Here is a 115343-nt window from a genome sequence, read left to right on the forward strand (position 1 = left end):
CGTGATTTTCATAGCCGGAATTTGATGAAAATCGAGCATGAAACCGAACTTGGTGTGATCGATTTTCAGGATGCGGTGATTGGTGCCGATACTTATGACCTGATTTCGATTACCCGTGATGCTTATGTGCAGTGGAATGCAGATCGTGTGTATCGCTGGTTCAAGGCTTTTTACGATTTACTGCCGGCATCGGCGAAACAAGATCGCGATTTCGCCCAGTTTAAAAAAGATGCCGACATGATGGCGATTCAACGCCATATCAAGATTCTGGGTATTTTTGTGCGTCTGTTTGAACGTGATGGCAAGTCAGGCTATCTCAAAGACTTACCGCGGGTGATGTGGTACTTGTTAGAAGAATCTCAACCCTACACAGAATTACAGCCGTTTATACAATTTATGCGTGACAGAGTCATGCCGGCTTTTGAAGCAAAATATGGTGCATATGAGGTAGCTGCCTAAATGAAAGCGATGATTTTGGCCGCAGGTCTCGGTAATCGTATGCGACCTCTAACCTTGCATACACCAAAGCCTTTGCTTGAAGTTGGTGGCAAGCCGCTGATTGTCTGGCATATCGAGAAACTGGCGGCAATTGGCGTGACTGAAATTGTCATCAATACCGCATGGCTGGCTGAGAAGCTGGCGCAGGCCCTGGGTGGTGGTTCACAGTTTGGTGTGAAAATTCTCTGGTCGCATGAAGGTGAGGGGCTGGAAACAGCAGGTGGTATTATAAATGCCTTGCCGTTACTCGGTGATCAGGCTTTTATTTTGATCAATGGTGATGTCTGGACCACGATGAATTTTGCACCGTTACTGGATGTTGACCTGAACGATAATCTGGCACATCTGGTTCTGGTTGAAAATCCGGAGCAACACCCAGAAGGTGACTTCACCCTTGCGGAAGGAAAAGCTTACACTTTTGATCAGCAGGTTTCAGGTGAAAACCTGACTTTTAGTGGTATCTCTGTAATTAGTCCAAAAATGTTTGCAGGTCTAGAGGCTGGAAAACGTCCTCTGGCACCCTTGCTGAAAGCAGCGATGCAAGATCATCAGGTGACCGCCTCTAAACTAGCAGGTAGCTGGGTGGATGTCGGTACACCTGAGCGGTTAACGGCACTGGATTCGGCAATCCGTGAAGCTAAGTTTGCTTAACTGAATATTCACTAAGCACTGCCTACTATGACAAGATATAGAAAACGGTATACTTCCACCTAACTTTTTCGAGCGTAGATTGTTTATGCACATGTTTTTTCAAGAACTAAAGCAGGGTAGCCAGGCTTTGGGTTTAGAGCTATCTGAAGAAGCTTTGAATTTATTACTCAAGTATCAGGATGCTTTGGTGCTGTGGAACAAAGCATATAATTTGACTGCGATCCGTGATCCGAAAGAAATGCTGGTCAAGCATCTGCTGGATAGTCTCAGTATTCTGAAAGACTTGCCAGCAGGCCGTTTGCTCGATATTGGCACAGGTGGTGGTATGCCGGGCATGATCATTGCATTATGTCAGCCTGAACGGGCATGTGTATTGCTGGATTCAAACGGTAAAAAAATCCGTTTCCTGAAGCAGTTTATTGCCGATCTGAAACTTAAAAATGTCATTGCCGTGCAAACTCGTGTAGAAAATGAAGACAGTATTCATGAGCTGGGTCAATTCGATGTAATTACCAGTCGCGCCTTTGCATCATTAACGGACTTTGTTGATGCATCTAAACCGTATATGCATGAACAGACCATTATTGCATCGATGAAAGGTTTAATTCCTGAAGATGAAGTCACTGCTTTAAAAAATGAATTTAGTTGTAAGATTATTGAACTTAAAGTTCCGCGCCTAGACGAACAGCGTCATTTACTTCTATTAAAACGTATTTAAGATTTTTACAGGGATTGGGGGCAACATGGCACAAATTATTGCGATTGCAAACCAAAAAGGTGGTGTTGGTAAAACCACAACCGCAGTAAATTTGGCGGCATCTTTAGCTGTGTTAAAAAAACGTGTTTTGCTGGTCGATATGGATTCTCAAGGCAATGCGACCATGGGATCTGGCATTCAAAAGAATGACCTGCTGTATTCGGTGACCGATGTACTGCTGGGTGAAGTGCCTATTGAGACGGCGATCGCCAAGGCAGAAGTCGGTTATAAGGTGCTGGGTGCCAACCGTGATCTGGCCGGGGTTGAACTGGCAATTGCCGATCAGGAAGGACGTGAGTTCATCCTGCGTGATGCATTGCAGGAAGTTGAAAAGTCATTTGACTATATTATTGTCGATTGTGCGCCAAGTTTAAGCCTGATTACAGTGAATGCGCTGGCTGCTGTGGATGGTGTACTGATTCCGATGCAGTGTGAATACTATGCACTTGAAGGCCTGGCTGATTTAACCCAGACCATTGACCGGATTCAGCAAGCCTTAAATCCGGATCTGCAAATTGTCGGAGTATTACGCACCATGTACGATGCGCGTAATGCCTTGACCCGTGATGTGTCTGAAGAATTAGAACAATATTTTGGTAAAAAGCTGTATGACACCGTGATTCCACGCAATATTCGTCTGGCAGAAGCGCCAGCGCATGGTCTGCCGGTGATTTATTTCGAGAAAAGTTCAAAGGGTGCAGTTGCTTACCTAAATCTGGCAGCTGAATTATTAAAGAAAAGTAAAGTGAAAAAAGGAAGTAAAGCATGACCGTCAAGAAACGTGGACTCGCTAAAGGTCGTGGCTTGGATGCCTTATTAGGATCAATTCAAAAAGAAAAATTACAGATGGAAGCGCAGGGACTGGACCATGGTCAGCTGAAACAGATTGATGTGAACCTGCTCAAGCGCGGTGAATACCAGCCGCGCCGTTATATTAACGAGCAGGATTTACAGGAACTGGCGGCATCGATTGAAAAACACGGCATCATGCAGCCGATTGTAATTCGTCCGGTCGATGACGAACGTTATCCTTATGAAATTATTGCTGGTGAACGCCGTTGGCGCGCTGCGCAGTTGGCAGGTCTGACTGAAATTCCTGCGATTGTGCGCGAACTTCAGGATCAGGTCGCAATTGCCCTGGCCCTGATTGAAAACATTCAGCGTCAGGATCTGAATCCGATTGATCAGGCCATGGCCTTGCAGCGTTTCCATGAAGAATTTGGCTTAAGCCATCAGGAAATTGCCGACACGGTTGGCAAGGCACGTACCACAGTCAGTAATCTGCTGCGCCTGCTCAGTCTGGCAGAAGAAGTGAAAGATTTCATGCAGCAAGGCCTGCTGGATATGGGACATGCGCGTGCGATTTTAACGCTCAAAGCCAAAGATCAGCTGAAAGTGGCCGATATCGTGATTGAAAAGAGTCTGTCGGTACGTCAGACCGAACAGCTGGTACGTGATTTTAATGCACCTAAACAAGAAAAAGTAAAACAGGCAGTTGCACCAGATATTCAACAACTGACTCAGCGTCTCTCCGAGCGTTTTAGTGCTGATGTTAAAATTGACTATAATAAGCAAGGTAAGGGCAAGCTGGTCATCAGTTATCATTCTTTAGAAGAACTGGATGGTATTTTGTCTATTTTAGAAGATGAATAATTTATAATTTTTTTTATTGGGGATACATCAGGATGTGGGAATTGGTCAAAGCAGGCGGCTGGCTCATGCTGCCGCTGGTCTTGTGTTCTATTTTTATGCTGGCGATTTCAATTGAGCGACTGATTCGCTTGAAAAAGAAAGGCGTTCTTCCATCTGCACTGTTGATGGGGGCTTCGAAAAATGCTTCACAGGTCATGCAAAAAATCCAACAAAGTGCAGGCTTGAAACAGAGTAGTTTAGGCCGGATATTTTCTGCAGGCTATGCCAGCAAGCAGCAAGGCGAGCAATATGCCCGAGCGCAAATGGAAGTGGCGGCCTCTCAGGAAATTGGCTATCTGGAAAAAAATATTAACTTTCTGGGAACTCTAAGTGCGGTTGCGCCGTTGCTGGGCTTGTTGGGTACGGTGCTTGGCATTATTGAATCGTTCCTGATGATTGATGTGGGTACAGGAAGTGATCCGGTGCTGATGATGCCAGGTATTTCCAAGGCTTTGATTACCACAGCAGCAGGGATGCTGATCGCGATTCCGTCACTCTTTGCACATCGTTATTTTCAGCGTCTGGTTCAGGAATACGTGGCAGAGCTTGAGCAGCAGGCGACTTTGTTCCATGCAGATCTTTTCTGTTCTAATGTTGCCGATCTAGATCAAGATATGCAAAAAGCCAGTTAGGAGGCGGATGATGAAATTCAAACGCAGCCAGGTCGAAGATGTGCATATCAATCTGACCCCTATGATTGATTGTCTGCTGTTTATTCTGGTCTTTTTACTGTTATCCACTACATTTAGCCAGATGAGCCGAATGAACTTGACCTTGCCGGATGCACAGGGTGTTCCGCCTAAAAGTTATGATCAAAAAGTTGAAGTGATTGTGGATGCAAATGGTCACTATGCAGTGAATGGTCAATCCCTGGCCAGCAAAGAAGTGGCAGATTTAAATACTGCAATTAAACAGATTTCCAATGAGCGCCGTGATTTAATGTTTGTCATTGCCGCTGACGCAAAAGCCAGCCATCAGGATGTGATTCGTGTCATGGATGTCGCTGGACAGCTCGGCTTTGTCAATATTAATATCAGTACCAAAGTACCCACCCGAGGTTATTAGTGAAGCACGATTTTAAGGTCTATCTTCGCCTTTTAAGTTATTTAAAACCGTTTTGGGGCATTGCACTGCTTGTCCTGCTGGGTTTTTCTATTAATGCAGCCACAGAAGTTTCTGTGGCCAAGTTACTGGAATATATCATTGAGGCAATTCAAAACAAAGACCAGAGTTCTACTTCACTTTTCCCGTTTTTAGTGGTCATACTGATGTTCTTCCGGGGACTGGGGTTGTTCATGGGGGGATATTTTACTGCGGTGATTTCCCGTAATCTGGTGTTTAATATCCGTCAGGAAGTCTTTGCAAAATTGCTGCGGTTACCATCGCAGTACTATCTGGACAATACCAGCGGACATATTACCGCCAAGATCATGTATAACGTTGAGCAGTTGACGGCTGCCTCAACTGAAGCGTTGAGAACTTTGTTACAACAAGGTCTGATTACGATTGCGCTCCTGGGTTACCTGTTATACAGCAACTGGCGTCTGACCATGTGTATCCTGATTTTTGCACCTGTGATTGGTTTTGTGATCAGTAAAGCGGCCAGACGGATGCGCAAACTGTCACAGCAAGTGCAAGATACCATGGGGGATGTCAACCATGTGGTTCAGGAAACAGTCAATGCCAATCTGATCGTCAAGGGATTTGGCGGCCAAAGTTATGAGCAGGAACGCTTTAAACAGAACTCGCTGGAAAACCTGCGTCGTGGCCTGAAAATGGTTGCGGTACAACAGTTGAATAGTCCTGTGGTGCAGCTGATCATGTCTGTTTCACTCAGTATTGTGATGTTTATTGCCTTGCGTCCACAAATCCTGGGTGATACTTCTGCCGGTGAATTTGTTGCTTATATTACCGCTGCCGGGATGCTGGCAAGACCGATCAAGGCTTTAACCGATATCAATGAAAAGATTCAACGTGGTATGGCTGCAGCGCATTCGGTATTTGAATTGCTGGATATGCCGGAAGAAAAAAATACCGGGACTTTAACCGATAGCTTGAAAGGCGATATCCAGTTTAAAGATGTCAACCTGATTTATGATGATGGTCATCATGCTATTCGTGATTTTAGTTTACAGGTCAAGGCAGGCGAAACAGTTGCTCTGGTTGGGCGCTCTGGCGCCGGTAAAAGCTCACTGGTAAATCTATTGGTGCGTTATCAGGATGCGACTTCCGGTCAGCTTCTGCTGGATCAGAAACCGATCGAAGATTTTGAGCTGACTGCCTTGCGTACCCAGATTGCGATGGTAAATCAGCAGGTGGTACTGTTTAATCGGACTGTACGTGAAAATATTGCTTATGGTCAGCTTGAAGGTGCCTCGGATGCAGATATTATTGCCGCAGCAAAAGCCGCTTATGCACATGATTTTATTATGGCTTTACCGCAAGGATATGATACGCCACTCGGTGCTCAGGGCTTGAACCTGTCTGGTGGTCAACGTCAACGTATCGCGATTGCACGTGCGATTTTAAAAAATGCCTCTATTTTGATTCTGGATGAAGCGACCAGTGCACTGGATAATGAGTCCGAATATTTTATCCAGCGTGCCTTTGATCAAGCCATGCAAGATCGCACCACCATTGTGATTGCACACCGTTTATCCACGATTGAAAATGCGGATCGTATTGTAGTGATGGATCAGGGTCATATTGTCGAGCAGGGCAGTCATGCCGAGCTTATGGCATTGCATGGTGCTTATTATCAGTTACATCAACGTAATTTTGAGGAACACTAAATTATGGCATTGGCGCAAATCATTCAGGATGCTTGGAACGCACAGGCAAAGTGGCTGGTGGTGCTGCGTCCTTTGTCATGTTTATATCGCCTGGGTTTTGTCAGCAATCGCTTGCTGTACCAGAAAGGGATCAAGAAAAGCTACAGCGCCCCGGTTCCGGTCATGGTGATTGGTAATATCACTGTCGGTGGTAGCGGTAAAACCCCTTTGCTGATTCATCTGGTGGATTATTTAACCGAGAAAAATGTTTGTGTAGGCGTGATCAGTCGAGGCTATGGTGGTCAAGGTCCATTTCCGGCTTATGTCGACTTTAATACTTTGCCTGAAATCGTTGGTGATGAGCCTGCTCTGATTGTACAGGCGACGGGTGTGCCCATGGCCGTGGGTCCGAACCGGCAAAAAAGCATTGAACTGTTGCTGCAAAAACATCAGCTGGATCTGATTATCTGTGATGACGGTTTACAGCACTGGGCCTTGAACCGCCAGATTGAATGGATTGTGCTGGACAATAATCGGGGGCTGGGCAATCAGAAGCTGCTTCCGGAAGGTTATCTGCGTGAACCGGTAAGCCGCTTAGAAACAGGAACGGTGATTGAACATTCGGCCCAGCCAAGCTCTGAGCTGCATATGCATCTGGCTGCGTCGCAACCCTATTTGCTCAATCAGGACGGCACTAAAATCTTTAATCCTCAATCGGCTTTTTATGCCGTGGTGGGCATTGGTTTCCCGCAGCGCTTTTATCAGACCTTGCAAAACTTAGGCATAGAACAATTCCAGTGTCATGAGTTTCCAGACCATCATGATTATGACATTGAGGATTTGCAGTTTGATGATGCCAATCCAATCATCACCACGGAAAAAGATGCAGTCAAAATTATGGCATTGCTCAAACAATATCCCGATTTTAAGCAGGATATCTGGGTGGTGCCAGTTGATGCAGTATTATCGCCAGCCTGTTATACGGTCTTGCAGCAGCAGTTACAACAATACGGCATTCAAATTTCTTAAGGCTTATTTAATATGAAACATATCGTTATTCCTGCACGTTTTGCCAGTTCACGTTTGCCGGGTAAACCTTTGCTTGACATTCATGGTCGTCCCATGATTTTGCGTGTGGTGGATCAGGCCAAAAAAGTCCAGGGTTTTGACGATTTGTGCGTGGCGACCGATGATCAGCGTATTGCTGATGTTTGCCGTGCCGAAGGTGTTGATGTGGTAATTACTTCAGCGGATCATCCTTCCGGGACAGATCGCCTGAGTGAAGTGGCGCGAATTAAAGGTTGGGACAGTCACGATATTATCGTCAATGTGCAGGGCGATGAGCCTTTATTGCCAGCACAACTGGTGAAGCAGGTGGCGCAACTCCTGGAAGATCAGCCTGAATCTTCGATGTCGACTTTATGTGAGCCAATTCATCAATTAGATGAGTTTAAACGCGACAGCATCGTTAAAGTAGTGATGTCAAAACACAATCAGGCCCTGTATTTTAGTCGTGCCACCATTCCTTATGACCGTGATGGCGCCAAGCTGGCTGAAGCAAAATTGCATGATCAGGCCTATCGTCATTTAGGTCTATATGCCTATCGGGTGAAGTTGCTACAAGAATATGTCACCTGGGAGATGGGTGTTCTGGAAAAACTGGAATCCCTAGAGCAGTTGCGGGTACTGGAAAATGGTCACCGTATTGCGATTGCTGTGGCCGAAGCCAATTTACCACCGGGTGTGGATACTCAGGAAGACCTTGATCGTCTGAATCAAATGGATCTTTCTCATTTTGCTTAAGAAGAGTTGAATACATGCCTTTTGATGTCAATGCACAGATTTATCCATGGCAGCAACAGGTCTGGGAGACGCTGACCGGACGTTTTCCCAAGCTTGGGCATGGTTTACTGTTTTATGGAAAAAAAGGCTGTGGTAAAGAAGCATTTACCCAGCAGTTTCTGGCCTGGGTTTTGTGCCTGAATCGGCAGCCTTCTGGTGCATGTGGTGAGTGTGGCAGTTGCCAATGGCTCAAGGCCGATACGCATCCCAATTATGTGCATATCAGTACTGACGATGATAATAAAAAACAGAATGCCAAGATCAAGATTGAAAAGATTCGTGATCTGTTGCCTTTTGTACAGCAAACGGTCGATGGCTGGCGGGTGATCGTGATTGAGCCGGCGGAAGCCTTGAATATTGCTTCTGCTAATGCCTTACTCAAGACTTTGGAGGAACCCGGTGACAATACGGTCATTATTTTGCTGGCCGATCATTATTTAAAATTGCCGGCAACCATACGCAGCCGTTTGCAGCATTTTGCGCTAGACCGGATTTCTGAACAACAATTTAGCGCTTATATTCAGACCCAGTTACCAGATGCAGGCACTAGCCAGCAGCAGTTATTGATGAACCTGTCCAATCAGATGCCTCTACAGGCACTCGAGGTTGCACAAAGTTCATGGCTGCCATTGCGTCAGGACTTCCTGCAAGACTGGCAAAAACTGGTCATGCAAAAGAATATGCCCATGGCAATTGCGACCAAATGGAATAAAAGCCTGAGTTTTGGTGAATTTGGTCAAATGTTTGAATACTTGTTGTCCGATTTAATTTGTGTCAAGCTAAATCAAACGGTGAAAAACATTGATCTGGACTTCAATGTTCTGACCGAACAATATTCATTAGCAGCACTTTTTAGCATTTATGAGGATTTTCAGCGTTCCAAACAATATCTCGAGCAGAATGTCCAAAGCAATCTGGTGGTCGATGATTTGTGTATCAAGCTGATGAATCTTTAATGAGGGGGAAATCACATGCAACCACGTATGGGCGGTATTATTCAGGCCAATATTCCTGATATCGAAACATTGTTTGCCAGCTACATGCCTTATGTATTGGGTGGCGGGCTGTTTATTCCTTCCAAGCAAGCAGTAAAGTTGGGTGAAGAGGTGTTTGTATTAACCACTTTACCTGAACAAACCCAGAAAATTCCCTTAACCGGTAAGGTGATCTGGGTCTCGCAAAAGCAGAACGGCATTAAGCCACAAGGCTTTGGCATCCAGTTAAGCGGTGAAAAAGGCGTTTATTTCAAAAATGAAGCAGATCGTCTGGTCGCAGGTCTTAAATCTGAAGGGCGTAAAAGTTACACTATGTAGTTCATTTACCCGTGGTAGGAACGCATTGTGTTTGTAGATACTCATTGTCATTTAACGATGCTTGATTTAACACCGTACAACGGTGATCTGGATCAGGCACTGGCTCAGGCTCGTGAAGCTGGTGTATCCAGATTCATGAGTATCTCGGTCGATCTGGATGATCATATCGCGCTGGCAAAAATTGCCGCTCGGCATGCAGATGTTGGCTATACTGTGGGCGTGCATCCTTGTGAAGATGCTGCCACCATGGCGCGTGCCACGACTGAATATCTGGTCGAACTGGCACAGCCCGAAAAAGTCTGGGCACTCGGTGAAACCGGACTGGATTATTATCACAGCACAGATTTTGTCGAAGAACAAAAAGCTTGCTTTGCCCGTCATATTCATGCCTCGCAAATCACCAGGAAGCCGGTGGTGGTGCATACCCGTGCCGCCAAGCATGATACCGTGGATATTATCCGTGCGGAAAAGTCTACCCATGGCATTTTGCATTGCTTTACTGAGGACTGGGAAACCGCTAAGGCGGTTCTGGACTGCGGCTACTATGTGTCATTTTCAGGGATTGTCTCGTTTAAAAATGCCCAGGATCTGCGTGATGTGGCCAAACAGGTTCCGCTGGATCGCGTGCTGATCGAAACCGACAGCCCTTATCTTGCGCCGATGCCGTATCGTGGCAAATCTAATGAGCCTAAATACGTTCCTTATGTAGCCAAAGCGCTTTGCGATGTATATGATAAGTCAATAGAAGAAATGGCTTATATCACAAAGCAGAACTTCGAAAATCTTCTGAATTTAAAGTAAATAAAGTTATATAAAGTACAAGAGAGTTTATAGGGTGAAGATGGATCGTCAGGCTCAGTTTCGAGCAAGAGAAACCTTGATTTTTCAAGTTGCAGAACAGCTCCTGCTGGAAAATGGTGAAGCAGGAATGACGCTTGATGCGCTTGCTGCCGAGCTGGATCTGGCCAAAGGGACACTTTATAAACATTTTCAGAGTAAAGATGAACTGTATATGCTGCTGATTATCCGTAATGAGCGCATGTTGCTGGAAATGATTCAGGATGCCGATAAAGCCTTTCCTGAACATCTGGCCTTCTTTATGTTGCATCATTTACATCATCCGGAACGTACGGTGCTGTTTCATCAGATTGAAGAGCGCCTGTCCACTACCGGTGTCGGCATTCAGCATTTGTTCAGTGAGCTGTATCAGGTGCGCAAACAGCGTTTACGCCTGATTATCCGCATGACCGAAAGTTATCTGGCTTCCATCAACAGCCGCATGTCGGTACGTGATTATCTGGCGTCGATCTGGTCGCTGACCCATGGTGCAGCCGCAATTCTTAATTCCAGTTTCTATCAGCGCTATCTGGGTTCACGTGATACTTTACGTGTGGCCTATATAGATCAGGCGCTGGCTTTGCCGAAGCAGGTACATTCTGCCGAGCAGTTCGCTTAAGGCCTTGCCATGATCAGATCACATCACACTGCAGTTCGTGGCTTTACCTTGATCGAATTGATGGTGGTGATTGTGATTATGGGCATCATGGCTTCTCTGGTATTGTTAAATACCAGTGGGGTTGATCAGCGTAAGGCGATGCAGGCACGCGAGATTTTGTTATTGGATTTACAGCGGGTCATGCGCGAGGCGAATGACCAGTCCAGAATACTGGCACTGGATGTTCAATCAGCAACCGATGTTTCACCATTTCGGTATGGGGTAGTGGAATATCGTGCGCAAGCACAATCTGAACAGAGCCTGCAAAATGAGAAATGGCAGAGTTATACAGATTTCAAATTGCGTAATTTACCTGATCATGTGTCCTTTCAGATTCAGGCGCTTGAACAACAGCGCTATGCCAAAGCACAGAATCGGGATCTGACTCAGGCCAACTCTCCAAAATTAATCTGGCTCGGTAATGGTGAGGTCAAGCCGGTGCGGATTCAGTTCTTTTTGGAAGATCGCGAAGTTGGTGCTGCGATTGAACTAGATCATCTGGGTAAAATTAATGAAATCTAGAGACTTTCAGCATCGTTCTTCATCACGTACAGCGGTAAAGCAGCACTTCACTCATCGTAGTTCAGGCTTTACCTTGCTGGAAGTCATGGTGGCTTTAGTGATTTTTGCCACCGCTGCCATGACCCTGAGCAAAGTTGCGATGCAATATACCCAATCCACCTCAAATGCCATTTTGCGTACCAAAGCTCAGTTTGTTGCCTTAAATGAAGTGGCGCAAATGGAAATCAATCAGGAATGGATGGATGGCACTGCTTCCAAGCAGTTGACCCAGCAAGGCGAAACCTGGCAGATTGACAAGCGCAGTGAGCCAACGGTCAGCCCGAATGTACAGCGTATTGAGCTGCAGATCAGTCTGGTCAATCAGGAGACCGGTCAGGTTGACTCCGGGATCAGTAACCTGATGTTCTTTAACCATCGTATGAATAATAATCCATGAAGCCTAAAGGATTTACCCTGGTCGAGCTACTGGTCGCCATTGCGATCTTTGCGGTGCTGTCTGCCTTGGGCTGGAAGGTGTTTGACTATATTGTCAAAACCAAAGATCAAAATACGATACATGAACAGCGTTTAGGTCAGCTACAGGAAAGCTATCAGCAAATTTTGCGGGATACGGTACAGGCAGTGCCTTTAACTGCCAATATCAATGGTGATATTCAGCCAGCTCTGGTTTTACAGAATGGACGCTTTAACTTCAGTAAAACCGGGGTGACAGATCCTCTGGAAGAGGGTATTTCGCCAGATGAGCGGATTGAATATCAGTATCGGGCCGATGAGCAGAAACTTTATCGCTTGAAATACCGCAACCTGAACCAGACCGGTCGTGATCAGCCAGAATCCAGTGTTTTATTGTCAGAAGTCGAGCAATTCCAGATTGTGGTGCTAAATCCGAATGAACTCACCCAATGGCCTGATCCTGCTATGGATTTAAATCAGCAGGAGCAGAAGCAGCGCTTGCCTAAGGGGATCAAAATTAATTTAATTGTAAATGGTGTCAGTTATGAATGGCTGTTTAGTTTATTAAATACAGATTTTCTGCTGAATTCCCAGAACACAGGTTAACCCGACTAAGAATAACAAGACATGAACAGAAATAAACCGGTCATCATGAAACAGCAGCAAGGCATTGCCCTGATTACCATTCTGGTGATGGTGGCATTGGCGACCATTCTGGCTGCCACGATTGCCCAGCGTCAGGCGGCGACTGCTGAAAGTACAGCCTATCTGATGCGACAAAACCAGTCTTTGATGTATGCCAAAAGTGCCGAGGCTTTTTTTTCTGAACTCTTGGTTGATGATGCCGAGAATGCCGCAGAAGTAGATCATCTGCAAGAAACCTGGGCGCAGCCGATGCCAGCTTTTCCGGTTGATGATGGCTATGTCTCTGGAATCATCCAGGATGAATCGGGCAAGTTTAATTTAAATAGTCTGGTCACCGCTGAAGGCGCCGTCAATGAAAATGCCAAAGCATGGTTCGAGCTGATTTTGAAGCGTGCGGGGCTGTCAGAGCAGCTTAGTGAGGCAGTGATTGACTGGCAGGATGAAGATGAGCTGGTCAGTGGCGGCATGGGGGCAGAATCTAACTATTATCAAGGTTTGCAGAATGCGGCTTTGCCATCGAATGCAAAATTTCATAGCGTAGACCAGTTAAAACTGGTGCGCGGTTTTGACGAGAATAAATACAAGCTGATTGCAGCTTATCTGAGTGCAGCACCTGTAGTCGATAGCACGGTCAATATCAATACAGCTTCGGCTTTTCTGTTGGCCAGTATGGATGAAAAACTGGATGTAAATGCAGTACAGCAATTGCTGGATCAGCGTCAGGCCAATTTAGAGCACTTTTCTAATGTGACTGATCTGTGGTCGCTGGAGCCTTTCGCTCAGGTCGAGGCGAGCAAGCGTAATCTGTTGAATAGCCTGCTCGGGGTACAATCCAATTATTTTAAAGCGCGGATTGAAGTGGTGTTAAGCGAACGCAAGCGTCAGTTCAGTAGTGATTTTGTCCGTCAGGACAAACAGGTATATGCGGCTTATCGCAGCATGGCCCCATTTTAATTCTAGCTGCTGAATTATGGCCTCGCTATATAAGGCTGCCAGGTCAATCCCTTTTTCCTATCAGGCTGAACAGCAAAATTAATCCTCAAGTCAGCGGTTTTGCTTTATAATCAAAATTAATTCACCTATTTTTTGACGACATTACGGCATATGTTAATTCGTAAGTTATTTAAGTTTGAGAATGCTCATATTGTGCGTAACTGCACGTCAGATCGCTGTAAGCGTTCGATCCATGGCCATAGTTATAAAGTCGAGCTGTTATTGAAAGCATCGAAATTAGATCATGGGCAAATGGTTTATGACTTTGGTCTGCTTAAAGGTGTGATTAAGGATTTTTTTGATTCTTTCGATCATGCGATCTGTTTCTGGCAAAATGATGATCCGGAATATATTCAGGCTTGCAAAACTTTCAGTGCACGCTGGGTATCATTACCGGTATCGCCGTCGGCTGAACAGTTTTCCCGGATTTTCTTCTTTCTGGCACAACAAGTACTGGCATCGACCGTGACTCAAAATGGCGAAGGTGATGTCGAAGTCTATTCTGTGATTGTGCATGAAACCGATACCGGTTATGCGCAGAGCTTTCTAGAAGATATCCAGAATGAACAGATGGGCTTGCTAAGTCTTGAGCAAATCGAGTTTTCTGAACAGGTTCAATCTGAATGGACAGATCCGGACATGTTGAGCAAGCTGAAACAGGGTACGCCATTTCAGAATCCAACTGTAGATTTACAGGTACAGATTTAAAGTCTGCGTGACTTTAAATCCATTGACATAGATTTAGGATTGAAGAATGTCTTTAAATGAACAGCAACTGGCCAAACTGAATAAGGTTCAGTTGGATGAAAGCTGGAAATATGGATTGAGTGAGTTTTTACTCAGTCCGAAAATGGACCAATTAAAAGCGTTTCTGGTTGAAGAAAAAAAAGCAGATAAAACGATTTATCCTCCCAATCATCTGATTTTTAATGCCTTAAATACCACGCCGTTGGATCGGGTCAAAGTGGTGATTTTGGGGCAGGATCCTTATCATGGCCCGAATCAGGCCCATGGATTAAGCTTTTCGGTGCAAAAAGGGGTTGCATTGCCGCCATCTTTGCGTAATATTTTTCACGAGTTGCATGCAGACGTCGGGGTTGAACGCCCGAAGCATGGTGACTTGACGCATTGGGCAGAGCAGGGTGTGCTTCTGTTAAATGCAGTACTGACTGTAGAAGCAGGTCAGCCGACTTCGCATCAAAAGCGCGGTTGGGAAGAATTCACCGATCAGGTCATTGATGTTTTAAATGAGCAGCGTGAACATATTGTCTTTATTCTTTGGGGCGCATACGCACAGCGTAAAGGACAGCGCATTAATCAGGACAAACATCTCGTGTTAAAGGCCGCACATCCATCGCCTTTGGCCGCAAACCGTGGTGGTTTTTTTGGTTGTAAAGTATTTTCGAAATCGAATAACTATCTCAAACAACATGGCATTGAGCCTATAAATTGGCAGCTGGACGCATGACATATTCTCCCCTTAATAAAACTTATCATCCGGATTTGATCGTTGAAGAAGCGCACAATGGCTGGCGTATCGTACGTTTAAATCGTCCAAAATCTTTACATGCTCTGGATGAATCTATTGCTTCCGCACTCTTGGAAGTGTTTCAGGATTTTCATACAGATGACAGCGTAAAAGCCATTTGGCTGGATTCAACCACCCCGAAGGCATTCTGTGCTGGTGGCGATGTACGTAAATTACGTCAATTGGTCATTAATGATGAAGTGGCAACTGCCAATAAATTCTTTGAGCAGGAATATGCGCTCGATCTGTTATTGCATAATTATGCCAAGCCGGTGTTGGTCTGGGGTGAAGGTTATGTGATGGGCGGTGGCTTGGGACTGTTTATGGCAGCGCCTTTCCGTCTGGTGACACCATATTCGCGTTTGGCCATGCCGGAAATTAACATTGGTTTATATCCGGATGTTGGTGCGACCCGTTTCCTGGCAGATCGTGGTGCGATTGGTCTGTTTACCGGTTTGACCGGCTCCATCATGACTGCTGCAGGCGCTTACGGGATTGGCTGGGCAACGCATATCTGTGATGCGCATCGTGATTCTGTATTGAATAAAGTGGTTAATATCGACTGGGGTCATTATCCTGCCGGTGACTTCCGTGCCATTGATGACACGCTTAATAGCATGCATCGTCCGGTAGGGCCGGGACCACTGCAAAACTCTCTGGACGTGATTCATAGTGTGTGTCGGGGAGTAAATTTCGAACATGATTACGAGTCGATTATCGGCCTCAGTGATGCACGTAGTGACTGGTTACGTCAGGCCAGTGAAAACTTGCAAAAAGGTTCACCGACCACTGCTGCATTGACCTGGCTGTTATGGCAATGGGGCAAGCAGGTGCATTCCTGGAATGAAATTTTTGAACTGGAAACCCAGATTTCTGACTGGAAAATCCGGCATCATGACTTTGTCGAAGGTGTGCGTGCACGTCTGGTCGATAAAGACCTTGCTCCTGAATGGAAAAAGGGCACAGATCTGAGTCTAAAAGGTATCCTGTCTGAAAACCCGCCAGTGACCCATATTGAAAGCTGGAATGAGCTGCTCAAGCAGTATGGTGTGATTTAAGCCTTACATGTCCGATCCGCAATTAACCGATGAAGACTGGATGCAGCTTGCGTATGCGCAGGCTGCACTTGCCGCTGAACAGGGAGAAATTCCGGTCGGTGCAATTATCGTAAGTCAAAATCAGGTCATTGGGCAGGGATTTAATGCGCCAATTTCTTTAAATGATCCGACCGCACATGCCGAAATTGTTGCGCTGCGTGATGCATGTCAGAACATCCAGAATTACCGGTTGCCTCATGATGCAGTGTTGTATGTAACGCTCGAACCGTGCACTATGTGTGTCGGTGCACTGGTACATTCACGGGTATCACGGGTGGTATTTGGTGCATTCGAGTCTAAAGCAGGTTCACTGGTCAGCGCACGTCAATTATTCGAGACTGGCTATTATAATCATGTATTTACGTTTGAAGCAGGCTGCATGCAGCAGCAATGTTCTGAACAGCTTAGTGCATTTTTCAAGTTGCGTCGTGAGCAGAAACGCCAACTCAAGTTACAAGAAAAATTATTAAATACGCAGAAATAAATGTGCTTTATCGCTAAAATTTTCTAACTTTCAAATCTGTAATTTCAGGAAAAATAATGAACAGCATACAAGTAAAAAAAGAATTTCCAGCATCGATTGATGACGTCTTTGCTTTAATGTCTAAGCATGCCACCTATAATATTGCTTTTGCGCCGCTGCAGGTTGAGCGGATCAAGGACTCTGCGGATGCTGAACATCCAGATGGATTAGGTTCGGTGCGCGCAATGGGCGTAGGGCCGCTCAAGCCGCTAAAGGAACAGATCACCTTGTTTGAACCGAATGCACGTATTGAATATAAGATTATCAAGAATCCATTGATCAAGCATCATCTGGGTATTATTGAGTTTGAAACGCTGGCCGATGAGCAAACCCTGGTCACCTACACGATTGAATTGCAGGCGCGTGCACCTTTTGTGAGTAAATTAATTCTTGCACAGTTACAGGCAGCGATTAAACTAGGCCTGACAAAACTCGCAAAATCTGTTTAAACAACAACGGGAAAGCAATGACAGTTCAAATTATTACCATTGATGGTCCAAGTGGGTCGGGCAAAGGCACGTTGGCAGCAAAACTGGCTGCACATTATCAGTTTCACTTATTGGATTCTGGTGCGCTTTACCGGCTGTTGGGATTGTCATTGCATCACCATGATTTACTGGATGCGCTGGACAGTAAATTGCCCGAATGCGTACAAATCGCAACAAATCTGCAGATCCAGTTTCTCAGCACCGATACCGGGGTACAGGTGTACTTAGATGGCGAAGACGTTTCCCAGACCATTCGAACTGAGCGTGTCGGTGAGTTTGCTTCAAAAGTTGCTGCAATTCCTGAGCTTAGAACTGCACTAATTTCACGTCAGCATGCCTTTGCACAGGCACCGGGTCTGGTCGCAGATGGCCGCGATATGGCCACAAGTATCTTCCCGCAAGCCCAGGCTAAAATATATTTGACTGCATCGGCTGAATCGCGCGCGCAAAGACGTGTAAAGCAGTTGCAGGGTATGGGGCTGGATGTTAAAATAAACGATATTTTAGCTAACATCATCGCACGCGATAAACGAGATATGGAACGAACAGTTGCTCCACTCAAGCCTGCCGATGATGCTTACATTATCGATAGTTCAGATTTGAATATTGATGAAGTATTTCAGCTGATGACAACTTATGTCGATCAGCAGTTAGCCAATTAACCTAATTTTATCAGCAAACGCATAGCTTGATCAGTTTTATATGGACTATGTAGATGCTTAATTAAACCGGCCTTGTCTGATCCAAGACCGCTGACTTTATCGGATATATCATGACCGAATCTTTTGCAGCCCTCTTTGAAGCAAGTGAATTAAACCTCAACGTTGAAAAGGGTGCAGTTATCCAGGGCGTTGTAGTAAGCATTGACTCTGATTGGGTAACTGTTGACACTGGCCTTAAATCTGAAGGCGTTGTTGACCGTGCTGAGTTCTTAAACGAACAGCGCGAACTTGAAGTTCAAGTTGGCGATACTGTAGACGTAGTTGTTGAAGCTCTTGACAACGGTATGGGTCAAACTGTTCTTTCTCGCGAAAAAGCTAAACGCGCTGAGACTTGGACTAAACTTGAAAAAATCTTTGAAGACGGCGAAATCGTTACTGGTGTTATCTCTGGTAAAGTTAAAGGCGGTTTCACTGTTGACATCGGTCCAGTACGTGCGTTCCTTCCAGGTTCTTTAGTTGATACTCGTCCTATTCGTGATACAACTCACCTAGAAGGCAAAGAGTTAGAATTCAAAGTAATCAAACTTGATGCTAAACGTAACAACGTTGTTGTTTCACGTCGTGCTGTTATGGAAGCTGAATCTTCAGCTGACCGTGAAGCGCTTCTTGCTCAGCTTGAAGAAGGTCAAACTGTTACTGGTACGATCAAAAACCTTACTGACTACGGCGCATTCGTTGACCTTGGCGGTATTGATGGTCTTCTACACATCACTGATATGGCTTGGAAACGCATCAAGCATCCTTCAGAAGTTGTTGAAGTGGGTCAAGAAGTTACTGTTAAAGTACTTAAATTCGACCGCGAACGTAACCGTGTTTCTCTAGGTCTTAAACAACTTGGCGAAGATCCATGGTTAGCGATCATGAACCGTTACCCTAAAGGTTCAATCGTTAAAGCGCGCGTAACGAATCTGACTGACTACGGTTGTTTCGCTGAAATCGCTGAAGGCGTTGAAGGTTTAGTACACGTTTCAGAAATGGATCACACTAACAAAAACATCCACCCATCTAAAGTTGTTCAGATTGGTGACGAAGTTGATGTTATGGTTCTTGAAGTTGATGAAGAGCGTCGTCGTATTTCTCTTGGTATCAAACAAACTCGTGCTAACCCATGGGAAGAGTTTGCTAAAGACCACGACAAAGGCGAAAAAGTTTCTGGTACGATCAAATCTATCACTGACTTCGGTATCTTCATCGGTTTACCAGGCGGTATCGACGGTCTAGTTCACTTGTCTGATATCTCTTGGAACGAACAAGGCGAAGAAGCGATTCGTCGTTACAAGAAAGGCGACACTGTTGAAGCGGTTATCCTTTCTGTAGACGCTGAAGGCAACCGTATCAGCCTTGGCATCAAGCAAATGAACAACGATCCGTTCAATGATTTCCTTGCTGCTAACGAACGCGGTGCGTTGGTTAAAGGTACTGTAACTGCAGTTGACGCTAAAGGCGCTACTGTTAAGTTAGCTGACGAAGTTGAAGCGACTCTGAAAGCATCTGAAATCAACCGCGATCGCGTTGAAGATGCAACTAAGTTCCTTGAAGTTGGTCAAGAAGTAGAAGCGAAGATCATCAACGTTGATCGTAAATCTCGCGCAATCAACTTGTCAATCAAAGCGAAAGACGAAGCTGAAGAGAAAGAAGCAGTTGCTAACTTGAAAACAGCTCCAGCTGCTGGTCAAGACAATGGTCCTAAAACCATTGGTGACTTGATCAAAGCTCAAATGGGCAACTAAGTAGACGTCTAAATTGTATTGTTAATGTAAGTTAACTAATACTTTTTATACAAATACTGTAAACGGTAGCGTAGTATTTAATTATTGCGCTACCGTTTTGTATTTAAACAGGTTATTATCGGGAAATAGATCCCAAGTAGCTTGATAATTAAAGAGGTCGCAGATGACTACTGAAGCACTTAACAAGTCTGACTTAATAGAGCGCATTGCCTTAAAAAATCCGCATTTGGCCGAGCCTCTAGTGGAAGAAGCAGTTAAAATCATGATTGATCAAATGATAGAAGCTTTATCATCTGACAACCGTATCGAGATTCGCGGATTTGGTAGTTTCGCATTGCATCATCGTGAGCCACGCGTGGGTCGTAACCCTAAAACTGGTAAATCTGTAGAAGTGGCTGCAAAAGCAGTTCCACACTTTAAGCCAGGCAAGGCACTTCGTGATGCTGTAAACGAATCTGCAAATAAATAATTGTAAATATTTTCGGGGTGTTCATGCGTTACGTTCTGGTCGTTCTTTTATTGGTGCTGTTTGGCTATTCATTAGCTTTAGTTTTGCAAAATGGTACCGAGCTGTCCGTGGACTTGTTATTTACTCAAGTTCCTGCAATGCGTCTGGGATTATTGCTTCTCCTCACCCTATGTCTAGGTGTGGTTTTAGGTCTGCTATTGGGCGTTCAAATCTTCCGGGTTTTCCAGAACAATTGGGAAATTAAACGACTACGTAAAGACATTGAACATCTGCGTAAAGAACAGTTAAATACCGCCAAGTTGATGGCCGCTGAAGCAGCAGCCCACACCCGGCATGAAAAAACTGTATTAGATATTACCAATGAAAATCAAAGCCCATTATAATGGGCTTATTTTTTGCCTATTTGAAGGGATAATCTCTTGAGTATCATTGTTGCACTAGATGCCAAAAGCCAATTTGATGCCTTAGCCATTGCAGAACAGCTAGATCCTGCCTTGTGTCGACTAAAAGTTGGTAAAGAGTTATTTACCCATGAAGGTCCAATCATTGTCAGAGCACTTCAAGATAAAGGTTTTGATGTTTTTCTGGATCTGAAATTTCATGATATTCCAAATACGACGGCACAGGCTGTTTGTGCGGCAGCTGATTTGGGTGTATGGATGGTCAATGTACATGCATCTGGTGGCCGGAAAATGATGGAAACCTGTGTGGAACGTTTACAGGCTGGTAACTATAAAACCCAGCTTATCGCTGTGACAGTGCTGACTTCCATGGGTCGTGAAGACCTGCAGGATATTGGTCTGGATATTGACCCGGATGAGCATGTAAAGCGTCTGGCTCAACTGACTAAAGACAGTGGTCTGGATGGGGTGGTCTGTTCCGCGCAAGAAGCGAAAATGTTGCGTGAAACGCTTGGAAAAGATTTTGCATTGGTAACCCCGGGCATTCGTCCTGAAGGTTCAAATGCTGATGATCAAAAGCGTATTGTGACACCGAAACAGGCAATGCTGGATGGTTCGACACATCTGGTAATTGGTCGTCCAATTACCCGGTCTGAAAATATGCGTCAGACTTTAAAAGATATTTTGGCAACACTGTAATTTACCCTCTCTCTCACGCTCTTCGAAAGGGTGAGAAAGCTCCTCATTAAAAAATCTTCCTCTCTCTATGGGAGAGGATTGAGGAGAGGGCTGAAGTTTTAAATAGCCGCCAACACACTCACCATCACCGGCGCTAACAGGGACAGGATAAATCCACTCACCATGGCATGCGGAATAAAGTCATGCCCACAGGCCTGTTTAACCATGGGCAAAGTCACATCCATTGCAGTTGCACCTGCTGCAGAAATCGCAGATCTCGGGTACTTCCAGCCTATACAGTACATCAGCAAAATCGCAAAAATTTCTCTAAACAGATCATTCATTAAAGCAATACTGCCAAGTTCTGCATTTCTAAGCTCGGTCACGACAACTCCTGACATTGAATAAAAGCCATAACCTTGCGAGAGCATGATCAAATCTTTCAGGCCAATTTGTGTGTTCCAGAGTGAATAAAGCATCACTGCGAATAACGAGCCGAATATGCAGCCAACAGGAACCAGAAGAATTTTAATATTCAACCATGAGCGATCCAGCGGTGAATAAGCCAGATCAAGGCCAATGAAAAACATAAACAGCAGTAATAAATGCCAGGTACTTATTTGTAAAGATACATCCAACAGATTTAAGCCGGTATGTAAAAAGTATCCACCTGCAAGTGCTAAAAAAGCATAACTGATATTCAGCAAGGATTTGATAACCAAATCTGTAGATACCCGGCCTGAAGCGGGAAGAAAGCCTGACCACTTAAACAGTAGATAGCAAAATGCAAAAGCACCCAGTGATGTCAGAAATGCAATACTGATGGAGGTGCTCAAAATCTGAAGAGGATGCTGTAATTCATCAACGAGCTGGGAAAATTCGAAGGCAATTGCAATCAGTAAAATATAGCTAAAATAGGGCAAAAGCCTGAAACAGATTTGAATGATCGGAGCTGGAATCCGTTTTGCCAAAGCAAAACCGAGGACGAGGCAGAGTAGAAGCTGAAAGATGAGCCAAAGCGATTGCATAAATTCAAGGTATTGAAAAATTACTTTTAAATTATGCCATCGCTTGAGCCTGGATAGTGAAAGCTTTTAGGCGATTTTATTCAGGAAGCGATAATCTGCGGCATTGGGTGTTCTGGTTTTCAGCCAGTATTTCCAGGTATATGTGGGCCATAGCGCAAAATTCTTGCCACCTGGCTGCTGATACCAACTGACACAGCCAGATTGCCATACGGTCTGTTCAAACATATGTTGCACCTGCTGATTAAATGCATCCTGAACCTGATCTTTGATCACAATTGCGTTGCTATGAGACTGGTCGACCAGTTGTATGAGTTGCAAGATATATTCCACTTGGGATTCGATCATGAAAATGACCGAGTTATGCGCCAATAGAGTATTTGGCCCCAATAACTGAAACAGGTTTGGAAAAGCTTTCATGCAAATTCCATAATAACTTTCAGCACCTTGTTTCCACACCTCATTCAGCTCTACATCATCCAGTCCTGTACATTGAAAGTTCTTCATGTAAATGCGTGGATCGGTAATAAAGCCTGTGCCATAAATCAGGCAGTCAATCGGTCGTTCCTTGCCATCTTGAGTGATGATGCTGTTTTCGGTAAGTTCCTGAATCTGTTCAGTTACCAGTTCTACATTCTTACGGTTAAAGGTCGGAAAATAACGGTTGGAAACCAGAATGCGTTTACAGCCCATGATGTAATCCGGGGTCAGTTTTTTGACCAATTCAGGATCTTTGACCTGGTATCGGATGAACAGTTCTGCCAGCTTCTGGGTATATTTCATGATTCCAGGTTTAACGATGGGTACTACCCGTGATTCATTTGACCAGTACAAGCGGGCGCGATGCAGTTTTCTGAACCAGTCATACTTTGTAAATAGTTTCTTTTCGAGCTGGTGATAGACCCGTTCATCACGAGGAATAACCCAGGCCGCAGTACGTTGCATGACATACAGTTGCTTGCATAGTGGTGCAATTTCCGGAATATATTGGATGGCACTGCCCCCTGTGCCAATTGAAGCGACATTCTTGCCATTCAGATCATAAGCATGATCCCATTGTGCAGAATGAAAGACTTTGCCCTGAAATTTTTCAATGCCTGGAATATGAGGAGTCTGAGGGACATGCAAAGGTCCTGAAGCAAATATGACAAATTGGGCTTCCAGGATGCTCTGATCATGCAGTTGTAATTGCCACAGGCAGCGGTCTGACTGGTAATGTGCTGAAAGGACTTCGGTATTTAAGCGGCAGAAAGCGCGCAGCTTGTACTCGGTCACCAGATCCTGAATATAGGAAAATATTTCGGGTGCCTCGGCATAGCGTTTCGACCAGTTGCTTTTTGTGGCGAATGACAGCGAATACAGATGAGACTGTACATCACAGGCTGCGCCAGGATACTGGTTGTCTCGCCAGGTTCCACCAAATTCATGGCCTTTTTCCAGCAGAATAAAATCATGTATTCCTTGCTGCTGTAAACGTATTGCCATGGCAATACCGCCAAAACCGGCGCCAATAATGGCAACTTTGGTCAAGGGATGGGGACTTGTGGCAGTCGTATTGTCTAACATCATGGCATTCCTTGCTTATTTTAATAAGGGATTATTATCATAATTTACTGATAAAATATTAGATCTAAAATTGATCTAAACGGCAATAGCAGTCAGCTTATTTTTATAGTACAACTAAGACTATCACATTGTAATTGTATGGTTATGAAACGTTCTGTTCTCAGTCTGATGTATTTGATTCAAGGGATGCGCAAGGCGGGCATAGATGTCGATCAGAAACTGCAAAACATTGGATTGCGTGTAGATGCCTTTGATCCAGGTTCAATTATTCATCCGAGTCTGGAACATGATGTGCTTAAGGTGGTAGGGCAGGAAATTGAGGCAGAGCAGGGGCTATTGATTGGTCAGCATTATGCCCTGGCAGGTTATGGCCCCTTGTTGATGTTGCTGGTGACCAGTCCGACGGTGCGTGATGCGCTGCATCAGGTGATTCGTTTTCAGCAGTTGACGCATCTGACCGGTCAACTGTCTGTACAGCAAAGCGAGCATCATAGTGCATTGTGTTATCGACCAAAACTTCTGGATGAGAATTTGGGAGTATTGGTGGCACAGGCCGAGGTTTCCGGAACGTTTAAGTTTATCCGTGATATTTATAAAATGATGGGCTTGTCCAAGCCTGATCTGCGGATCGAATTGCCTTTTGCTCCTCCGGAGGATATCAATACCTTAAAGGTTTACCATGATTATTATGGTACGCAGGTGCAGTTTGATGCACCCGATGCCGCCTTCTGGTTTGATGAGGCAGTGCTGGATATCAAGATTCCATCGGCGGATGCGGTGACATTTGCACTGTATGAAGCCAAGTGTTTTGCCGAATTGCAACGCCTGCAACAGGATGAGCAGACCCCGACCGTGGTGCAGCGGGTTCAGGATTATTTGGAGATCCAAAGCGGTTTGATGCCAAGTATGGCGGAAACTGCCCAGGCCTTGAATATTCCCGAACGGACCTTAAGGCATCAGTTACAACAGTTTGATACCAGTTATAAACAGATTCGCGAAGATATTATTAAAGATAAAGCTTTGCGATTGATTGAATACAAACAATATTCAATTGAAATGATTGCAGAGTTATTGGGCTATTCCGAGCCGGCCGCTTTTAACCACGCCTTTAAACGCTGGTTTGGGCAAAGCCCTCGACAATATGTAAAATAGCCTAAGCTTGTTTATGCCAAAGTGTTATAGTGAGTTTTTTAAACTTCGCTATAATTAAATTGATCCCAAATAGTACGAAACCCTATGTCCGATTTTAATTCACAGCACAGCACCGCCTTTAGTCCGATCTCTCCTGCAGAACGTTATGCACAAGCTATATCTTCAGGGCAGTTTATGCCTGATGATGCACAGGCAATGGCAGTACATGAACTGAATCGTGTCTGGCTGGAATTGATTCAGCGCTTTAAGGCCTCAAAAAAAGCATTTCGCCGCTTTCGCCGTCAGACGTCTCCTAAGGGTGTGTACATGTGGGGTGGAGTCGGACGAGGCAAAACCTGGCTAATGGATCAGTTTTATGAATCGATTCCATTTCGCCGTAAAACCCGAATGCACTTTCACCATTTTATGCAGCATGTGCATCGTGAGTTAAATAAACTATCTGGTCAGCGTAACCCGCTCGATCTGGTGGCAGATCAGATTTATAAAGAAGCCGTAATCATCTGTTTTGACGAGTTCTTTGTATCCAATGTTACCGATGCCATGATTCTCAGTGATCTGTTCCAGAAGCTGTTTGAACGCGGAATTACCTTGGTCGCCACCTCAAACATTGCCCCGGATGGCCTGTATAAAAACGGCATTCATCGTGACCGTTTTCTGCCTACGATTGAACTGGTCAAGAAAAACTGTGTGGTATTAAATGTCGATGCCGGTGTCGATTACCGTTTACGCGTCTTAAAACAGGCACAACTGTTTAAATTCCCGTTGACCCATGATCATAAAAACTGGATTGCCCAGCGTTTCAGCGCGCTGACCCAGACCCAAACCTGCTCTGAAGAGCCGATTATCATCAATAACCGTATTGTCGAAACCGTGTCACATACCGAAGATGTGTTGTGGTGCGAATTTTCTGAACTGTGTTTAAAACCACGCAGCCCGGCTGACTTTATTGAAATTGCCAATATTTATAATACGGTGCTGGTCAGTAATGTACCGCATCTGACCGATTTCCTCAATGATGGTACGCGCCGTTTTATTTATCTGGTCGATGAGTTTTATGACCGCGGCGTCAAACTGTTACTGACCTCGGAAGACAATATTGTTGACATCTATCAGGGTGAAAAACTGGTCTTCGAAATTGAACGGACGCGTTCACGTTTGCTGGAAATGCAGTCGGATGAATATCTGAATTCTGAACATCGTCAGATCCAGAAAACCATCTCGAGTGAGTAGAAAAAACAATACAAGCGCCGGTCATGAACCGGCGCTTTTTTTTATAAAAATAAGCAGGTAAATGATCGACAAGTATGGCCAAACATGGCTTAATCTTGATCTAAATATGATCGTGTATAACAATAATGCATAATTTTTACTCGAAAATCTGAACTTAAGTCTAATTTCTACATTTCGAAAACTTTATACACTGTCATTAAGGTATTTAGCAGAATGATATCTAAATGCAGCTGAGCGACAGCTAATATGCATATGAGGGTACTCATATTATGAAAAATGCTCAGTATTTAGCAATTTGATAATACTATTCAGCTAAATTTTAATCGGTATACTAGAATCTCTTGTATAAAAAGTAGCAATATCAGGAAAGACAATGACTGCACGTATTCAAAAAGGCAAGTTAGCGATTGCTAAAGAACTTTACGATTTTATCGAAAATGAAGCACTACCAGGTTCGGGTTTGGATAGTGAAACTTACTGGAAAAACTTTGAACAAGTCGTTGTTGATCTTAGCCCTAAAAATAAAGCACTTTTGGCTAAGCGTGATGACATTCAGGCAAAAATTGATGAATGGCACCGCAATAACACATTTGAATTACAGGCTTACAAAGCTTTCTTGACTGAAATTGGCTACTTGTTACCAGAAGTAGAAGATTTCCAGATCAGCACTGAAAATGTAGATGAGGAAATCGCTGTATTGGCAGGCCCACAGCTGGTCGTTCCGGTACGTAATGCACGTTACTGCCTCAACGCAGCTAACGCACGTTGGGGTTCTTTGTACGATGCGCTTTACGGTTTCGATGTCATTTCTGAAGAAGATGGCGCGGAAAAAGGCAAAGGCTATAACCCGAAACGTGGTGAGAAAGTTGTCGCATTTGCGAAAAACTTCCTCGATGAAACTTTCCCGTTGGCTGCCGGCTCTCATGCAGATGCAACTCAATATGCAGTTGAAAGCAATGCACTGGTTGTAACCTTAAAAGATGGTTCTACCACCACTGTTGCGGATAGTGCTAAATTTGTCGGCTTTAACGGCGAAGCTTCAGCACCAACTGAAATTGTATTCAAAAATAATGGCCTGCACGTTATTGTTCAAATTGATGCAACCAGCCCGATTGGTCAGACTGATGCCGCTGGCGTAAAAGATGTGGTACTTGAAGCTGCGGTTACCACCATTCAGGATTTGGAAGACTCGATTGCAGCCGTTGATGCTGAAGAAAAAGTGGAAGGCTACCGTAACTGGTTAGGCCTGATGAAAGGCACTTTGGAAGAGTCTATTCAGAAAAATGGTAAAACAGTTACCCGTAAACTGAATGATGACCGTACTTTCAAAAATGTGGAAGGCGGTGAAACCAAGGTTCATGGTCGTTCATTGATGTTGCTGCGTAATGTAGGGCATCTGATGACAAACCCGGCAATCCTGGTGGATGGTGCAGAAATCTATGAAGGCATCATGGATGCACTGGTAACGCCATTATTGTCGTTTGCAGACATCAAAGGTGAGAATACCATCAAGAACTCGCGTCAAGGTTCGATGTACATCGTTAAACCGAAAATGCATGGTCCTGAAGAAGTGGCTTTTGCCGTTGAGCTGTTTGAACGTGCAGAACAGGCACTGGGTTTACCTGCAAAAACTTTAAAAATCGGGATCATGGATGAGGAACGCCGTACTTCTGTAAACCTGAAGAACTGTATTGCACAAGCCAAAGACCGTACCATTTTCATCAACACAGGTTTCATGGACCGTACTGGTGATGAAATTCATACCTTCATGGAAGCAGGCCCATTCGTACGTAAAGGCGAAGTGAAAGGTCAAATCTGGTTCCCGGCTTATGAAAACCGTAACGTGATGATTGGTCTGCAAGCAGGTTTACGTGGTAAAGCGCAAATTGGTAAAGGCATGTGGCCAAAACCAGACATGCTGCTTGACATGTACAAGACTAAAACTGAACATCCGGAAGCGGGTGCAAGCTGTGCATGGGTGCCATCACCTACAGGTGCCGTGATTCACGCGATTCACTATCACCAGATTAATGTTGCAGACCGTCAGCAAGAACTGTTGTCGACTCAGCCTTTATCTCTAGATGATTTGTTGACACCGCCATTGGCACAAGACACCAACTGGTCTGACGAAGAAAAAACCAAAGAGCTTGAAAATAACTGTCAGGGAATCTTGGGTTATGTGGTTCGTTGGGTAGACCTTGGTGTAGGTTGTTCTAAAGTACCAGACATCAATGATGTCGGTTTGATGGAAGACCGTGCGACTCTACGTATTTCTTCGCAGCACGTTGCCAACTGGCTACGTCACGGTATCGTGGGCCGTGAACAGGTTGAAGAAGTCATGCAACGCATGGCGAAAATTGTAGATCAGCAGAATGCCAATGATCCACTGTACACGCCTATGTCTGCTGACTTTGCCAACAACATCGCGTTCCAGGCAGCGTCTGACCTGATCTTTAAAGGTGGTGAGCAGCCATCAGGCTATACCGAGCCACTGTTACACGCAGCGCGTTTAAAATTGAAAGGTTATACAGGTGACTAATCCTGTCTAGCTAAAAAAGCCTCTTCGGAGGCTTTTTTATTGTCTAATGGTAAGTGACTATGATTCTGACTAGAAATTTTTCAGCTGAACTCTTACAGTGAAGTAAAGTACACGAGGAAACAATAAAATGATGACAGTATATGAAGACTTGGATCAACAGTTTATTCATGGTCAGTGGAGACGTGGAACCTCAACCAAAACAATAAAAAATATCAATCCTTTTACCCAAACCGAGATTTTTAGTCTTGCGGCTGCAAGTTCGGTCGATGTGGACAGTGCGTATAGCGCAGCAGAACAGGCTTTCCAGCAGGGTGTTTTGACTTCTGTTGAAGGACGTAAGGCAGTACTACAAAACTTGATCACGGTTATTCAGCAGCGTCGCGACGAAATCGTTGACTGGCTGATTATTGAATCAGGCAGTACACGTTTTAAAGCTGGTCTTGAGGTAGATGCAGCTTTGGGCATTATTCAGGAAAGTCTGAGCTTTCCCGATCAGATTCAAACGGAGCAGTTAGAAAGCAAAGACCCGGCACGCAAAAGTCTGGTACTGCGTAAGCCTTTGGGGGTAATTGGCGTGATCAGCCCGTGGAATTTTCCCTTTCATTTGTCCTTGCGTTCAGTTGCGACCGCGATCGCCTGTGGCAATACAGTGGTACTCAAGCCAGCCAGCGATACGCCGGTAACGGGTGGTACATTAATTGGCAAGCTATTTGAAGAGGCCGGTTTGCCCGCAGGTGCATTAAATATTGTTGCCGGTTCCGGTAGTGAAATTGGTGACTATTTTGTGGAACATCCGGTCCCGAAAATGATTTCATTTACCGGTTCAACCGAAGTGGGACAAAGTGTCGGCAGTAAAGCCCTGGCCAGTTCCAGAATCAAACGTTTGGCACTGGAACTGGGTGGCAACGCACCCTTGATCATTCTGGATGATGCAGACCTTGATCTGGCCGTTGAACTTACCTTGATGGGGCGTTTTATGCATCAGGGTCAGATTTGCATGAGCACCAACCGGGTCATTGTTGATGCTTCTGTTCATGATGCCTATGTGGACAAACTTCTGGATCGGGTGAAGATGATCCCAGTCGGCGATCCAAATCTGGAAGATACCATTATCGGACCCATCATTAACCAGAGTCAGGTGAAAAAACATCAGCAGATTATTCAGCGAGGTCGCGAGCAGGGGGCAGAGCTGGTTTATGAGGGAGGAATTGAAGGCAATCTGGTCTATCCTCATATCTTTATTAATGTCGCAGCCGATTCCGATCTGGCGCAGCAAGAAAGTTTTGGTCCGATTTTACCGATTTTAAAAGCGCGTGATGAAGCTCATGCTTTAGCGTTGGCCAACCATACCGATTTTGGATTGTCCAGTGCAGTCTGTACATCGGATATTCAGCGCGGGACTGCTTTTGCGGCACAGCTGGATATCGGTATGACCCATATTAACGGTATCAGTGTTGCGGATCAGTCCAATGCACCCTTTGGCGGCGAGAAAAACTCGGGATTGGGGCGTTTTAATGGCCGCTGGATCTTTGAGGAATTCACCCGGACACATTGGTTGACAGTGCCGCAGTCATGATGCTCAGAGCTATATAAATACTACAGGTTTAGGTTTGGCAGCAGGCTATAATCTCATAGACGAATGATTTACATGTATGAGCCATGTGTGCCAACTTTAAACCTTTAAGCTTAAAACAATTGCATGATCTGGGATTACCAGACATTCCTTTTGAATATCCGGAAGAAGTCTATCCCAATTATGCTGCACCACTTTTATTCCAGTCCGTTCAAGGGCTGGAGTGGCGCTCGGTGAATTTTGGCCTCATTCCGAAATGGGCAGAAGACAAAAGTATAGGAACCAAGACCTATAACGCCAGAAATGAAACTTTATTGCAGAAACCCACTTTTGCTGAAGCTACGGCCAAATGTCATTTTGGCGTTATTCCGGTATCAGAGTTTTATGAGTCCAAATATTTTGACAATAAACCGCAGCGTTGGGGAGTAAGACGTAAAGATGGTCAGGCGACTTTCATTGCCGCAGTCTACGAGATTGCCCGGATTCAGGGAGAAATTGTACGCTCTGCCAGTATGATCACCATGGATGCCATCGACCATCCGATGATGAAAGAATTCCATGAACCTGGAAACATCCAACGTTCGGTTATCGTGATCCCGCATGAGCGACTGCAAGAATGGCTGACATTGCGTCATCCGGATATTCGTAGTTTTGTACAGGGCTTTCCGGAAGAAGAGTTTGAATGTTCGCATGTGCCAAAAGAAAAAATCAAAAAAGTCAGCCCGCAACTGAACTTTTTTGATTCTTAGAAAGTTCTGATAAATTATTTATTATTGAAAGTATGCCAATTTACCAGTGTCTATTTAAAAATAAAAAGTAAGACTTTTAACGAGCCAGATTTTTAAAAATATGACGTAAACTTTCCATGGTTTTTTCAATTTGCAAAGGGGTCAGGCCTTCGAAAGACTGCTCAAGTACCACATTGGTCAGATCGTTGATCTTATGTGTCATTTGCATGCCTTTTTCGGTCAAGAATACCCGAGTAATCCGTGCATCATCTTCGCATGAATAGGTCTCGACCAGACCTTCATCTTTTAAGCGATAAACGATTTTAGTTGTGGTCGACATTTTAGACACGACCATTTCTGACAAGTCGGAAACACTGGCATGCGGTTTTGATTTTAAGGCAAGCAGAATACGGCGGCGGGAATTGTCAACACCATACTTTTTAAGGGCGTGATCGACATTAAGGACATATTGGGCATGAACCTGAGTAACCCAATAATAGGGAAAATTTTCTAAATTAAATTCTTCCGTACACGGTAAAAATTTTGCATATTTCTTAGTCATGAAATGTTCCTTGTATTTATTTTTCTAGGGCCCAACCATTTTATGAAAAAGTTTATGCATGTTTCAACCTTTATTTCAAAAATGTTAAAGAGATTGTACTTTTTAGTTTTTCTTAACATCATCAAAGCTTGATTAATTCTGTATATAGGCCGGTTCAGGACAGCCAATTGCCATTTTAAATCAGATGAAAGGTAATAATATTTTGTATGAAATTAATACTTAATTGTATATTTTAGCGCAGAGCGATGTTCTGCAACATTTTATCGTTCCAGCAGATCAATAACTTACTGGCTAAAATATCATCCATCTTATTTTAAGCTGTTTAGCGTATTTACAGAGATGCATCTAAGGCTTGATTCTAATAAATACAACCCTCAAAAATAGTTCAAAATATAGTTATAACTAATTGTTTTTTAAATAATAAGATAAAGGTAGCCGGATTTTTAATGGGCTTTAGCAGTGGTTTAACTGACCAATCATAAGGGCTGGATATTTTTACCCAGATTAAAATACACAATAAAGAAGGCGAGATGCCATTTTATCCCAAGTGATGCATTGAAAAAGTTTAAGGAAAATCATGATCATGTAATTTTTTTATAAATTAATACATTACAAAATATTCAGTTTATGCATAATGGAACAGTCTTAAGTTACACAGGTTAAACTTTAATGGATCCCTCGCCGTGCGTTGATCTTCCATCTCTATTTATAGCTTACTCGAACGGGGTAGTTCTCTAATGGAATTTTTATTAGATCCCGGAATCTGGGTAGGTTTAATTACTCTTATTATTCTTGAAATTGTTTTAGGTATTGATAACCTAGTCTTTATTGCCATTCTGGCCGAAAAGCTCCCTCCTGAACAACGTGATAAAGCCCGTGTTGTCGGTCTTTCACTCGCATTATTTATGCGTCTGGGACTGCTGTTTGCTATCGCCTGGTTAGTCACCCTGACTCAGCCCTTGATTACCCTGTTTGACTGGACCTTCTCCGGTCGGGACCTGATTTTGTTATTTGGTGGCTTGTTCTTGGTGTACAAGGCCGTCACAGAATTGCATGAGAAGATAGAAGGCAAGCCTGAAGTCAAACTGACCACCAATGTGGTTTATGCAAGTTTCACTGCTGTTGTTGCCCAAATTGTAGTTTTAGATGCTGTTTTCTCTTTAGATTCAGTGATTACCGCAATTGGTATGGTCGACAATATTTACGTCATGATGGCTGCAATGATTGTTGCAATGGGGGTGATGCTGCTGGCTTCGAAACCATTGACCAGCTTTGTAAACCGCCATCCAACTGTGGTGATTCTGTGTCTCAGTTTCCTGCTTCTGATTGGTATCAGTCTGATTGCAGAAGGTTTTGGTTTCCATATTCCAAAAGGCTATATCTATTCGGGTATTGGTGTTGCGATCCTGATTGAAGCATTCAACCAGTTCGGACAGCGTAATGTCGCAAAGCATGAATCCAAGATTCCTTTGCGTCATCGTACAGCAGATTCCATTTTGAAATTAATGGGCGGCAAGCTTGAAACCACCGATACTGATAAAAATGAAGCTCAAGAAACCTTTGCAGATGAAGAACGTTACATGATTGGTGGGGTGTTAACCCTTGCAGAGCGTTCAGTCGCTTCGATCATGACACCGCGCGGTCAGATTTCATGGGTCGATCTAGAGGATAGCCCGGAACAGATTCGTGAAAAAATTCTATCGGTTCCACATAGCCTGTTCCCGGTATGTCGCGGTAGCCTGGATAAGGTGATTAGCGTTGTACGTGCCAAGGAATTGCTGGATGTACTGGAAGAGCCGGAAGAATTAAAAGCACTGATCAAACGTCATCGTCCAATTTATATCTTTGAAAAAATGAAAGTCATTGATGCGATCAATACTTTGCGTACGTCAAAGGGCTCTTTGGTGCTGGTAAGCGACGAGTTTGGTAATGTGGAGGGTCTGATTTCACCGCTAGATGTGTTTGAAGCGATTGCCGGTGAGTTTCCGGATGCAGACGAACAGCTTGATTTGGTGAGAGTGGATGATTCGCACTGGATCGCTTCAGGTATGCTGGATCTGTATCAGCTTGAACTTGAACTGGGCATGATTGATCTGATTGATGAAGATGCCGGTTATATCAGTGTTGCGGGTCTGATCCTGGATAAAACCAACAGTACCGTTGAAGTGGGTACCGAGTTAAATTATCAGGGTGTGCAATTCAAAGTCACTGAAATTGAAAGCAATCGTATCAAGTCTGTCAGCATTCATTATGCAGCTTAAACCATCGTTTTAAAGTCAGATTTGCTTTAAATTTCAAAAGCCAGTTACTCGAGCAGTAGCTGGCTTTTTTATATTTTGTTCTAAAGATGCTAGATTAAAATGCAGATAAGTTATTGCCAAACAAAGATATTTTTTATTTAAATTCACTTTCTAATTCAAGTTCTATGTGGTGAGTAATCATCCTGTTTAGAGTTCAGATTTTTAAGTTAAAAATGAGTCTAAAAAATGTCATCCATACTTAAAACTCGACTAAATAAGCCTGCAAATATTGATAAATCAAGTCTCGTTAACTAAAACTTAAAAGTAGTATTGAAAATGCTGTCGAGAATCAAATCATAATTCACATGAATTTAATTTATACTCTGTCAAAATACAGCGATTAAAAAAACAACGGCCTTTTCTGAAAACAGTCGATAAATTGCATGAAGCTCACTCAATCAGCACTCTGCTTATTTCAAACTGATTTCAGCATAGGGAGGATTGAAGACCAAACGGCTGTATCGGAAATAGCAGAACAAATCCGCAGAATAAATCAAGAGATGGATGTTGATCTGTTTCGAAAGTATCAACATTCTCATGATCAATAACTGACGGCTTAAACAGATTCCGGCAGAATTTTAAAATTGGCATATTCTCGAATAGTTTCAGTATTGAGCTGATGGATTTCATCCAGAAAGGCCACATTAAAACTGCCGAGTTGTGGCGCACGTTCAAAGGCCCGTTGACCTGCAATGGCAAAATGTACATGTGCAGCCAGTGCCGCGATTGCAGGGGAACTCACTGCATTATAGGCTGCAATCAGTGCACCAAGCGCACAACCTGTGGCTGTGACCCGGGGTTGTAAATCAGAACCGCCTGATACCTGTATCACCGGATAATCTCTGGAAATGATGTAATCGGATTTGCCGGAAATCGCGATACAGTCACAATGTTCCAATAAACCTTTTGCCTGTAAATAGACATCGGCACTATTGATGGTGCTGTCTACGCCTTTAGACTCGATCCGCTTGCCAGCCAAGGCACCAATTTCAGAGGCATTGCCACGTAGAACCGTAGGATGCGAATTTAATAACTGATCTACCATATTCGAGCGCCAATGCAGTACCGCGCCATAACCGACCGGATCCAGTACCCAGGGCTTTTGCAGCCGATGCGCCGTTTCTGCAGCAATGTGCATGGCCTGTACCTGTTCGGTGGTTGGCGTCCCCAGATTAAGATTGATCGCCGCTGCAATGCTGGCAAAGCTTTCGGCTTCAAAAGGATTATCGATCATGGCAGGGGAAGCATTGGCCGCCAGTACGACATTGGCGACATAGTTGCTGGCCACGGCATTGGTCATGATATGTACCAGGGGCTGCTGTTGCTGTAGTTTCAACCATGCTTCACAGATTTGATCCAGAAGCGTGTGCTGCAGTGCTTGCGTAGAAGTGTTCATAATGATCATCTGTCAACAGGGAATATAAGTGGTGTATTCATTCAGCGGGTAAAATAATGGTCTTGATGCTTGCAGTTTCTGCAGAACAGGCTGACATAGTCACTGGCATCATAATCTACCGAAAGTTCCTGTGAACCGCAGTGCATACAGCGTTTCTGCGAATAGAATTTAAGGCGAGGTTCAATTTTATGCCATGAGCGCCAGACAGGCTGAAAGAAAATATGCTCATCATAGCCCAGAAAGCGATAAAACAGGATTTCGCTCATCTTGCTGAATGGCAGTTGTGGCGGGCGTGGCAGGGTAGATGTTTCCCATTTTTCAGTGACGGACCGCTCCCGATACTGCTGCAAGGTTTTTTTGAGCAGATTGGTATTAATAAAGTTTTCATTGCGTGGCTTAAGCGCTTTCTGTTTGTACAGATATTCCAGGCCGGTCTGCACCAGATAATAAATCTGTCCTACCGCCAGCACATCTAAAAGGCGATAGCAAAAGGTCTGAAAGCTCTGATTTCCGGCAATCTGCACATTCCAGCTACGACAGTAAAATTGTGCAAACTGGATGATTTCTTCATATAGCAGGCAATACAGGGCATCTTTGACTTCATCTGCACTTTTGAAGGGCACGCCCTTACTCAGGTTCTGGTAAAACCAGTGCCGCAGCTGCTGGGTAATACTGAACAGTGTTGGCTCAGCATAGCCATCCAGACGTACATTAATATAATAGTGCTGGTTTTCCTGCTGGACATCTTTAGGAATCAGGATCTGATCTCTGATCAGGCTTTTCATCAGACCATGTTGGAACAGGTAGTTCGGAGTGATGGAATAATATCGAATTTGATGCCAGTCAATATATTCGCGGTGCTGGCTATATTCCTGAACCTGTTCGTCTAGAAGCGAAAGTAAAAACAGTTTATTGATAAAACTGAGCTGACTCAGCTCAGGAACCGGCCGGTCCTGTTTTTTATGATAGAGACGGTTTTCCTGTAACCGGACTTCCTTGAGCATGCGTTTACGCTGGGCCAGACACTGGTCACAATAACAATTATGTTTCTGATCGGGATGAAGCTGATGCTGGCAATGGCTGCATTCGTGGTAGCTCATCTCCTGATCATATTGTTCTGCCTCAATCCAATACATCGATGCCTTGCACAGCGGGCAGTGGGTACTTTCATCAAGCTGTTTTTGCAGAACACTGAATACCATGGGCGCGAGCAACTTTAGAATGGACGGGCATTTGATTATACACCGCGGATGAGATGCGAATGTAAGTGACAGATGCAATTTTAGCAAATCAAAAGAACATTACCGATACGATCAGAGCTGCCGGAGCAGCTCTGATTTTAAAACATGAAATGACGCTTTTTAAACCGGGCAGGGTAAGCTTTCGTCCTGCTCCCCGCGGTGTTTGGCATGAATCAAGGCCTGCACCTTTTTAGATGGAACCTTCCTGGCACCGAGTGCATCGTAGCTATTGAGAATGGCTGTGACTTCATGCGCCTGAAGCGGAATGCCTTCACAGCTCATCAACAGTGCAATGACTTTATGATCAATATTGGCCTGATCCAGAGTTTGCAGCATTTTAATATTTTCCATTCGTACAATATGTTTTTTTAGATACATGGCTCACCTCATGCTTATCATTATTGTTTCATTTTAAATGTGGAATTAAGTGTGAAAAAACACAGCTTAAGGCTAGCAAGAAATGTGCTCGTTTTTTAATCTGGACTTGTGAATTGTTATTTAAAACTAGATATATATTTAAAATCAATAATTTATATAAATGTAAAAAATCATGATTGTGACGATTTATTTGGCACAGATTTTTCTTAAGTCCAGTCGAGTGCTGCGCAATTAGGCAAAAACGCATTGAAAGTGGTGCGTGCAATGCCCATATTAGAGCTAACAATACAAATGCACAGACAGCGTTTAAAACTTGGCGTATGATTTTGACATGAACAATGTCGAACAAGATAAAGATTAGGACAGGACATGAATATTGCGGCAAACCCGGTGATCGAAGCGGATCAAACCATTTATTTAAAAGACTATCAAAAACCTTCCTTTGTTGTCGATTCTATCGACCTGAATATTCAAGTCTATGCAGATCATACGCTGGTCAGCAGCAAACTGGAGCTGCAGCGTCAAACTGCCGGTGATCTGGTCTTGCTCGGGCGAGATCTGGAGCTGCAATCAATTCAGTTAAATGGTCAAACACTGAATGCTGATGGCTACAGCCTGGATGCTGAACAACTGGTGATTGCCAATGCGCCTGATCAGGTATCGCTTGAAATCGTGGTCAAGATCCATCCTGAAACGAATACCATGCTGGAAGGTCTGTATCAGGCCAGTTCAGATCTGTTTGTGACCCAAAATGAGCCAGAAGGTTTCCGTAAAATTACGTTCTATCCAGACCGTCCGGATGTGCTGTCGGTCTTTACCACGCGTGTCGAAGCAGACAAGAAATATCCTGTTTTGCTTGCAAATGGTAACCTGCTGGAAACTGGTGAAGTCGATGCCAACCGTCATTATGCCATCTGGCAGGACCCGACCAAAAAGCCGAGCTATCTGTTCGCCTGTGTAGTAGGTGACTTGGCGGTGATGAAAGATTCATACGTTACCTCAGAAGGTCGTAATGTAGCCCTTGAAATCTATGCAGAAGAAAAAGATATTCCAAAATGCAAAATCGCCATGGAAGCGCTCAAGCATTCCATGCGTTGGGATGAAGAGCACTATGGCCTGCCATATGACCTCGACAATTACATGATCGTGGCCACCAGTGCATTCAACATGGGTGCGATGGAAAACAAGGGGCTGAATATCTTCAATACCTCATGTGTGCTCGCCGATGAAGAATTTACTACAGATGCTGCGATCATGCGGGTGCAGTCAGTGATTGCCCATGAATATTTCCACAACTGGACCGGCAACCGGATTACCTGTCGTGACTGGTTCCAGCTGTGTTTAAAAGAAGGCTTGACTGTGTTCCGTGACCAGTCTTTCTCGGAAGATTTGCAGTCTGCGGCAGTCCAGCGTATTGATGATGTAGCAGTACTGAAAGCACATCAATTCCCGGAAGATTCAGGCCCGCTGTCACATCCACCACGTCCGGATCATTTTGTAGAAATTAACAACTTCTATACCGCCACCGTGTATGAAAAAGGCGCGGAAATTAACCGCATGATGGCGACCTTGCTGGGCAAGGAAAAATTCCGTCAGGGTACGGATGAATATTTCCGCCGTCATGATGGTCAGGCGGTAACGGTTGAAGACTGGGTATCGGCACTCACCGCAGGTTCAGGGGTAGATTTGTCTAATTTCCTGACCTGGTATAACCAGCCGGGTACGCCAAAACTTGAAGTGAAAGCCGAATATGATATTGAAATGCAAACTTATCGTCTCAGCTTGAAGCAAAGTCTGAAAAGTCATGCCAAGTACCCGAATCTGAAAGCTGTTCCTATTCCAGTGGCTTTAGCCTTATTTGATGCCAGTACTGGCGAACAGTTGCAGCTGAATGGTGAGGCTTTATTTGAAAATGGCGTCAAAGACGGGGTATATCTGTTTGATCAGGAACAAGCCACTATTGAATTTACCGGGGTCACAGCAAAACCGGTAGTATCCTTGCTGCGTAATTTCTCTGCGCCTGTGAATCTGGACTTTGATTATTCAGAAGCAGAACTGGCTTTCCTGTTGCAATATGAAACCAACGGTTTTAACCAGTGGCAAGCGACTCAAACTCTGCTCGAGCGTATCTTGCTGGATGACCAGCCTGCCGATATCTATATTCAGGCCATGCTCAAGACCCTGCCAGACGTGATTGAAAAAGATCCGCTGCTGGCATCACGTCTGTTTGATGTGCCGTCTGAAGGTTATTTGGGCAGCCGTATTGATCAGGACTATCATCCGGCCATGATTCAGGAAAAGCGTGAAGCTTTGCTGCATACACTGGCTCGTGCCTTTGGTGAAACTGCCAAAGAGACCTATCTCAATCTGGATCCGGATTCGCAATCAGAATTCTCGCAAGCTATGGGAGTGCGCGCCTTGAGAAATATCATGCTCGGCATGATGGCACGTCAGGGTGATGCCGCGGCCTTTGATCTGGCCTATGAGCAGTATCACACAGGCAATATGTCTGAACGTCTGGGTGCGCTGAAAGTTCTGGTCTGGAACGATGCGCCACAAGCCCAAGAAGTTTTAGCCGACTTTTATCGCCGTTTTGAAGATGAAGCCTTGTCTTTGGATCAGTGGTTTATGGTTCAGGCAGCACATCCAAAAGCAACCGATGCCAGCATTGCCTATCTGACCCAGCATCCTGATTATGATCTGGCTGTACCGAACCGTATTCGGGCAGTGAGTGGCGGTCTGAATGCCAATCCGGTCAATACATGGAGCTTTGGCGTACAGCATTATATTGGTCTGGCAAAATATCTGGATGAAAAAAATCCGATTGTCGGTTCACGTTTACTTCAGGTCTTATCACGCTGGTACACACTGGCCGAGCCGCAACGCAGTGAAGTCAAAGTTCAGCTTGAGACCTTAAAGCCACTGGTCAAATCTAAAAACGTTTCTGAGACTTTAAATAGTATGTTGAGCGTATAAAATTTAGCTCATGGCAAAAACCGGATCGACACGATCCGGTTTTTTTATCTCTTTTTATTTCAAATGATGGGATTAGATACACTTGAAATACGCTGATGCAGCATGTGACAACTAAAGCGTGTACAGTATTGCTATAGGGATACAGGTATTTATTCATTAAGCTGTAAGCGGGGTAAAAGGATCTACAGGTCCACTTACTAGAGGTAATTTAAAATATGTTAGTGAAAATTGAAGATGGTTTTTATTTAAATAGCCAGCATATTATTGCCGTACATGTGAGCAAGAATCCTGAAAATGGTTTACTTGAGATCTCCATTCAATACACCCCCCATTCTGTGCAGCAGGTTGGCGAATACAAAAAAGTATTCCAGAGCCAGCTCGATGCAGAAATTTTCTTAAGTGAGCTGAATCAGAAGCTGCGCTAAAGCCTGCTCGGCACAGGCTTTATCTATATTTTTACTGTCTTACCACCAGTACCGGTATATCGGAAAGTGCCAGAACATTTTGAGCCACACTGCCCAGCATCAGTTTTTGCAAGCCTTTACGGCCATGTGAACCCATAATGATAATGTCGGTAGGTGACTCATTTGCAGCCTGTAAAATCCCTTCTGAAGGCGCCATGCCATGCAGGATTTTGGTGGTTACCTGTACGCCGTCACGAACAAAGCTTTGTTTCAGTTCATTTAAGCGATCAAGCGCATTTTGTTCTGCATGCAGGAAATAGTCTGTGACCGCTGGAGCAACTTTATAAAAGTCTACGCCTTTAAACGGATCAACCGCAATCACACTGAGTAAGGTGACATGGCTGTGAAATACTTTGGCCAGTTCGAGGGCATGCTCTGCGGCAGCATAGGAAATCGAGGACTCATCGAGTGCTACGAGAAGATGATCATAGTTATTCATGGTGCTTCCTCATATTTATTATTGCATTCAGGGGGAGTGAGCTTAAGTAATTGGATCTGTAAGTATTAGATAGGGTTCAAAATCAACTATAAAAAAACAAGGAATGCGCATCATGAAGATGCGCAAAGCTTTGACTATTTTTTCACGATCAGTACCGGAATTTCACTGGCACCTAAAACATCCTGTGCAAAGCTGCCCAGAATCATTTTCTGGAAGCCTTTGCGGCCATGAGAACCCATAACAATCAGGTCTGCTTTTACTTCGCCTGCAGTTTCAGCAATATGTTCTGCATTGACCAGACCCGTAACAATACGTGATTGGGCTTCAATACCTTCGCTTGCTGCAATTGCAGTGGCTTCTTTCAGGGCATTTTTGGCATTGGCATGCGCCTGTACAAAATATTCCTTCATGATGGATGAGCTGTAATAGAAATCAGCTTCAGTAAAAGGATCTTCCGCAATCAGGCTGATCAGGGAAAGCTGGCTACCAAATGCTTTGGCAATTTTTGCAGCATGTCGTACTGCGGAAAAGGAAATTTCTGAGCCGTCTACCGGAACTAGAATATGCTGATAAGCCATAAATTTTTTACTCCAAATGTTTATTGTTAGCCTCTGATTCATTGATAGCACAGTGACCCTGCAGGTGCAATTGCAAAAACCAAAAAAATGAAAAAACTCATTACATTACAACCATTATTCACATAAAAACGTAAAAAAATTGGCAAATTAAACCAAGCAAAAAAGTGGGGATTTTCACTGCTGATGCCAGCACGAAGCTGATTAAGTTTCTGGTTTTTCAGCGTTTCAGTTAAACTGCCTGCGCTTGATTATTATCATTATCGGAAAATAGAAATTTTGAGATATATTGCGCTAAATCTTGTGCTGATCAGTTCGATAATCCTATCGGGCTGTCAGCATACCGTCCCAAACAGCAAGCTCATTGCCAGCGCTTTTAATATGACCACGAGCTTGCAACAAAAGGTGATGGATCGTTATGCGCCGGAAACTGTGCTGGTGCAGCATAATATTGTGTATGAGCCGCAGCAAAATTTAAGTTTTGATCTTTATCAGCCCGCAGATATTCAGAGTCTAGGCCCGAAGCCGACCATTGTCTGGATGCATGGAGGAGGCTGGATTTCAGGTTCCAAGGCCCATGCCCGCGGCTATTTCAAGCTGCTGGCAGCGCAAGGCTATAATGTGGTTTCTGTACAATACCAGTTTGCTCCGCAGGCGACTTACCCGAACCAGCTTCAGCAAATCAATCAGGCGCTGGCGTTTATCACTAGCCATGCCGCTGACTATCACATTAATGCAGGACAGTTTTATCTGGCCGGAGATTCTGCCGGCGCCAATCTAGCCAGTCATTATGCCGCATTGTTGACCAATCCTGAATTTTCACAACAATCCAATTTCAGCCCGACTATTCAGCCGATGCAAGTAAAGGGCTTGATTTTGCATTGTGGTATTTATGATCTGCAGGCTTTTGTACAGAAGGCACCGGATGAAATCAAGATTGTCGAATGGGGTGTGTATAATCTGGTACAGGCCTATACCGGCGACCAGAAAGATGATGCTGAATTTTTAAAGCAAATTTCTCCCATCCATAATATTTCAACTAGCTATCCGCCGGTGTTGATTAGTGGCGGTAATAAGGATTTTCTCACCGATACCCAATCCCTGCCTTTTGTAGAAGCACTCAAAGCCCACAACATTGCAGTGACCGAGGTATTTTATCCGGAATCTAAGGCCTGGCTGATTCATGAATACCAATTTTTTATGGGCAAGAAAGAAAGTCAGCAAACCTTTATTCGGACCCTTGATTTTCTGCACCAGCATTCGCTCTAAACAATGAGCATAATGCAAAATCTGCTCGTTTATTCTAGTCCGTCCTTATCACAATCATAAATACAGCAATCTGGAGAGTGAAAAATGAATCCTGTATCGTGGGCATATCTGTTGCTGGCGCTGGCGATTGTCGCCGAAGTCACAGGTTCTACATTTCTGGTGAAATCTGAAGGCTTTAGCAAATTATGGCCTTCTTTGGCCGTCGTGGTCTTATTCTGTATTGCATTTTATTTGCTCTCCCAGGTGATTAAAGTCATTCCATTGGGAATTGCTTATGCCATTTGGGCCGGTGTCGGAATCATTTTGACGGCGATTGTCGGTTATGTCATCTTTAAACAGGCACTCGATCTTCCGGCCTTTATTGGTATCGCGCTGATTATTTGCGGTGTGCTCGTCATCAACCTGTTTTCCCGGACTGCAGGGCATTGATAATAGCAGGCAGCGATTTAGAGCTGCCTGTATTGCCCCATTTGTTTGAATGATCAGATCGGCTTAAGCGACTTGAGGTTTGAGCTTAAACAGCAAATAAACTGTTAATCCGAGTAACAAGCCCCAAAAGGCTGAACCAATTCCCAAAAACTGGATATTGGATGCGCTGAATAAAAAGGTCATTAATGCCGCTTCACGTTCATGCGGCGTTTGAAAGGCCAGCGCGATGTTATGACCAATGGTGCCAAATAAGGCAATTCCGGCCAGAACGGTAATCAGAATTGCTGGAAATGCCATGAGTAGACTGGTCAAGGTCGCTGCAAAAAGTCCCATCAGAATATAAAACAGGCCACAGCTGATGCCGGCAATATAGCGTTTCTGCGGGTCGGGATGGGCTTGGGTATCCAGACTGACCGCAGCACTGATTGCCGCGAGATTGACACTAAAGCAGCCAAAAGGTGCCAGCACTGCCTGACTCATCCCGGTCCAGCCTAAAATACCGTTTACCTTGGGCGGATAACCATAGCTTTTAATCACGGCCAGTCCGGGTAAGTATTGCGAAGCCAGATTGATCACCAACAGTGGCAAAGTCAGTCCTAAAACAGCTTGCAGACTAAATTCAGGCTGAATCCAGACTGGCTGGGCTATATTCCAGTTTAAACTCGGAATTGTAAAATCAATAAAGAACGGGCAGAGCGCAATTGCGCTAAATACCGTAATCACGATGCTATAACGGGTGCTGATTTTTTTCGAGATCAGATAAATGGCCAGGACACTGAGTACAAAGCCCCAGGACTGTTGCAGGCTACCGAATACTGAAATACCAAATTTCAGCAATACCCCAGCCAGCATGGCACTGGTTAAACTTTGGGGAATAAAATGAAAAATACGCTCAAAAATGCCTAAAAATCCCAGCGCAGCAGTCAAGAGTCCACAAATCAGAAAAGCACCAATCGCTTCACCCAGACTGTAATGACCGGCAGACGCAATCACCAACGCCAGTCCTGCGGTAGACCAGGCAGTAGAAACCGGATACTTGTATTTCCAGGACAGCCATAGGCCTGAAACACCAATGCCGATTCCGAGCGCCCATAACCAGGAACTGATTTGTGCGGCATTCGCACCCAAGCTTTGCGCTGCTTCAATCACCAGCACAGCAGAAACACTAATGCCAATCAGGCAGGTAATCAGACCGGCAATGATGGCAGTAAGGGAGAGATCTTGTAATAGTTTTGGCATCGTCCATGACACAATGTTTAAAAAGCGTTTAAATCATACGCTTTTCACGTATTTAGACAATGCCTGTTTCAGACTTTTATAGGGTCGAGGTGGCAAGCTTGATGCCAAAAGCACAGAATAAAATGCCCACCATTGCGACACAACTGGCTGTCAGTTTGTAATTCTGGTTGAAATAAGAGGCCAGTTTTACCCCGGAGAAAATCAGGATAGACAGATAAGTCATGCTAATCAATTGTAATATCAAGGCCAACAGCAGGAATGTTAAGGCTGGATAAGAATAGTGAGGATCGACAAACTGCACAAAAAAAGACAAATAAAACAGAATCGCTTTGGGATTTAAAATACTGATGGTCAGTGCAGTACGAAATGGCTGAATAGAGCAAGACGATTCCGCATCAGCCTTCGGTATCTGCAACATGCTGACTTTTTTGCCTGGACGAATGGTTTTATAGGCAGCAATTAACAGCTTGATCCCAAGATAACTCAGATAGATTGCACCGATAATCTTCAACGCAATAAAAAGGATGGGGAAGGCATGCAATAAGGATGCTGCACCCAATGCCGTACACAGAATCAGAATCATGTCACCGCTATAAACTCCCAGCGCACCCCAATAACCTGTCCTGATGCCAAAACGTGAGGCAATCGACATGACATACAGGGAGTTTGGGCCGGGTAAGAGCACAATTAGGGTAGTGCCAATGATAAAGGTGCTGAGATCTGTAATACCAAACACGAAAAATTCGCAAAAGAAAAAGCCGATGCAGCATTATAGCAACATCGGCTCGTCCTCTTTCCAGGATTTGGGCTTAATTCTTTACGGTATTAAGGAAACTTTGACCTAACAGGGTGGCTAATTGCTCACGAGCTTTGATAAAGCCATGAATACCGCCTTGCAGCAGTTCACTGGCCATTTGATCCTGCTTGAGCTGTTCCAGAAATTCTGCCTGACTGATCGGATTCAGTTCACCTTGCACAGTAATAGCTGCCGCTGAAAGCTGCGCCTGAACTTCACGTTGATCATTCTCGAGCTCTGCAAGCAAGTTCGGTGCAACAGTCAGAAGATCACAGCCACTCAAGCCCAGAACCTGGTCGATACTGCGGAAACTGGCACCCATAATTTCGGTTTGAATAGCATGTGCCTTATAAAATTCATAAATGCTTTTAACCGATAATACGCCCGGATCCTTTTCGATTGGGTAAGCATCCACACCTTCAGCCTTCTTGTACCAGTCCAGAATCCGGCCGACGAAAGGCGAGATTAAGGTCACTTTGGCATCGGCACAGGCATGGGCTTGATGCTGGCCGAATAACAGGGTGAGATTGGTATGAATGCCTTCTTCTTCCAAAGCTTTGGCAGCTTGTATGCCTTCCCAGGTTGAGGCAATCTTGATCAGAATACGATTGGAGTCAATTCCATACTGGGCATACAGTGCCAAGAGTTCCTTGGCCTTTGCGATGGTTGCAGCAGTATCATAAGACAGGGAAGCATCGACCTCGGTAGAAACACGCCCTTCAATTAACTTCAAGATTTCGACACCGAATTTTACGGTCAAAATATCAATGGTACGTTCAATTAGAGCATCATCTACATAAGCTTCCTGCTGCGCCTGCTGATAGGCCGCTTCAATCAGGGCTTTGTTCTCAACCTGACTGGCCGCTGCTGTAATCAGTGATGGATTGGTAGTTGCATCCAGAGGACGGAATTTTTCAATTGCGCTCAAGTCACTGCTATCTGCCACAATCGTGGTCAAGTTTTTTAATTGCTCTAATGCGGTTAATGTCATTACGATCTAGTTCTATGGTTATTGCTTATGCATTCTTTTATATCATAAACCTTCTGTTTCCCAAGTAGGCGCAGGTTGATTTTCTGTGATTATTCGCTGCTTTTGCGCTGATTGCGGATGTGATTAATCAAAAAATGAGCAGCTGTCCCCAGGTTGCTTTCCCGACTCCAGACCAGATCGACAAAATATTCAAATTTTGGAGTGAAGTCGAACAGATTCAGTACCTTCAGGTTCTGTTGTAAATTCGGCTGTTCTTTTAGCATTTCCTGCGGCAGAACACCCCAACCCAAACCTTGCTGAATCATGCTACAGGCAGAGTGGTGATTATCAGTACGCCAGTAATGACGGGAAAATAATAGTTCAGGCTTAATCTTGTGGTTACGGCTGGCCACCACAATCTGGCGGCTGTTTAAAATCTGTTCAAAGCTGACCCGATCATGTTGGCTCAGTGCATGCTGTCTGGCTGCTACAGGAATCAGTACTTCAGGCTTTAATTCTACAAATTGTTCACGTGCATCGAGTTGTTCCCGCTCAAACATCAGCGCCAGTTGTGCGCTGCCATCCAGAAGCATCTGCTGGGCATCTTCTTGAGGAGCGCCAAAAACATTGATCTGAAGTTCCGGAAACTGCTGCTCGACCAATACCACATAGTCAGTCCAGCGGGTATGAAGTAATTCAGATACGATGACGATATTCAGTTCTGACTCCAGACCCGAACTGAGTGCCAGCGCATGCTGTTTCCACTGATTCATTTCGATTAACAGCTGTTGGGTTTTTTCATACAGGATTTGCGCCTGTTCAGTGGCTACCGGCTCACGTCCAATCCGCTGGAACAGTTGCAGATTCAGGTCAATCTCTAAATTTGCAATCGACATGCTAATGGCAGAGGGAACTTTACCTAATTTGCGTGCCGCAGCAGAGAATGAACCGGTTTCCATCACAGTTTTAAATACAGTCAGTTGTTCCTGATTAATGTTCATATCATTTTATCTATCAATATTATTGAAAGATTCTAACTCGATTAATCAGCTTAAAGAACATAATATGCACCATATTGATAAACAAACCGAGTAATGAAAATGTTGATTTCCAGAAGAAGACTAGTACATGCGCTCAGCTATGAAGTCATCCTGTTGGTGATCATTGCAATCGCTTTGAGTGTTATTTTTAATATGCCGCTAGAAGTTACAGGTGTACTGGGCATTGCAATGGCAGTGACTTCAGTCATCTGGAATATGCTGTTTAACCATTATTTCGAAAAATTTGAAGCGAAACGTCAACTGAAGCGAACTATAAAAATACGCCTTCTGCATGCGATTGGCTTTGAAGGCGGCTTGATGCTCGCAACCATTCCAATGGTGGCATATGCCATGAACATGAGTTTATGGCAGGCGATTGTGCTCGATTTTAGTTTGACCATGTGTATTCTGGTTTATACCTTTATTTTTCAGTGGTGTTATGACGCGATAGAGGAAATGCTTGGATATCAGCCTGAGCATCGAAAAATATAATGAGAAAAACCGAGAAAAAAATAAAGCACAGGCGAGATTTCCTGTGCTTTGTGTGTAAAGTTTATTAAATAGCGCTATTCCCTTGATACATTGCACATTTATTCAGCTTGGTAATCATGCTAAAGCCCTTTATAAGGGTAGAATTTTGTGCATTTGCATCTAGGAAAATCCATGAAGTTAAAATATAGCCTGCTTGGTTTAAGCATCATCTTGGTCATGACTGCTTGTGGCGGCGGTGGCAGTGAGAATGGAAGCCATGCATCTCATCCTGAATCAGGTGCGGTCGGCTCTAATCCCTCAACAGGAAATAATACTCAACTTACCAAAATTTCTGAATTCCAGGTCTTGGATGTCGGTTCGGAACTCACGGCTCAAAATTTCGGTTTAAGCAGCTGGAATCCGACTGCGATGGCTTTGGATGGAGATATGCTCTATATCTCAAATAGTCAAACAGCCTCACAAATTTTACGTTATGACCTGAAGCAAAAGCGTGCTTTGACTGCTATTGATCCAGCAGTTTTAACCGGTTTGTCGAAAACATGGGACGGTATTGTTGATATTAGCGTACATGCAGGTCGACTCTATGTGGCTTCTTATGGTTCTAACCGTATTGATGTGATTGATATTGCAACAGGGCAGCCACAATTCGTTATGGCATTGGGTACAGGTAACTGGTGGGGCGATATATTCAATTATGCCTTAGTGCATAGTAATGCCGTGGCGGCCGATGATCGATTTATCTATGCGCCAGATATTCAAGGGCGTATTAATGTTTGGCAGCAAAGTGATATTCGGCCAGAAAACCATCTAAAAGCCAATAAGTTTGCACGTTTAAGTCTGCCAAATTGTGCCCGTAATTGTAATGCACGTATGCAAAGCATAGGGGATTTTCTCTATACCAGCTTGCCGAACGGCACTACCTATGTGCATGACTTAAAGAGTCTGAAGCAAGGCGACACGGATGTTCAACCGATACTCACAGAAAATGCTTTATCAACGGTTATAAACCATGCTCCTGATGGAAAAGTTTATGTTTCTCGAAATAATGGCGTGATTGAGAGCTATTCTGCACAATCTTTCAGTGACCACCAGATTTTACCCACGCAGCGGCTTGATCAATTTAGTGAATATCGTTTAAATGATGGGATAGATACGCAGGTCATACCCAAGGCCAGTGATCTGTTTGTTTATGATTCGACTTTATTACATTTAGCCAATCAGAAAATCACCTTGTTGCCTTTACGTCAGTTACAGCAAAATCACAGCAATCAGACTGCAGCAGTTATTGGGCTAAAACAGTCTCAGGCAATACAGCAGTCTCGTATGTTACAAGACGGTGAAAGCTGGGAGACTTTGACCAACAAGGAAGAACGCCATGTATTTATGGACAAGATATTATCTGCCCAGCTCAATGGTACAAGTTTAGACCTGCAAAGTTATAGCGCTGTACCTGTTAAAGATGTGCAACTACATGCCCGATTAAAAAATTCTGACCAATGGATGGTATTGGCTCATATTGATGAAATAGAGGCTTTTTCAAAAACACGTTTCGCCTTAAGGCTGAATGATCAGTCATTTTTCCCTTTGGTAAATGGTCGTGGATCAATTCAGTTATCAGGTTTGAGTCAGATAAAACAAATACCTGCAGGACTTTTCGAATTTAAATTCCATTCTGAAACAGATTTGCATGTTCAAAAATTGAATCAGATTAAAGCCAAATGGAAAATTTTCTTTGGTAATTATAATCAGGATTATGATTCAAAATGGCGTAAGATCAATGCCTTATATGCACGTGAATGGGTCATGATGATGACCAATTTAGCATTCATGTTGAGCACTCCAGAATTTGAGCACCTTTGGTTTAATCATAAGAAAGTAATGGGCCATGATTTCTTTGGTGATGCAGGTTTTGTGGAAGCTGAAAAAGGCATTTACAAGGCGGAAGATTATGCACGTATGTATCAGCAGATATTAAACCGTACCAGTATTAATCTTGGAGTCACTGCAATGGGCGGTGGTCTCGGTGGTGGAGAAGTATTGGGGGTTGATACATGGCTTTTCTATGGGCATTACCGCCAGTCAGGCTATGGCATCATCGCTCATGAGTTTGGACACGGTTTTGGTAGTCATAGTAGTGCCTGGGCCAATTCAGCTTATGGCTTCCAGCCCATGATGGAATGGTTACACTTTTACTTGCAACGCCAACCCGGTTCAATTCCTTATATGGACCCGGATGTAAATAAATTCCATTTGGCACCGCAAGATCAGCTTTATGTTGGAATTAATCAAGGTATTGTCAATGCTGTTCCAGGTAAAACTCGAATCAATCCCATTGATCAATATTTTGCTGATAATCCATTACCAAACCAATAAATTTAGCTGGTAAAAAAACCGCTCAAAAGAGCGGTTTTTTTATCGCAGTAATAGCAATTATTTTTCAATAATCGCTGTGACACCCTGACCACCGGCAGCACAGATTGATACCAGTACACGGCCTGAACCTTTCTGGGAAATCAGTTTCGCTGCTGTCGCAATAATACGACCGCCGGTTGCTGCAAATGGATGACCGGCTGCAAGCGATGAGCCTTTTACGTTCAGTTTTGCACGGTCAATTGAACCGAGTGGTGCATCCAGACCTAAACGCTCTTTACAGAATTTAGGGTCTTCCCAGGCTTTTAAGGTCGACAGAACTTGCGATGCAAATGCTTCATGAATTTCATAATAGTCAAAGTCCTGAAGTTTCAGACCTGCACGTTCCAGCATACGGGGAACAGCATAAGCTGGTGCCATCAATAGGCCTTCTTTTTTCTCAACGAAATCAACTGCTGCAGTTTCCTGGAAGGTCAGATAGGCCAGTACTTCATGACCATTGGCTTTTGCCCATTCTTCGGACGCAAGCAGAACGCAAGAAGCACCATCTGTCAGTGGAGTAGAATTGCCGGCAGTCATGGTGCGCGCATCGCCTTTGCCAAATGCAGGTTTAAGCTTGGCCAGTTTTTCCACTGAAGAGTCAGCGCGCAGGTTATTGTCGCGCTCTAAACCCAGGAATGGCGTAATCAGGTCATCAAAGAAACCTTCTGCATAGGCTGCTGCCATTTTCTGGTGTGAAGATGCAGCAAGTTCATCTTGCGCTTCACGGGAAATACCCCATTCCAGAGTGGTAATCGCCTGATGATCGCCCATAGACAAGCCGGTGCGTGGCTCACCATTTTTAGGTGCATCCATCAGTTCTTTGACATTGATTTTGGTCAAGGCTTTTAAACGGTCTTTTGCAGTTTTGGCAATGTTCAGTTCAAGTAGTGCTTTACGCAAGCCATCACCAAATGCAATCGGTGCATCAGACGTGGTATCTACACCACCTGCAATACCTACTTCAATTTGACCCAGTGCAATCTTGTTTGCCACTGAAAATGCAGCTTGTAAACCCGTGCCACAGGCCTGCTGGATATCATAAGCTGGAGTTTCTGGTGCCAATGCTGTATCCAGAACGCATTCGCGGGTCAGGTTAAAGTCACGGCTATGCTTCAGGACAGCACCTGCAACCACCTCACCGACACGTTGACCTTGCAGACTAAAGCGCTCTACCAGACCATTTAATGCTGCGGTCAGCATGTCCGAGTTAGAGGCAGTAAAATAGGCACCATTCGAACGTGCAAATGGAATACGGTTACCACCAAGAATAGCCACGCGGCGAACTGTGTTTTGGCTCATATTATTATCCTGTTGAACAGAAGGCTGTGTTTTCGAAACTGAATCTGTCTGAGTTGATGTCGTCTGGCTGCTACTGCTCGCTGTGCGACGGGTACGCGAGGTTTTAGCCCGACTTTTTGTTGCAGCAGCGGCTGTATCCGTGTTTTTAGTGCTACGCTTGACACGTGTTGATGATTTTGACACAGCTGGAGATGCGGAATTCTCGACTGCTGGATTTTCTTGAGTTGTTTTGCTCATAAGGCTTTTCCAAGCAAATTGATCGTCTTCTTGTCGCTTACATTAGCACAGATGAGTATAGGCTGTATTGACTACAATGACATTGCAGACTGCGCTCAGGTCAAGTCATCTGCCAGATATCTCAAGTATGATTGCTTGGAATCTGGTAGATCTATTGCAATATAAGTATCTGGCATTATATTGAAGTTAAAGGATAACTTTAGATCGATCAAAAATTAATTTGTATGAGAGATAATAAACATGACTGATCAGTACCAAACTTTCGCAAAATCTCCTATTGGTAAATTTGTCATTAAAAATCTGGGTCTGCCATCCCCAATTTCCCTAGACCGTTTCGAGTCCGCAACGCCAGTAGTCAAAGGCGCTGTTTTATTCGGTGCAGCACCTGCGAGTGTATTGACCGGTTCGATTGCCCAGGTACTGGCCAATATTCATGCCAATAGCTATGCAGGCAATAATACTGAACTGCAACAGGCAGCGGCGAAATCGGGTCTGAACCTGAATGCCTTTAATACCGGCGATAAAGAATCCAAGTTTAAAGTGGTTATTTTCGATGCTTCCGGTATTGAAAATTCAGAGCAGTTGAAATCACTTTATGAATTCTTTAATCCGATTGCGCGTCAGATTCAAAGTTCTGGGCGTGTGGTCGTGATCGGCACAACGCCTGAATCTGCAAAATCTGTGAGTCAGGCAATTGCACAGCGTGCGCTCGAAGGTTTTGTCAAATCTATGGGCAAAGAATTTAAAAAGGGCATTGCTGCAAACCTGATTTATGTCGACACAGGCGCCGAAGCCAATCTTGAGTCTGTGCTACGTTTTGCAATTTCTCCACGCTCTGCCTATGTGTCGGGTCAGGTTGTTCGTGTATCTGCAGCGGCAGCAGTAGATGTAGACTGGAGCAAGCCACTGGCAGGTAAAACTGTAGTGGTGACTGGTGCAAGCCGCGGAATTGGTGAAGCGATTGCACATGTGCTGGCACGTGATGGCGCCCATGTGATTTGTCTGGATGTCCCACAACAGCAAGCGGATCTGGATCGTGTTGCTGGTGAAATTGGCGGTTCTACACTGGCGATTGACATTACTGCAGCCGATGCAGGCGAGAAGATCAAACAGGCAGCAGCGGCACAAGGCGGTCTGGACATCATTGTGCATAATGCCGGGATTACCCGTGACAAGACTTTGGCCAATATGAAGCCCGAGCTTTGGGATCTGGTCATTAACATCAACCTGTCAGCAATTGAACGTGTCAATGCTTACCTGATCTCCAACGATGGTCTAAATGCAAATGGTCGTATTATCTGTGTATCTTCTATTTCAGGTATTGCAGGTAATCTGGGTCAAACCAACTATGCAGCTTCTAAAGCAGGTGTGATTGGTGTGGTGAAATTCACAGCACCGACATTAAAAAATGGTATAACCATTAATGCTGTGGCACCGGGCTTTATTGAAACGCAAATGACAGCAGCAATTCCATTTGCCATTCGTGAAGCCGGACGCCGTATGAATTCCATGAGCCAGGGTGGTCATCCTGTGGATGTGGCAGAAGCGATTGCGATGTTTGCTTCTACTGCTTCTTCAGGTTTGAATGGCAACGTGGTACGTGTCTGCGGTCAAAGCCTGTTAGGGGCTTAACACATTAAAGTCCTCTCCCTTGGGGAGAGGATTTAGGAGAGGGAGATAAGGGGATATATTATTAACCCTCTCTCTAGCTCTCTCCCAGAGGGAGAGAGAACTCCATTAAATAAATTAGAAAAACTTCTCAAAGGTTCAGTATGAATACGCGCCATTTTAGTCAGCTTCCAAAACCTTATTTAGCCTATCCGAAAGTGATTCAGGGCTTGATTTTTAAAAAGCCGAAGGGTGAAAAAGTTCTGCCGCAAGTTGAATATGTGGTGGATTCATTCAAGGTCGATCAAAAACATTTGAAAGCCTATAATGAAGTTTGTGGCTTTAAAAATAATGGCTATATTCCAGCTATTTACCTGACTGTTCTTTCGCAAAGTCTGCAAATGCACATGATGACCGCTGAAGCCTTTCCTTTTCCGGTTCTCGGTCTGGTGCATATTCGCAATCAGGTCAAACAGTATCGTAAAATCGGAGTCAATGAATCTCTGACCTTGTCCTGCAAGTTTGGTGAATTGCAGCCACATGATAAGGGTGTACAATTTGATTTCATCACCACGGTAAAAGTCGGTGAGGAAGTGGTGGTTGAAGCTTTGACCACTTATCTGTCCCGTCAAAAGACGAATGCTAAAGCTGCAGCCAAAATTTCCGAAAATAAAACACCGGATTATGAGCTAAATGCTGAATGGGAAATTCTGGAAAATACGGGTCGCCGTTATGCCATGACCTCAGGTGACTTTAATCTGATTCATATTCATGCTGTAACCGCCAAGGCATTCGGATTTAAACAGGCGATTGCGCATGGTATGTGGACCAAGGCCAAAGCTTTGTCCAGTCTGGCATTGCCCGATGCCTACGAAGCAGATGTCTGGTTTAAACTGCCATTATATCTACCTTCCAAAGTGCAATTCCTGACTGCGAAAACAGCGAATGATACAGAATTCCTGATTCGTAACAGCAAAAATCAGAAGCCGCATGTCACGGGAACTGTAAAAACAATTTAAAGCCCGATAAAAGCCTAAACCTGATTTAGGCTTTTTTGTTTTTAAGGAATTAATATTCTATGGATAGAATGATGCAACCACTCAAAGATTATTTATTTGCGGACATAGCTCATTATCAAGGGACGGTAAATGAAAATTTCCGTGATCTTGCCCGTCAGTTTAGTCGCCTGCAGCATGCCCGAGCAGAGCAGGGTGGTGCGGCACTTGTTGTCTATTTTCAGGAACAAAAAGTCGTCGATATTTATACCGGAAAAAAATCGGAATCTGAGGCTTGGCAAGCCGATACCATGTCCTTGTGCTATTCGACAGGTAAAGGTGTGCTGGCGACACTGGCACATATTCTGGTCAGTCAGGGCCTGGTTGATTATGACCGGCCGGTTGCAGAGTATTGGCCCGAATTTGCGCAAAAAGGTAAAGAAAATATTACTCTGGCAGATATGCTCAGCCATCAAAGTGGTCTGTTTGATATTCGTAATATTATTGCCGACGCCACTGAAATGGCCGACTGGCCGCGGATGCTGGAGCGGATTGCGGCAGCTGAACCGCGCTTTCAGGTTGGTACGGATGCCGCTTATCAACCGCTGACCTTTGGCTGGCAGGTGGGCGGTGCGCTGGAAAAAGCCACAGCTAAAACTTTAACTGAACTGATGCAGGAGTATCTGCTGCAGCCTCTGGCGCTAAATGGTGCCTATTTTAGCGTACCGACAAATGAATTAGCTCGGGTGGCCGTACCTATTTCCAAGCCTAAAATAGCCAGACCTCAATCACAGCTTGCAAGAAAACCAGTACCCAGAAAACCGAACCTGATGGAACGGGCTTTGGTCTGGAGTGGACAGGATCCGCAGGATTTTCAGGATGCGATGATTCCGAAAGGCATGCGAAATTTCAGTTTCTTCAGTGAACAAGGCCTGCAAGCGATTATTCCATCTGCCAATGGGGTATTTACTGCAGAGAGTCTGGCAAAAATCTATGCCATGCTGGCCAACCGCGGCGAATGGCAAGGGCAGCAACTGATTTCGCCCGAGGTATTTCAACGCCTGAGTCAGGTGCAATATAAAAAACGTGATCGGGTCATGCCTTTGCCGATGCACTGGCGTTTGGGTTATCACCGGGTGCTTACTTTAGGTAAAGCCTCGCAAGGTTTTGGTCATATGGGCTTTAATGGTTCGGGAGCCTGGTGTGATCCTGAGCGGAATTTAAGTTTTGCCTATACCCATAATTTTCCGACTGGTTCATTGACTGGAGATTATCGTCTGTGGGGTTTGACACAGGAAACCTTACGCTGCGCCGATGCCGTCCTGACCGGACGTAAAGGCTGGCGTTAAATATTCCTGATTGGGGAGTTTGGCACCGCAGTTAAATATGCTATTTTGTTGCCACTCCCGGTCTGTGATATGAAATGATGAAAAAAGTGCTCATGATTCCTCTGGTCGCAAGCAGTGCCTTGTTTGGCTGTCAGGATCCAAACCAATCGACTGCAAATACTGCTATTGAGGCCAAGGCTCAGATTCCTGCCTGGGTCGGGAGTTATCAGGGCAGTACACCCTGTATGGGCTGTTTTTCCAGTTGTGAAGATTGTCCGGGTATGGCGGTTGCTTTGGACTTGCATGAAGATCAGACTTTTACTTTATCACGTGAAAGCTTGAGTGGGCATAATCAGGTTGAAACCATTACCGGGCCGATTCGCTTTCAGGATGATACACAACAAGAGATCGAACTGCTGAATGTTGATACCCGAAATCTGCTCTATGTCGATCTGAACAAGCATGTTCTGGAAATTCGTGAAGATCAAACAGGCAAACGCTACCAGATGCAAAGTGACTTTATCCTGTTTGAATCGGTCTGATTTTAACAAAATATATGTTTTATATCCCTTTTTCTAATATTTTGATCAAGGGATTTTTATTACCGATGTACTGGCATTCATTTCACTATTTTATAAAAAAACAGTATGCTTAGACCTGTAAAAAGGAGCATACATGTATCAAGTACTTGCGCGAAAATACCGTCCTCGTAATTTTAATGAATTGGTGGGGCAAAACCATGTATCACGTGCTTTAACCAGCGCGCTTGAACGTGGCCGTTTGCACCATGCCTATTTATTTACAGGAACGCGTGGTGTCGGAAAAACCACGATTGCACGTATTTTGGCGAAGTGCTTGAACTGTGAGACCGGCATTACCTCTACACCGTGTGAAGTCTGTGCGACCTGTACTGCTGTTAATGAAGGACGCTTTATTGATTTGATCGAAATTGATGCGGCTTCACGTACCAAAGTCGAAGATACCCGTGAGCTGCTCGACAATGTGCCTTATGCACCGACTCAAGGTCGCTTTAAAGTCTATCTGATCGATGAAGTGCACATGCTTTCTACGCATTCTTTTAATGCGCTATTAAAGACGCTGGAAGAGCCGCCTGCACACGTCAAGTTTCTGTTTGCCACCACAGATCCTCAAAAGCTGCCAATCACTGTAATTTCACGCTGTTTGCAGTTTACTTTGCGCCCGTTGGCAGTGGACGAAATCACCGAGCATCTGACCCAGATTTTAGGTCAGGAAAGCATTCAGTCCGATCAGGATGCCATCTGGCAGATTGCCGAATCTGCTCAAGGCTCTTTACGGGATGCGCTGTCGTTGACTGATCAGGCAATTGCCTATGGTCAGGGTGCGATTCAGCATCAGGATGTCAAAGACATGCTCGGTCTGATTGACCGAACCATTATTTATGACCTGATTCTGGCGATTCATCAAAATCAGAAAGCACAGGTCAGTCAGTTATTACTGCAATTCCGTCAGCAGGCACTGGATGTGTCACTGGTTTTAGATCAGCTGATTTCGACCTTGCATGAACTGGCTTTATTGCAATATCTGCCAGATTTAAGCCTGAAATACAGTGCTGAAATCAATCAAAAGATCATGCAATTATCCGCTCTGATTTCGGCTCAAGATCTACAGTTGTATTACCAGATTGCCTCCAAGGGACGCGCTGACCTACAGTTGGCGGTGACACAGGAACAAGGCTTTGAAATGACGGTGCTACGCTTATTGGCGTTTCGTCCTTTACAGCCGAATGAAGTTCCGGTGACTCAAGCTGCTGCTCAGCAAACAGAAACTATAGCAACTCCTTTGCAACAACCTGCTGAAACCCAATTGCAGCCGCAAAGTGTGCCTCCAGCAGTTGTTGAAGCTGAAGCAGCATTTGATGATTTTTCGCTTGAAGATGAAGGCGAGGAGGAGGTGTATACAGCATCCTCATCTGAACCATCTTCAGATGATTTTCTCGATGAAGACGAGCCAACTAATCATGTGCCTGAGCCTGTGCAGCCAGAAATAAATCAGGTAGCCATTGAGCAGGTTCAGTCTAATGATCAGATTGTCTTTGATCCAAATGACGACAAAGGCCTGTTTGGTTTCGATGAGATCGAGAGTGCCGCCGTAGAAGTAATGCCTACAAGCAGCAGCTCGGATGATTTTCTGCTTGAAGAGTTTATTCCGGCTGATGAAGAATTTAGTCTTGCTGCTGCAGCAGAACCGGAAATTTCACAGGATCTCATTACGCAGTCTATGAGTGAAGCAGTCGCTCCAGTTCAGGCTGCCACACCGGATGACATTTCCCAAGATTCCAGTACGCAAAATCTGATGCCACAGGATATTTTAAAAATACCTGAGCAAATGCTGGATGGCGAATGGACTGTAGAGAAATGGGAGTACTGGTTCCGTAACAGCCAGCTTTCTCCGGCCGTGCAGGAGCTGGCACAGTATGGTGTCATGAGCGGACAGATTAATGGCCAATCCGTTTTTCATATCCCTGAGCAATACCAGCAGCTTTTGACACAACTGCAACATACTCTGGAAGCTGCTTTACAACAGCAGTGGCCGCAAACTCATTTTCAGGTGAAATTTGAAAATGTGGACCAGCTAACCCCGTATACCATGCAGCATCAGCGGAAGGCTCGTGCCTTTAAACGCGCGGAAGAACTGTTACAGGCTGAACCTGCGGTACGTGACCTGTTGCAGCAGTTCGATGGTGAATTGCAAAATATTCAGCTCAAGTAAACTGGATTTTAAGGCATTACAAATCGAGATAAAGCATCCCGCATTTCAGCTGGAATCGGGGTGCTTTTTCGTGTTTCGCGATCGACAAATACATGCACAAAATTACCTTGAGCCGCCGCCGCATCTGAGTTGCGCTTAAAAATAGCCAGATCATAGCTGAGTGATGAATTTCCCATGCTTTCAATGGCTACGCCGACTTCAATAATTTCCGGATAAGACAGTTCCTGATTAAACTGGCAGTTGGAGCTGACCACCAGCCCAATCATCGGGGAATATTTTGGATCGAAATTTGCTTCCTGAATTAGTAGGGCATTGGCTGCGGTATCAAAATAACTGTAATAGGTCACATTGTTGACATGACCGTATAAATCATTGTCTGCCCAGCGGGTTTGAATGGGCAAGAAAAATTTATAATGTTCGCGCTGTTTGATTGTGGCTTTCATCAAAATTAGGTCCTCGGCTAGATAAGGCTTAGGTGGAAATAGATCTAGGCGTAAATCGCCTGATAAATCTGATAAGCATCATCCAGCTTGAGTTCGCGTGGATTATTCTGTAACAGCCGGCTTTGCTGCATGGCATCTTCTGCCATGACATGCAGCATATGTTCCGGGACATTCAGCTGGTTTAATTTTAAGGTCAAACCGCTTTGCATCAGATGATTATTAAAATGATCAATAAACAGATCGGTCAGACCATCATGACAACCTTTACTGCGTGGGTCCAACCAGATCATCAATTCAGCATAGAGCTGTTTGGCCGCCGGTGCATTAAATTTCAGGACTTCTGTCAGTACCAAAGCGTTGCTATGCCCATGTGACAGATGAAAATGCCCACCGAGTGGATAAGCCAGGGCATGCACAGCAGCCACCGGTGCATTGGCAAAGGCCTGTCCGGCCAGCATGGAACCGACCAGCATGTTTTGCCGGGCATCTAGATCCTGACCATCTTGTAACACACGTTGCAAATTGGCATTTAGCAGTCTTAAGGCCTGTTTGGCCAGCATGTCGGAATAGGGATTCTTTTTGTGTTTGGAGGTATAGGCCTCAATGGCATGTACCATGGCATCGATGCCGGTGGCGGCGGTGATTTGTGCTGGCAGGTTCTGGGTAAAGGTGGCATCCAGAATGGCGATATCGGCATAGAGAATGGGTGCAACAATACCGCTTTTGGTGGTTTTGCCTGTGGTGACAATCGAAATGGGGGTGACTTCGGAGCCTGTGCCGGCAGTGGTTGGTACCAGAATTAAAGCCAAACGTGGCCCGGTGGCATGATCGACGCCATACAGGTCGGACAGGTTTTGATGCTGCTGGGGATGCGCCAGAATTGCAATCAGCTTGGCTACATCCATCGAGCTGCCACCGCCAAAGCCCAGTACTACATCAATCTTTTCCCGTTTTGCAAAGGCCGCGGCTTCAAGTACCACGGTATCAGGTGGGTCGGCCTGAACATCAGAGTAAATCACGTAATCCAGACCCGCAGATTCAAGAATATCAAGAATAGGCTGGTGTAACTGCTGCTTGAGCATGCCCGGGTCGGTTACCAGCAAAAGACGTTGATAACGGCCATTTTTAAGAATTTTAAATAATTCCTGAATCGTGCCGAGACCGGCAATGATATTGGGGACGGTGTGAAACTGAAAGCGATTCATGGCGTTATCCTTGATTTTTTTATTGCAAATACGAGATTATTCTATGCTGCTGATATAGGATTCATTATATAAATAACTTAACATAAGAATCCTTAAAATAAAGTAGCTCTGAGGTTGTTTATGTCATCCAGAACGCCATACAAGGTGTTATGTGTTTGTTTGGGAAATATTTGCCGCTCTCCCACGGCAGAAGTGGTACTCAGACATTATTGTGATGAACAGCAACTGAACATTGTGGTCGATTCTGCCGGCACCAGTAATTATCATCCGGGCAAAGCACCGGACTTGCGTAGCCAGCAGCACGCGCGAAAACGCGGCTATGATCTGTCAGCGCTTCGTGCACGTCAGCTGACTGCGCATGATTTCATTGATTATGATCTGATTCTGGCGATGGATCTGGAAAACCTGTTCAATATCCAGAACATACAGCGTCTGGCTGAAACCGAGTTTGGTCATGTACGTGCAAAAGTGGCAATGATGAGTGAGCATGACCAGATCTATCCGAAACAGGCCTTGCCAGATCCTTATTATGGCGAAGCGGACGGTTTTGAACGGGTGCTTGATCAGTGCGAGTCCAGCAGCCGGGCATGGGTTGAAATTTTTAAACAGAATGTACACAAGGTTTAAGCGATGCAGATTCAAACTCAGGTTCAACTTAAACCCTTTAACACCTTAAATCTAGAAGCGGTGGCTTCCCATTATGCCCATATCCAGTCGACTGCTGATTTGCTGGCGGCACTGGATTTTGCTGAACAGCAGCACCTCAATGTGCTGATCTTGTCAGGCGGCAGCAATATGTTATTGCCGGAGCAGATTGATGCACTGGTTCTGCATATCGATATTCAGGGTATCGATATGCTGGATGCTGATGATCAGTTTCAATATTTACGCGTTGGTGGCGGGCAGGGCTGGCATGAGTTTGTGCTCTGGACCACGGCACAGGGTTTCTATGGCTTGCAGAATCTGGCCTTGATTCCTGGGCGTGTGGGAGCTTCTCCGGTACAGAATATTGGTGCGTATGGCGTTGAAGTTGGCGAGTTTATTGCGTCTGTCGAAGTCTATGACCGTCAGTTAAAACAGTTTGCTTCGATTGGCGCTGCTGATTGCCAGTTTGCCTATAGACATAGTATTTTTAAAGATGATCCAAACCGCTATGTGATTACACATGTGACTTTTAAATTACTGAAACAGCCAGATCTGAAACTCAACTACGGTGATCTGAAGACAGCAGTGGGTGATAAGCTGACAGCGGAAAACTTGCAGCAACAGGTCATTCAGATCCGTCAAAGTAAATTGCCCGATCCGCAGGAATTTCCCAATGTGGGCAGTTTTTTTAAAAATCCGCTGGTCGATCAGGCGGTCTTTGACCAAATTGCAGCATCTTTCCCGAATTTGCCCCATTATCAGCAAGCCAATGCTCAGGTTAAACTGGCAGCGGGCTGGCTAATTGATCAGGCGGGCTGGAAGGGTAAACAGTTGGGGCCTGTGGGGATGTTTCATAAACAGGCGCTGGTTCTGGTAAATTATGGTCAAGCCTCCCTGACTGATGTGCGTAAAACCTATCGTGCGGTACAGCATTCGGTCTGGGAAAAATTCAAGCTGATGCTGGAACCGGAGCCTGTATTGTTTGATAAAAATGGATTGATCCGTTCTCATCAGGATGACGAATGATATGAGTAAAACCCATTGGATGGTGCGTTTTGTACAAGTGGTCACTGGACTGTTTGTGCTTTTCGGCTGTCTACTGGTATTGGTCTATACGCCTTTCTATTCACAAATGATTGTTAAGGGCTTAAACCAGTTTGTATCTTTAGAATTAAATGAAGTCGCTGCGCAAAGCCAGAAAATGGCAGCGCTGAGTGAGCATGAAAATCTGGAACCCGGATCTGATCTATGGATTGCCCGTCAGGCATATCTCAAGGTGATGGAACAGGATATCCAGCAAAATAATTCTGCCAACCTGATTCTGATCCAGGCACGTTATAAAGCGTTGCAACAGGTCATTGATGAACATCAGCGCGAGCAGCAAAATCAAAAAGCCGAGCAAAGTCCGCCCGCCCAAGTGCCTTTATTGTCCTCACAAGAACCGGCAGAGCCAGCCGATCCGACTGCGAATGTACGTGCATTGCTGGATTGGGACAGCAGTGAAAACAAAGAGCGGATTGAACAGTATATTGAATTTCTGAACACGCATCCTGTACAACAGCAAGAAGCCAGTTCAGTACAACAGACTGCTGGAGAGGAAATTCAGCAGGACTTGGCCTTGATACAGGATCAGCAGCAGGTGAAGCCGGCAAATACCTCCCAGCCTTATGCCATTGTGGTATTGGGTGGCGGCTTAACTCTGGATGAACAGGGCAAAGAGATTGTCGTCAATCACTATACCCGCCTGCGTCTGGAAACCACATTGGCGGTCGAAAAGCATTATCAGTTACCGATTGTGCTGAGTGGTGTTGAAGCACCGTATATGCAGCGCTGGCTGCAACAGCATGATGTCGATGCCAAATTGCTGGAAGATCGCAGCATGAATACCTGCGAAAATAGCCGTTTCAGTTCATTATTATTACAAAAGAAAGGTGGAGCACCGACAGTGATTTTGATCACTGATCGTTATCATATGCCAAGAACCCGCCGTTTATTTGCTTTAAATGGTATACAAACTATTCCGGTGGAGGCACCCATGCCGAAGCCTTTGACACGATGGCGTCCAAGTGCGCAAAATTATGATCATAGTCGTCGAGCCAATTATGAAATGTTGGCGACCATGCGCGATATGTGGTTTGGATCTAGTGACTGTCGGGAGGTGCCATAATGTCTGATATCCCATTTTTAAATCCCACAATCCTGAAGCAACTTGATTTACCTATTCCAAGCCGGGATATTACGCCACAACTGTTGCCGCCGTTAAACCTGAATCGTAGTGATGAACCGCCAATTGACCTGCAATCCTATCGCAAGCTGTATGGCTTTGATTTATTGGATTGCAAGCATTGGCAAGGCTATGTACAGATGCCACTGTTCAAATTGCATGTACAGGTGTTTGAGCCAAATCTGGAAAATACCCGATTTGACAAGGTTCAGGGCACCGCTTTCTTATTGCATGGTTATCTGGAACATAGTGGAATTTATCAACCTATTGTGAAAGAGCTGCTGGAACAGGGCTTTAGTGTATTGACCTATGACCTGCCCGGACATGGTCTGAGCGATGGTTCACCTGCCAGCATTCAGAATTTTGATCATTATCAGCAGGTTTTGCATGCAGTGCATCGTTATGTGCAGCATGCCTCGCAATTGCCTAAACCTTGGGTCGGCATTGGACAAAGTACGGGTGGTGCGATCTGGATGCACCATTTACTGGAATTTGCAGAACGTCGCGAAAACCCTTTTGTAGAGCGTGTACTGTTGTTATCTCCGCTGATCCGTCCTGCGAAAACCGCCTGGTGGCATAATTCGGTCGGGCTGGGCATTATTAGCCGAATCAAGCGTGAAGTTCCCCGGCATTTCAGACGCAATAACCATAATCCGGAATTTCTGCGGTTTATCCGGCTTAAAGATCCCTTACAGCCACGGATGATGGGCATGGACTGGATTCTGGCGATGTCGCGCTGGATGCTGGAAATGGAAGCGCGTCCAGCTTGCCGTATTCCGGTCTGGCTGGCACAAGGTGCGCAGGACCAGACCGTGGACTGGCGTTATAATATCGAATTTATCCGGCGTAAATTCCGTCTCCAGACCTTACTGATGCTGGAAGAAGGGTCGCATCAGCTGATCAATGAACGGGCCGATATTCGTGCTGCATTGACTGGCCTGATTCCTGCTTTTCTGCATGCACAGGGCAGTAAAACTTATTATTAATATATTGAACATCAAATATGCAAAAAAGGCGTTTGAATAAAACGCCTTTTTTGCTTTTAATCACATTAATTTAAAACTCTTCAAGCTTGGCCAGATTCCACATCCGGAAGTAGAAGTTCTCTTCATCCTTGTTTTCACAGGACAACAATTCACCTTCTTTTAACCAGAAGTGAATCTGGGCAAAGTTTTTTATTTCGTGATTATTTACACGTTGTGCCAGATGATGGGCCTTAATTGCCGAAGGATGTTTCAGACCTGCAGAAGCAATCAGTTCAGACAAGGCATGTAAGGTGTTTTTATGAAAATGAAACACGCGTTCGGCCTTGGTCGGTACATGTAAGGCTTTCTGGCGGTCTTTGTCCTGCGTGGTGACACCGACAGGACACTGGTTGGTATGGCAGCTTTGTGCCTGAATACAACCGACGGCAAACATGAAACCGCGTGCCGAATTGACCCAATCTGCCCCAATAGCGAGCGTACTGGCAATATCAAATGCACTAATGATTTTACCACTTGCACCAATTTTGATCTTATCTCTCAAGCCGGCGCCGACAAGGGTATTATGCACAAACAGTAAGCCTTCTCTTAAAGGGGCACCCACAAAGTCAATTAGCTCAATCGGTGCAGCACCGGTTCCACCTTCAGAACCATCAACCACGATAAAATCAGGATAAATCTGGGTATGTAGCATGGCTTTAACCATGCTCATAAACTGCCAGGGCTGCCCCAAACAGAGTTTAAATCCGACCGGTTTTCCATTAGAAAGTTCACGTAATTGCTGGATGAAATTCATCATTTCAATCGGAGTGTTAAAGGCCGGATGACTGGAAGGTGACACACAATCATGTTCACGGCTGATGCCTCGAATCTGGGCAATTTCTTCCGAGATCTTGCTTTTAGGCAAAATACCGCCATGTCCAGGTTTAGCCCCTTGCGACAACTTGATCTCAATCATTTTTACTTGCGGTAGTTTGGCCTGGGCGGCAAAGCGTTCCGGATCAAATTGCCCATCTAGAGTACGACAGCCAAAATAACCACTACCAATTTCCCAGACCAGATCGCCTTCATATTCCAGATGATAGGGGCTGATACTGCCTTCACCGGTATCATGAAAAAAATCACCTTTCTTGGCACCGAGGTTCAGTGCCCGAATAGCATTGGCACTCATACTGCCAAAACTCATGGCTGAAATATTCAAAATGGAAGCGGAAAAAGGCTGTGTACACTGTTCATTTCCGATCAGGATCCGAAAGGTTTGTGGGTCTGCCATTTTGCAAGGGGTGATGGAATGGCTGACAAATCTATAATTATCTTCATAGACATTCAGGATCGAGCCGAAAGGTTTATCTGAATTTTCATTTTTCGCCCGCTGATATACCAGACTGCGCTGCATACGGGAAAAGGGCAATGCATCCCGGTCGGCTTCAATAAAATATTGACGGATTTCGGGGCGAAACTCCTCAAAGATAAAGCGGAAATGTCCCATGATGGGATAGTTCTTCAGAATAGAATGCCGGTTCTGTAATACATCATATAAACCAAGCAGGCTCAGTAAAATGCTCAGGATCCACAGCGTATTCACCAGAGTTTGCGGTATAAAATAATAGATATAACGCGGTGAATAACCGATATGAAATGTGGTAAAAATCACTGCAATCAGAATGCAGGCAAACCAGACCGAATGACGGGAAAAAAAGGTATTGAGCAGCTTGTGACGTATTAATTGAGCAGGGTTAGCCATTGTAAAATTAAGTCCCTATTTCTACTTCTATAGGACTTTATGATGTGCAGAGGCAAGGGCTTATACAAGCAGAGAATTGTTATTCAGTTTGATAAACATGCCCAAACCAGTACAGAGCGCTGCAATACCTGGACAGAAAATACTGATAAATTCTGCAAAAAATATTCTATGGAGAAAATCTGCAAAGCACATGCATTCTATTTATTTCATAATCAGGCAAGATGCTCTTATAGTAGGTTTATCACCCAAACAGGAGTTTAAACTATGACAAAAAAATCAATCCGTTTTAATGCTGCAGAGCTGGCTTGCTAATGTCTATGGCATATTCAGGTTTAAAACATTCATCCGGCATAGTTTTGGGTTGCTTAGAAAAAGTATGCGGGTATAACGGCAGATCACCAGAATAACTATAAAAATACAAGCATAATTCTCCATTCCCCAATTTGGGGATTTTTTTTATTCCAGAAAATTTATAAAAGTTTAATCAAACCAAGGTGGTTAAGACTTTTCTTCATCCAGCTGGTTGACCGCATTGGCAACCATGTTTGGCTCAATATGCTTGATTTTTTTACCAAAGCTGCGCAACCACCAGATCAACTGGGAAGTAAAGGGAACCGTGGCTGTGATCACTGACATACCATTGTCCATTTTTTCAATCTTCTGGTCCTTGCTGAGTTGGCTTTCCTCAAAATAATGCGCATCCGATTCCGACATGCTGAGTTTTAAGGTGACATTTTCAGTTGGATGATTGAAGTCCACCCGGAAGCCCAATGCGCCAGAATCGATATATTCATCAATATCAAAATTGACCGGATGCAGGGCGCGTGAATTGAGCACCATTGCCGATTTAAAGCGATGCAGGGCAAAAGTCTGGATATCAGATTTATCATGACGGGTACAGACCAGATAGATAATCGAACCTTTTTGCACCAAAGCCAATGGATTCAGGATATAGGTTTTTTCTTCACTATTATGGCCGCGACCCTGATAGACACATTCCAGTTGCTTGTCCTGCAACAGGCCTTCGTAGACCGCTTGCTGCGCGGCTTTATCTACTACAGGCGGGATCAGGGGCTGGGTGGCTGGCACAATCCGCACCCGATTAATCCATTGCCGGACATTGTTTTGCGAGGAAAGACTGCGTCGGGCCAGGTCGAACCAGGGATTCATTTCTTCGATCAGGCTAGGTGGCAACAGATGTTTTAAATGTTCTTCCACCATCATAAAGGTCACGGCTTGCGAGCTGGTCATATGCGGCAAACTTTGCAACGGTGCATCTGAGCGCCAGCGCCAGCCTTGCGGTGTGGTTTTACTGCTCTCAATAGGAAAGCGCTGCGCAATCTGATTCAGGTCACGCTGAATGGTGCGCAAGCTGATATCAATACCTTCACGATTCAGGATTTCCTGTAATTCACGTGTTCCCATCCATTTGCCGGTAGAAAGACGCGACAAGATTTGCCATTGGCGATACAGGCTATTCGAGGTTTCTTTTTCTTGTGCTGACATAGTTCTTTGTGCTGGCAATAAAGAGGACGGGATTTAACTTAGATTAACACAATAAGAAAACTCACATTTTTTCGCAAGTCTTTCTGCACAACATTTGCTCTACAATTCTCAAACAACTTGGCAAAAAATAGCATTGAGTTGAGGGTGTATTTATTAGATTAATGGTAGTTGCAATACGGGTTCAATGGCATGGATATTGCTTTGATTTAATTATAATAGAACATAACACGAGGTTTGTATGCTTAAAGGAAATCAGGATACAAATGTAATTGAAAAACTTGATAATTTTAGTTCCCAAAATCTTGGGAAAAATTTTATAGAGACAAAAACAGCAACGGTATCAACTACAGCACATCCACAACTTTTATTTCAACAGCTCTCTTCAAAATTCTTTAATGAAATGCGAGATGATCAGGTCATGTCCAGTCAGGCCGGTCAAAGACTGGAAGAATGGCTATCCCAACATACGCTGGATGAACTCAATGCCCTGAATCAGGTAGCCAAAGAACATTTTTTACATGATGGCATTACCTTTACTGTGTACGGCGATGAAGAAGGCGTAGAAAGAACAATTCCCTTTGATATCATTCCGCGGGTGATTGACCGCAAACAGTGGAATATGGTGGCTTTGGGTTCGGCACAACGGGTGCGCGCACTGAATCTGTTCCTGCATGATATTTATCATCAGCAGGATATTTTAAAAGCCAATATTATTCCTGAGTTACAGGTTTTGACGCATGAGGCTTATCAACCACACATGTATCAACATAGCCTGAAAGGCGGTATTTATAGCCAGATTAGCGGCATTGATGTGGTACGGGATTCCAAGGGCGAATTTTATGTCCTTGAAGATAACCTTAGAACGCCATCTGGCGTGTCTTATATGCTGGAATGCCGCAAGATTAGTCAAAAGCTGATGCCTAAAGTATTCGAGCAGGCCAAAATTGCCGGAATTGAGCAATATCCACAACTTCTGAAAGAAATCCTGATTGAAAATGCCTATGTCGATAAGCCTTTTGTGGTGGTATTGACCCCAGGGCGTTTTAATAGTGCTTACTACGAACATGCCTTTCTTGCAAGGGAGATGGATGTGCCATTGGTGACATCGCGTGACCTTTTTGTTGATGGCTCGAAAGTTTATGTAAAAACCATACGTGGTCGTCAGCAGGTCGATGTTATTTATAGAAGGGTCGACGATGCTTATCTAGACCCATTATGCTTTAAACCGGATAGTAGTCTGGGTGTACCTGGCTTAATGGCTGCCTATTTGCAACAGAATGTGGTCATTGCCAATGCGCCGGGCACCGGGGTCGCAGATGACAAATCGATTTATCCTTATGTCGATAAAATGATTCATTTTTACCTGGGTGAACAGCCAATTTTGAAAAATGTTCCGACCTATCCATGTCGTAATCTAGAAGATTTAAACTATGTCCTGGCACATCTGGATCAGCTGGTGGTGAAAGAAGCACAGGGTTCAGGTGGATATGGCATGCTGATTGGACCGCAATCGTCCAGACAGCAAATTGAATCTTTCAGGGAGAAAATTCTAGCTGCACCGCATTTGTATATTGCGCAGCCTACTTTGGACTTATCGGTAAGTCCGACTTTGACCAGTTTTGGTATTGCTGAACGTCATATCGACTTACGCCCATTTGTTTTAAGTTCACCGTACCGTACTGAAATTGTGCAGGGTGGCTTGACACGTGTAGCGATGCAACCAGGTTCACTGGTGGTAAATTCATCACAGGGTGGCGGTATTAAAGATACCTGGGTGGTCGACAATTTACATTCATAATATTCCAACGAAGGAAAATGTCATGATTTTGCTGAATAGCAATGCGCAGCATATTTTTTGGTTAGGGCGTTATTTATCTCGCACTCACTCTTTATGTGCGCGCTTTCCATTTCTAGAAGATGAGACCGCTCTGGCTTATGCTCACGCCTTTTGTTTACCAGCTTTTGATGCCAGTTCCTTAAATGAACTGATACTGGATTCAACCCAAGCCGCATCTTTTAGCCAGCAGTTTAAAGTCGCGAAAGACAATATTCAGGAACTACGCGGGGTATTGTCGGCATCGGGATATGCGGAAATGATGAAGTTGATCAAGACTGCAGACAAGAATGCCGGCTATATCTGTGATGTCGTAACCGAATGTGAGGATATTCTGGAAGCTGAGTCTTCCGATATCTTTCTGTTCTTCAGTTTAGGCCAATGTGTCGAACAGCTCGATCACCAGTTACGTCTGGGTGAAGACAGCAGTACTACACTCTGCAAGATTGATTATGTAGTCAGAATCTTGGTAGAAATGGGCTGGAGTGATCTGGAACAATACTGGGAGCAGTTACGTACCCAGCCCGACCTGATTCAATTCTATCAGTTTAGTGATCATATCCATCAAATGTTTGAGGCAGATGTATGAAATTGATGGTGAATCACCAGACGCATTATAGCTATACCGCTGAAGTGAGGAACAGCATTCAGTATATCAAGATGATGCCTTCCAGCAATGTGCATCAGCGCGTGCATGCCTGGGATGTCAGTGTGCCGGGTCATAAAGAAATCCGGCAGGATGCATTTCATAATCTGTGGCTTACCAGTAGCCAGCGTGAACCTTATTCTTCATTAACGATCATGGCACAAGGGATTGTCGAGCTGAATCCCGCGCATGAGAGTGGTCTGAATGATTCGATTAATCCCAATATTTTCTTGCAGCCGACTGAAGCGACGCAATGCAATGCAGCAATGAAAGATTTTGCACAACGTCATGTGCCTGCATTAAGCCGTCAACATCTGATTGGGCTGGCACAGGCATTGCTGGAACATGTACCTTATATTTCTAACAGTACCTCTGTGCATGGCTCTGCCATCGATGCCTTTGAGGCACGACAGGGCGTCTGTCAGGATCATAGCCACATTTTCATTGCCATGTGTAAATATCTGGGTTTACCTGCCCGTTATGCGTCTGGTTATTTATATGCACAAAATGCATCACATCTGGCCAGTCATGCTTGGGCTGAAGTGTTTGTAGATCAGACATGGTATTGTTTTGATGTAAGTAATCTGCTGTTTAGCCCAAGTTCGCATGTCTATGTGGCAATCGGGCGTGATTACTGGGATGTGGCACCGGTACGGGGTGTAAGGGAAAAGGGCGGTGTAGAGTCCATGCATTCCATCGTTCAGGTGTTAGGCTGTTAATAAGGATAAAAAAATGACGTATTGTTGTGCGCTACGTTTAGAGCAAGGTATGCTTTTTATTAGTGATACCCGGACCAATGCCGGCGTAGATCACATTTCTGTATTTCGCAAACTGTATACCTTTGGTATTCCAGGCGAACGTATGATTGTAATACAGGCTTCCGGAAACCTGGCAACAACCCAGGCCGTGATTGGACATATCAAAAACCAGCTCGAACTGAAGCAGGAGCCCAATATCCTGAGTCTGCATACCATGTTCGATGTCGCTGAACTGGTTGGCAGTACCCTTAAAAAAGTCATTGCCAATGTGACCGGGGATGTGTCGGAACAGATTAATTATTACTGTAATTTACTGGTCGGTGGACAACTTAAAGATCAGGATATGCAGTTATATCATGTCTATCCGCAAGGGAATTTTATCTGTGCCACCCGGGATACACCGTATTTCCAGATTGGTGAAAGTAAATATGGTAAACCGATCCTGGATCGTGCCTTGACTTATGAGATGCCACTGGATGAAGCCTTGCGTTGTTCGCTGATTTCATTTGCTTCGACCTTACGTTCCAATGTGTCCGTGGGTATGCCACTCGATGTGCTGGTGTATAAAAAAGACAGCTTGATGATGCCACGGGGCAAGCGCATTTCCGAAGATGATGAATATTTCACCTCGATCAGCCGGCAATGGTCGGACACCTTGAAAAAAGGCCTGGCAGAACTTCCAGTGCCTTCTGACGAGTATTTCCTGTAGCGGCTATCTTGGTCTTGTTTTTTAGCGTACAGTGTTTAACTTCTATGCAATAAAGCAAAACAAGAATAGAAGTAAGCATGTACCAATTTTGTTATGCCAGTAAAAGTACGTCCTGCAAATCTGATTTGCTTAAAGATTTAACTAATATTCTTAAAGAAGCACGTGATTTTAATCATCAGCATCAAGTTACAGGTGTGCTGTATTTTGCCGATGGTTATTTTTTTCAATGTCTGGAAGGCGAGTGTTTAACCTTAAAAAGTCTGTTGGTCGAGAGACTGCATAAGGATTCCCGTCATCAGGATATTAAATTGTTTGAGACCAGGGAGATTGACGATCCGAGCTTCCCGGACTGGTCGATGAAATATATTTCTAAACGTAGTGCGATTCAGCAGTTCTGTCAAAATATGGGATTTAATACATTTAATCCCTTTGCCTTTGAGCAGCCTCATGTCGAAGCTTTATTGCAGCAATTGAGCCTGGAACAGGCCGAAGAACAAAAATCAGCCTAAAGAAAAAGCCCAACATCTGTTGGGCTTTTTTTAGCTTGCAGCGTCAGCTCAGACAAGTCGACGCAGCGGACGGTTGCTGAGTCTGCATAACAGCTCATAACCAATTGTGCCATTGGCATCGGCCACGTCATCAACTAAACGGGTTTTACCCCAAAGCTCGACTTCAGTGCCGGGCGTGGCCGCTATGCCGGTTACATCGATTGCAATCATATCCATGGCGACACGACCGATCACAGCTGCTTGCTGGCCATGAATGACAACATGGTTCTGTTTGGGAAAAGCACGAGGGTAACCATCACCGTAGCCAATTGAGACAATCGCAAGTGTCATGTCTTGCTCGGCTGTAAATGTTGAACCATAACCGACATGCTCACCCGCCTGAATCTGATTAAGCGCGATCACTTCAGCAGTAAAGGTCATGACCGGTTTGATATCTAAATCATGTACAGTTTTGTCTGCAACAGGAGACGCGCCGTAAAGCATGATCCCGGGGCGAACAAAATCAAAATGCAGTTCAGGATATTTATAAATAGCTGCTGAATTGCAACATGAACCCAGAAGCGGCGCACAATCTGATTTAATTTCAAGGAACTGACGAATCTGTTCATCATTCAATGGATGCTCGGCATCGGCATTGGCAAAATGCATCGCCAACACACAGCTAAAACCTTCGGCTTTAAGTTGATTGATCACATCTTTGATGACATCAATCTTAAAGCCAAGCCGGTTCATGCCGCTATTCAGTTTGACCCAGACTTTCAGGTTTTTGGCGATATAAGCATCTTTATGTGCAATCAGCCATTGGACTTGCTCGGATTGATGCACAATGACTTCGATATTTTGCTCAATCACGATAGGCATTTCGTCTGCTGCAAAAATACCTTCGATGAGGGTGATCGGCTGTTGATAGCCTAATTCACGAATTTCCAGAGCTTCTTGCAGGCAGGCGACACCAAAGGCATCAGTTGCACTTAAGGCTGCTAAGCAGTCTTTAACTCCATGTCCATAAGCATTGGCTTTGACCATGCTGACGATTTTAGCGCTTGGGGCAAGTTGTTTGACACGGTTTAAATTATATTGCAGTGCTGCACTGTCAATATAAACTGTAGCTTGGCGCACCCTAAATTACTCCTAGAGGGACGATGGAAATGTGATGATGTGAGCCTGATTACTCTTCATCATCATACTGAGCATAGAACTCAGGTGAGAGATTACTAAAACGGGTATATTGTCCTTCAAAGGCCAGACGCACGGTACCAATCGGGCCATTACGCTGCTTACCAATAATAATTTCAGCAGTACCAGCTTCTTTGGATTCCTTGTTATAGACTTCATCGCGGTAAATGAACATGATCAAGTCGGCATCCTGCTCGATCGCACCGGATTCACGTAAGTCGGACATCACCGGGCGCTTATTGGGACGGTTTTCCAAGGCACGGTTTAACTGAGACAGTGCAATTACAGGACACTGCATTTCTTTGGCCAGCGCTTTTAAACTGCGGGAAATTTCCGAGATCTCACCGACACGGTTGTCGCCCATACCGGGAACTTTCATCAACTGCAGGTAATCGACCATGATACAACCGAGTTTGCCGCCATGCATTTTGGCAATACGACGGGCACGGGAACGTAATTCAGTTGGTGGCAGGGCAGAGGAATCATCGATATACAGATTTTTTTCCTGTAAATGTACAATGGTACTGGTTACTTTAGACCATTCATCACTGTCCATTTTACCGGCACGTAAATGTCCCTGATGCACCCGACCAAATGAGGAAATCAGACGCATGGCAATCGAATCGGCTGGCATCTCCATCGAATAGACCAGCGCCGGCAGGTTGTTATTAAATAAAACGCTTTCGACCAGATTCATGGCAAAGGTGGTTTTACCCATCGATGGACGGGCGGCAACAATAATCAGGTCGCCAGATTGCATGCCTGACGTTTTATTATCCAGTTCCACAAAACCTGTGGTGAGACCGGTAATGCTGCCTTCCATTTGGGATAATTCATTCAGCTTATCAAAAACATCTGCAACGACAGAGTTAATCGGCTTAGGCCCTTGAGCCTTGGCATTGTTATTATGCTGTTCTGCAATCGAGAAAATATTGGTTTCAGCTAGGTCGAGAATTTCACTGACGCTACGGCCTTTGGTGTCATAGGCATTTTGTAAAATTTCAGAGCTGACTTTAATCATGCTGCGCAGGGTAGAGAATTCTTTAATTTTTCCTGCATAGGTTTCCAGGTTGTAGAAACTGGATGGCGAATCTGCCATGAGCTGCATCAGATATTCTTCACCGCCAATCGCATCGAGCAAATTCTGCTTGATCAGCCAGTCATGTACCAGTACTGCATCATAAGGCGAGTTTTCTTTGGAGAGCTGATCAATGGCGCGGAAAATATATTTATGCCGGGTCGCATAAAAATCATTTTCAGTCAGCACATCACCGACCTGTTCAAAAGATTCGGCAACGGTCATTAATGCAGCAAGTACAGCTTGTTCAATCGCTAAATTGTGCGGTGGAGTACGAAATTCCTTGAGATTGCTATTCTCGGTACTGATTTCGGCTTTAGCGGTGGTCGGCTTTTTGCTGGCATTCGCCTGTGACATATAAATCCCTGATTTTAAATACAATGGTTAAACATTATCGGAGATGAACAGCTTTTATTCACTACGACATGAAATGATACGCGTTCTGAAATCAAATGCGAAGGATAAATTTTCATTTGTATGAGTAATAAAATAATTTTTAAGCAGGAGATGCCTGTCATTTTTTTTATCTATAAAAAAAGAGCATGCGAAAGCATGCTCTTTTTCGGGCGAGAAATTACTCAGCTACGATAGTAACCAGAACTTCTGCAGTAACATCATGGTGCAATTGGATTGCGATGTTAAATTCGCCAGTGTGACGAAGTGCGCCATTTGGAAGACGTACTTCTGCACGGTCTACTTCTAGACCAGCATTTGTCAACGCGTCAGCGATGTCACGAGTACCGATTGAACCGAATAGTTTACCTTCGTCACCAGCTTTCGCAGTGATTACGATATTTACTTCGTTCAATTGGTCAGCACGTGCTTGAGCAGCAGCTAAAACATCAGCTTCAGCTTTCTCAAGTTCAGCACGACGAGCTTCAAAAGCAGCAGTGTTTGATTCTGTTGCAGCAACTGCCATACCTTGTGGGATAAGGAAGTTACGGCCATAACCAGCTTTAACTGAAACTTTATCACCTAGTTTACCTAGGTTTTTAATACGTTGTAATAAGATAATATCCACAGCTCAACCTCACTTATGATTGTCAGTGTAAGGGATCAAAGACAAGAAGCGAGCTTGTTTAATAGCTAGCGCTAATTGACGTTGGTAACGAGCTTTAGTACCTGTAATACGGCTAGGAACAATCTTGCCGTTTTCAGTGATGTACTGTTTTAAAGTGTCGATATCTTTGTAGTCGATGTACGTAACGTTCTCAGCTGTAAAGCGGCAGAACTTGCGACGACGGTAAAAACGTGCCATGTTATGTTCTCCTTAAGCTTCAGCAGAGTCTTGAGCGTGTTGTGCTTCTTCACGTTGAGCTTTACGCGCACGTTTTTCTTCAGCACTTTTCGCCAATAGTGACTCTTCAGTGATTGCGTTTTCACGACGGATGATAAGGCTACGAATGATTGCATCGTTATAACGGAACAATTCTTCAAGCTCATCAAGAGTAGTTTGACCACACTCAACATTCATAAGAATGTAGTGAGCTTTGTGGATCTTGTTGATTGGGTAAGCCAATTGACGACGGCCCCAGTCTTCAAGACGGTGGATTTGACCTTCAGCTTCTTTGATGTGAGTTAGGTAGCGTTCTACCATACCAACGACTTGATCGCTTTGATCAGGGTGTACTAAAAGTACGATTTCGTAATGACGCATTGTCAGCTCCTTACGGTTTGGACAGCCCCAATTTAAGTAAATTGAAGCAAGGAGTCACAACCAGGGTTGTGTCGCAGTGTTTGCGAAGGGTGAATTGTAGAGATTTTTAAGGATAATTTCAACCAGATAAGCGGTTTTTGCGAAATTATATCTATCGCTCCATATCTTCACTGGCAAGTCGTTATAGCTTTAAACAGTCTTAGTCGGCTTAAACTTATTGAGATAGGACTTTAAAATAAAAAATGAGTGAATGATATAAGAAAGTAAACAAGCAAGATCAATAGTGCTTAAGGCTGAAATGTTGATTCTGTATACAGAGGTTTGGAACAGGAAGAAAAATCAGAATAAAAAAAGATAGAGACTAACTCTATCTTTTTAAAAAAACACAATCTGTGTAGATGGGGCAGTTGAAGTAAAGCTAAATACAATACTGATCACGGTAATCAGGATGACAGAGAACAGAAAATATTTCTTTGCCCAAAGCTGATCATTTTCAGCTTTAAATCCAATCACACCCAGATACAACCAGTAAATACACAATAGATTTAGAATCACTGCATACAACCAATTGGCATAGCCATATACAAATAACGCATTCATGGTAATTGTGAATAACACCACATAAACCAGGGATTCAATCTTGGTACGATGAATCGAACGCGCCACAGGCAAAATGGGAATGCCTGCATTTTTGTAATCATCAAAGCGGTAAACCGCAATTGCCCATGAGTGAGGCATTTGCCACAGCGCATAACCTAAAAAGATCAGTAAAGCACCCAGGTCAAATTGATTGGCCACAGCGGTATAACCAATAACAGGCGGAGCTGCACCAGAAATACTGCCTACTACAGTTTGATGAATTGTGGTTCGTTTTGTCCATAGGCTGTAGAAACCAACATATACAACAAAACCAATCACCGCGAATAAGAAAGCGTACGCATTTACCCAGAACCATAAAATGCTAAAACCAATGATACCCAATACCAGCGCAAAAACGAGGGCAACAGGTTCAGAGATGGTTTTGGTGACCAGAGCACGATTTCTTGTGCGCTGCATTCTTTGGTCGATGTCTTGGTCAATCATGTTGTTGACCACACATCCTGATGCCACCACAAGGGTAGTACCGAGAAGGGTAATAAGCAGGAGAAGGAAATCTACAGAACCTTGAGTGGCTACGAAGTAGCCACCCAAAGTGGTAACAAAGTTACCGAAGAGAATTCCTGGCTTAGTCAGGAATAAATACTTTTTCAGCATGACGACCAGTTTAGATCATCATGTTGTAGTGTAGGTAATTCATGATCCATACAGAACCCACTAAAAGAATAGCGATGGTCAAGATGGTATACACGAACGCAATCACGTTCCAGCGTTGCTCTGAAGAAGAGTTCATATGCAGGAAGTAAATTAACTGCACAAGAATCTGAGCAACCGCAGTAATCGCAATTACTGTAATCAAGATACCGCGTTCAAAACCGCCTGCCATAACCATACCGAATGGAATTACGGTAAGGATGACAGAAAGGATGAAACCAATAGTATATTGCTTCACGTTACCGTGTGCTGCACCAGCTGAGTTGTGATCGTGACTCATTACAGAACTCCCATCAAGTAAACTACGCTGAATACACAGATCCAAACGATGTCAAGGAAGTGCCAGAACAAGCTTAGGCAAGCCAGACGACGTGTGTTTGCAAGGGTCAAACCATATTTCTTGATTTGAACCATTAACACGATCATCCATACCAGACCAGAAGTTACGTGAATACCGTGCGTACCTACCAAAGTAAAGAACGCAGATAAGAACGCACTTGTGCTTGGACCATGACCAGCATGAACTAAATGATTGAATTCATATAGTTCCATACCGATGAAGATAGCACCGAATACCCAAGTAATCGCTAACCAAGTCAGTACTTTTGCAACATCTTTTTTGTATGCAGCAAGAACTGCAAAACCAAAGGTTACAGAAGAGATCAACAGGGCGAAGGTTTCAGTAAGAACGAAACCTAAAGAGTCGCCAAACAGTTCTCTCGCACTTGGAGTACCCACAGGAATGTGGCTACTCAAAACAGCGAACGCAATGAAGAGTGTACCGAACAGGACAAGGTCACTCATCAAGTAAGTCCAGAAACCAAAGACAGTGATGTCAGTATCATCGTGATGATGATGCTCATCGTGTCCGTGGTTATCGTGATGAAGTACTTCAGCCATTGTCTTAGTCCTTCTTCAAGTGTTTTTCAAGAATCGCATAGCGTTCGTTTTCAATACGCTCAACTTCAGCAGCAGGAACATAGTAATCCACTTTCTTGGTGAAAGAAGACACGATGAAGCTAATGATAGAAGCAATGAACGTAACAACTACTAACCACCAGATGTGCCAGATTAAAGCAAAGCCCATCACAGTAATGAACATTGCGATTACGAAACCGGCAGCACGGTTAGTCGGCATATGCACATCTTCATACTTCGTCGGTTTTGCATACGCAACACCGTTTTCTTTCTCGATCCAGAAAGTATCAATACCATTGATCTTTGGAAGATGAGCAAAGTTATAGAACGGAGCAGGAGAAGATGTCGCCCATTCAAGCGTACGACCATCCCATGGATCGCCAGTCAAATCTAGACGTTGGTCACGTTGTAAGAAACCAACCACAATTTGCATGATGAAACATACGATACCAAGCGCAATCAGAACTGCACCGAACATCGCGATATTTACATACGGATCCCAGTCTGGGTTGTCAAATGTATTCAAACGACGTGTCATACCCATGAAACCAAGGATATAAAGTGGCATGAATGCAAAGTAGAAACCGAAGAACCAGAACCAGAACGCTGCTTTACCCCAAGTTTCATTCAGTCTCCAACCGAACATTTTCGGCCAGTAGAAGATAATACCTGCGAACATCGCAAATACTACACCACCAATAATTACGTTATGGAAGTGAGCAATCAGGAATAACGAGTTGTGTACCAGGAAGTCCGCTGGTGGAACAGCCATCAATACGCCTGTTAAACCACCGATACCGAAAGTCACAAGGAAGCCAAGTGTCCACAGCATTGGAGTGGTGTAAACAATACGACCCTTGTACATGGTGAATAACCAAGAGAAGATTTTCACACCAGTAGGAATCGCGATAATCATGGTCATGATACCGAAGAACGCGTTAACGTTGGCACCTGCACCCATGGTAAAGAAGTGGTGAACCCATACAACGAATGACAATACTGTGATTGCTACTGTTGCATACACCATTGATTTGTAACCGAACAATGCTTTGCGCGAGAAAGTCGCAACAACTTCTGAGTAAATACCAAATGCTGGTAATACCAAGATGTATACTTCCGGGTGACCCCAAGTCCAAATCAGGTTTACATACAACATCGGGCTACCACCCAAGTCGTTAGTAAAGAAGTGGAAACCGAAGTAACGGTCAAGCGTTAACATCGCAATTGTTGCAGTCAACACCGGGAAAGCCGCAATAATCAATACTGCTGTACATAAAGATGTCCAGGTAAAGATCGGCATTTCCATAAGTTTCATGCCAGGCGCACGCATTTTGATGATGGTAACAAAGAAGTTAACACCCGTTAATAGCGTACCCAGACCTGAAATTTGCAGTGCCCAGATGTAGTAGTCCATACCTACGCCTGGAGAGTATTCGATGCCAGACAGTGGAGGATAAGCCATCCAGCCTGTTGCTGCGAATTCGCCAAGAGCAAGTGAAACCATCATCAGACCCGCAGCGCCGGCAAATAACCAGAAGCTGAGTGAGTTTAATAATGGGAATGCAACGTCACGTGCACCGATTTGAAGCGGTACAGAGATGTTCATCAAACCAACAACAAGACCCATTGCCACGAAGAAGATCATGATCACGCCATGCGCGGTAAAGATCTGGTCGTAATGCTCAGGGTGTAAATAACCTTCGCCGCCACCTTTTGCAAGGAACTGCTGAAGACGCATCATGATCGCATCGGCGAAACCACGCACTAGCATGATCACAGATACGAAGATATACATGATACCGATTTTTTTATGGTCTACAGATGTGAACCATTCGTTCCACAGGTAGCCCCATTTCTTGAAGTAGGTAATACCGGCAACAACTGCGATACCACCCAAGATCATCATTGCAACAGTTGCCAATACGATTGGATCGTAAGGAATTGCATCTGGACCTAACTTACCTAAGAAGCTCATGTCTTATTCTCCTTGAGAAGCAGTCGCATGTTCACCAGCCACATGAGCTTCAGAAGCAGCCGCTTCATGAGCAACAGCATCAGTCGCTGCAGCTTCTACAGGAGCTGAGTGATCAGCACCATGGTAGTTACTCATATACTTGTGAATCACAGATTCAAACAAACCTTGCTCTACAGAAGAGTAGTAAGTCACAGGATGTGGCTTAGTAGGGTAAGGCTTCATTGCTTCAGCAGCAGCCTTCTCTTCAGGAGTTTTAGCTTTTGCAATAATCGCTTCGATCTGGTGTACACCACGGTTACCGTCACGCAAACTTGCAAATTCAGCTTGGTCTAGAACAGTTTTTTGTACTGCATTAGGGTTAACTGAAGTACCGTTTCCTGCCTGAACAGCAGAAACCCATTCAGCAAATTGAGCATCAGTCACAGAATGTGCACGGAAGCGCATTTGTGAGAAGCCATAACCTGAATAGTTTGAAGAGAAACCACGGTAGCCTTCAGCTGGACTAGTTTCATCAGCTAATAGGTTGAGGTGAGTTTGCATACCTGCCATTGCATAAATCTGACCACTTAACGACGGGATGAAGAAAGAGTTCATCGTGAAGTTAGAGGTTAAACGAAGGCTTACCGGAGTTTGCTCTGGGAAACGCAGTTCGTTAACAGTTGCAATGTTTTGCTCAGGGTAGATGAAGATCCATTTAAACTGTTCAGCAATTACTTGGACAGTTAAAGGTGCTTTATCTGCTTCAATTGGACGGTATGGGTCATACTTGTGGGAACCCCACCAAGTTAACCAAGCTAAAATACCAATAATAATGACAGGGATACCCCATACTACAATTTCAATCGCAGTAGAGTGTGCCCATGTAGGTTTATAGTCTGCGTCTTTATTCGATGCACGATATTTCCAACCGAACCATAATGCCATGATAATTGATGGAATTACCACCAACAGCATTAAGTAAATCGCAGTCATCATCAGGTTACTTTGACCTGCTGCAACTGGACCTTTAGAGTTCAGAAGTACCATATCACCACCACACCCGGTCAAGAGTGCAGTCATCGCAGATAAAGACAATACAGCTAAAATCGTTTGTCTCATTTTACAACCTCGGTGAAGAGTCCCATTCCCTAATTTAATATGGGATAGCGATTAAAGTGCACATGACTAAAAAGGCTGATTTTTTACAAAACATCCTATCAGTCACAATACACCGCTACGTTGTAGGGCATTATGCCTGAGATTGACGAACTAAGCTATATGTAAAGCCGCTTTAAATGCCTGTAATAAAAACTGATTTTGTTACTCGGGATTCAGGAATATTTATAAGAATTTTATTGCAATTTCAAAGTTATGTATAAAAAATGGGATGAGCTTCATCCCATTTTGTCCGGTTCCGGATTATTGTTTTACCACTTGAGTTTTTGCCAGTTTATCGTGCAGGGTCTGACGTTTTTTGCCCAATCCGAAGGCCCAGTCAATCATCAGACTTAAGGGCATGAAGATAATATTCAGGAAGATAAAGAATACACTGCGGATGGTGAAAGCACGTAATAAACTGGTTTTTTCGCCAGATTCAACATCTACAATTTTGATTTTTGTCATTTTTTTGCCAATACTTTGACCAGATTTGGCAATCAGATAGGCTTGAATCAGCAGCATGATTAGCAGGTAAACCGCAGTGGCAATCCAGGCCTGTTGAGAAAACATCTCGAACATCTGGGTTTGCAGTTGCTGTGCCATGGCAGGGTCGGCATCACTGCTAAGAATCACATTCATGAATTGCTGGTTTAACTCTGCAAACCGGACTTCCTGCTCAGGCGTAAAAAATGCGGTCAAAATAAAAGTCGCTGGCAGCCACAGTAACACGTCTACAATTTTGGCCAGAATCCGGCTGGGAATGCTGGCAAGCGTATTTGTTTGCGTAGTGGTCTGGGTACTTGGTTGAGTATACGAAGAGGTCGTAGACGGATTATTTTGGACTGCAGGTGTCTCAGGTGTGACAGTTGGTGCGACATAGCCTTCAGGTTGATATACCGATTTTCCCTGGGTAAGCTCACCTAAAGCTTTCCACTCGGTCATGCCTTGATGCCATGCTAAATCAGTCAACATGACTTGCTGACTGGCAAGCATCTGATTTAATTGCTCGAGCGTATATGGACCAGCTTGTTGATTGTTTCGTGCCAAGTAAATCTGCATATAGACTGAATCTCAATATAAATTTGAACTGATGATAAGTTTAACCAAGATGGTGTTGAGTTCTATTTTGAAAATCAACATGATCTTAGTGTTAAGATTATAGATAAATTGAGCATTTTCAATCATATTTATGACGAAAATGCTTCAAATTAAAAACAGTGTAACAAGGATCTAAAGGTTTGAGTACATCATCCGTAGCATTCGCCTGGCTTTAATTATTATCATTTTAAACTTATTTTATTGTTGGTATTTGTTTGTCATTACAATTCGAATGTATTGCAAAATGACAGCAGAAATATATATTAAATACAAAAGCTTATATTTTTTGAAAATTTCAGCAGCGTGTTTTTGGGAATATAAAAGAATATTGATCTCATAAAAAAGACCCTATCGAAGGGTCTTTTTTATATGCAGATTATTATGCTTTTTGAACTTTTTCTTCAGCCAGGAAGAACCAGGTATCAAGCACTGAATCCGGGTTCAAAGACACAGATTCAATACCTTGTTCCATTAACCATTGTGCAAGATCTGGATGGTCAGAAGGGCCTTGACCACAAATACCGACATATTTTCCTGCTTTACGGCAAGCCTGAATCGCCATAGAAAGCAGCGCTTTCACTGCCGGGTCACGCTCGTCAAACAAATGCGAAACAATACCTGAGTCACGGTCCAGGCCAAGGGTTAACTGGGTCAAGTCATTTGAACCAATCGAGAAGCCGTCGAAATGCTCAAGGAACTGTTCAGCCAGTAGCGCATTGGTTGGAAGTTCACACATCATGATCACTTTCAGGCCGTTTTCACCGCGCTTAAGACCATTTAGACCTAATAGCTCGATAACACGTTTCGCTTCAGCCACGGTACGTACGAATGGAATCATGATCTGTACGTTGGTCAGGCCCATTTCGTCACGCACTTTTTTCAATGCACGGCATTCAAGTTCGAAGCAGTCACGGAAGTTGTCAGACACATAACGGCTCGCACCACGGAAGCCCAGCATCGGGTTTTCTTCTTCTGGCTCGTATAACTTGCCACCGATCAGGTTGGCATATTCGTTTGACTTGAAGTCAGACATACGGACAATCACTGGCTTGTCAGCAAATGCAGCAGCAAGGGTAGAAATACCTTCAACCAGTTTCTCTACATAGAACTCGATTGGAGATGCATAACCGGCAGTACGCGCCATTACTGCAGCACGCGTTTCACGTGGCAAGCTGTCAATGTTTAACAATGCTTTAGGATGCACGCCAATCATACGGTTGATGATGAATTCTAAACGAGCAAGGCCAATACCTTCGTTTGGAATCTGTGCAAAGTCGAATGCACGATCCGGGTTGCCGACGTTCATCATCACTTTGAATGGAAGCGCAGGCATTGACTCGATCGAGTTGGTTTGAATTTCGAAATCCAGTGCGCCTTCGTAGATGAAGCCAGTATCACCTTCAGCACAAGACACAGTCACTTCCTGACCGTCTACCAGCACTTCAGTGGCGTTGCCACAACCAACAATTGCTGGAACACCAAGTTCACGGGCAATGATCGCAGCATGACAGGTACGACCACCACGGTTAGTAATAATCGCAGCAGCACGTTTCATCACTGGTTCCCAATCCGGGTCAGTCATGTCAGATACAAGAACATCACCGTCTTGTACTTTGTCCATTTCTTTAATAGACGTCACGATACGGACTTTACCAGAACCGATACGTTGACCAATTGAACGGCCTTCACAAATCACGGTACCGCGTTGCTTGAGCAGATAACGTTCCATGGTGCCGACATTTTCACGGCTTTTTACCGTTTCAGGGCGCGCCTGAACGATGTAAATCTGGCCATCATCGCCATCTTTGGCCCATTCGATGTCCATTGGAGAACCATAGTGGTTTTCAATGATCAATGCCTGTTTGGCAAGCTCTTGAAGCTCCTGGTCGTTCAAAGCGAACTGTTGGCGTTCAGCTTTTTCAACATCGACCACAACCACAGATTTACCGGCAGAAGCTTCTTCACCATAAATCATTTTCTGGTGCTTAGAACCAAGGTTGCGGCGCAGGATCGCGTGTCGGCCTGCATTTAAAAGCGGTTTGGAAATATAGAATTCGTCAGGGTTTACTGCACCTTGAACCACCATTTCACCCAAACCATAAGATGCGGTAATAAATACTGCATCACGGAAGCCTGATTCAGTATCTAGGGTAAACATCACACCTGCAGCGCCGGTTTCAGAACGAACCATACGCTGGATGCCTGCTGAAAGGGCAACCACGTCATGCGCGAAGTTTTGGTGTACACGGTAAGAAATTGCGCGGTCATTATATAGCGATGCAAAAACTTCTTTAATCGCGATCAGTACGTTATCAATACCACGAATATTCAAGAAAGTTTCTTGCTGGCCAGCAAAAGAAGCGTCCGGTAAATCTTCTGCAGTTGCAGAAGAGCGAACGGCAACCGCGATGTCAGGGTTGCCGTTAGAAAGCTCTGCAAAGGCTGTACGAACTTCTTGTTCCAATTCAGGCGTAAGTGGAGTGTCCACAATCCATTGGCGAATTTTTGCGCCAGTTTCAGCGAGTGCATTTACATCATCAACATTGAGAGCTGCAAGCTCTGCATTGATTTTAGCGTTTAGGCCACTTTGCTCGAGAAATTCACGATAGGCATCGGCAGTCGTTGCGAAGCCACCTGGCACAGATACACCAGCATTTGATAAGTGGCTGATCATTTCGCCTAGTGATGAGTTTTTCCCACCGACCAGCTCAACGTCGTGCTTCCCTAATTTTTCCAGACCAATTACGCGCGCTTCCAAAGTTGTTACTCCACTTTTGCAGTATTAATCACTATCTTGGCATGAGAGTATAGCAAATCATCTAGGTTTTTGATTTTACTAAGCGACAGTCATGTAAGATCGGTTTACTATAAAGATTATATAGCACTAAGACAAATGTTGGAGGAGAATTTTAATGTCAGAAGGTAAACAAATTCAGCGTAGTGTTTTCTTTATTTCAGATGGTACCGCGATCACGGCTGAAACCCTCGGACACTCGCTATTGGCGCAGTTTCCGCATGTAAAATTTGACATTCATATTATCCCTTACATTAGCTCTGAAGAGGCCGCTACCAACGTGGTGGCAGAGATCAATGCACGAGCTCAGGTCGATGGTGAAAAACCGCTGGTATTTGATACTCTGGTTGATCCCTATGTGCGCGATATCATTAATACGGCAAATGCAATAAATCTTGATGTTTTTGAAGGGCTTATCAGTAAATTGGCTGATGAGTTGGGGACGATTCCTACAACTTTAGTCGGGCAAACCCATGCGGTAACAGATTCTGAGTCCTATAAAGCGCGTATTGATGCAGTACATTTTGCTTTGGACAATGACGATGGCGCACGTACCCGTCATTATGATAAAGCCGACCTGATCCTGATTGGCGTATCACGTTCAGGCAAAACACCGACCTCTATTTACCTGTCTTTGCAGTTTGGTATTCGTGTTGCGAACTATCCGCTGACTGAAGAAGATCTGGATGATAACCGCTTGCCAGCAGTATTGCGTCCGCATAAAAACAAGCTGTTTGGCCTGATGATTGACGCGGATCGCCTGGTAGCCATTCGTTCCGAGCGCAAGGCCAACAGCCGCTATGCCAGTTTTAGCCAGTGCCAGATGGAGTTGCGTGCGATTGAAGGGATCTATATTTCGGAGGGGATCAAGTACCTGAATGTCTCGGAAATGTCGATTGAGGAGATTTCCACACGTGTGCTACAGATGACTGGTTTGAAGCGTCGAATTGGTTAAAAAAACCAGGCAGAGCCCAGTTTCGGCCGGGCTCTGCTTTATAGTTAAAAATGAATATTAAGCTCAGATTTATAGAAATAATGTATGATTTTTATCATTTAAAAAAATGTCAGGTATCATATTTAAAAATATAGGTGATTAATCTCTATTCATCTTGTCGAATAAATCATCAATTGCATTCAGGTTGATAAAGTCAAATCTCAGCATTTACGCTTTAATTTTTCATATTTAGCGCTTGGCGCCAGTCAAGATTCGGCTGCATACGTATGAATAATAATGTCAATCTGATGCTGATCTCCATTGATACAGCAAATACTTCTTTCAGTAATTTTTAAAATCGGCCAGGTAATCAGCTGGCAATTTTCCCGCTGTAGTGCGGCATAATAATGATCAGATTTCAGATAAGTTTTACGCGAAGAAGCAAGATTTGGCATGAGCTGGCGTCTTAACCACAGATTCTGCACCTGATTTTCCAAAAATCTGAGGGAGAGCAGGCTTTTAATCCGGTTGTTAAACAGACGACGGTTTTTACCAATCAGTGGGTGATTAATAATGCGTTGCAGGATTCGGTCTGAACCCGGTAGCACAAAAGCAGGACTGATCTGAAAAACCTTCACCGAGCGGGCATGTTGACTAATTTTATCCAGCTGGCTGACAGTAAACTGGTCGGTGCCAATAATGGCAATATTTTTGTCGGCATAATCCAGTTGCATCAGCTCGGAAGAAGGCACTTTTATTCCAGTAAATAGCTGAAAATGTTCGGGACGATTTTCAAAAATACCCGCATATAAATCTTGCTTGGGGGCCATTAGAATTCCTTGAATTTATTTAATAATTAATTTTCTTTGTGTTAGATATAAACAAAAACCCGGAGCAGGGTAAAGAAGAAAATTTAACTTAGACAGTCATCTATTTGCTTAGTTGGCACAGGCCTGTTTTGTTCCAGACTATGAATCTGTACATGTGATCAGAAAGCCAGACTGTTCCTGAATGCTAAAGGATGCTTGAGAAGGATCGTTCGGCTACCGAATAAAGTAGCTGAAGGGGTTGTTACTATTTTATATAAAAGTTATGAGGCATCTACCCATTCCGGAGGACAGGTAGATGCAGGGGTAATTTTACCGACCGTTCCTGATTTGCATCAGCAGTTCAAAGTTATGTAAACGTTTTTCGGTGTCATAGATATCACAGGTGAAGATAAATTCATCGACATCATATCTGGCTAAAAGTGATTCCAGCCCAGCTTTCACAGTTTCTTTGGAACCGACCTGTGCCATGGCAAAGAAATTATCAACCGACATTTTCTCGGCAGGTGACCAGAGACCGTCCATTGAATCTATCGGCGCTTTCAGTTTTAAAGTCTGACCACGAATCAAGGACAAGACCCGCTGATAAGCACTGGTCGCCAGATATTCCGCTTCTTCATCGCTGTCTGCCACACAGGTCGGGACACCCATTGAGACATAAGGACGCTCCAGATATTCGGAAGGCTCGAAGTTTTCACGATACAGCTGAATCGCCTGACCCAACATCCGCGGTGCGAAATGTGAAGCAAAGGAATAAGGCAAGCCCAGTTTTGCGGCAAGCTGTGCACTGAACAGACTTGAGCCAAGTAGCCAGACCGGGACATGTGTACTTTGCCCTGGTGTTGCAACAATACGCTGATTCGGCTCTGGGTCTTTAAAATACTGCAAAATTTCCAGTACATCGCGTGGAAACTGGTCTTCAGTTTCCTGACGGCCACGGCGCAGGGCACGCATGGTCATCTGATCAGTACCGGGAGCACGGCCTAAACCCAGTTCAATACGATCCGGATATAAGGTTGCCAATGTACCGAACTGTTCAGCTACGACCAGCGGTGCATGATTGGGCAGCATAATTCCGCCAGAGCCCAAAGTTAAGCTTTTAGTATTTGCCAGTAAATAGCCCAAGAGAACTGCTGTGGCCGAACTGGCGATGCCATCCATATTATGATGTTCTGCCAGCCACATTCGGCGATAACCCAATTTTTCTGCTGTTTGGGCAAGTTCCAGCGCATGGTTGAGCGCAAATTGAATGGTCTTATCGTCACGAACAGGAACCAGTTCGAGAATAGAGAACTCGGTATTGTTAAGTGCACGCATATTATTACTCTTAAATAGACATCTCTAAAAGCATACGGCTTTAGACTGTATTTGTATATCGAATAAAATCGATATAAGTGTAAACTAAAATAACAGGCAAAAAAATAAGCATCCGGAGATGCTTATCAAAGAGGAAACAATAAAAAGGGGAAATCTTAACGACGACGGTTGTTATAGCGATAATCGTTATAACGGTAGTTGCGAGAAGAGTTATAACGGCGTTCATTACGATCATCATAACGGCGGTCTTCGCTGACTTTTTTACCTAATGCTGAACCACCTGCCGAACCCAGTGCTGCACCGATATAACCACCATTGCTACCTGCCATGTTCCGGCCGACTGCATAACCTGCACCACCACCCAAGGCACCACCGATAATTGCACCATTACGGTCACGCTTGTTTGCTGCAACTGCTGCACCACCACCACCACCAATTGCCGAACCGATGGTTGCACCGGTTGTACCGCCCATTTTATTACCTACTGCCGCACCAACAACACCACCAAGTGCTGAAGCTAAGGCGGTATTGGTTGTATTACCCGCATTGGCTGCTGTCATACCCATGGCTGAGGTTGCTACGACAGCGATCATTAGAGATTTATAGTTCATGAGTACACCTTTTATATATCTAGCTGTATTTGTTGATAAGATCAATTTAATCTAGCAAGCGTCAAACAGCATGAAGGCAATGTTGGCGAATTGTGATTTTTATCTCCTTAATTTATTCATGATTTTGAGTGAATAAATTTATGTATTACATGAATTTGAATCTTATAAACAGGTCATAAAAAAAGCACCCGAAGGTGCCTTTAATATTAAATCTGATGTCTGGTCTAAAGTGAGCCCAGAAAATTAACGGTGACGTTTTTTCCAGTGTTTAGAGCGTTTTTCTGCTGCTTTATCTTTGGCAATCTTGTTACCCAGTGCCGCACCACCAGCAGCACCCAATGCTGAACCGATATAGCCACCGTTGCTACCACCCATGTTTTTACCTACGGTATAACCTGCACCGCCACCCAAAGCACCACCGATTGCAGATTCAGTACGGTTCTTTTTGCTACTTGCGACTGCTGCACCACCTGCACCACCTAAGGCCGCACCGATGGTCGCGCCAGTATTGCCGCCCATATTCTTACCGAGTGCTGTACCTGCAACACTACCTAAGGCACTTGCTGCTGCAACACGTGCTGTGCTGTCTGCATGTGCATTTACTGCCATCATTGAACCAGTAGCTAAAACTGTACTCATTAAAAGTGCATTGAGTTTCATGTCATCACTCCGTGTCCATCTACGGGACTGTCGTTATTTCGATGTGAGAAATGTAACAAATCATGCCCGGAATAATGTGAAGATGTATCTTCATAATTCACTGCTTTATTTGACGAATTGTAAAATCTGCAAGAAATAAGCATAAGATTGATTATAAAAAAGGCAATTCCTGTATTTTTAAGCATATTTGTTAACAAATGCACCCGAGAGCGAATTATAGCGCTGCGGACTTACTCAATAATGATGTTCATTACAAGCCAGAGTCGTTAAACTAGGCGCAATTTTTTGATTTCGCTGTGCTAAATCGGTTTTTAGTCGCAGCCTATGTTTGAGATTTTTTAAAAAATGAAAGAATCGTTACGTTTACGATTAGACCAACTCTCTGACCGCCATGAAGAACTCACAGCCTTATTGGCTGATATCGAAGTCATTTCAGACAATAAACGTTTTCGTCAGTTATCGCGTGAGCATAATGACCTGACAGAAATTACGGGTGTCTGGAGCAAGTACAAACAGGCTGAAGCAGATATTGAAACAGCGCAGGCCATGCTTTCAGATCCGGACTTTAAGGAAATGGCGCAGGAGGAAATTAAAGAGAATAAAGCTTTAATTGAATCGCTTGAAGCTGACTTGAATATTCTGATGATTCCAAAAGATCCGAATGATGCCAATTCGGCTTATCTGGAAATTCGTGCCGGAACCGGTGGCGATGAAGCGGCAATTTTCTCGGGCGATCTATATCGCATGTACAGTAAATATGCCGAAACCCAAGGCTGGCGTATTGAAATCCTGTCCGAAAATGAAGGTGAGCATGGCGGTTATAAAGAAGTCATCTGCCTGATCAATGGTGAAGGTGTATATGGTCGCTTGAAGTTTGAAAGTGGCGCGCATCGCGTCCAGCGTGTGCCGGCAACCGAATCGCAAGGCCGTGTGCATACCTCAGCCTGTACCGTCGCGATCTTACCTGAAGTCGATGTCGATACTTCGGTAGAAATCAATTCCTCGGATCTGCGTATTGATACTTATCGTGCTTCAGGTGCCGGCGGTCAGCACATTAACAAAACTGACTCTGCGGTACGTATTACCCATATTCCGACAGGCACAGTAGTTGAGTGTCAGGATGAGCGTTCGCAGCATAAAAACAAAGCCAAAGCGATGGCTTTACTCGTTTCACGTCTGGAAAATGCCAAACGGGCGGCGGCAGATGCGGCAACTTCTGAAATGCGCCGTGATCTGGTCGGGTCGGGTGATCGTTCAGAACGTATCCGTACCTATAACTATCCACAAGGCCGTATGACCGATCACCGCATTAACCTGACCTTATATAAGCTGGATGCAGTGATGGAAGGTGATCTGACCGAATTGCTGGACAGCTTGCATCGCGAATATCAGGCCGATCAGCTGGCCATGCTTGCACAGCAGAATGGTGGATAATGAATATTTTACAAGCCCTGGCTTTGCGCGGCGAAGCCGAGAGTTACGAACGTCAGGAAAATGCCTGGTTGCTGGAACACATCACCAAGATTGATTCATTCGATCTGCTGATGAAAAAAGACCAGGAATTAAGCCCGGAGCAGGAACAGGCTTATAAGGATGGTCTGGCGCGGATTGCTGCCGGTGAGCCTTTGGCTTATGTCACCGGTTCACAGCCATTCTGGACTTTGGACCTGAAAGTCACCAGAGATACTTTGGTGCCACGTCCGGATACTGAAGTGCTGGTTGAAACCGTATTAAAGTTGGATCTGCCTGAAGATGCGCGTGTGGCAGACTTGGGTACAGGTACAGGCGCAATTGCCTTATCGCTTGCATCGGAACGTCCTGACTGGAAAGTGGTTGCCTCGGATATTTATGCACCTACGCTGGAAGTGGCGAAATACAATGCAGAACAGCATGATATTGAAAATGTTGAGTTCTTGTTAGGTTTCTGGTTAAAGCCATTTGGCCGTCAGTTTTTTGATGTGATTGCTTCAAATCCGCCGTATATCGATGCGAACGATGCGCATATGCAGCATCTGGCAACCGAGCCGGAACGTGCCTTGGTTGCACAGAAAAAAGGTCTGGCAGATTTGGAAGATATTATTATTCAGGCCAAAAAGCACTTAACCGTCAAGGGGTGGGTGGTGCTTGAACATGGCTATGATCAGGCTGATGCCGTACAGCATTTGTTTAAACAGGCAGGCTATAAGCAGGTTCGTACTGTCAAAGATTATGGCGGTAATGATCGGGTGACTTTGGGCCAGTGGCCGCATTAATTTGCAGCATAAAATTTGTATATTAAAAAAGCGGCCTTGATGGCCGCTTTTTAGTTGTCTTTCACTTTATCTGCTTTTAACCACATCACGCCAACGTAGTAATCGAGTTTCCAGTATCTTCATGAGCTTATCGCTAACTTTTCCTAAAATGGCTAATAAGATAATCGCAATGATCACGATATCGGGTCTGGATGTCTCCCGGCCATCACTTAGTAAATAGCCGATACCTTGGGTTGCAGCAATCAGTTCCGCAGCAATCATAAACATCCAGGACAGGCTTAAGCTATTCCTTAAACCGGTCAATATGCCCGGAGATGCAGCCGGCAAGACAATTTGCTGGATCTGCTGCCAGTATTTCAAACGATACACTTGTGCTACTTCAATCAGTTTACGATCCACGCCCTGTATGGCCGCTACGGTATTGGTATAGGTCGGAAAGAAAGCACCAATTGCGATCAAGGTGATTTTTGAGGCTTCATCAATCCCCAACCAAAGCAGTAAAAGAGGAATCCAGGCCAAACTTGGAATCGATTTAATTGCAGAGAAGGAAGGTTCCAGAAATTCTTCTGCCTGTTTATTCAGACCCACAAAAATGGCAAAGATTAGTCCCAGACCACTCCCGATCACAAAGCCCAATACTACCCGCCAGCTACTTAGCCCGATATGTTGCCATAAATCGCCTTCTGCCAGTTCAGCCAAAGACTGAAGCAGACTACTCGGTGCAGGCAACAGATAAGGTTCAATCACACCGCTGCGTACCAGTACTTCACATAGAGCGATTAAAATGACAGGAAGGGTCAGACCTTTCAGGATCGAAAGACAGCGCGACAGAAAAACCGACCTAGGTGATTGATTCTGCGCAAGTTGTTCCGGGATGCTTTTAGCTAGAGCCATTATTTGCTCACAACCTTTTGAGCATATTTGGCATCAAGCAGCTGAGACACTACTTGATTGACATTGGTGCCTTTACGCACCAGATTTTCTTCGGTCAGAATCGTGCCGGCTTTTTGTAAGGCCTTAATATGTTTGGCGGTAGGAATATTCTGATCCAGATTGGTACGGCTGAGCTGAAGTTTGGCAACGTTTAATGGCAGTTTTGCTTCACGTGCCAAAAGTTCAGCCAGTTTGTCCGGATTGGCTTTGGCCCATTGGCGTGCCTGCTCATAGGCTTTCAATACCGCTTCAATCGCTTCCGGGCTTTGTTTGACAAAGTTTTCCTTTACGCTTAAAACGCTATAAGAATTAAAACCCACATTGCGATATAGCAGTTTGGCGCCTGACTGAACTTGTGCAGAGGCCATTAGTGGATCTAAGCCAGCCCAGGCATCGACCTGTTTACGTTCCAGTGCGGTTTTACCATCTGGATGCTGTAAATGAACCAGTTGAACATCACGTTTACTGAGGCCGACAGTATCCAGAGCTTGCAAGGTGAACAGGAATGGATCGGTGCCTTTGGTTGCGGCAATTTTTTTACCTTTTAAGTCTTTCAGCGATTTGATCGGCGAGTCTTTTGCAACGACCAGTGCAGTCCATTCCGGTTGGCTTTGTACATAGACGGTTTTAATCGGGCTGCCATTGGCACGACTGAGGACTGCGGCCAAACCTGCGGTCGAGGCAAAATCGACACTGCCACTGTTTAAATACTCCAGAGAACGATTACTGCCTTGGCTAAATACCCATTTGATTTGTGTTTTTGGAAGGGCTTTTTCTAAAAGTTTTTGCTCTTTTAGCACCAGACTGGTCGGAGCATAGTAGGCATAATCCAGTTTTAGCTGTGCCGGAATGGCGGCGAATGTTATGCCACTGATCAGGGAAGCAGAAACTGTCAATACCGCCAATTTTGTGGAGATCAATATTTTTTTCATGTCTATCTCAAAGTCATCATAATGAATTTTTCGACATAAATAGCGGGTGTTGAGTGAAGATACAAAAGAGAAAAACAGATAAGAAAATCAAAAAATAAAATATTTAAAAAATTGTTTTTAAGTATTTGAAATTAAAAATAAATTAATAAGTTTTTTAGCTGCGGGGAACTTATATGAAATTCTTTAAAATCTAGCATCAAACTGAATAAGCTGAACTTTATGTAAAACAAAGCCATAACTATAAAAAATAAATTGCGCCAAGAGCAATGAATAAGCATAAAAAAAGCGATGCATCTGCATCGCTTTTTGGGGTTGGCTCAATTTAGACCGGATAGTCTTGCAGACCATCATAGACTTCGACTTGATCCAGGCTACCTGTTTCCATTGCCAGACAAAGTGCTACAATTTTCACGGTATCTGCCAGATATTGTTCATCTTTAAGCGCAATACCTTGTTGCAGGGCGACAATACGATCTGCCGGAATCTCTAGGGCTGCTGCAGTTTCAGTTGCATCAACACGGTTAAAGAACTGAACGACAACATCTTTAAGTGCTGATTCAGAGGCATTTAAAATACCTTGATTAAGTTGTTCAGAGATTTGATCAGCTGAATGAAGTAAAGCATTGGTGAAGTTTTGAACAAGATTCTGTTCAAGGACATCAGTCATCTTTAACATGAAAATACCTTCAACTTAGGAGAGAATTTGGGAGTATAGCCAATAGCAAAGTGCTATAAATTGAGTGAAAAATAATCTATTCTCGAGTGGATTGCAAAGCTTTCTGGATGACTGTGTAGTCCTGCTAATATATGTTTTAGGGCTTGAAATATATAACTGTAATAAAACTAGTGGCTTATATTGTAATCATGTTGAAGTAAGATTTTTAAAGTCTAAGTTTATATAAATTATCGAATACTATTTTGCCGATAGGCGCCTGGACTGACTCCTGTCCATTTCTTAAATGCACGATGAAAGGCACTTGGTTCTTGGAAGTTGAGCTGATCACTGATTTCTTGCAAACTTTGTTCAGTCAGGGTCAATAGCTCGATTGCAGTATCGCGGCGTATCTCGTTTTTTAATTGCTGGTAACTGACACCTTCGCTTTTTAAACGCCGTTGCATGGTCGCTTCAGACATATTCATTTTTAAGGCAAGTTCATTTAGCTCTAGCCATTCTGAAGGTGCAACTTGTAGCAGTTGTCTGCGAATCTGGGTACTGAGTGCATAAGGATTTTTAAAACGCACCAATAAATTGTGTGGTGTTTGCTGGATAAACTGATACCAGGACTGCGCATCCTGCTTAATCGGCAGTTGCAGATAATCGGCATCAAACTGCACATAGTTTTCACTGGCCTGATATTCAATCTGTTCACAAAAACGGACTTTATAATCAAAATCATCGGGTGGTGCCGGGCATTTCAATTGGATTTGATTCAGCAAAATCCGTTGTCCGCTTAACCAGCAGATCAAGGTATGAATCAGCATCAGATAAGTCGCATAGCTAAACATGCGTTTGGTTGGTTTTAGGTCATAAATCACGATATAGGCATAGTTTTCTTCAACCATCAGCGTGCTTTGCAGGTCGTCCAGAACCAGATTAAGGAATTGCAAAATGTGTTGTAGTGCTTTTTCTAAGGTGTCGGCTTGCATGACCATTTTTGATAGCAATTTAAAGCTGCCACGGCGCATGGCATGACTGTCCATGCCAAAAAATTCATCATTCATGCTGTCTGCAAGCACGGTCCATAACTGGGCAAACTGGCTGACCGATACGCGTGCCTTGGGCGCATTTAGGACTTCCGCTGGAATATTGGCTTTTTTCAAAATGGCAGCAATGTCAAATTGCAGCCGTTTGGCATCCAGCAAGGCTTCCTTGACCAGATCAATTGAAATCGTCCCTTTGCTATATTCCAGTACAGGCTTATGCATGTTCAGTGTGACATCCTTGTTTTCATTGTCCAAATACCTCAGGCAAGATGCAATATTTGGAAATTGTACAGAATAAAAACTCTGTTTACTCTGCATATTAAGTCGTATCTAAAATAGAAAAAAGTTAGGGAAGAAATATGAAAATTCAGGGAAAAGTTGTTGTGGTAACAGGCGGAGCATCGGGTTTGGGTGCTGCTACAGCTGTGCATCTGGTTGAGCAAGGAGCCAAAGTGATTCTGGTCGATATGAATCAGGAACAGGGCGCAGCATTACAACAGCAACTCGGTGAGCAGTCTGAATTTGTACAACTGGATGTTACCGATGAACAGGCAGTAGAAATGTTCTTTGCCCATGTCGAAAATAGGTATGGTCAACTGAATGGTTTGATTAACTGTGCCGGAATTGCACCTTCTGCCAAAGTGCTGGGGCGCAACGGTATCCATGAGTTGGCAATGTTTCAAAAAGTGCTGAATATTAACGTGAATGGCACATTTAATATGCTACGTCATGCAGCAGCGTTAATGGCAAAATATCAGCTGCAATCTGGTGAAGAAGAGCGCGGTGTGATTGTAAATACGGCTTCGGTTGCTGCTTATGATGGTCAAATTGGTCAGAGCGCTTATGCTGCTTCCAAAGGTGCAGTGGTCGCCATGACTTTACCTTTGGCGCGTGAACTGGCGCGGGAAGCGATTCGTGTCATGACCATCGCACCGGGCATTATGGAAACACCGATGCTAAAAGGCATGCCGCAAAATGTGCAAGATGCTTTGGGACAAATGGTGCCATTTCCATCGCGTCTGGCAAAGCCGCAAGAGTTCGCCCAGCTGGTGGGGCATATCTTTGAAAATAGTTATTTGAATGGTGAAGTGATTCGTCTGGATGGCGCGATTCGTATGCAGCCTAAATAAGTCTTCGATTTATATAGGACATGATGATTTGCACAGCTGCCAATTTCTCATTGAATTTAAATGACTTTGTTTAAGCATGCATTTTCTTTTGAAGGATCAAAAGAAACAAAAATCCTTTGCGAAACTGAAGATACATCCCTGTATCTCAGTTTCGCAGGCGACATCCATGCCGCCTTAACTGACGTTCCAGCGATCTCAATAGTAAAAAGCTTGAAGTAAATAAAATAGATATAGAAAGGGAAGTTCAATGATTTTAAATGATGAACAAAGAATGATTCAGGACATGATGCGTAACTATTCGCAGCAGAAACTGAAACCAAGCGCAGCCTTACGCGACAAGACGGCCCAATTTCCAGCACAGGAACTCAAAGAGCTCGGTGAGCTTGGCGCACTGGGTATGACCGTTACAGAAGAATGGGGCGGTGCAGGTCTGGATTATGTTTCACTGGTTTTGGCGCTGGAGGAAATTGCCGCAGGTGATGGCGCAATTTCGACCATTATCAGTGTGCAGAACTCTTTGCCTTGTGGCATTACCCAGCGCTATGGCACCGAAGCACAAAAACAGCAATATTTACGCAAACTGGCCACCGGTGAATGGCTGGGCTGTTTCTGTTTAACCGAACCTCAGGCCGGTTCGGATGCCAGTTCGCTGGAATGTAAAGCCGAACGTGATGGTGATGAATGGGTATTAAATGGCACCAAGCAGTTTATTACCACAGGCAAATATGCACAGATCGCACTGGTCTTCGCTGTGACGGATAAATCGGCAGGGAAAAAAGGCATTTCATGTTTCCTGGTGCCGACCGATGCGCCGGGTTATATCGTGTCACGCCTAGAAGAAAAAATGGGTCAGCATTGTTCCGATACCGCCACTATTGTTCTGGATAACTGCCGAATTCCTGCTGCCAACCTACTGGGGCAGGAAGGCGAAGGTTATAAAATAGCCTTGTCGAATCTTGAATCTGGCCGGATCGGGATTGCCGCTCAGTCAGTAGGGATGGCCCGGGCTGCACTGGATGCTGCGGTGGAATATGCCAATGACCGTAAAGCCTTTGGTATCGAGATTGTGCAGCATCAGGCGGTGGCTTTCAGATTGGCAGATATGGCCACGCAAATTGAAGCTGCACGTCAGCTGACCTTACATGCTGCGACTTTAAAAGATGCCGGCTTGCCCTGTCTGAAAGAAGCCTCGATGGCGAAACTGTTTGCATCGACCATTGCCGAGCGGGTCTGTTCCGATGCGATCCAGATTCATGGCGGTTATGGTTATGTCTCTGATTTTCCGGTAGAGCGTATCTATCGCGATGTACGTGTCAGCCAGATTTATGAAGGTGCATCAGATATTCAACGTCTGGTGATTGCGCGTGAAGTGTGTCAGCGCTGATATTTTCTGGATTCAAATAACAGACTTTGATTGATATTGAGTACTTCATTTTCCTTGATCAATATGGAAATGAGAGGGTTTAACTCTAAATGACAATATTCATGTTCTAGCCATAGGGCATAAATGCAGAAGTGAAGAAATTAGCTGATGGAATCGGCAGGAACAATAAATACACATGGAGATTCAGGCAGGTTGACCTGAAAAAATATAACAGGATAGAGGTTGTCGTGATGAAGACACTAGAACAGGCATATACCGATTTTAATTTTGAAAAGATGGTTCAGGAACATCTGGCTGGAAATGCAGATAGCATCAATGCTTATACCGAATGTTGTGGGCGCTATCTGGGGCAAAACCGCACTGCACTGATCTGGGAAGGCAAAAATGGTGAAGCAGAGCAGTGGAGCTTTGAGCAACTGGCAGCAGCTTCAGGACAGCTGGCCAATTATATGCATTCGCTGGGTTTAAAGGCAGGTGACTGTATTGCCGGATTGCTGCCAAGAACGCCAGCACTCTTGATTACCATATTGGCCACCTGGCGTATTGGTGCCATTTATCAACCTTTGTTTACCGCCTTTGAAAGTAAAGCCATTGAGCATCGTGTCAGTACCGCCAATACCCAATTGATTGTCACCGATGATGAGCAGCGCCTGAAACTGCATGATTTGAATATTCCCAATATTCTGACGGTGCATCAGGCAGTGACAGAACACTATCCAGATGCCGATTTCTGGACTGAGCTACAACAACAACCGGAACAATTTGAGCCAGTGAGTGGCCAGTTTAATGATATCTTTCTGATGATGTTTACTTCAGGCACCACAGGTCTGGCAAAATCGGTTCCTGTACCTTTAAAAGCTTTATTGGCCTTTAAAGGCTATATGCTGCACGCTGTAGATCTGCGAGATGAAGATTCTTTCTGGAATCTGGCAGACCCGGGTTGGGCCTATGGATTGTATTACGGCATTGCAGGGCCGCTCAGTTTAGGGCATAGCATCATCATGGATGAGCGCGGATTTAGTGTCGATAACGCTGTACACATCATTCAAAAATATCAGGTCAGTAATCTGACTGGTTCACCCACTGCATTTCGCATGTTCTTTGGCTTTAAAGAAAAATTTGATGCAGCCATTAGCTCACATTTACGTGTCGTCAGCAGTGCAGGTGAGCCACTTACACCTGAGGTGATTCAGTGGTTCAATCATGATTTAAATGTGAATATTTATGATCAGTATGGACAGACTGAACTGGGTATGGTGATCGCCAATCATCATGCTTTAGAGCATTATAAAAAAGTCGGCTCAGCTGGTTTTGCCATTCCTGGTCATCGCTTTGCGGTATTGAACAAAGAACATCAAGAAGTCGAAAAAGGTGGGATTGGAACTTTGGCAATAGACTGTTCAGCTTCACCTTTAATGTGGTTTGAAGGCTATGCCGGACACAACCGCAAGTCATTTGTCGGGCAGTATTATTTAACGGGCGATACTGTGAAACTGAATGAATATGGCGGTATTGATTTCATCGGGCGTGCGGACGATGTCATTACAACTTCGGGGTATCGGGTTGGGCCGTTTGATGTAGAAAGTACCTTGCTTGAATGTGAAGAAGTACTTGAGTCCGCCGTGGTGGGCAAACCTGATCCGGAACGAACAGAAATTGTGAAAGCCTTTGTGGTGCTTAAATCGGCTTATCCTGCGACCGAGGATTTGATGTTAAAACTGCAAAGCTATGTACGTTCCCGTTTATCCAAACATGCATATCCCAAAGAGATCGAGTTTTTGACATCTTTGCCTAAAACATCTAGTGGCAAGATTCAGCGTAATTTACTTAAACAGCAGGAAATTGCCAAACTCCAAGAGATGAAGCAGGTCAGTTAATTTTCAAAATGAAACGTATAATTGAGTAATAAAAAGGCTGCGAATGCAGCCTTTGGTTTTTGAAGAATCATCTTGTTCGGGTTAAATTTGAGTCAGATATTGAGCTGATTTACCTAAAATTATATTTCTAACAAAGTGAATTAAACTAATATTTTATGTCATTACAGTAAAATTACATCTAATTTTTAAATGAAATATATCAAAAATTTAGCCTCTTGATTTTAAGAGGCTAAATGTTGTTACTTACCAGATATTGCCCTGTAAATTCACTTTTTGATGGTCAGCATGCGGTTCGCCCGCTTCACCGGTAACGCCGCCTTTTAAGGCTTTAAAAAGCTGGGTGACTTTATTGTCGGTTACATTCCAGTATTCTGCGCTGACCGCTTCGGCAATCAGGACTCGTACAGTCGGATCATCCTTGCCATCAAACCAGTTTTCTGCCCACGGATTCCACAGCTGTTCAATCAGAATACGATCGGTACTAATCTGGGCATGGGCACTGATCGAAACATAAATACCATCTGACGGTTTTGCAAAAGACAGACCAATCTGACCGCGTCCGCTTTCTGCTGCTTTGACCAGGTCATTGGTATTACGCAGAATAAAATATAAGTTTTGGCGTTCATTCATCTGCTCAGAATTGAGCATGGTCATTGGCTGGGAATGTATTTCATGCGTGTCAGTCAAATGGCTGATCATGGTATAACGCACATCCTTGATTAATTCCCATAAGGTTTCACGATTGTCATGCGGGGTATTGTTATGTTCGGTCATGTATGTTCTCCATACGATTTTATGAAAGCTGAAAAGGTCGCTTGGTATTTTCAGATTAATCATATTTAGGCACAGATACTTTGGCTCTCACTGAACTCATACATTTTCATACTCAAATACAGGCAGAGACTACAAAAGCGCTAAACACGACCGCAATATTTACACAGCGCATAACTAGAACAGATTTTAGCTACAGGGAAAATTCTCGATCGACATTATTTGTGGACACCAGAAAGGGCCATAGTATCTGGTTATCATGAGCTTAATGAGCAGCAGTGCTTGAGCTGACACTTTTTTAAACCAGAAACTATATGCCGGAATTCCTGAATTGAAGTCATTCAAAAAATCCTGCTATAGCACAGTGGCTATGGCTTGATAGCGGGCATTTAGCTGCTATGCTATTTGGCGTCAGTCTGGCCAAGCCATTATAGATTTATGTACGCTGAAATCACGCTGCCAAAGCTTCATGAGCGGATTGAAATGTTGGTGAAGATGCTTTTGTGGTTATGGCTTCTTAAAACTTTTGATACAAGGAAAGATTTTGTCTACATTCAATATGGATGCGTTATCCCCGGAATTTGAACTCACCGATGCTGAATTGCATTTGTATAGCCGCCAGATTCTCTTGGATGGTTGGGATATTGAAGCGCAGGAGCGACTGAAATTTTCAAATATCTGTATTGTTGGTTGTGGCGGGATTGGTTGTGCGCTGGCAGAACTTTTGGCACGTGCCGGTGTAGGAAAAATTACCCTGATTGATCCGGATACGATCGAGATGAGTAATTTACAGCGACAACTGGCATTTACGCCGCAGGATCTGGGCTTTTACAAGGCAGAAATTCTGGCGAAACGACTGGGTCAAATTAATCCGAATGTCCAGGTTGAATATATCAATCAGGCCTTAAGCGCTGAAAATGCAGTTCATATGATTGAACATCAGGATCTGGTACTGGATGGATGTGATCAATTTTCCACACGCTATCTGGTCAATCAGACCTGTATACAGCTAAATGTGCCATTACTCAGTGCTTCTGCAATTGGCTTGCAAGGTCAGCTGTTTATGATGGAAGGAGATTCGGCCTGTTATGCCTGCTTATTTCCATCCGAGAACCAGACCGATGAAAGTCTGCGCTGTGCTGACTCCGGTGTATTGGCCACAACACCCAATGTAATGGCCAGTTTGCAGGCACATCATGCCTTGTTATATCTGGGTTTGGGTCAGATGCCACTTCGACAAAAGCTGCTGTTGTGGGATGGTATGAGTTTTAAGCAGCGGATTCTCGCTTTCGAAAAAGATACAGATTGCCCAATCTGTCAGGCAAGATAAGCCTGCAAATTAATTTTTTTTTGCTACACTGCGTGTAATTAATTTTTCCTAAGACATTATGAAAAACAATATCTGGTTAGATGGAATACGTTCAGTTGCCCGCATGGGAGAAACAGCAGTCGTTGCGGCAAAGGCAGGCATTAAATATGCCACTGAAAAGCCGAGCAATGCCAAACTTATGCGTGAAACTTTCGAATCCCTGGGTTCGACCTATATCAAGCTGGGGCAGTTTATTGCCAGTACACCATCTTTATTTCCACGTGAATACGTTGAAGAATTTCAGGGCTGTCTGGATCAGACCCCACGTTTGCCGTTTAGTTATATCCAGCAGGTGTTGGCTTCCGAATTTGAAGGACGCAATCTGGATGAAATTTTTGCCTCGATTGATGAAACGCCATTAGCCTCTGCATCTATTGCACAGGTGCATGCTGCCAAGCTGGTGTCGGGTGAAGATGTAGTCATTAAAGTACAAAAACCGGGTGTTGAAACCATTCTATATACCGATTTAAATGTACTGCACTGGGCAACCAAAGTGCTGGAAAAAGCCGTGCCCAAAGTCAAATTCGCTTCACTGGCCGATATTGTCGATGAAATCAAAACCCGTATGGTGCGTGAAGTCGATTTTATCGAAGAAGCGCAGAATCTGGATGATTTCGTCAATTACCTGAATATCACCAATAATAAAGCAGCCACGGCACCGAAGGTTTATCATCAGTATTCGACCCGTCGTGTACTGACCATGCAGCGCTTGTATGGTGTGCCCTTGACCGATTTTGAAGTGGTCAAGAAAGTATCTAAAGATCCATCTCAGGTACTCATTACTGCAATGAATACCTGGTTTGGCAGCCTGATGATGTGTAACAGCTTCCATGCCGACCTGCACGCAGGCAACCTGATGCTACTCGAAGATGGTCGTATTGGTTTTATTGACTTCGGGATTGTCGGTCAGCTTAAACCGGAAGTATGGACCGCATGCATGGCATTTATGGACTCATTGCAACATACCAATTATGAGCTGATGGCAGAAAACATGCTGAAAATGGGCATGACCGCAGTAGAGATTGATACCAAAGTTCTGGCAGCGGATCTGGAGCGTTTGTTTAGCGGTGTATTGATGGCCGATCCTCAACAACTGTTAACTTCAAATCCTGCCGACCTGAACGATATCATGATGGATATGGTGGCGGTGGGTGAGCGTCACGGTATCCGTTTCCCGCGCGACTTTGCCTTGCTGTTCAAGCAAATGCTGTATTTCGACCGTTTTATGCGAATTCTTGCGCCGTATACCGATATTTATGCCGACCAGCGTTTGCAAATGGTGCAAAGCATGGATCCGAATCTGCTGTTAAAGCATTAACTTAGATAAAAATCCCTCCCAACCTCCCTTTAAAAAAGGGAGGAGCGACATGCTCATAGAAATACGTTGAGATGTGAAAAGTCCCTCTTTTAAAAGAGGGATTTAGGGAGATTATTGAAGCAATTTTAAATCCCAGAGCAAAATATGGACGCGATTATTATTGAAGGTTTAAAGGTTGAGACAGTCGTGGGCTGCTTTAACTGGGAGCGTCAAATTATTCAGCCCTTGATGCTGGATTTGACCATTCAAACCGATTTGGAGCAGGCATCAAACTCAGATGCGCTTACAGATACGCTGAATTATGCGGAAATTTGTGAGATTTCAACTCAAGTCATTCAAGAGGCCAAGCCTGAATTGATTGAACATGCAGCAAAGTTGGTGTTGAATGCACTTTTTACTACCTTTACAGCAATTGAATCGATTAATATTACGATCCGTAAGCCTGCCATTATCGCGCAAGCCAATTCTGTAGGGATACGTCTTGAACGCCACCGAAACGATTTTCGCCCTAGCATTAGCGAGTAATTGTCATCCTCAGCAACATTTTCAAGCTGCACAGCAACGTATTTCCGCCTGGGGAAAAGTTCAGTTTTCTCCTATTTATATGATTCCGTGCCGCGACAGCATCGGTGCCGATTACTGGAATGCAGCATGTTTATTACGCAGTTCGATGTCCAGTACAGAGATAATTGATTTGCTTAAACAGCTGGAACAGGCATCAGGGCGGGTACGTCCATCGCATCAGATTACTCTGGATGTGGATCTGATTGCCTGGGGAAATGATCTCAAGCATATGCAGTTTAATGAAAAAAAATTGCCCTTGGCTCTGGATGTAAAAGTTCCCATGTATGATATCTGGAATGATGCAATGTTCGAGCACGGATCACATAGCTTCCCCACAGTCGAACAGTTCACTTAAACCAAATCACATGATTTTTTTGCCGATGCAATTTATGTCGTACTGATGGTCAACCAGCCTGATCAAACAAGATCAGGCTTTTTTCTGACTCAGTTTTTTATATTTAGATGAATACAAATCCGTTAAGATCGGATAGGTACTAGAAAAAATTTAAACATGAAAATATTACAAATCCTGGTTTCGGTTATTTTAATTTTTGTGATTCTTTATGTTATCCAGTGGGGATTTCATGGTTTCCCTGCGGGTCATTAAAATGAGATGTACAGGCTATTATAGATTCCGTTTCAAGTTCGCTAAAAACTCAACATAATAAAAATCCAGCATTTCACTTTTTCTTGTTATAAAAAATGATCAGCAAGACGGCAAGGATTGCCAAAATCGCAAGAGTGATTACAGTTTCCATCATTATACCTCTCAGGCATATATTTTAGTTTTAAGCGCTTAGATTAGAATAGTAGGCCTATTAAATTAAACTCAAGTTTTGTGATCCTTATCTGTTGGTTGAAAGAAGCCAAATCAAAAAATCTAATCTATTTGGGTTCTTGCATAAATCGTTTTTGAATTACTACACAGCACTGCTGCGCAAGGGAGAGGTTTTTCTCAGAAATCCCTTATTCTCTTGCGAAGCAATACTTCTCATCCCTGGGGGAGAAGGAACGTTCAATACCCATTTAAATATGAATATAACGATTATTTTTTGCTTTATGAAAGAGATCTGTTCATTGCTGAATATATTGATACTTTTTTAAAGAATGCAGAACAATTAAGCGACTGCAACATTAAATAATGAGCCAATCCAGGCACTAAATAGCATGGCAATAATTCCCCAGAGCATGACCCGAACCGCACCTCTCCAGATACTGACACCGCCTGCATAGCTGGCCAGTGCTCCCATCATTCCCAGACTTAAAACACCAATCAGCATGACACCGTTACTCAAATATTGTTCCGGTAAAATCATAATGGAAATTAAAGGAAATAATGAGCCTACCGTAAATGCCAGAGCCGAAGAAAATGCAGCAAGAAAAGGTCGGGCCGAGGTATGATCCGAGATACCAATTTCATCCCGGGCATGAGCATCCAGGGCATTATGCTCGGTCAATTGCTCGGCGACCTGCTGCGCCAGAGCCGGTTCCAGGCCACGCTGTATATAAATCGTCTTGAGCTCGTTTAATTCATGAACAGGATGGCGTTGCAGTTCACGTTCTTCCATGAGTAGATCATTGGTTTCAATGTCTTGCTGGGATTTAACCGAAATGTATTCACCCGCTGCCATTGATGCGGCGCCAGAGATTAAGCCGGCAACACAGGTCACCAGTAAAATTTGCGTCGAGGCTCCACTGGCCGCTATTCCGACCACCAGACTGGTCACTGAAATAATCCCGTCATTTGCTCCCAGCACAGCTGCACGCAACCAGCCCGCTCGTTCAATATAATGTTTTTCAAAATGATATGAGTGGCGCACAAGAAAGCCTCTTTTTTATTATCTTAATCATTATAGTAGATTTAAGTCATCTATTTATATCATGATTGAATAATTGCGAAAATTATATTGGAGAATAAGATAATAAATTTTGAGTCCAATTATTCACTTAAGGGTAAAACCGATCTGATTTCTTGATCGGGAAAGATGCACCAAGATTCTAGGTTTTAGCAGATACTCATATTATAAAAATGACGCAAATAGATAACGCAGATAAAAATAAGGGCTGAGCAAGCATTAAAGAAGAGAACCATCATGAAAGAAAAAAATGAGATGTATAAGTGTTTGGTGTGTGGCAAGAATTATCTGCTTAAAAATCTCACACCGATGGGAACGGTAAGGAAGGTCATCACCGAAGAGATTGCTAAGGATATTCCAGACTGGTCAGCGCAAAATTATATTTGCCAGGCAGATTTGACCCGCTACCGCATGCAGTATGTTCATTCATTATTAAGATCGGAAAAGGGTGAAGTGACCGATCTTGAGTTTGAAGTCATTAATAGTATGCATCAGCATGAACTGATTACCAAAAATGTAGAAACGGCATTGGAGCAAAAGTGGACTTTGGGGGAAAGGCTGGCCGATAAAATTGCAACTTTTGGCGGGAGCTGGACATTTCTGGTGTGCTTTGCAATTTTCCTGTTTATTTGGATTACAGTAAATACTGTGGTTCTGGTAAAGCAGCCGGCAGATCCTTATCCCTTTATCTTGTTGAATTTAATTCTGTCCTGTATCGCGGCGATTCAGGCCCCGGTCATTATGATGAGTCAGAATAGACAGGAGGCAAAAGACCGCTTACGTTCGCAAAATGATTATCAGATCAATTTAAAAGCCGAACTGGAAATCCAGCATTTACATGAAAAGCTCGATCATTTGCTGATGCATCAATGGGAGCGGCTGGCACAGATACAGGAAATCCAGCTGGATTTGCTTTCGGAAATGAGCAAAAAGTATTGATATAAAATGGTGAGGGTTTTCTGATATTTTAGCTGGATGACAGGTACGGCATGCTGATTTGTCTTTAGCTGATAAATCAAGCTTGAAATGCGAGAGATATGAAAAAGCCCGCAATAAGCGGGCTAAAACTGGACAGCTCTTATTTAAATAAAATAACTGGTCTTGGTCATGAGTTTGGAAATGGCAGTCATGGTCATTTTCACCGGAGCAGGCAGATCTACACCACCTGCGTTTAAAGCCGTATCGCGGTGATGCAGCTCATCTTCATTCATCTGTTCCAGAATTCGACGGGAACGTTCATCTTGCGCGGGCAACTGGCTAATATGATGCTGCAAATGCATGCTCACCTGACGTTCTGTTTCTGCGACAAAACCAAGACTGTATTTGTCACCGGCGATTCCGGCAAGTGCACCCATCCCAAAAGACAGGCCGTACCAGACCGGATTAAGCAGACTGGTATGGCTATCCAGTTCTTTTAAACGGTCTTCACACCAGGCCAGATGATCCTGCTCTTCAATCGCTGCCTGTTCCATTTCACGACGTACATTTGGCAGTTTTGCTGTCATGGCCTGACCATGATAGAGCGCTTGAGCACAGACTTCACCACTATGATTGACCCGCATCAAGCCTGCCACATGACGGGCATCGCTCACGGTCAATTGCGTTTCTACCGGTTGGGCTGGATTTTCACGTTGTGCCGATGTCGTGCCCGGGACGAGACTGCGTAATGCCTGGTCAAAAGAATGAATCAGCTTATCGACACCTGTATATTGACGCATGAATTAATCCTCCAAGGGTGCTTTCGCGGTTTTGATCATGGGTTTGAGTCGGAAAAGCAGCCATAGGGTAAACAGGCCACTCAACACTGCAGTAATACAAAAAAGTATTTTAAGATCAAGCTCTAAAACACTCAAAATAATAATCGAAAATATAGCAGAAGATACCATGAAAACGGCATTCAGAATGTTATTTGCTGCAACCACCCGCGCACGATGTGAGCGGGGCGAATGCGCCTGCATCATGGCATACAGCGGAACGATATAAAAACCACCACTTATTCCGAGCAAGGTGACTGCCAGCATTACATGATAATAACTCCAGCCTTGCTGGAACACTTCGGCCAGACCGATTAACTCGCCGCTACGTTCTGGCACAAAGGCCAGACTTGCGGCCAGATACAGGGCAAAGACCACCAGACCAATCGCACCAAAAGGCACCATCTTAATATTGACTTCGCTGCCACCAATTTTCCTGCATAAATATGACCCCAGTCCGATTCCGACAGAAAAGAACGTCAGTAATAGACTGGCGACATTTTCCGAGGCATGCAGATTTTGCAAGGTCAGCTGAGGAATTTGGGTCAGATAGGTAGCGCCATAAAACCAGTACCATGAATTACCCAATAAAATGGTAAAGACCAAAGGCAGGCCTTTGGCATATTTGAGCGTTTGTAAACTGGTCCGGAAAAAATTCCAGTCCACTTGCAGCTCCGGCGCCGGAATACTTTGTTTGAGAATATAACGGCTCGATGTATAACCAATCAGGGCAATGATCACCACCGTCAAACTGATCCAGATCAGGTTGCCGGATGAGGCTGCAATGACTGCCCCCCCCAGAATCATACCGAACAAAATCGCCAACGATGTTCCTGACTGAAACAGGGCATTGCCAGACATCAGTTCATTCGGTTTCAGTACTTCCGGCAGAATGGCATATTTAATCGGGCCGAAGAACGTGGACTGGGTTCCCATCAGGAACAGGGCAAATAACAGAATCCATAAATTGCCGAGCAGGAAACCAATCGTTCCCAACAGCATGATGACAATTTCCAGAATCTTTAAATAGCGGATCAGCTGTGAACGTTCGTATTTATCGGCAATCTGTCCCGCCGTAGCTGAAAAAATAAAATAGGGCAGGATAAACAGTAAAGCCGCCAGATTATTCAAGGTACTGATGCTGGCCGACTGCTGCTGAATCCAGCCATAAGTGATCACCAGCAGCAATGCCTGTTTAAATACATTATCGTTTAATGCACCAAAAAACTGCGTCAGAAACATCGGTAAAAAGCGCCGAGAAGCTAACAAATGTTCATTTTTGTCCATATAGAGCGTGCTACATTAAGTTTTATTAAGAAATGTCAGTTATGCATAAACATTGAGAAAAATCATGTAAGATACTTTCAGCCATGTAAAGGTAAAAACCAATTAATTAAGTTCTTTAGCTTATATTTTTCGGTCAAATAATCAATTAAAGAATGTATTCGTTTAGAGTTTGCTATGCCTGCAAAGAAAAAATTTAAAAAAACGATGCTTCATCGCAGTATGGGGTCGCTCATACCACGTCATAGTGGGGCACAGCTATGTATGAGCATTTTTTTTATGATGTTATCCCATCAGAGCATGGCGCAGACCGAACAGACTGAAACACCTGTGGCCATTTCCCAGGCAGAAATGGTGGATGAACTGTCCAAAGAAGCGATGCGTCAGGGACTGGTCACATCGGAAAATGAAGCCAGCGAAAAAATAGAAGAAGCGATACAGCCGGACGTCCCTGTCGATAGCATGCTCATGCTGGAACAGCAGCAGAATTCGGGATCTGGTCTAGACGTATTCACTCCGATCCAGTTCGAAGATCTGGAAGAGTTGCCGATCCAGGCTATTGATCAGAACATGGCCAATGAAATTTACCGTGAGGCCGAGCAAGCCAAGCAGGAAGCGCAAAATTATCGCAATAGCCAGACCACTGAAACAGTAGTGGCAGATATTAGCCAGCAGGAACTGCTTGAAATTAATCAGGCACCGGTAAATGTCGATCAGCTGATGCAGTCGATTCAGGCAGACAGCCAGATTATTGTGCAAAATAATGAAGCTGGCATGACTTTGTCGGAAATCCCGGGCCAGCTTGTTGCTGAAGATGAAAAACGTCCGAATATTTTCAAAAGACTGTTTTATAAAATCCGTCCGCCACGTCAGATCATGACTGCGAGAGTCCCGAGAATTAGTGCCGACGTGGTGCTGATAAACGGAGAAGGTGTCGCGCAAACTAACGGGATGCTGAATCGCAGTGATGCACCCGAAGGCTATCTGAATTTAAGAAATAATGTCAAAGCCAAACTCTCCAGTTTTACCCAGGAGTCTTTTGGCGACTTCAATTCAGCCTTGCCTCAATTGCGAACTTTATCCAGACAGGCCGCGCAGGCAGTCGGATATTACAATGCCCAGTTCAGGTTTGAAAAAGTTTCTGACAGCCGGGTGCGGGTTTTTGTCACTCCAAATGAACCTGTGCTGATCACCAGCCAAAATCTGGAATTTAGCGGTGAGGGTGCAGAACAGCCACAATTCCAGGTGATTAGTCTTTTGCCAGAACAGGAAGAAGGCGATATTTTTCATCATGGCAATTATGAAAAGACCAAAGAACGAATCAACAATGCAGCCAATAACAACGGTTATTTTGATTCCTACTGGCGCATGCATGATGTCCGGATTGCACAGCCACAAAATACTGCCGATGTAAATCTGCGTTTCGAGACAGGCGAGCGTTACAAGCTGGGGAATGTCGAGTTTAGAATGAGTGACCCTGAAAAGGAATTTCCACTCGATCGCGACGTACTGGAAAGTATGGTGACCTGGAAAGATGGCGCAGATTATACGTTCTGGAGGGTCAATAGTCTGGCCAATAACCTGACCAACTCACGCTATTTTAACTATACCCTGGTGGATGCAGTTCGTCCGGATCCGATTGACAGGGAGCTGGAACTGGCACCGGATATTCAAAGCCTGATAGAAGAACAGCAACGCTCAGAAGAACAGACGGTCTCCACACAGCCTACCCGTGCAGCGCCATCTGATCAAGAAGTTACCCAAAATGTCGTCGATGAAGACCAGTTTGCCGGTAGTCGCGATCAGGAAAATCCAAATTTAAGAACCCTGCGAGTCGAACAGCAGAGCAAAGAAAATGAGCAGGAGCGTTTAAAAGTACAAGCACGCGAAGAGAAGAAAGTTCCAGTGATTGTGACTTTAAATGCCGACCGTTTAAACACCGCTGAATTGGGTCTGGGTTATGGAACAGATACTGATATCCGGTTACGTGGTCAATACCGCCGTGCCATTGTAAATAAACGCGGGCATTCTTTTGATGCCAACATCGAGTTTTCCGGGATCCGGCAGTCAATTGATGGCCGTTATAATATTCCCTATAACCATCCACTGAATGACTATGTCAGTATTGTTGGCGGTTATGAGCGTGAAGAACGTGATGGCGTGGCACGGGGTGAGGGGCTGCAAATTGAATCTGCGGTATTGGGTGCAGACCGGATCATCAAAAATCCACTGGGTAACTGGCAGCGTACTTTTGGAGCACGTTACCGGCTGGATCGCTTGAAGCAGGATGGTTCTGTCGATTTTAACCAGATTCCTGAAGCATTCCGCTTTAATACCGAAGATGAACAGCAGTCGCTATTAGTCGGTTATGAGGTTTCACGTACCGATACTGATCGCCGGGTCAATCCGACCAGGGGTTTCAAGCAGATTTATAAAATTGAACTGGGTAGTGAAGCTTTATTGTCGGATGCCGATATGGCCATTGTGAATGCAGGCTGGCGTTTTATCTATTCATTGGGTGAAAATGCAGATCATCAGTTTGTTGGACGTGCAGACGCAGGTTATATCTTTACTGAAGACTTTGCCAAAGTACCCTACAACCTGAGATATTTCACAGGGGGTGACCAGAGTATTCGCGGTTTTGACTACAAGAGTCTTTCTCCGGAGATTGAAGGCTTTAAAGTGGGTGGGCAAGCCCTAGGGGTTGCCTCCTTAGAATATAATTATCAGTTCAGGGATGGCTGGCGTGCTGCGGTTTTTGCAGATGCCGGAAATGCCTATAATAAAGAATTCAGTAACCCGACCGAATATGGTGCGGGTGTGGGGATACGCTGGGCCTCACCGATTGGACCGATTCGTATTGATGTTGCGACTGGACTGTCTGATGACAATCATCCAATTCGTCTGCATTTCTTTATTGGCTCGCAATTATAAAACATCATTTTTTAAAAATAGTTATTTGGGTACATCATGGTCGAGAACCAACCACAACCAGAACAACAACCACAAGATAGCGTTGTGCCGAAAAAGCGCCGTATATTGAGAAGTATCCTATTGTCGGTACTTTTCTCCCTGATTTTTCTGCTCTCTGTGCTGGCGCTGCTGTTCTCGACCAATCAGGGCAGTAAATTCCTGCTAGATCAGGTGCTGCAACGTCAGCAAATTATTCATTATGAATATGAAGGTGGAAATTTATGGCGTGGGATTATTCTGAAAAATGTGCTGGTGAGTCTGAAACCGGTCGATGTCAAAATTGATCGTGCCGATGTAAAGCTGGGCTGGCGGGCGATTCTCAAAAAAGAAATCCATCTGAATGAAGCCGATGTCAGCAATCTGCAAATTATTAATAAAACCCCTTCGAGTAATGAGCCTTTCAAGTTCAATGCTATCCGTTTGCCTTTTGTGCTACGTGTTGATCATCTGCTACTCGATCATCTGGTGATTAAAACCCAAACCACAGCAGTCGATTTTTACAATATAGAACTGAATGATGCGCTCTGGTCCGGTACCGAATTAAATTTTGAAGATTCCCGTGTGGATATGGGATATCTCTCGGTGCGTGAAGCAACGGGTAAAATGCAGTTTGAAGGTAAATACCCTCTGGATGCCACAGGTATTGTCAATCTGCCTGCATTAAGAGAAAGCTTGAATATTCATGATATTCAGATTCGGGCGCGTGGAACGCTGGATACGATCCAGGCAGGTGTAGCGACCAATACGCCGGATCTGTTAACCGGTTGGGCCATCGTACATCCAATGCGTCCTCAGGTGCCGATGCGTGGCGAGTTGAAGTTTAAGGATTATCACTGGCCACTTCTGACCGAGCAGAAACTGTTTACCAAAGAAGGAATTGCCGAATTTAATGGAAATATCGAGCGTCTGAACCTGAATGTCCGTACTGATCTGATTGGTGAAAATATTCCACAAGGCCAGTATAACGCGGTGATGAACACCGATCTGGTCAATCAGCTCAACATTACCGACCTGAACGGCCAACTGATGAAAGGTGCGCTGAGCCTTGCAGGTACAGTGGGCTGGAACGAGCGGGTCAGCTGGGATTTGAGCGGACGATTGAACGGAATTGATCCTAAACATGAACGTATTCCGCAAGTTGTACAAGATTTCTTGCCACCAAGTCTGGATGGCAACATAGCCTCTGCAGGTAATCTGGAAAATGGTTTACATCTGACGGCGCTGGTAGATTTTGACCGCTATGAAACCTGGAATATCAAGCTGGATCAGAATCCAGTCAAAGACGATAAAGTACAACCGATGCTTCTGGATGTTGCATGGCAAAATATCGACCGTGCCGTACCTTATGTCGGCTGGCTCAGCAGCCAGTCTGGTGATGTGAATCTGGCACTGGTTGAAGGCCAGCAAAATATTCATGTGGCGACCAAAGTCGAACAGCATGAACAAGGTCTTCTGCCTGCGGGTATGTATCAAGCCAAACTGAATCTGAAAAATAATATTCTGAATGTGCGGCATTTCAATTACAGCGCCAATGCACAGGCAGGCAGCTTAAGCGGTAATGCACGAATTGAACTGCCGCAAGAAAAACGCCAGTTAAAATGGACTGCGGTATTAAATGCCAAAAACCTAAATACCCGAAGTCTGGCTGCCGCTTCACCGATAGATCGCTTAAATGGCCAGATTAAGGCCAATGGCTATGCACAGCCGAATCAGCAGATTATTAAACTGTCTGGTATCGACCTGACTGGGCGCCTGGCAGAGCAAAACGAAACGGTACGTCTGACAGGTAACAGTGCTATTGCCTTGCTGTTCCATAATGAAAAAGCGGGTGGTGGTTTTAGAGGTTATGCAGTCAATTATGATGGCACTTTAAATGCCAGTCAGTTGCAAGCCAGTCAGGGAATACTGAAACTACGTGTTTCAGGTACCCCAGAGATGCTAAGAGTCAATGAATTCCGGCATGATGGTATTGCTGGCAAGATTAATGCCAATGGTTTGATTAATCTGGCCAATGGCATTGGCTGGGATATTAATGCTTCACTCATCCGCTTTAAGCCGCAATATTTTAATGCCAAATTGAAAGGCGAGTTGTCGGGCAATGTGAAGACTCAAGGGGTGTGGTCAGATACCTTAAAACGTATCCAGATCCAGCGTCTGAATCTGGCAGGTATGCTGAATAACAAGCCGGTTCGTGGTACAGGTAATTTGTCAGTCATTATTAACTCCAATCAGCGTGGTTTTGTTCCGCAGCAGTTTGAAGCCAATAACCTGTTCCTGTCTTATGCCAGCAACCAGATTCAGGCCACAGGCAATGCGCAGAATCTGCAACTGAAAGTGAATGCACCGGCATTATACGAGTTGTATCCCGGCTTAAGAGGTCGTGCGCAGGGCTATATCAATATGCAGGCGCAGCCACGTTTGCAGGCTTCGGCAAATCTTTCGATTGATAATTTTGCTTTTAAAAATCTGGTGAGTGTGCAGAAAGTTCGTGTACGCGGACAGTTGCCTACTTCACAGTCGACTCCAACCTTATTGACCGCAACAATGGATCGCTTGCGTAGCGGATCACGGGAAATTGTACGCGGTGAAATATCGCTTGCCGGTACACGTGCTGCGCATATCCTTAAAGTTCAGGCCGAAAACCGACTGTCCAAATTCTTTGTACAGCTGGCCGGTGGCTTCAATGCACAGAACAACTGGCTGGGTCAGATTCAAAAAGGTGATTTTGACTCTTTACGTGCCCACCTGGTACAGCGTCAAAATGCAGCAGTGATTTATAACGCGGCCCAGTCCGACCTGTTTATCGGTGCCCATTGCTGGATGAGCCAGCAAAGCCAGTTGTGTTTTGATCAGCCAATTCGGGTCAACAAAACTCGTGGTAGCGTATCTTTTGTAACCCAGAACCTGGATCTGAATGATTTTAGCGCATTCCTGCCGGATGGACTAGCGTTGACCGGTAAAGTCAATGGTTATGCCAAGGCAGCATGGGCACAAGGGGCTAAACCAAAAATTGATGCACGGCTGGTGACCCGAAACGGTGTGGTCGGCTTGTCTTCTGAAGATCCGGATTATTTAGGTTCTACACTAAAATATGATGAAGTGGGTCTGGTGGCAAAAAGTGTTGCAGACGGTTTACAGCTTCGACTGGATGTAAAAACTCCTGATATCGGAACCGGTTATGCCAATGTCATTATTGATCCATATCGGGACAGCAAACCGATGCGCGGTGAAATTGCCTTTAATCAGGTACAGCTCAAGGTATTTAAGCCATTTATTCAGGATATCCGTAATCTGGAAGGTACTTTATCCTATGCCGGAAAAGTGAGTGGAACCTTAACTGATCCTTTACTGGAGGGCGAAGTCCGGGTCAAAGATGCTGCGATCAGCATGATCTCCTTGCCGGTGAATCTGACCAATGTTCAGCTGTATTCATCAATCCGCCAAAATTCTGCCAGTATTAATGGTGCATTTAACAGTGGTCGTGGTGTAGGTAAACTGACCGGTTCAGTGGACTGGAAAGGCGACCCACGGGTGCAGTTAAAGCTGCAGGGCGAAAATCTGCTGGTTCGTCAGGCACCATTAATTACCGCCGTAGTCACGCCAGATTTAACTCTGGACATGTATCCATTCAACAAGAAGCTGAGTCTGAATGGCACGGTTGATGTACCACGTGCGCTGATTTCCATGCCGGAAGCCTCAGAGCCGGTGGTGGGTCTATCTTCAGATGTACGGGTTGTGCATGAAGGTGATGATCAGCTGGCAATCCTGAAATCGGCCCGTCCTTGGGATATTCGGGCTGATGTTGCAGTTTCACTGGGCAATCAGGTGATATTCCAGGGCTTTGACAGCCGTATCCCGCTCTTAGGCCGGGTAAATCTGTCACAGCGTGGTCTGGAAACTGCCATGCGTGCCAATGGTGCGATCGGGGTATCACAGCGGGTGAAAATTGAAGCTTATGGTCAGAGTCTGGATCTGAATCGTGCCATTGCCCGTTTCAATGGGGAGTTGACTAATCCGACACTGGATATTGATGCCAACAAGTCGGTTCAGGGCAGCACGGTCGGGGTACGGGTGACAGGTACTGCTTCAAGTCCAAGTATTCAGATTTATAATGATGCTGGCTTGTCAGAACAGGAAGCCCTGAATGCCTTGATTACCGGTCGTGTCAATGAAGGTGCATCCGGTTTGAGTCAGGCAGAAGGCTTCAGGTCTGATGTGAATAATACCATTGCCGCAGCAGGTATCAGTTTAGGTCTGGGTGGAACC

General features: G+C 44.4%; 108 protein-coding genes (2 of these 108 running past the window's edge). 67 read left to right on the plus strand and 41 right to left on the minus strand.

Going from position 1 to position 115343, the window contains the following annotated elements:
- From AC3IT7_RS05400 to pyrF, 28 genes are all read left to right on the plus strand, one after another.
- A protein-coding gene (locus AC3IT7_RS05400) for an aminoglycoside phosphotransferase family protein (protein ID WP_489249657.1) crosses the window boundary here: on the plus strand, window positions 1-459 show its 3' end. The gene continues 555 nt to the left of window position 1, outside the view; 459 of the gene's 1014 nt are visible here — the last part of the coding sequence; the start codon falls outside the window, past its left edge; its stop codon occupies window positions 457-459.
- Window positions 460-1149, plus strand: coding sequence for an N-acetylmuramate alpha-1-phosphate uridylyltransferase MurU (murU, locus tag AC3IT7_RS05405; protein ID WP_489249658.1), 690 nt, complete (start codon window positions 460-462; stop codon window positions 1147-1149).
- A gap of 85 nt (window positions 1150-1234) precedes the next feature.
- A complete protein-coding gene (rsmG, locus tag AC3IT7_RS05410; RefSeq protein ID WP_489249659.1) occupies window positions 1235-1867 on the plus strand; it encodes a 16S rRNA (guanine(527)-N(7))-methyltransferase RsmG in 633 nt (210 codons plus the stop codon).
- A gap of 25 nt (window positions 1868-1892) precedes the next feature.
- The gene (locus AC3IT7_RS05415) at window positions 1893-2675 is read left to right on the plus strand and encodes a ParA family protein (RefSeq protein ID WP_489249660.1); all 783 of its coding nucleotides are present in this window, start codon (window positions 1893-1895) and stop codon (window positions 2673-2675) included.
- Window positions 2672-3559: a ParB/RepB/Spo0J family partition protein gene (locus AC3IT7_RS05420; RefSeq protein ID WP_489249661.1), complete on the plus strand. Its 888-nt coding sequence runs from the start codon at window positions 2672-2674 to the stop codon at window positions 3557-3559. The genes AC3IT7_RS05415 and AC3IT7_RS05420 overlap by 4 nt, the downstream gene beginning before the upstream one ends.
- A gap of 32 nt (window positions 3560-3591) precedes the next feature.
- On the plus strand, window positions 3592-4230 hold the full coding sequence (locus tag AC3IT7_RS05425) for a MotA/TolQ/ExbB proton channel family protein (protein ID WP_489249662.1): 639 nt from the start codon (window positions 3592-3594) through the stop codon (window positions 4228-4230).
- A gap of 10 nt (window positions 4231-4240) precedes the next feature.
- Window positions 4241-4663, plus strand: a complete 423-nt coding sequence (locus tag AC3IT7_RS05430) for an ExbD/TolR family protein (RefSeq protein WP_180096979.1) — start codon at window positions 4241-4243, stop codon at window positions 4661-4663.
- The gene (gene msbA / locus AC3IT7_RS05435) at window positions 4663-6390 is read left to right on the plus strand and encodes a lipid A export permease/ATP-binding protein MsbA (RefSeq protein ID WP_475654515.1); all 1728 of its coding nucleotides are present in this window, start codon (window positions 4663-4665) and stop codon (window positions 6388-6390) included. The genes AC3IT7_RS05430 and msbA overlap by 1 nt, the downstream gene beginning before the upstream one ends.
- Window positions 6391-6393: 3 nt before the next feature.
- Window positions 6394-7398 (plus strand): tetraacyldisaccharide 4'-kinase, encoded by a 1005-nt coding sequence (gene lpxK / locus AC3IT7_RS05440; RefSeq protein WP_489249663.1) that lies wholly within the window; start codon window positions 6394-6396, stop codon window positions 7396-7398.
- A 12-nt stretch (window positions 7399-7410) separates the two neighbouring features.
- Complete coding sequence (kdsB, locus tag AC3IT7_RS05445; protein ID WP_489249664.1) at window positions 7411-8172, plus strand: 3-deoxy-manno-octulosonate cytidylyltransferase; 762 nt, start codon at window positions 7411-7413, stop codon at window positions 8170-8172.
- Between the two features lie 14 nt (window positions 8173-8186).
- Window positions 8187-9167: a DNA polymerase III subunit delta' gene (locus AC3IT7_RS05450; protein ID WP_489249665.1), complete on the plus strand. Its 981-nt coding sequence runs from the start codon at window positions 8187-8189 to the stop codon at window positions 9165-9167.
- A gap of 15 nt (window positions 9168-9182) precedes the next feature.
- Window positions 9183-9524: a PilZ domain-containing protein gene (locus AC3IT7_RS05455; protein ID WP_100355373.1), complete on the plus strand. Its 342-nt coding sequence runs from the start codon at window positions 9183-9185 to the stop codon at window positions 9522-9524.
- Window positions 9525-9551: 27 nt separating this feature from the next.
- Entirely contained in the window at window positions 9552-10325 is a 774-nt protein-coding gene (locus AC3IT7_RS05460) for a TatD family hydrolase (protein ID WP_475654513.1), read from the plus strand.
- A gap of 40 nt (window positions 10326-10365) precedes the next feature.
- Window positions 10366-10980: a TetR/AcrR family transcriptional regulator gene (locus tag AC3IT7_RS05465; RefSeq protein WP_180076191.1), complete on the plus strand. Its 615-nt coding sequence runs from the start codon at window positions 10366-10368 to the stop codon at window positions 10978-10980.
- A gap of 9 nt (window positions 10981-10989) precedes the next feature.
- Window positions 10990-11541, plus strand: a complete 552-nt coding sequence (locus tag AC3IT7_RS05470; protein ID WP_489249666.1) for a type II secretion system protein — start codon at window positions 10990-10992, stop codon at window positions 11539-11541.
- Entirely contained in the window at window positions 11531-11977 is a 447-nt protein-coding gene (gene gspI / locus AC3IT7_RS05475; RefSeq protein WP_489249667.1) for a type II secretion system minor pseudopilin GspI, read from the plus strand. Before AC3IT7_RS05470 ends, gspI begins: the two co-directional genes overlap by 11 nt.
- Window positions 11974-12600 (plus strand): type II secretion system minor pseudopilin GspJ, encoded by a 627-nt coding sequence (gene gspJ, locus AC3IT7_RS05480; RefSeq protein WP_489249668.1) that lies wholly within the window; start codon window positions 11974-11976, stop codon window positions 12598-12600. The genes gspI and gspJ overlap by 4 nt, the downstream gene beginning before the upstream one ends.
- Before the next feature lie 45 nt (window positions 12601-12645).
- Window positions 12646-13593, plus strand: a complete 948-nt coding sequence (gene gspK / locus AC3IT7_RS05485; protein WP_489249977.1) for a type II secretion system minor pseudopilin GspK — start codon at window positions 12646-12648, stop codon at window positions 13591-13593.
- 150 nt (window positions 13594-13743) lie between these two features.
- Entirely contained in the window at window positions 13744-14340 is a 597-nt protein-coding gene (locus tag AC3IT7_RS05490) for a 6-pyruvoyl trahydropterin synthase family protein (RefSeq protein ID WP_489249669.1), read from the plus strand.
- Between the two features lie 46 nt (window positions 14341-14386).
- The gene (gene ung, locus AC3IT7_RS05495; RefSeq protein WP_489249670.1) at window positions 14387-15100 is read left to right on the plus strand and encodes a uracil-DNA glycosylase; all 714 of its coding nucleotides are present in this window, start codon (window positions 14387-14389) and stop codon (window positions 15098-15100) included.
- On the plus strand, window positions 15097-16218 hold the full coding sequence (locus tag AC3IT7_RS05500; protein ID WP_475653937.1) for an enoyl-CoA hydratase/isomerase family protein: 1122 nt from the start codon (window positions 15097-15099) through the stop codon (window positions 16216-16218). Before ung ends, AC3IT7_RS05500 begins: the two co-directional genes overlap by 4 nt.
- 7 nt (window positions 16219-16225) lie before the next feature.
- Entirely contained in the window at window positions 16226-16741 is a 516-nt protein-coding gene (gene tadA / locus AC3IT7_RS05505) for a tRNA adenosine(34) deaminase TadA (RefSeq protein WP_489249671.1), read from the plus strand.
- 56 nt (window positions 16742-16797) lie between these two features.
- The gene (locus AC3IT7_RS05510; protein ID WP_489249672.1) at window positions 16798-17229 is read left to right on the plus strand and encodes an SRPBCC family protein; all 432 of its coding nucleotides are present in this window, start codon (window positions 16798-16800) and stop codon (window positions 17227-17229) included.
- A 17-nt stretch (window positions 17230-17246) separates the two neighbouring features.
- The gene (cmk, locus tag AC3IT7_RS05515) at window positions 17247-17930 is read left to right on the plus strand and encodes a (d)CMP kinase (protein ID WP_475653940.1); all 684 of its coding nucleotides are present in this window, start codon (window positions 17247-17249) and stop codon (window positions 17928-17930) included.
- Between the two features lie 110 nt (window positions 17931-18040).
- Complete coding sequence (rpsA, locus tag AC3IT7_RS05520) at window positions 18041-19720, plus strand: 30S ribosomal protein S1 (protein WP_005097313.1); 1680 nt, start codon at window positions 18041-18043, stop codon at window positions 19718-19720.
- Window positions 19721-19883: 163 nt separating this feature from the next.
- Complete coding sequence (locus tag AC3IT7_RS05525) at window positions 19884-20189, plus strand: integration host factor subunit beta (RefSeq protein WP_005097312.1); 306 nt, start codon at window positions 19884-19886, stop codon at window positions 20187-20189.
- A 23-nt stretch (window positions 20190-20212) separates the two neighbouring features.
- Window positions 20213-20572 carry a lipopolysaccharide assembly protein LapA domain-containing protein gene (locus AC3IT7_RS05530; protein WP_179999367.1) on the plus strand — a complete coding sequence of 120 codons (360 nt, stop codon included), beginning with the start codon at window positions 20213-20215 and terminating at the stop codon, window positions 20570-20572.
- Window positions 20573-20608: 36 nt separating this feature from the next.
- A complete protein-coding gene (pyrF, locus tag AC3IT7_RS05535; protein WP_489249673.1) occupies window positions 20609-21289 on the plus strand; it encodes an orotidine-5'-phosphate decarboxylase in 681 nt (226 codons plus the stop codon).
- Window positions 21290-21387: 98 nt separating this feature from the next.
- Here the strand turns inward: pyrF and AC3IT7_RS05540 are convergent, their stop codons facing one another.
- Window positions 21388-22296, minus strand: a complete 909-nt coding sequence (locus AC3IT7_RS05540; protein ID WP_489249674.1) for a LysO family transporter — start codon at window positions 22294-22296, stop codon at window positions 21388-21390.
- Window positions 22297-22362: 66 nt separating this feature from the next.
- Window positions 22363-23859 (minus strand): flavin-containing monooxygenase, encoded by a 1497-nt coding sequence (locus tag AC3IT7_RS05545; RefSeq protein ID WP_489249978.1) that lies wholly within the window; start codon window positions 23857-23859, stop codon window positions 22363-22365.
- A 144-nt stretch (window positions 23860-24003) separates the two neighbouring features.
- Here AC3IT7_RS05545 and AC3IT7_RS05550 point away from each other — a divergent pair, with 144 nt between their 5' ends.
- The 5 genes from AC3IT7_RS05550 to AC3IT7_RS05570 all read left to right on the plus strand — a co-directional run bounded on the left by AC3IT7_RS05550 (window position 24004) and on the right by AC3IT7_RS05570 (window position 31102).
- On the plus strand, window positions 24004-25011 hold the full coding sequence (locus AC3IT7_RS05550; protein ID WP_489249675.1) for an AraC family transcriptional regulator: 1008 nt from the start codon (window positions 24004-24006) through the stop codon (window positions 25009-25011).
- Between the two features lie 84 nt (window positions 25012-25095).
- A complete protein-coding gene (gene zapE / locus AC3IT7_RS05555) occupies window positions 25096-26241 on the plus strand; it encodes a cell division protein ZapE (protein ID WP_475653944.1) in 1146 nt (381 codons plus the stop codon).
- 373 nt (window positions 26242-26614) lie between these two features.
- The gene (locus tag AC3IT7_RS05560) at window positions 26615-28780 is read left to right on the plus strand and encodes a malate synthase G (RefSeq protein WP_489249676.1); all 2166 of its coding nucleotides are present in this window, start codon (window positions 26615-26617) and stop codon (window positions 28778-28780) included.
- Between the two features lie 127 nt (window positions 28781-28907).
- Window positions 28908-30356, plus strand: a complete 1449-nt coding sequence (locus tag AC3IT7_RS05565) for an aldehyde dehydrogenase family protein (RefSeq protein WP_489249677.1) — start codon at window positions 28908-28910, stop codon at window positions 30354-30356.
- A gap of 83 nt (window positions 30357-30439) precedes the next feature.
- The gene (locus tag AC3IT7_RS05570; protein WP_489249678.1) at window positions 30440-31102 is read left to right on the plus strand and encodes an SOS response-associated peptidase family protein; all 663 of its coding nucleotides are present in this window, start codon (window positions 30440-30442) and stop codon (window positions 31100-31102) included.
- 76 nt (window positions 31103-31178) lie between these two features.
- On the opposite strand, the gene AC3IT7_RS05575 is transcribed toward AC3IT7_RS05570, so the two are convergent.
- Window positions 31179-31643 carry a MarR family winged helix-turn-helix transcriptional regulator gene (locus AC3IT7_RS05575; protein WP_100329609.1) on the minus strand — a complete coding sequence of 155 codons (465 nt, stop codon included), beginning with the start codon at window positions 31641-31643 and terminating at the stop codon, window positions 31179-31181.
- A 737-nt stretch (window positions 31644-32380) separates the two neighbouring features.
- Between AC3IT7_RS05575 and AC3IT7_RS05580 the strand changes: the two genes are divergently transcribed.
- A complete protein-coding gene (locus AC3IT7_RS05580) occupies window positions 32381-33904 on the plus strand; it encodes a TerC family protein (RefSeq protein ID WP_489249679.1) in 1524 nt (507 codons plus the stop codon).
- Between the two features lie 595 nt (window positions 33905-34499).
- On the opposite strand, the gene thiM is transcribed toward AC3IT7_RS05580, so the two are convergent.
- The 3 genes from thiM to AC3IT7_RS05595 form a co-directional block, all read right to left on the minus strand.
- A complete protein-coding gene (thiM, locus tag AC3IT7_RS05585) occupies window positions 34500-35348 on the minus strand; it encodes a hydroxyethylthiazole kinase (RefSeq protein ID WP_489249680.1) in 849 nt (282 codons plus the stop codon).
- Window positions 35349-35380: 32 nt separating this feature from the next.
- On the minus strand, window positions 35381-36541 hold the full coding sequence (locus AC3IT7_RS05590; protein ID WP_489249681.1) for a hypothetical protein: 1161 nt from the start codon (window positions 36539-36541) through the stop codon (window positions 35381-35383).
- Between the two features lie 159 nt (window positions 36542-36700).
- Entirely contained in the window at window positions 36701-36958 is a 258-nt protein-coding gene (locus AC3IT7_RS05595; RefSeq protein ID WP_489249682.1) for a hypothetical protein, read from the minus strand.
- A gap of 369 nt (window positions 36959-37327) precedes the next feature.
- Between AC3IT7_RS05595 and pepN the strand changes: the two genes are divergently transcribed.
- Window positions 37328-39934, plus strand: coding sequence for an aminopeptidase N (gene pepN, locus AC3IT7_RS05600; RefSeq protein ID WP_489249683.1), 2607 nt, complete (start codon window positions 37328-37330; stop codon window positions 39932-39934).
- Between the two features lie 215 nt (window positions 39935-40149).
- Window positions 40150-40359, plus strand: coding sequence for a hypothetical protein (locus AC3IT7_RS05605; protein ID WP_005097285.1), 210 nt, complete (start codon window positions 40150-40152; stop codon window positions 40357-40359).
- A gap of 31 nt (window positions 40360-40390) precedes the next feature.
- Here AC3IT7_RS05605 and AC3IT7_RS05610 read toward each other — a convergent pair whose 3' ends face one another.
- A complete protein-coding gene (locus tag AC3IT7_RS05610) occupies window positions 40391-40837 on the minus strand; it encodes a universal stress protein (protein WP_489249684.1) in 447 nt (148 codons plus the stop codon).
- 134 nt (window positions 40838-40971) lie between these two features.
- On the minus strand, window positions 40972-41415 hold the full coding sequence (locus AC3IT7_RS05615; RefSeq protein ID WP_475653953.1) for a universal stress protein: 444 nt from the start codon (window positions 41413-41415) through the stop codon (window positions 40972-40974).
- A 276-nt stretch (window positions 41416-41691) separates the two neighbouring features.
- Here AC3IT7_RS05615 and AC3IT7_RS05620 point away from each other — a divergent pair, with 276 nt between their 5' ends.
- Together AC3IT7_RS05620 and AC3IT7_RS05625 are read left to right on the plus strand one after the other, a co-directional pair.
- Entirely contained in the window at window positions 41692-42681 is a 990-nt protein-coding gene (locus tag AC3IT7_RS05620) for an alpha/beta hydrolase (RefSeq protein WP_489249685.1), read from the plus strand.
- Between the two features lie 84 nt (window positions 42682-42765).
- Window positions 42766-43110 carry an SMR family transporter gene (locus tag AC3IT7_RS05625; RefSeq protein ID WP_489249686.1) on the plus strand — a complete coding sequence of 115 codons (345 nt, stop codon included), beginning with the start codon at window positions 42766-42768 and terminating at the stop codon, window positions 43108-43110.
- 63 nt (window positions 43111-43173) lie between these two features.
- Here AC3IT7_RS05625 and AC3IT7_RS05630 read toward each other — a convergent pair whose 3' ends face one another.
- The 4 genes from AC3IT7_RS05630 to aceR form a co-directional block, all read right to left on the minus strand.
- Window positions 43174-44349: a benzoate/H(+) symporter BenE family transporter gene (locus AC3IT7_RS05630; protein WP_489249687.1), complete on the minus strand. Its 1176-nt coding sequence runs from the start codon at window positions 44347-44349 to the stop codon at window positions 43174-43176.
- Window positions 44350-44425: 76 nt separating this feature from the next.
- On the minus strand, window positions 44426-45085 hold the full coding sequence (leuE, locus tag AC3IT7_RS05635; RefSeq protein ID WP_489249688.1) for a leucine efflux protein LeuE: 660 nt from the start codon (window positions 45083-45085) through the stop codon (window positions 44426-44428).
- Between the two features lie 73 nt (window positions 45086-45158).
- Window positions 45159-46136 (minus strand): transaldolase, encoded by a 978-nt coding sequence (tal, locus tag AC3IT7_RS05640; protein WP_489249689.1) that lies wholly within the window; start codon window positions 46134-46136, stop codon window positions 45159-45161.
- An 89-nt stretch (window positions 46137-46225) separates the two neighbouring features.
- Entirely contained in the window at window positions 46226-47116 is an 891-nt protein-coding gene (gene aceR / locus AC3IT7_RS05645; protein ID WP_489249690.1) for an HTH-type transcriptional regulator AceR, read from the minus strand.
- A gap of 99 nt (window positions 47117-47215) precedes the next feature.
- Between aceR and aceI the strand changes: the two genes are divergently transcribed.
- Window positions 47216-47647 carry a chlorhexidine efflux PACE transporter AceI gene (aceI, locus tag AC3IT7_RS05650; protein ID WP_475653970.1) on the plus strand — a complete coding sequence of 144 codons (432 nt, stop codon included), beginning with the start codon at window positions 47216-47218 and terminating at the stop codon, window positions 47645-47647.
- Window positions 47648-47818: 171 nt separating this feature from the next.
- On the plus strand, window positions 47819-50020 hold the full coding sequence (locus AC3IT7_RS05655) for a YncE family protein (protein WP_489249691.1): 2202 nt from the start codon (window positions 47819-47821) through the stop codon (window positions 50018-50020).
- Window positions 50021-50077: 57 nt separating this feature from the next.
- On the opposite strand, the gene AC3IT7_RS05660 is transcribed toward AC3IT7_RS05655, so the two are convergent.
- Window positions 50078-51595 (minus strand): acetyl-CoA C-acetyltransferase, encoded by a 1518-nt coding sequence (locus AC3IT7_RS05660; protein ID WP_489249692.1) that lies wholly within the window; start codon window positions 51593-51595, stop codon window positions 50078-50080.
- A gap of 240 nt (window positions 51596-51835) precedes the next feature.
- Here AC3IT7_RS05660 and AC3IT7_RS05665 point away from each other — a divergent pair, with 240 nt between their 5' ends.
- The 5 genes from AC3IT7_RS05665 (at window position 51836) to dnaX (ending at window position 58277) form a co-directional block, all read left to right on the plus strand.
- Window positions 51836-53227 (plus strand): 3-oxoacyl-ACP reductase, encoded by a 1392-nt coding sequence (locus tag AC3IT7_RS05665; RefSeq protein WP_489249693.1) that lies wholly within the window; start codon window positions 51836-51838, stop codon window positions 53225-53227.
- Between the two features lie 140 nt (window positions 53228-53367).
- Complete coding sequence (locus AC3IT7_RS05670) at window positions 53368-54222, plus strand: MaoC family dehydratase (protein WP_475653963.1); 855 nt, start codon at window positions 53368-53370, stop codon at window positions 54220-54222.
- 71 nt (window positions 54223-54293) lie between these two features.
- The gene (locus AC3IT7_RS05675; protein WP_489249694.1) at window positions 54294-55547 is read left to right on the plus strand and encodes a serine hydrolase domain-containing protein; all 1254 of its coding nucleotides are present in this window, start codon (window positions 54294-54296) and stop codon (window positions 55545-55547) included.
- Window positions 55548-55624: 77 nt separating this feature from the next.
- Window positions 55625-56068 carry a copper resistance protein NlpE N-terminal domain-containing protein gene (locus AC3IT7_RS05680; protein WP_489249979.1) on the plus strand — a complete coding sequence of 148 codons (444 nt, stop codon included), beginning with the start codon at window positions 55625-55627 and terminating at the stop codon, window positions 56066-56068.
- Window positions 56069-56201: 133 nt separating this feature from the next.
- Window positions 56202-58277: a DNA polymerase III subunit gamma/tau gene (gene dnaX, locus AC3IT7_RS05685; protein ID WP_489249695.1), complete on the plus strand. Its 2076-nt coding sequence runs from the start codon at window positions 56202-56204 to the stop codon at window positions 58275-58277.
- A gap of 8 nt (window positions 58278-58285) precedes the next feature.
- Here the strand turns inward: dnaX and AC3IT7_RS05690 are convergent, their stop codons facing one another.
- Complete coding sequence (locus tag AC3IT7_RS05690; protein WP_475653972.1) at window positions 58286-58720, minus strand: acyl-CoA thioesterase; 435 nt, start codon at window positions 58718-58720, stop codon at window positions 58286-58288.
- A gap of 44 nt (window positions 58721-58764) precedes the next feature.
- The gene (locus AC3IT7_RS05695) at window positions 58765-59925 is read right to left on the minus strand and encodes an iron-containing alcohol dehydrogenase (protein WP_489249696.1); all 1161 of its coding nucleotides are present in this window, start codon (window positions 59923-59925) and stop codon (window positions 58765-58767) included.
- Window positions 59926-60045: 120 nt separating this feature from the next.
- Between AC3IT7_RS05695 and AC3IT7_RS05700 the strand changes: the two genes are divergently transcribed.
- The 4 genes from AC3IT7_RS05700 to AC3IT7_RS05715 are packed head-to-tail and all read left to right on the plus strand — an operon-like array spanning window position 60046 to window position 63780.
- Window positions 60046-60552 (plus strand): low molecular weight protein-tyrosine-phosphatase, encoded by a 507-nt coding sequence (locus AC3IT7_RS05700; protein ID WP_489249697.1) that lies wholly within the window; start codon window positions 60046-60048, stop codon window positions 60550-60552.
- 3 nt (window positions 60553-60555) lie between these two features.
- Window positions 60556-61596, plus strand: a complete 1041-nt coding sequence (gene murB, locus AC3IT7_RS05705) for a UDP-N-acetylmuramate dehydrogenase (protein WP_489249698.1) — start codon at window positions 60556-60558, stop codon at window positions 61594-61596.
- A gap of 1 nt (window position 61597) precedes the next feature.
- Window positions 61598-62737, plus strand: coding sequence for a YdcF family protein (locus tag AC3IT7_RS05710; protein ID WP_489249699.1), 1140 nt, complete (start codon window positions 61598-61600; stop codon window positions 62735-62737).
- The gene (locus tag AC3IT7_RS05715; RefSeq protein WP_313390599.1) at window positions 62737-63780 is read left to right on the plus strand and encodes an alpha/beta hydrolase; all 1044 of its coding nucleotides are present in this window, start codon (window positions 62737-62739) and stop codon (window positions 63778-63780) included. Before AC3IT7_RS05710 ends, AC3IT7_RS05715 begins: the two co-directional genes overlap by 1 nt.
- Before the next feature lie 70 nt (window positions 63781-63850).
- Here the strand turns inward: AC3IT7_RS05715 and AC3IT7_RS05720 are convergent, their stop codons facing one another.
- Together AC3IT7_RS05720 and AC3IT7_RS05725 are read right to left on the minus strand one after the other, a co-directional pair.
- Window positions 63851-65521, minus strand: coding sequence for an FMN-binding glutamate synthase family protein (locus AC3IT7_RS05720; RefSeq protein WP_489249700.1), 1671 nt, complete (start codon window positions 65519-65521; stop codon window positions 63851-63853).
- A gap of 498 nt (window positions 65522-66019) precedes the next feature.
- Entirely contained in the window at window positions 66020-67027 is a 1008-nt protein-coding gene (locus tag AC3IT7_RS05725) for a helix-turn-helix transcriptional regulator (protein ID WP_489249701.1), read from the minus strand.
- A 238-nt stretch (window positions 67028-67265) separates the two neighbouring features.
- Between AC3IT7_RS05725 and AC3IT7_RS05730 the strand changes: the two genes are divergently transcribed.
- The 5 genes from AC3IT7_RS05730 to AC3IT7_RS05750 all read left to right on the plus strand — a co-directional run bounded on the left by AC3IT7_RS05730 (window position 67266) and on the right by AC3IT7_RS05750 (window position 71483).
- Complete coding sequence (locus tag AC3IT7_RS05730; protein ID WP_489249702.1) at window positions 67266-68825, plus strand: circularly permuted type 2 ATP-grasp protein; 1560 nt, start codon at window positions 67266-67268, stop codon at window positions 68823-68825.
- A gap of 22 nt (window positions 68826-68847) precedes the next feature.
- Complete coding sequence (locus AC3IT7_RS05735) at window positions 68848-69450, plus strand: alpha-E domain-containing protein (protein ID WP_489249703.1); 603 nt, start codon at window positions 68848-68850, stop codon at window positions 69448-69450.
- A complete protein-coding gene (locus tag AC3IT7_RS05740) occupies window positions 69447-70226 on the plus strand; it encodes a transglutaminase family protein (protein WP_489249704.1) in 780 nt (259 codons plus the stop codon). The genes AC3IT7_RS05735 and AC3IT7_RS05740 overlap by 4 nt, the downstream gene beginning before the upstream one ends.
- A 13-nt stretch (window positions 70227-70239) precedes the next feature.
- Window positions 70240-70974: a proteasome-type protease gene (locus AC3IT7_RS05745; RefSeq protein WP_475653559.1), complete on the plus strand. Its 735-nt coding sequence runs from the start codon at window positions 70240-70242 to the stop codon at window positions 70972-70974.
- 77 nt (window positions 70975-71051) lie between these two features.
- On the plus strand, window positions 71052-71483 hold the full coding sequence (locus tag AC3IT7_RS05750; RefSeq protein WP_475653558.1) for a BLUF domain-containing protein: 432 nt from the start codon (window positions 71052-71054) through the stop codon (window positions 71481-71483).
- A 48-nt stretch (window positions 71484-71531) separates the two neighbouring features.
- On the opposite strand, the gene alr is transcribed toward AC3IT7_RS05750, so the two are convergent.
- The 12 genes from alr to ppsA all read right to left on the minus strand — a co-directional run bounded on the left by alr (window position 71532) and on the right by ppsA (window position 84591).
- Window positions 71532-72602 carry an alanine racemase gene (gene alr, locus AC3IT7_RS05755; RefSeq protein WP_489249705.1) on the minus strand — a complete coding sequence of 357 codons (1071 nt, stop codon included), beginning with the start codon at window positions 72600-72602 and terminating at the stop codon, window positions 71532-71534.
- Between the two features lie 49 nt (window positions 72603-72651).
- The gene (gene dnaB, locus AC3IT7_RS05760; protein WP_475653556.1) at window positions 72652-74094 is read right to left on the minus strand and encodes a replicative DNA helicase; all 1443 of its coding nucleotides are present in this window, start codon (window positions 74092-74094) and stop codon (window positions 72652-72654) included.
- A gap of 217 nt (window positions 74095-74311) precedes the next feature.
- Window positions 74312-74758, minus strand: a complete 447-nt coding sequence (rplI, locus tag AC3IT7_RS05765) for a 50S ribosomal protein L9 (RefSeq protein ID WP_004645413.1) — start codon at window positions 74756-74758, stop codon at window positions 74312-74314.
- Window positions 74759-74767: 9 nt separating this feature from the next.
- On the minus strand, window positions 74768-74995 hold the full coding sequence (rpsR, locus tag AC3IT7_RS05770) for a 30S ribosomal protein S18 (RefSeq protein ID WP_005097242.1): 228 nt from the start codon (window positions 74993-74995) through the stop codon (window positions 74768-74770).
- 12 nt (window positions 74996-75007) lie between these two features.
- Entirely contained in the window at window positions 75008-75394 is a 387-nt protein-coding gene (gene rpsF / locus AC3IT7_RS05775) for a 30S ribosomal protein S6 (protein ID WP_004278789.1), read from the minus strand.
- Window positions 75395-75769: 375 nt separating this feature from the next.
- A complete protein-coding gene (gene cyoE, locus AC3IT7_RS05780; RefSeq protein WP_489249706.1) occupies window positions 75770-76648 on the minus strand; it encodes a heme o synthase in 879 nt (292 codons plus the stop codon).
- Window positions 76649-76658: 10 nt separating this feature from the next.
- On the minus strand, window positions 76659-76985 hold the full coding sequence (locus AC3IT7_RS05785) for a cytochrome o ubiquinol oxidase subunit IV (RefSeq protein ID WP_475653554.1): 327 nt from the start codon (window positions 76983-76985) through the stop codon (window positions 76659-76661).
- Window positions 76985-77605, minus strand: a complete 621-nt coding sequence (gene cyoC / locus AC3IT7_RS05790; RefSeq protein ID WP_475653553.1) for a cytochrome o ubiquinol oxidase subunit III — start codon at window positions 77603-77605, stop codon at window positions 76985-76987. The genes AC3IT7_RS05785 and cyoC overlap by 1 nt, the downstream gene beginning before the upstream one ends.
- A 4-nt stretch (window positions 77606-77609) precedes the next feature.
- Entirely contained in the window at window positions 77610-79598 is a 1989-nt protein-coding gene (cyoB, locus tag AC3IT7_RS05795) for a cytochrome o ubiquinol oxidase subunit I (RefSeq protein WP_489249707.1), read from the minus strand.
- A 3-nt stretch (window positions 79599-79601) separates the two neighbouring features.
- Window positions 79602-80696: a ubiquinol oxidase subunit II gene (cyoA, locus tag AC3IT7_RS05800; protein WP_489249708.1), complete on the minus strand. Its 1095-nt coding sequence runs from the start codon at window positions 80694-80696 to the stop codon at window positions 79602-79604.
- Window positions 80697-80996: 300 nt separating this feature from the next.
- Window positions 80997-81794, minus strand: a complete 798-nt coding sequence (locus AC3IT7_RS05805) for an RDD family protein (protein WP_489249709.1) — start codon at window positions 81792-81794, stop codon at window positions 80997-80999.
- A gap of 418 nt (window positions 81795-82212) precedes the next feature.
- Window positions 82213-84591 (minus strand): phosphoenolpyruvate synthase, encoded by a 2379-nt coding sequence (ppsA, locus tag AC3IT7_RS05810; RefSeq protein WP_489249710.1) that lies wholly within the window; start codon window positions 84589-84591, stop codon window positions 82213-82215.
- A gap of 154 nt (window positions 84592-84745) precedes the next feature.
- Between ppsA and ppsR the strand changes: the two genes are divergently transcribed.
- Window positions 84746-85582, plus strand: a complete 837-nt coding sequence (gene ppsR, locus AC3IT7_RS05815; protein ID WP_475653437.1) for a posphoenolpyruvate synthetase regulatory kinase/phosphorylase PpsR — start codon at window positions 84746-84748, stop codon at window positions 85580-85582.
- 245 nt (window positions 85583-85827) lie between these two features.
- Here the strand turns inward: ppsR and AC3IT7_RS05820 are convergent, their stop codons facing one another.
- The 4 genes from AC3IT7_RS05820 to AC3IT7_RS05835 form a co-directional block, all read right to left on the minus strand.
- Window positions 85828-86391, minus strand: coding sequence for a flavoprotein (locus AC3IT7_RS05820; RefSeq protein WP_489249711.1), 564 nt, complete (start codon window positions 86389-86391; stop codon window positions 85828-85830).
- 309 nt (window positions 86392-86700) lie between these two features.
- A complete protein-coding gene (locus AC3IT7_RS05825) occupies window positions 86701-87705 on the minus strand; it encodes an LLM class flavin-dependent oxidoreductase (RefSeq protein ID WP_489249712.1) in 1005 nt (334 codons plus the stop codon).
- Between the two features lie 155 nt (window positions 87706-87860).
- The gene (locus AC3IT7_RS05830) at window positions 87861-88316 is read right to left on the minus strand and encodes a hypothetical protein (RefSeq protein WP_489249713.1); all 456 of its coding nucleotides are present in this window, start codon (window positions 88314-88316) and stop codon (window positions 87861-87863) included.
- Window positions 88317-88559: 243 nt separating this feature from the next.
- A complete protein-coding gene (locus tag AC3IT7_RS05835; RefSeq protein WP_489249714.1) occupies window positions 88560-88976 on the minus strand; it encodes a glycine zipper domain-containing protein in 417 nt (138 codons plus the stop codon).
- Window positions 88977-89321: 345 nt separating this feature from the next.
- Here AC3IT7_RS05835 and prfA point away from each other — a divergent pair, with 345 nt between their 5' ends.
- Together prfA and prmC are read left to right on the plus strand one after the other, a co-directional pair.
- The gene (gene prfA / locus AC3IT7_RS05840; protein WP_489249715.1) at window positions 89322-90410 is read left to right on the plus strand and encodes a peptide chain release factor 1; all 1089 of its coding nucleotides are present in this window, start codon (window positions 89322-89324) and stop codon (window positions 90408-90410) included.
- Window positions 90410-91228, plus strand: coding sequence for a peptide chain release factor N(5)-glutamine methyltransferase (gene prmC, locus AC3IT7_RS05845; RefSeq protein ID WP_489249716.1), 819 nt, complete (start codon window positions 90410-90412; stop codon window positions 91226-91228). Before prfA ends, prmC begins: the two co-directional genes overlap by 1 nt.
- Window positions 91229-91294: 66 nt before the next feature.
- On the opposite strand, the gene AC3IT7_RS05850 is transcribed toward prmC, so the two are convergent.
- The 4 genes from AC3IT7_RS05850 to AC3IT7_RS05865 all read right to left on the minus strand — a co-directional run bounded on the left by AC3IT7_RS05850 (window position 91295) and on the right by AC3IT7_RS05865 (window position 95019).
- On the minus strand, window positions 91295-92122 hold the full coding sequence (locus AC3IT7_RS05850) for an ABC transporter permease (protein WP_489249717.1): 828 nt from the start codon (window positions 92120-92122) through the stop codon (window positions 91295-91297).
- Complete coding sequence (locus tag AC3IT7_RS05855; RefSeq protein WP_489249718.1) at window positions 92122-93093, minus strand: aliphatic sulfonate ABC transporter substrate-binding protein; 972 nt, start codon at window positions 93091-93093, stop codon at window positions 92122-92124. The genes AC3IT7_RS05850 and AC3IT7_RS05855 overlap by 1 nt, the downstream gene beginning before the upstream one ends.
- A 322-nt stretch (window positions 93094-93415) precedes the next feature.
- Window positions 93416-93769, minus strand: a complete 354-nt coding sequence (locus AC3IT7_RS05860; protein ID WP_489249719.1) for a hypothetical protein — start codon at window positions 93767-93769, stop codon at window positions 93416-93418.
- A gap of 227 nt (window positions 93770-93996) precedes the next feature.
- Window positions 93997-95019 (minus strand): AraC family transcriptional regulator, encoded by a 1023-nt coding sequence (locus tag AC3IT7_RS05865; protein WP_489249720.1) that lies wholly within the window; start codon window positions 95017-95019, stop codon window positions 93997-93999.
- 137 nt (window positions 95020-95156) lie between these two features.
- On the opposite strand from AC3IT7_RS05865, the gene AC3IT7_RS05870 reads away from it, so the two are divergent.
- The 3 genes from AC3IT7_RS05870 (at window position 95157) to AC3IT7_RS05880 (ending at window position 99188) form a co-directional block, all read left to right on the plus strand.
- Window positions 95157-95927 carry a 3-hydroxyacyl-CoA dehydrogenase gene (locus tag AC3IT7_RS05870; protein ID WP_489249721.1) on the plus strand — a complete coding sequence of 257 codons (771 nt, stop codon included), beginning with the start codon at window positions 95157-95159 and terminating at the stop codon, window positions 95925-95927.
- Window positions 95928-96174: 247 nt separating this feature from the next.
- Window positions 96175-97311: an acyl-CoA dehydrogenase family protein gene (locus AC3IT7_RS05875; protein ID WP_489249722.1), complete on the plus strand. Its 1137-nt coding sequence runs from the start codon at window positions 96175-96177 to the stop codon at window positions 97309-97311.
- Window positions 97312-97541: 230 nt separating this feature from the next.
- Window positions 97542-99188, plus strand: coding sequence for an AMP-binding protein (locus AC3IT7_RS05880; protein ID WP_489249723.1), 1647 nt, complete (start codon window positions 97542-97544; stop codon window positions 99186-99188).
- Window positions 99189-99431: 243 nt separating this feature from the next.
- On the opposite strand, the gene AC3IT7_RS05885 is transcribed toward AC3IT7_RS05880, so the two are convergent.
- Window positions 99432-99962, minus strand: a complete 531-nt coding sequence (locus AC3IT7_RS05885; RefSeq protein WP_218209048.1) for a pyridoxamine 5'-phosphate oxidase family protein — start codon at window positions 99960-99962, stop codon at window positions 99432-99434.
- 556 nt (window positions 99963-100518) lie between these two features.
- Here AC3IT7_RS05885 and AC3IT7_RS05890 point away from each other — a divergent pair.
- The 4 genes from AC3IT7_RS05890 (at window position 100519) to AC3IT7_RS05905 (ending at window position 103565) form a co-directional block, all read left to right on the plus strand.
- Window positions 100519-101289 (plus strand): HesA/MoeB/ThiF family protein, encoded by a 771-nt coding sequence (locus AC3IT7_RS05890; protein WP_489249980.1) that lies wholly within the window; start codon window positions 100519-100521, stop codon window positions 101287-101289.
- Window positions 101290-101347: 58 nt separating this feature from the next.
- Window positions 101348-102646: an ABC1 kinase family protein gene (locus tag AC3IT7_RS05895; RefSeq protein ID WP_218209046.1), complete on the plus strand. Its 1299-nt coding sequence runs from the start codon at window positions 101348-101350 to the stop codon at window positions 102644-102646.
- 144 nt (window positions 102647-102790) lie between these two features.
- Complete coding sequence (gene folB / locus AC3IT7_RS05900) at window positions 102791-103171, plus strand: dihydroneopterin aldolase (protein ID WP_489249724.1); 381 nt, start codon at window positions 102791-102793, stop codon at window positions 103169-103171.
- The gene (locus AC3IT7_RS05905) at window positions 103128-103565 is read left to right on the plus strand and encodes a 2-amino-4-hydroxy-6-hydroxymethyldihydropteridine diphosphokinase (protein ID WP_489249725.1); all 438 of its coding nucleotides are present in this window, start codon (window positions 103128-103130) and stop codon (window positions 103563-103565) included. The genes folB and AC3IT7_RS05905 overlap by 44 nt, the downstream gene beginning before the upstream one ends.
- 763 nt (window positions 103566-104328) lie before the next feature.
- On the opposite strand, the gene AC3IT7_RS05910 is transcribed toward AC3IT7_RS05905, so the two are convergent.
- Complete coding sequence (locus tag AC3IT7_RS05910) at window positions 104329-105030, minus strand: VIT1/CCC1 transporter family protein (RefSeq protein WP_218209044.1); 702 nt, start codon at window positions 105028-105030, stop codon at window positions 104329-104331.
- A 273-nt stretch (window positions 105031-105303) separates the two neighbouring features.
- Here AC3IT7_RS05910 and AC3IT7_RS05915 point away from each other — a divergent pair, with 273 nt between their 5' ends.
- Entirely contained in the window at window positions 105304-106005 is a 702-nt protein-coding gene (locus AC3IT7_RS05915) for a DUF1003 domain-containing protein (protein ID WP_218209043.1), read from the plus strand.
- A gap of 143 nt (window positions 106006-106148) precedes the next feature.
- On the opposite strand, the gene coq7 is transcribed toward AC3IT7_RS05915, so the two are convergent.
- Window positions 106149-106784 carry a 2-polyprenyl-3-methyl-6-methoxy-1,4-benzoquinone monooxygenase gene (coq7, locus tag AC3IT7_RS05920; RefSeq protein WP_475654908.1) on the minus strand — a complete coding sequence of 212 codons (636 nt, stop codon included), beginning with the start codon at window positions 106782-106784 and terminating at the stop codon, window positions 106149-106151.
- 3 nt (window positions 106785-106787) lie between these two features.
- Window positions 106788-108107 (minus strand): MFS transporter, encoded by a 1320-nt coding sequence (locus AC3IT7_RS05925; protein WP_489249726.1) that lies wholly within the window; start codon window positions 108105-108107, stop codon window positions 106788-106790.
- A gap of 174 nt (window positions 108108-108281) precedes the next feature.
- On the opposite strand from AC3IT7_RS05925, the gene AC3IT7_RS05930 reads away from it, so the two are divergent.
- Both AC3IT7_RS05930 and AC3IT7_RS05935 read left to right on the plus strand, forming a co-directional pair.
- Window positions 108282-111038: an autotransporter assembly complex protein TamA gene (locus AC3IT7_RS05930; protein WP_489249727.1), complete on the plus strand. Its 2757-nt coding sequence runs from the start codon at window positions 108282-108284 to the stop codon at window positions 111036-111038.
- 36 nt (window positions 111039-111074) lie between these two features.
- On the plus strand, window positions 111075-115343 hold the 5' portion of the coding sequence (locus AC3IT7_RS05935) for a translocation/assembly module TamB domain-containing protein (RefSeq protein ID WP_489249728.1). The gene runs 255 nt beyond the window's last position; 4269 of the gene's 4524 nt are visible here — the first part of the coding sequence; it begins with the start codon at window positions 111075-111077; its stop codon lies beyond the right edge, outside the window.

The organism is Acinetobacter sp. KH_038 (assembly GCF_057839405.1).

Excerpts from the sequence above, each read along its gene's own strand:
- murU (WP_489249658.1), top strand. The coding sequence starts at position 460 with ATGAAAGCGATGATTTTGGCCGCAGGTCTCGGTAATCGTATGCGACCT.
- rsmG (WP_489249659.1), top strand. The coding sequence starts at position 1,235 with ATGCACATGTTTTTTCAAGAACTAAAGCAGGGTAGCCAGGCTTTGGGT.
- AC3IT7_RS05415 (WP_489249660.1), top strand. The coding sequence starts at position 1,893 with ATGGCACAAATTATTGCGATTGCAAACCAAAAAGGTGGTGTTGGTAAA.
- AC3IT7_RS05420 (WP_489249661.1), top strand. The coding sequence starts at position 2,672 with ATGACCGTCAAGAAACGTGGACTCGCTAAAGGTCGTGGCTTGGATGCC.
- AC3IT7_RS05425 (WP_489249662.1), top strand. The coding sequence starts at position 3,592 with ATGTGGGAATTGGTCAAAGCAGGCGGCTGGCTCATGCTGCCGCTGGTC.
- AC3IT7_RS05430 (WP_180096979.1), top strand. The coding sequence starts at position 4,241 with ATGAAATTCAAACGCAGCCAGGTCGAAGATGTGCATATCAATCTGACC.
- lpxK (WP_489249663.1), top strand. The coding sequence starts at position 6,394 with ATGGCATTGGCGCAAATCATTCAGGATGCTTGGAACGCACAGGCAAAG.
- kdsB (WP_489249664.1), top strand. The coding sequence starts at position 7,411 with ATGAAACATATCGTTATTCCTGCACGTTTTGCCAGTTCACGTTTGCCG.
- AC3IT7_RS05450 (WP_489249665.1), top strand. The coding sequence starts at position 8,187 with ATGCCTTTTGATGTCAATGCACAGATTTATCCATGGCAGCAACAGGTC.
- AC3IT7_RS05455 (WP_100355373.1), top strand. The coding sequence starts at position 9,183 with ATGCAACCACGTATGGGCGGTATTATTCAGGCCAATATTCCTGATATC.
- AC3IT7_RS05465 (WP_180076191.1), top strand. The coding sequence starts at position 10,366 with ATGGATCGTCAGGCTCAGTTTCGAGCAAGAGAAACCTTGATTTTTCAA.
- AC3IT7_RS05470 (WP_489249666.1), top strand. The coding sequence starts at position 10,990 with ATGATCAGATCACATCACACTGCAGTTCGTGGCTTTACCTTGATCGAA.
- gspI (WP_489249667.1), top strand. The coding sequence starts at position 11,531 with ATGAAATCTAGAGACTTTCAGCATCGTTCTTCATCACGTACAGCGGTA.
- gspJ (WP_489249668.1), top strand. The coding sequence starts at position 11,974 with ATGAAGCCTAAAGGATTTACCCTGGTCGAGCTACTGGTCGCCATTGCG.
- gspK (WP_489249977.1), top strand. The coding sequence starts at position 12,646 with ATGAAACAGCAGCAAGGCATTGCCCTGATTACCATTCTGGTGATGGTG.
- AC3IT7_RS05490 (WP_489249669.1), top strand. The coding sequence starts at position 13,744 with ATGTTAATTCGTAAGTTATTTAAGTTTGAGAATGCTCATATTGTGCGT.
- ung (WP_489249670.1), top strand. The coding sequence starts at position 14,387 with ATGTCTTTAAATGAACAGCAACTGGCCAAACTGAATAAGGTTCAGTTG.
- AC3IT7_RS05500 (WP_475653937.1), top strand. The coding sequence starts at position 15,097 with ATGACATATTCTCCCCTTAATAAAACTTATCATCCGGATTTGATCGTT.
- tadA (WP_489249671.1), top strand. The coding sequence starts at position 16,226 with ATGTCCGATCCGCAATTAACCGATGAAGACTGGATGCAGCTTGCGTAT.
- AC3IT7_RS05510 (WP_489249672.1), top strand. The coding sequence starts at position 16,798 with ATGAACAGCATACAAGTAAAAAAAGAATTTCCAGCATCGATTGATGAC.
- cmk (WP_475653940.1), top strand. The coding sequence starts at position 17,247 with ATGACAGTTCAAATTATTACCATTGATGGTCCAAGTGGGTCGGGCAAA.
- rpsA (WP_005097313.1), top strand. The coding sequence starts at position 18,041 with ATGACCGAATCTTTTGCAGCCCTCTTTGAAGCAAGTGAATTAAACCTC.
- AC3IT7_RS05525 (WP_005097312.1), top strand. The coding sequence starts at position 19,884 with ATGACTACTGAAGCACTTAACAAGTCTGACTTAATAGAGCGCATTGCC.
- AC3IT7_RS05530 (WP_179999367.1), top strand. The coding sequence starts at position 20,213 with ATGCGTTACGTTCTGGTCGTTCTTTTATTGGTGCTGTTTGGCTATTCA.
- AC3IT7_RS05540 (WP_489249674.1), bottom strand. The coding sequence starts at position 22,296 with ATGCAATCGCTTTGGCTCATCTTTCAGCTTCTACTCTGCCTCGTCCTC.
- AC3IT7_RS05545 (WP_489249978.1), bottom strand. The coding sequence starts at position 23,859 with ATGTTAGACAATACGACTGCCACAAGTCCCCATCCCTTGACCAAAGTT.
- AC3IT7_RS05550 (WP_489249675.1), top strand. The coding sequence starts at position 24,004 with ATGAAACGTTCTGTTCTCAGTCTGATGTATTTGATTCAAGGGATGCGC.
- zapE (WP_475653944.1), top strand. The coding sequence starts at position 25,096 with ATGTCCGATTTTAATTCACAGCACAGCACCGCCTTTAGTCCGATCTCT.
- AC3IT7_RS05560 (WP_489249676.1), top strand. The coding sequence starts at position 26,615 with ATGACTGCACGTATTCAAAAAGGCAAGTTAGCGATTGCTAAAGAACTT.
- AC3IT7_RS05565 (WP_489249677.1), top strand. The coding sequence starts at position 28,908 with ATGATGACAGTATATGAAGACTTGGATCAACAGTTTATTCATGGTCAG.
- AC3IT7_RS05570 (WP_489249678.1), top strand. The coding sequence starts at position 30,440 with ATGTGTGCCAACTTTAAACCTTTAAGCTTAAAACAATTGCATGATCTG.
- AC3IT7_RS05575 (WP_100329609.1), bottom strand. The coding sequence starts at position 31,643 with ATGACTAAGAAATATGCAAAATTTTTACCGTGTACGGAAGAATTTAAT.
- AC3IT7_RS05580 (WP_489249679.1), top strand. The coding sequence starts at position 32,381 with ATGGAATTTTTATTAGATCCCGGAATCTGGGTAGGTTTAATTACTCTT.
- thiM (WP_489249680.1), bottom strand. The coding sequence starts at position 35,348 with ATGATCATTATGAACACTTCTACGCAAGCACTGCAGCACACGCTTCTG.
- AC3IT7_RS05590 (WP_489249681.1), bottom strand. The coding sequence starts at position 36,541 with ATGGTATTCAGTGTTCTGCAAAAACAGCTTGATGAAAGTACCCACTGC.
- AC3IT7_RS05595 (WP_489249682.1), bottom strand. The coding sequence starts at position 36,958 with ATGTATCTAAAAAAACATATTGTACGAATGGAAAATATTAAAATGCTG.
- pepN (WP_489249683.1), top strand. The coding sequence starts at position 37,328 with ATGAATATTGCGGCAAACCCGGTGATCGAAGCGGATCAAACCATTTAT.
- AC3IT7_RS05605 (WP_005097285.1), top strand. The coding sequence starts at position 40,150 with ATGTTAGTGAAAATTGAAGATGGTTTTTATTTAAATAGCCAGCATATT.
- AC3IT7_RS05610 (WP_489249684.1), bottom strand. The coding sequence starts at position 40,837 with ATGAATAACTATGATCATCTTCTCGTAGCACTCGATGAGTCCTCGATT.
- AC3IT7_RS05615 (WP_475653953.1), bottom strand. The coding sequence starts at position 41,415 with ATGGCTTATCAGCATATTCTAGTTCCGGTAGACGGCTCAGAAATTTCC.
- AC3IT7_RS05625 (WP_489249686.1), top strand. The coding sequence starts at position 42,766 with ATGAATCCTGTATCGTGGGCATATCTGTTGCTGGCGCTGGCGATTGTC.
- AC3IT7_RS05630 (WP_489249687.1), bottom strand. The coding sequence starts at position 44,349 with ATGCCAAAACTATTACAAGATCTCTCCCTTACTGCCATCATTGCCGGT.
- tal (WP_489249689.1), bottom strand. The coding sequence starts at position 46,136 with ATGACATTAACCGCATTAGAGCAATTAAAAAACTTGACCACGATTGTG.
- aceR (WP_489249690.1), bottom strand. The coding sequence starts at position 47,116 with ATGAACATTAATCAGGAACAACTGACTGTATTTAAAACTGTGATGGAA.
- aceI (WP_475653970.1), top strand. The coding sequence starts at position 47,216 with ATGTTGATTTCCAGAAGAAGACTAGTACATGCGCTCAGCTATGAAGTC.
- AC3IT7_RS05655 (WP_489249691.1), top strand. The coding sequence starts at position 47,819 with ATGAAGTTAAAATATAGCCTGCTTGGTTTAAGCATCATCTTGGTCATG.
- AC3IT7_RS05660 (WP_489249692.1), bottom strand. The coding sequence starts at position 51,595 with ATGAGCAAAACAACTCAAGAAAATCCAGCAGTCGAGAATTCCGCATCT.
- AC3IT7_RS05665 (WP_489249693.1), top strand. The coding sequence starts at position 51,836 with ATGACTGATCAGTACCAAACTTTCGCAAAATCTCCTATTGGTAAATTT.
- AC3IT7_RS05670 (WP_475653963.1), top strand. The coding sequence starts at position 53,368 with ATGAATACGCGCCATTTTAGTCAGCTTCCAAAACCTTATTTAGCCTAT.
- AC3IT7_RS05675 (WP_489249694.1), top strand. The coding sequence starts at position 54,294 with ATGCAACCACTCAAAGATTATTTATTTGCGGACATAGCTCATTATCAA.
- AC3IT7_RS05680 (WP_489249979.1), top strand. The coding sequence starts at position 55,625 with ATGAAAAAAGTGCTCATGATTCCTCTGGTCGCAAGCAGTGCCTTGTTT.
- dnaX (WP_489249695.1), top strand. The coding sequence starts at position 56,202 with ATGTATCAAGTACTTGCGCGAAAATACCGTCCTCGTAATTTTAATGAA.
- AC3IT7_RS05690 (WP_475653972.1), bottom strand. The coding sequence starts at position 58,720 with ATGAAAGCCACAATCAAACAGCGCGAACATTATAAATTTTTCTTGCCC.
- AC3IT7_RS05695 (WP_489249696.1), bottom strand. The coding sequence starts at position 59,925 with ATGAATCGCTTTCAGTTTCACACCGTCCCCAATATCATTGCCGGTCTC.
- AC3IT7_RS05700 (WP_489249697.1), top strand. The coding sequence starts at position 60,046 with ATGTCATCCAGAACGCCATACAAGGTGTTATGTGTTTGTTTGGGAAAT.
- murB (WP_489249698.1), top strand. The coding sequence starts at position 60,556 with ATGCAGATTCAAACTCAGGTTCAACTTAAACCCTTTAACACCTTAAAT.
- AC3IT7_RS05710 (WP_489249699.1), top strand. The coding sequence starts at position 61,598 with ATGAGTAAAACCCATTGGATGGTGCGTTTTGTACAAGTGGTCACTGGA.
- AC3IT7_RS05715 (WP_313390599.1), top strand. The coding sequence starts at position 62,737 with ATGTCTGATATCCCATTTTTAAATCCCACAATCCTGAAGCAACTTGAT.
- AC3IT7_RS05720 (WP_489249700.1), bottom strand. The coding sequence starts at position 65,521 with ATGGCTAACCCTGCTCAATTAATACGTCACAAGCTGCTCAATACCTTT.
- AC3IT7_RS05725 (WP_489249701.1), bottom strand. The coding sequence starts at position 67,027 with ATGTCAGCACAAGAAAAAGAAACCTCGAATAGCCTGTATCGCCAATGG.
- AC3IT7_RS05730 (WP_489249702.1), top strand. The coding sequence starts at position 67,266 with ATGCTTAAAGGAAATCAGGATACAAATGTAATTGAAAAACTTGATAAT.
- AC3IT7_RS05735 (WP_489249703.1), top strand. The coding sequence starts at position 68,848 with ATGATTTTGCTGAATAGCAATGCGCAGCATATTTTTTGGTTAGGGCGT.
- AC3IT7_RS05740 (WP_489249704.1), top strand. The coding sequence starts at position 69,447 with ATGAAATTGATGGTGAATCACCAGACGCATTATAGCTATACCGCTGAA.
- AC3IT7_RS05745 (WP_475653559.1), top strand. The coding sequence starts at position 70,240 with ATGACGTATTGTTGTGCGCTACGTTTAGAGCAAGGTATGCTTTTTATT.
- AC3IT7_RS05750 (WP_475653558.1), top strand. The coding sequence starts at position 71,052 with ATGTACCAATTTTGTTATGCCAGTAAAAGTACGTCCTGCAAATCTGAT.
- dnaB (WP_475653556.1), bottom strand. The coding sequence starts at position 74,094 with ATGTCACAGGCGAATGCCAGCAAAAAGCCGACCACCGCTAAAGCCGAA.
- rpsR (WP_005097242.1), bottom strand. The coding sequence starts at position 74,995 with ATGGCACGTTTTTACCGTCGTCGCAAGTTCTGCCGCTTTACAGCTGAG.
- rpsF (WP_004278789.1), bottom strand. The coding sequence starts at position 75,394 with ATGCGTCATTACGAAATCGTACTTTTAGTACACCCTGATCAAAGCGAT.
- cyoE (WP_489249706.1), bottom strand. The coding sequence starts at position 76,648 with ATGCTGAAAAAGTATTTATTCCTGACTAAGCCAGGAATTCTCTTCGGT.
- AC3IT7_RS05785 (WP_475653554.1), bottom strand. The coding sequence starts at position 76,985 with ATGAGTCACGATCACAACTCAGCTGGTGCAGCACACGGTAACGTGAAG.
- cyoC (WP_475653553.1), bottom strand. The coding sequence starts at position 77,605 with ATGGCTGAAGTACTTCATCACGATAACCACGGACACGATGAGCATCAT.
- cyoB (WP_489249707.1), bottom strand. The coding sequence starts at position 79,598 with ATGAGCTTCTTAGGTAAGTTAGGTCCAGATGCAATTCCTTACGATCCA.
- cyoA (WP_489249708.1), bottom strand. The coding sequence starts at position 80,696 with ATGAGACAAACGATTTTAGCTGTATTGTCTTTATCTGCGATGACTGCA.
- AC3IT7_RS05805 (WP_489249709.1), bottom strand. The coding sequence starts at position 81,794 with ATGCAGATTTACTTGGCACGAAACAATCAACAAGCTGGTCCATATACG.
- ppsR (WP_475653437.1), top strand. The coding sequence starts at position 84,746 with ATGTCAGAAGGTAAACAAATTCAGCGTAGTGTTTTCTTTATTTCAGAT.
- AC3IT7_RS05820 (WP_489249711.1), bottom strand. The coding sequence starts at position 86,391 with ATGGCCCCCAAGCAAGATTTATATGCGGGTATTTTTGAAAATCGTCCC.
- AC3IT7_RS05825 (WP_489249712.1), bottom strand. The coding sequence starts at position 87,705 with ATGCGTGCACTTAACAATACCGAGTTCTCTATTCTCGAACTGGTTCCT.
- AC3IT7_RS05830 (WP_489249713.1), bottom strand. The coding sequence starts at position 88,316 with ATGAACTATAAATCTCTAATGATCGCTGTCGTAGCAACCTCAGCCATG.
- AC3IT7_RS05835 (WP_489249714.1), bottom strand. The coding sequence starts at position 88,976 with ATGAAACTCAATGCACTTTTAATGAGTACAGTTTTAGCTACTGGTTCA.
- prfA (WP_489249715.1), top strand. The coding sequence starts at position 89,322 with ATGAAAGAATCGTTACGTTTACGATTAGACCAACTCTCTGACCGCCAT.
- prmC (WP_489249716.1), top strand. The coding sequence starts at position 90,410 with ATGAATATTTTACAAGCCCTGGCTTTGCGCGGCGAAGCCGAGAGTTAC.
- AC3IT7_RS05850 (WP_489249717.1), bottom strand. The coding sequence starts at position 92,122 with ATGGCTCTAGCTAAAAGCATCCCGGAACAACTTGCGCAGAATCAATCA.
- AC3IT7_RS05855 (WP_489249718.1), bottom strand. The coding sequence starts at position 93,093 with ATGAAAAAAATATTGATCTCCACAAAATTGGCGGTATTGACAGTTTCT.
- AC3IT7_RS05860 (WP_489249719.1), bottom strand. The coding sequence starts at position 93,769 with ATGTTAAAGATGACTGATGTCCTTGAACAGAATCTTGTTCAAAACTTC.
- AC3IT7_RS05865 (WP_489249720.1), bottom strand. The coding sequence starts at position 95,019 with ATGCATAAGCCTGTACTGGAATATAGCAAAGGGACGATTTCAATTGAT.
- AC3IT7_RS05870 (WP_489249721.1), top strand. The coding sequence starts at position 95,157 with ATGAAAATTCAGGGAAAAGTTGTTGTGGTAACAGGCGGAGCATCGGGT.
- AC3IT7_RS05875 (WP_489249722.1), top strand. The coding sequence starts at position 96,175 with ATGATTTTAAATGATGAACAAAGAATGATTCAGGACATGATGCGTAAC.
- AC3IT7_RS05880 (WP_489249723.1), top strand. The coding sequence starts at position 97,542 with ATGAAGACACTAGAACAGGCATATACCGATTTTAATTTTGAAAAGATG.
- AC3IT7_RS05885 (WP_218209048.1), bottom strand. The coding sequence starts at position 99,962 with ATGACCGAACATAACAATACCCCGCATGACAATCGTGAAACCTTATGG.
- AC3IT7_RS05890 (WP_489249980.1), top strand. The coding sequence starts at position 100,519 with ATGGATGCGTTATCCCCGGAATTTGAACTCACCGATGCTGAATTGCAT.
- AC3IT7_RS05895 (WP_218209046.1), top strand. The coding sequence starts at position 101,348 with ATGAAAAACAATATCTGGTTAGATGGAATACGTTCAGTTGCCCGCATG.
- folB (WP_489249724.1), top strand. The coding sequence starts at position 102,791 with ATGGACGCGATTATTATTGAAGGTTTAAAGGTTGAGACAGTCGTGGGC.
- AC3IT7_RS05915 (WP_218209043.1), top strand. The coding sequence starts at position 105,304 with ATGAAAGAAAAAAATGAGATGTATAAGTGTTTGGTGTGTGGCAAGAAT.
- coq7 (WP_475654908.1), bottom strand. The coding sequence starts at position 106,784 with ATGCGTCAATATACAGGTGTCGATAAGCTGATTCATTCTTTTGACCAG.
- AC3IT7_RS05925 (WP_489249726.1), bottom strand. The coding sequence starts at position 108,107 with ATGGACAAAAATGAACATTTGTTAGCTTCTCGGCGCTTTTTACCGATG.
- AC3IT7_RS05930 (WP_489249727.1), top strand. The coding sequence starts at position 108,282 with ATGCCTGCAAAGAAAAAATTTAAAAAAACGATGCTTCATCGCAGTATG.